The organism is Bacteroides sp. HF-4919 (genome assembly GCF_018860125.1).
This window is the reverse complement of record NZ_JAHKNF010000008.1, coordinates 115,343-230,685: the sequence shown is the minus strand read 5'-3', so window position 1 is coordinate 230,685 and position 115,343 is coordinate 115,343. Positions and strand designations below refer to the sequence as shown.

The window sequence follows — 115,343 nt, the reverse complement described above, 5'->3', positions numbered from 1 at the left end:
CTTTGCATTGCGCGGGCGGCAGGGAGCTGCACTTCCGTTGACAGTGATAACGATGGGCAGCGGGCCTTCTACGGTTTCCACACCACCGTCAATGTGACGCTTCACGGTAATGCTTCCGTCACCTACTTTCAGGATTTCTTCCGCATACGTAATCTGAGTCAGTCCTAACTTTTCTGCAACCTGCGGTCCTACCTGTGCTGTATCTCCGTCGATGGCCTGACGACCGCCGATGATGATGTCATATCCACCGATCTTTTTGATGGCTGTTGCCAGAGCGTACGAAGTAGCCAGTGTATCAGCACCGGCAAAAGCACGGTCTGTCAGCAGATAACCATTGTCGGCACCACGGAAAAGTCCTTCACGAATAATGTCGGCTGCACGTCCCGGTCCCATGGTCAGGATGGTAACGGTAGAGCCTGGGTGGGCATCTTTCAGTCGGAGAGCCTGTTCAAGAGCGTTCAGGTCTTCGGGGTTGAAGATGGCAGGGAGTGCCGCACGGTTAATGGTTCCGTCGGCTTTCATGGCATCTTTCCCAACGTTGCGTGTGTCGGGAACTTGTTTTGCCAATACAACAATTTTCAAACTCATGTTATTAATTTTAGTATTAGTATTTCTACAAGTTAGCAGCCAGTAGTCAGTAGTAAGGTTCTTGCTATTCACTATCCGGTTAACTATCAGCCTGCAAATTTAAGCAAACGCTTGGTTCTGACAAGAAATCCGTCTGAAAAATGCACAAGTTTAAAGATTCTGAGCAACTTGTTTGGTTCTTACTATCATGATTACCGGGTTATCGTCGGCTTTCAGATCTTTTAATTCGGGGATGTTTTTCAGCTCCGGATCTTCTTCTGCCAACTCCAGTATGTCACTTGCTTCCCAATAATACAATAAAACATCATCTGCCACACGCATTGCCGGGTAGAAAGGGACTTTGCCATACATATCGTTCTGTATCATTCCGTTTTTTACACCGAATAGCTGTCCTTTCTGTTTGTCGTATATAGCCAGGCGGGGAGATTCCGACTTGTCCGTTACGTTCCATGAAGTATAAGGGATGAACAGGTATCCGGGCGTTTCCAATATATCCGGACGGAGATAGTTGGAAGCCGTTGTTTCATAAACGTTCCAGTTGCCGTCGAGAACTTCGAAGCGTTTCTCTTTGGGCAATTTATATTTTCCAAGTTGTAGGATATAGCGGGGCAGGAGTGTATCCGGACGGACGGTAAATACTGTGTCATTATAGTATTCTTTCATGCAAACCTGATTCTGGAACCGGTATAAATATTTGTCGCATTTTCCCCATAAATAGAAGTTTAGCCCGCTGGGAATGGTGAAACGGTCATATTGGGGAAATGAAGTCAGTGTATCGCCTTTAGAGTTGATTATTAATAATCTGAAAAGCTTGTTTCCCGTATTGTTGTAAATGTAGGAAGCGAAAGTGCTGTCGTTCAGTGCCGAAAATTGCCAGGCAAATGGAAACTTACATTCATTCATGAACTCTCCGTTGCCGGAATATGCCAGTAGTTTTCCATGGTCCATCAGGAATACTTGTTTGGAAACATCGTCTGTTGATATAAAACGAATACCGGTATATTCTCCGGGGCCTTGTCCCATCCGGGCAACTGTCCGGACAAATTTACCTTCGTCCGTGAACTGAAAGACCTGTTTTTGCGTAGGGATGTATAAGTTATGTCCGCAGAGTGTAATGCTGTTTTTTATGATGGCCGGCAGTAAACATTGGTCGGTGGTTTCCAAAGGGATGATTTTCACTTCCCGGGCTATCTGGCTCAAGGTAACTGTTTGTTCCGTCCCGATTCCGGTTTCAAAAGGGAGAGTGACGGGAAATGTTGTTTCGGAAATTGGTTCTTGTGACGAAGAGGGTTTATTGGTACATCCCAAGAAGAGTAAACCGGAGGAAAGGAGTAAGCTGAAAAGGGTTGTGTTCGTTCTCATAGTCTATGCTTTTTAGTAAATGGCATAAAACTACGTAATATTCGTAACTTAGATAAAACCTGATAGTTAAACTATGTTATCCTTTAGCATTATCCTTCTTATAAGGAATATATAAAAAAGAGAGAAAGGGTTGAATATTGGAGGTATGCCTCAGATTTATAATTACTTTTGGCATACCTCCGGAGTACTGTTGTTATTGGATTCCTATTTCTGCAAATCCCATAGTTTCTCCTTCTGTTACCATTTTGGTAGGTTTCAGAGAAAGGTATCGTGCTTTCACCGGAGTGAAGTAGACAGACTGTAGAATCGGATTGTTTTTGATGTTTGAAAATTCCCCTTTAGCTACTATCTGGTTTACCGCATTTGCTTCAGTACCTACAGATAGTTCATAAGAGGAGATTAATCCTTTGTTATATTCGCTTTGATCCGGCAGATAATGGAAAGAGGTAATTGTGCGTTCTTCTCCCAGATCGATCACCAATGCGTCCCCTTCAACAAAAGCAGTGGTGCTCTTGTCTTTATCCATACATTTCTTAGTCTCCTCTTCGGATACTCCTACGAGTGTAAACGGATAACTTTTTAATTCTTTGGCCTCTACGGTGAATGTGTCGGGTGTCTCACCTGCATAATAAGCCTCTATGTTGTTGATGCAGAGGCAGGCGCGTGCATCCGTGAAGCGTATGCGGAGTTTGTCGGTCGAAATGGTTTCAAAGCGCAACAAGCGTTTGTAGCCCACGGTCGTAGTCTCTTCATTCAGTTTCACCGGCAGCCATTTTCCATCTTTGTCATATTCCACTACGAATGATTTGACACGTTGTCCCAACGGAATATATTCCTGGATCATCATACGGTTGACCTTCTCCGTTTTGGGGAAGTCGAACTCAATCTCTGCGGCAGTCACCTCGTCGTTGGTAGCCCAGTAAGTATCCCAACTTTCATCTGTTGCGGCTTTGGCTGAGAATTTTCCTCCACGTTCATCCGATACTTTCGGTTGGATACCTGCGAGCAGGTTGTGTGCCAATTGTTTCTGTACATTCTTGTGGAAGTTTACTGCGTTGGCCGAGTCGATCGGATGGATCAGCCCGTCGCGGTCAACCGGGAAGTTAAGCAAGAGGGTCGCGTTGTGTCCCACACTCCGGTAATAAAGGTCTGTTAATTGGTCTACGGTTTTTACTCGGTTGTCTTCTTCCGGATGATAGAACCACCCCGGACGGATAGAGACATCACATTCTGCCGGTACCCATTGGTTACCGTCAGCGTGTCCGTATTGCAGTTCGCGATATTTCGGATAGCCCGGATACACTTCGCCCGCACGCAGGAACGACCAGTTGGTAGCTCCGGCAAATCCGTTCTCGTTACCTACCCAACGGCAACCGGGACCTCCGTCGGAGAAAACAATGGCCTGTGGTTGGAGTTTATCCAGTATTTCATAGATACGTGGATAGTTGTAGTAAGTCTTGCGGTCGATGGTACGGCTGTCTTTGGCTCCGCCATACCATCCGTCACCGCCGTTGGCACCGTCAAACCAAACCTCGAATACTTCGCCATAATTGGTCATCAGCTCAGTCAGTTGTTTATGGAAATAATCTACATATTCCGGTGTACCGTAGTTAGCCTGGTGTCTGTCCCAGGGAGAGAGATAAACAGCGAATTTAATGCCGTATTTCTTACAGGCGGCTGCCAGTTCACCTACAATATCTCCTTTACCGTCCTTGTAAGGAGTGTTACGGATACAATATTCTGTCAGTTCGGTAGGCCACAAGCAAAAGCCATCATGGTGTTTGGCGGTAAGGATTACTCCTTTCATACCCGATTCTACAAAGGTTTTCACCCATTGTTCGCAGTCCAGCTTGGATGGGTTGAACGTTTTCGGGTCCGAATCTCCGTATCCCCATTCACGGTCGTTGAAAGTGTTCAGACCGAAGTGAACGAAAGCATATGTTTCCATTTTCTGCCATTCCACTTGTTTTTCTTCGGGAACAGGTAAGATAGCTTCGGGAGCTTTCACAGCAGGAGCACAAGCGCCAAGTAGGGTCAGGGCAGCTCCGGCATACAGTAGTTTGTTTATTTTCATGATATGTTAAAAGGGTTAATGATGCAAAGATAAAAAAATCCCCGGAAACTCGTTCCGGGGATTAACTAAAAAGCAATTATTACCATCCCGGATTTTGCGGGAGAAGGTTCTCGTTTCTCTGAAGTTCCCCGGTCGGTATCGGCCTCAGGTAAAGCCTGTCATTCCAGGTGCGGCTTTTGCCTGCTTCATAAGAGTAGTCGGCATTGGTATAGGCAGGATATACGACTGCGTACTTGCCTTCCTTATAAGGTTCACGTTTTCCGACGTATGTCTTCACATTATCACATATTTTTCCGGCTTTCCAACGGGCCAGGTCGTCCCAGCGGAATCCTTCACCAGCCAACTCAATGCGGCGTTCGCGGCGGATTTCCTGTAATAGCGGGCTAAGGCTGTATCCCCAGGCGGGCCAGTTCGGATCGGTGAAACCTACTTCCATAGTCAGGTGAGGCATACCTGCACGGTCGCGCAATACATTGATGGTCTTGTTCAAGTCCGCTTGTGTAATCGTACCCAGTTCGGCTTTAGCCTCTGCGTTGATCAACAAGGTTTCTGCATAACGATAGGCGATGCCGTCATAAGTATTGTTGTTTGCCTCAAAGGCTTTATCTGTCGGAATAAGGTATTTGATGGACTTATATCCGGTCAGGCAGTATTGCGAAATGAAATCTTCTTCCTTTTCAACATACGTACTGTCGTTGGTGGCCACAGTCACCCGTGTAGGGAAGTCCCAGGTCAGGATGGTCTGCTTCAGGCGTGGGTCGCGGTCGGTAGTTTCATTTTTCATATTGTCATCCCCTTTATATTGGTCGTTTCCTGTAATGGGTTTACCGTTGAGACACAGATAACTTTCTACAAAGTCTTTTGAAAAGCCGGTATTGGCTTCGGACAACGTACGGCTCATACCGTGTTTTCTTTTGCCATCCAGATAGATCACCGGTAAGATAGCCTCTTTCAGGTTTGTTTTGTCTTCCATTACAAATACGTCGTAATAGTCTTTTTCCGGATGTCCGGTGTTATAGATCTCGTATTTGCCGGTTGCCATGATTGCATCTGTTTCGTCGGCTGCCATTTTCAGCAGACGGTCTGCTTTGTCTGCCCATCCCAATTCGGTGTGATATTTATAATATGTACCTTCGTGCAGACAAGTCCTGGCTTTCAACTGGCGTGCTACATCTTTTCCGATGCGTCCGGTAGCCGGTTTCTCGGGTAACCATTGGATGGCAAAATCAAATTCTTCAATGATTTTATCCATCACTTCATACCGTTTCAGTTTCGGTCCGTAAAGAATATCCGTATCACCCGTGCCCAGGTCTTTATCCAGCCAGGGGATATCGCCGAACGTTCTCATCAATCCGGCATATTGCATCGCTTTGAAGAAGCGGACTTCTGCTACATATTGGTTGATTTCCGACTCCTTGCCGCTTACCGTCTGATAGTGGGTCAGGAAGTAGTTTACCAGCCGGATCGGCTGCCATCCGCCTTTGCTCCAGTTACACCAGCTTGCTGCCTCTGCGGGGGTGCTCAACTGATTCCAGAAGAACTGGGGGATGCTGTTAGGTACTTGATTATCGCTCTCACCGTCTGCTATTGAGGTTACACCTCCGGGGAGGTAACTATAGAATTGATTGGCATATGTTTCCAAATCTCCTGTGGTATTCCAGAAGGTTTTGTCATTGATTGCTTCCGGGGCTCTTTCCAGGAAACCGTCGTTACAACTCGATAGGGCGAGTGTTGCCACTCCGATATAGAATAAATATTTGATTTTCATAAGATGCTTTGTATTAGAATGTGAGATTTAAACCAACAGATAATGATCTTTGCATCGGATATTTGTATGGGTTATCCAATTCCGGATCGAGTCCGTCGGGAGTGTCTGAAATAGTGAAAAGGTTTTCACCGGTAAAGTAGATACGTATCTTTTCGATCGAAGCTTTCTTGGTCAATACTTTAGGTAATGTATAACCAATGCTGAGCGATTTCAGACGACAGTAAGAAGCGTCAACCAGATAGCGTGTCTGAGCCTGATTGATGGCCGAACCACCATTGAAGCGAGCGCGTGGGAAGTAGGCTCCGGTGTTCTCTTCAGTCCAGTAATCGTTGTTGTAGGCTGAAGGTACCTGCCATTCGCTTCCGTAATGGCTGCGGAATGAAGTGCCCGGCAGATAGAGGTCACGTTTGCCCACACCCTGGAAGAAGATACCCAAGTCGAAGCCTTTCCAATCGGCTCCCAGATTGATACCGTAATGATAACGCGGAGTGCTGTTACCGATAATTTTCATATCGCCCGGATTATCAACAGTGTTGTCACCCCAGTCAATAACGCCATCGTTGTTGCGGTCTACAAAACGGATGTCACCCGGCATCAGTTTGATACCTCCCGATACTTTATCCTGATTGGCAGCTCCGGCTATCTCTTGTTCGGACTGGAATAAGCCATAGGTTTCATAACCCCAGATTTCTCCTTGTTTCTGTCCCACATACCAGTTGCCCAGTTCTTTTGACTTATTATCGAACTTGGTAACCTCCGATTGATAGTCGGACAGATTGAATCCGACTGTGTAGTGGAACCCGCTTGCCAACTGGTCGTTCCAGCTGATCTCAAATTCCCAACCTTTCGTCAATGATTCGGCTGCATTTTCCTGAGGTTCGTTGGCACCCAGGATACCCGGCAGGATTTTACCTGCGGCAAGAATATCCGATGTACGTCTTTGATAATAGTCGAAAGCTCCTTTCAACCGGCTGTTCAGGAGGTTAAAATCAAGTCCCAAATCCCATTGTGTAACGGTTTCCCACGTGATGGACGAGCTGACGAGCCCGCCGGGAACCACATATTGCGGCTGGTTGCTGCCCATGATCCAACTGGTCTGTCCGGTACTGTAATTAGAGAGATAAGCATACCATCCATTGTCGAGTGCCTGATTGCCTAAACTACCATAAGAACCTCTGATTTTCAATTCATCAAAGAAACTGTTTGTCCAGTTCTTGAACCAGCTTTCATTGGATAGCCTCCAGGCTGCCGAGAAAGAAGGATTGAACACGGCACGGTCGTGTTTGGGGAATTTGGAAGAGAGGTCGTAACGACCGTTTACTTCAAGTAAATAACGATCGTCATATCCGTAGTTGATGCGGAAGAAGCCGCTTCGGGTAGCCCAGGAGTTGTCATAGCTGCCTACCCAACGGTCGCCTGTGGCATAGCTCAATGAGCCCAGGTCATTTGAGATCAGTTGTTCGCGTCCGGCATTGAATCCGGTGGTGTGCTTGCTTTCCTGATTGTAACCGATCATTCCCTTCAGGTAATGTTTGCCCAATGTCTTTTCATAATCGCCGAAAAAGTTGAAAGCATTGTAGGTATCGTTGGCTTGTGACTGGGATACAGAGTTCGGATTGGTCCATGCAAAAGTTTGCAGGAATTGTCCGTTGGCTCCATATTCGTCGAATGACTTCATGTGTACTTTATTATTCTCACTATAGTAATTGAACGTATAGTCCATGTTGATGCTCATACCTTTAATAGGAGTCAGCTTCATCGTGATCGTGTTCCAAAGGTCATTCTTGTTGGTTTGCCGGCTACCACCGTCTTCAAGGATGGCAGGAAAGTTGGTAAAGTCGCCTTGTCCGGCCCAGTTCCCATCCGGGTGTTTCACCGGCATGATAGGACGCGTATCACCTCCCATAAAATTATCGCCATGCACGTTGTCCTGATTCAATCCTCTCAGCTTGGTGCGGTTGAAGCTTGTTTTCATGGAGAGGTGCAACCATTCGTTTATGTCATAGTTGATGTTGTTCATCACGTTGAACTTCTTGAACTGTTCGTTACCGAAACGAATCAGAGATCCTTGGTCGGTATATCCTAAAGAAGTATAATAGGTAGCCTTCTTACCGCCGCCACTGATATTGACATTGTATTTCTGGACAGGATAATTCTTCTTATACAATTCTTTCATCCAGTTGGTATTGCCGGCATACGTGTATTTGGTGCCGTTTTTACTGATACTCGGATCTGAGTGGATAAATACCGGAGAGTTGTTTGCCGGATCTTTATAGTAAGCTTCAATGTGCTGCATCCATTCTGCATCGAAATAGTCTCGTCCCACTGTGTTTTGCTGTGCGGTGTTCATCCAAGTAGCATATTGCATGGAGTTCATATAGGTGGGGCGCGTAGTAGGTCCGTTGAAAGAAACCGAAGCATCGAATGATACTTGTGTCGGCTGGTCTTTGCGGCCTCCTTTGGTGGTAATCAGCACAACACCATAGGCTGCACGTGCACCATAGATAGATGCGGATGCAGCATCCTTTAATACGGAAACACTTTGCACGTCTTGCGGGTTAATGAGGTTCGGATCCATTTCCACACCGTCGACCAATACCAGAGGTGAACTTCCACTCATGGCGGTGGTTCCACGGATATTGAAACTTGAACCTTCGCCCGGACGACCACTGGTGGTTATGTTTAAGTTAGGGATGGCGCCTTGCAACCCCTGTCCAAGATTGACAATCGGGCGATCTTCAAGCACCTTACTGTCCACAGCCGATACGGCTCCGGTCAGGTTGGCTTTTTTCACGGTGGCATAACCAACGACTACCACCTCTTCCAATGCCTTGCTGTCTTCAGCAAGCTTCACTTGAATGGGCTTTCCGGTATAAGGAATTTCCTGTGTGACATATCCGATGTAAGATATTACAATAATATCTCCTATTTTCACGCCATCCAACGAGAATTTACCTTCTAAATTTGTGATGACACCGTTAGTCGTGCCTTTTACCATGACACTGGCACCAATAACCGGGCCCATTGCATCTTCAACCGTTCCTGTTACTTTCTCTTGAGTAACTTCAGGAACCAATGCTTCTGTGGCTTGCGTTGCATACGAATAAGCTGGGAAGCTTAGTGCACCGGCGAGCAAGAGCAGAGTAACTTGTCTAGTGATTTTTAACATAACAATTTTGTTTTAGATTAATAATAAAGGTTTTGTTCGGTTCTTTTACATTTCACTTTCTCCATTCATCTGCCTTTCCTTTTTCTTTAAAATAGGATTAGTTCTAACAGAACTTGGTGTACTGTAAGGCGTTTATTATCACAGGGTATGCGCATTTATGTACAGCTCTGCTTTTATTGTGAATAGCTTTGTAGACGGGAAATAAAAGATTGAAATGGCCTGTTGTTCTACTAAATGACCGATTATCTTGTTTGGTATTTAGTGTTTTATGACAAACTGAAGACTTTTTGCAATCCTCTCTGTCTACCCTGACATATATCGAAGTTTGTTTCTCTTGATTTGTTTCCGGAAGGAGCGTAGAGGGTGAGGAATATTGGGTTAGAATGAAAAAAACTTTTGTGATTATTATCTATTTTTAAAATAATCGCTATATTTGCATCATTGTTAATCTAAAAAACAAAAAATATTCTGTTCTTTTTTAATACATTATAAAATGTGTTTCTTTAAAACCGATTAATTTGGTTATAGTTCTGTTAGGAATAATCTGTATTTTATTATTTTGTCTTTAGTTAACCTGTTGTATAATAGGTGTATATGCGTCAGGTTGGGGGATGAATCGAATTGTGGTTCCGTATGTTGTAACAATCTGCCGGTTACAAGAAAGAAGGTGTGAATCTCGATGAAATATTCGAAATTTTTGTGATTGAATGTCCGACATTTGTTATGTTGGTTCTGTTTGTGTGTTCTTTTTTCCTCTGGCGATCCTGTTTGAATTGCTAAAGGTGTTCTGTTTACAGTGGGCGAAGTGTTTTTAATCTTGAAGGTGTGTCATAACTCTTTTTACCACGGAGTGCTACAGAGTATCACAGAGTATTTTGTTAATAATCAACAACTTTAAATCGCCTCCGTGTTACTCTGTGTCCTCTGTGGTGAGTTCCGACACACACTCAGGTTGATAGATCACATTATCTCTTTGACAATATGTTGCAGGGGATTAGTTTCATGCTATTTGTCGGTTTTTTCAAATTTGGCTAAATAACCTCCTCCCGATAATAACTTTATTTTTAGCGTTTTACCCGATTTTATTTTTCGATTGTTTATCACAATCTTTTTTCTGTTTTCTCCGTCATCGGATGCATAAGTCATGCGGTAGTTGCCTTTGGGCAAAAAGTCCAATTCGATTTCTTGGGTAACAGCCTTTTCTCCATTTAAGATGGAAAGATACCATATATCCCCTTTTCTCCTGGATAATGCGGCCAATTCGCCTATCCGGCTTTCTTTTAGAATTTTTGTCTGATCCCAGACGACTGGTACTTCTTCAATAAACATACGTCCCGGACATGTCAGCATATCTTCCATGTCGGCTGCAAAGATCAGCATGGGCGATGTGAACGTGTAGATACTCGCCAATTGATGCGTGAAAGTGACAGATGGAGGGCAGAATTGGCGGAAGTTCAATGGGGTATAGTCGGCAGGACCTGCCAGCCAGCGGGTAAAGGGTAACACCGTATTGTGATAAGGCCACGGTGGCCCTGGAGCCCAGTTATTTTCTCCACCTACGGACTCTAAACCGCGTACAGCCTCTTTGGCCAACAGGTTGGGATACGTATAGCTATCGCCTGTAGGTTTATTCACCCCATGGAAAATAACCATCAGATGTGCTTTGGCAGCATCCTTCAATATATTCTCCATAAAATTGACTGTAAATAGATTTTCTGTGTGGAAGAAATCTATTTTTAATCCTTTTACACCGATTTCCGCACATCTTTTCATAAAATTGTTGCGTTCGTCCGCATCCAGCAAACCGACATCGGATTTATTACCATATCTTGGAGAAGAAGGCCGCCATACCCAGATATCTACGTTTTTGCTGCGGGCATAATCGACTAACTCTTTGAGTAATTCCCATTTGGTACGTCCATTGGCATTTTTCTCTGTTTTCGGCCAAAGTTCCCAGCCATCATCCACCACAACAGATTCCAGACCTAACTCGGCTGCTCCGTCAACATATCTTTTGTGGTTCTCTACGCTCAGTCTGTTCTCTCCTTCCACTAACCAGGTGAAAATCGAACGTCCCGGTTTAATCCATTGGGTATTTTTTCCTTCGGGAAAAAGTGTGCGATCCGGCTGTTCTGATACTTGGGCTATGATACGATTATTCACCAATCCATCCAGATCCTCCGATAACATCAGGATGCGCCAGGGAGTGGTTATCTCTTTGTAGCCGTTGCGCGGGGAAACGATCCAGGGTGAATTGCGTACTTCTGCATGCCAGTATTTACCGGCGGGGAGACCTGTTGATACACCTGTTTCCAAATGCCCTTTGTTATCTACATAGCCGAATTGTACCCTGTTGTCTTTACATCCGAACAATACTGCACCGTGAAAATTAAACAGGTTAGCTTCGGTAATGGCGGCATACATCCCGTTGGGAAGATGGAAAGTGGCGGGAGGAGCCAACAGCTCGTTTTCTATTTTGTCGGTGGTGCGATCTTGGTAAGCTTGTATCCATCCGTATTGAAAAGGGCCACTGGCGTACCATACCCGGGTTCCGGCCGGAAAAGTGAAAGACGTTTCCTCGCCATATACACAACAACTGCCGGTGGAAGGGATGCGATATCTCAAGGCTATCCCATCGTTAAACTCACGGGTATCAAGGTAGTAGACACTTCCGTCCTTTTTTTCTATTGTATATGTTTTGTATTCCGCGCTTCTTTGTTGTACAGATTTTATACATACTGATTTACCTAAGTCTATATGATCAATGTTCATGCCCAGAGGTGACGCACTGATGACCTGTTCGCCTTTAAAAGTAACTTCCAGACAGAGCTGTCCGGTTGTTATGCCAAGATTTATCTCTGCCTGCTGGGCATCGGCAAAACCGGTAAAACAGAGAGAAAGTAAGAGAATTGTCAGCTTGTTTTTCATACATTGTTTTTTATGATATTATTGGGTAAAGAAAGAGCATATAGCTTAATAAATCAATGTACTTTCGTGAATAAAAGATGGATTATTTTATTTTTCGTGGAATATCGGGAGATATCTGAAAGAGAAGTGCTGCTCTTTACCTGTGGGAATAAAGATGCAGTGGTTCGTACTTACGGGTTAAGTCCAGTATTGGATTTAGATTTAAGGATGCATGTTAAAGTATTAAACTAAAATGAAAATGGAATTTTGAAATAGGTATAAAACTTCACAGGTATATTATCCGGAGTATCTCAGATTTGCGTAAACAGATTGGGGTGCAAGTCTGTTTGATCCGGGCTTTATATTTAGTGCTGTGTAGAAGATACTGCTCTACAAACTTATTCCGAAAACAAAATAGAGTTGGTTTTCGTATGGATTAGCTATCAGTTTACCAAAAACAGATGGAGTGAATCCGGATGAAATATTCAATGTTTTGGTAGCCGAAAGCCCGACATTAACTACATTAAATTTGTCAGCGTATTCTCCTTCCCATGGGGTGAACCCGGCTTCGACAGCCAAGTCTACTCCCTTTACAGTGAATGGATAGCTGAGTTCGCAATAACTGGACCAGGCACGTCTTTCATTTTCCCGGTAATCGTTTCCGGCAAAGGTGGTATACCAGGCCAACGATAACGGGAAACTTTCACTAATGGTATAGACAGCTCCTGCTTCAAAGGTGTGACCTGTGGTGCGGGGAGTATAGTGGAAATAGTTGAATGGTTCGTCTTCACTTTGGTAAAAGTAGTTATTAAGGCACAGTTGGAGGTTTTTATATTCATACTCCAGCGTAAGGTCTATTTCATTATTCTCGTTTCTGAATTCTGTCGATCCCCATGCCGATAGGGTCCATCCTTTCCACTCTACACCGAGAGTAGGCTGTACGGAAGCATTTCCATTCTTCATTCCACGCCAGATGTAACTGCTTACCAGGTCGGCATTGATAAATACTTCTTGTGCCTGTATGGCAAAAGGGCAAAAGATGAAAGCTGCAAGTATGGCTAATTTCTTCATTAAAATGGCGGATTATTTTTTCGGGCTGCAAAGATAGGTAATTACTGGCAAAATTCGTGGCTGAGGGGCATCGATCTTTTCAGGGTAACGAATAAATGCACCGGCGGAGAAAAGGGAAGTTCATGATTTACCATGCTTTATCGTCAAAACGTCCCTCTTTGTCGAGTTCTTTTGTCGGGTATGGACAAAAGGGGGTATTTTTGTGGACTAATCTTCAGAAAGACTTTATCATAATGAAACAGATTAATAAGCAGCAATTACTGGAGCAGGTGGTTTATCTCGTCATCTGGCTGACTGTTATCTTCGTACCGTTGGTGGGCGACTATCTGTTTTCATCCATCAGTTCGATACATACCTTCAGTTGGCAGACCATACGGGTGGCATGGCTGTTGACGTTACCCTTTTTTCTGCTTTTTGTAGTGAACAACTATTTACTCGCCCCCCGATTGTTGCTTCGGAAGCGATATTGGCAGTATGCATTTTCGTTGATAGGAGTCATTGTTCTGCTTTTTTTCTTATATCCCTCCTTCAGCCGGCCGAGGCACAGGCAGTTCAACAACCCGATGCCTGTTCCTCCCGGTTATATTTATGAAGAACATTCGTCTCAACCACCCATGCCCAAGCGAGTGATGGATCCGCTCCGGCAGGGGCCTTATCCTTTGCCGGGTTATCTTTTTGGACGTTTCTCACTGGCTTTACTGGTAGTGGGGTTCAATGTGGCTATCAAGCTTCTATTCAAGTCCATGCGGGATGAAGAGGCACTGAAAGAGTTGGAACACCAGCATCTGCAATCGGAATTGCAATATCTGAAGTATCAGATCAATCCGCATTTTTTTATGAATACGCTCAACAACATTCATGCACTGGTCGATATGGATGCCGGGAAAGCCAAGAAGACCATTGTCGAACTCTCTAAACTGATGCGTTATGTGCTTTACGAAGCAAGTAATAAAACGATTTTGCTTTCGCGTGAGATACAGTTTCTTGATAACTATATTACCTTGATGAAGCTTCGTTATACCAATAAGGTTTGCATCATGTGCGACATGCCCGGCGAAATACCAAAAGTGCAGATACCGCCTTTACTCTTTATCTCTTTTGTAGAGAATGCGTTTAAGCATGGAGTGAGTTATCAGAAAGAGTCGTTCATACGGGTTGCCATGACTATAGAAGATGGGAAACTTGCGTTTCGTTGTTCCAACAGCAATTGGGGAAAATCCGGTGAACAGAATCATGGCATCGGATTGGAAAATGTCCGTAAGCGGTTGAGGCTTTTGTTCGGGCAGGACTATACCCTGTCTATTAACGAGCGCGAGGGTAGTTTTAACGTTTTATTAATCATTCCTTTGTTATGATAAAATGCATTGCTATTGATGACGAGCCGCTGGCGCTTGAACAATTGGTAGGTTATATTTCACGTGTCCCCTTCCTGCAACTAATTGCTTCCTGTCAGGATGCTTTCGGTGCCATGCAGGTGCTTTCTGAAGAAGAAGTCGACTTGATGTTTGTCGATATTCATATGCCGGACCTGAACGGACTCGATCTGGTGCGTTCATTGGTGGTGAAACCTCTGATTGTGTTTACTACCGCCTATCCGGAATATGCTGTTGAAGGTTTTAAAGTGGATGCGGTGGACTATCTGTTGAAGCCGTTCGAGTTTCAGGATCTCCTGAAGGCGGCGGACAAGGCACGCAGGCAGTTTGAGTATCATTTGCAGGATTACGGGGGAGGGGCGGAATCGGATTTGCTGGAACGGGACGGTTCGTTGTTTGTGAAGTCCGAATCCAGGATTATCCGTATCAATGTGGCGGATATTTGTTATATCGAAGGCATGAGTGAGTATGTGCGCATTTACACGAATATGGCGGATAAGCCGGTAGTCACTCTGCTGAGTATGAGAAGACTGGAAGAGCGTCTGCCGCAAGAAATGTTTATGAGGGTACATCGCTCCTATATCGTCAATCTCCGGAAAATAACGGAGGTCTCACGGTTGCGCATCATTTTTAATAAGAATATATACATACCTGTCGGCGATAATTATAAGGAGAGGTTTACAGAATATATCAACAAGATTTGTATCAGCAGTTAAGGTCGGGTTACAGACCATAAGAACGGGCTGTAATCTACAAGTGGATTGCACCTTGCAGACTACAGCCCGTGGCTCTGTAACTTGTAGTTTCTTACTTGATTCCCAGTTTCTTTGCGATATCTTTAGGAAGCGCATCTTTGTGAACCAGAATATTCATAGTCTTGTAAGCAACGAAAGCTTTAGAAGCATACCAGGTACCTTTGTACTTGTTATTAGTGCCCCAAGAGTTTTTCACCATAAAGTATTCTTTTCCGTTCTGATCTTTGGCGATACCGTAGATAATCATTCCGTGGTCATCGGTTGTTTCCCAGTTATCGAAAGCCGTCTGGCGCATTTCCTGAGTAACTTTAATTTCCGGCAGTGGCTTTGAAGTCAGTTCTTTGCGTTTGTCGGCGGCGGTCATTCCGGTCCAGCGGGCCATATCCGAACCTGTCAGTTCAGCACCCTTGGCTGCGTCCGGCATTACGGCGATACCGTCACGGGTAAATCCTTCTTCGCTGACGTCACTACCCCATGCGAACGTGTATCCGTTCTTTACAGCATTGTCCATTACAGCCATGAATTCGTCAAGCGGCAGATTGTATGACAATCCGTTGCGCCAGTTGTCCTGAATTTCGATGGCAAACTGTGAATAGAAGGGGTGATGTGTGTATGAAGTCAGAGATACATAGTCGTCCGGATTCAAACCCAGAGATTGTGCAAAAGTCATCGGAGTATATTCTTTACCTTTGTAAGTGAAGTTCTCCGGACATTGTCCGAGGTAAGTGTCATAGATGGCGCAAAGACCTTTTTTCCATACGGGAGTCAGTTTCTTCAGATTACCTTTGGCAATAGCGTTAACATAGGCTCCTGCTGTTGCATCCAGTTCGTTGTGAACGGGCAGTGAGTCACCATACATGATTCCCGGCATAGCTTCTTGCGGAACAAGTCCGTAGTTCTTCATACAGAACATGATGTCATAGAAGCTTCCGCCCGGAGAGAAGGAGCTGTCGCCATGATAGCGGACATAGTTAACGGCGCGGTCAACCATTGTGTGGTGTACAACGAACATTTCAGAAAGATCGTATTCGCCTTTTCCCGTACGGAGCAGTTCCGATTCGAGGAAGCCGAGGCTCGAGAAGCTCCAGCAAGTGCTTGAACGATTCTGGTTTTTGATGGATGTAATCGGGTTTTCTTTCACTGTCGTGAAAACGAAGCCTTCTTCTTTTGGTTTGTCTTTGCCCAATGCGCTCAGACTGATCAAGCCTAAAGCGGCCAGGAGGATTGTCTTTTTCATTATTATGTCGTTTTTATTAATATTTATGCGACAAAGATAGCTGAATATCCTTAAATATGGAAATGAACGCCTATCTTTGCTATCATATTTTAATGTTTCATTTATAAAAACTTAAACCGATGAAAAAGAATCTTTATTGGATGGCAGCAGCATTCATCACTTTAACTGCTGTAGGTTGTACAAATGTGAAGAAAGCCGATGTGTCTGCGGCAGGCAGCGATACCACACAAGTGGTAGATATGCACACTGCCGAAACCTCTCTCGATTACTATGGAGTTTACAAAGGTACGATTCCGGCTGCCGATTGTCCGGGTATAGAACTGACTCTGACCCTGAAAAAGGACCGCACTTATACATATCACTGGCTTTACATTGACCGCAAAGATGCCGAGTTTGATGAAACCGGCACATTCACGGTAAAAGACAATCTGCTGACACTTACTGAAAAAGGAGGCGAAGTCTCTTACTTTAAGGTGCAGGAGGGCAGCCTGGTGATGCTGAACAATGAGAAACAACCTGCTACCGGTGCTTTGGCTGATGCTTACGTTCTGAAGCAGGAAGAAGTGTTCCGTGATTAGTCTATTGTATTTTCGCCCGGTATGTCCGTTCCGAGAAGGTAAAGTTGAAGAAGAGTAGCAGCCCTTGTTCCCGTTGCATACTGTTGGGTAGATGGAGTTGATCACTGTATTTCACTCCTAACGAGAGGACATTTCCGTTATAGAGAGTGAAGTTGCTTCCTGCACTGATGTAGTAGTTGGTTGCTTTCTTCTTCTGGATGACCATATATGAATTGTTGACGCCCGCTCCGAGTAACAGTTTCACCGGATTGCGGTAGATATTGCCTGCTGTGTAGGCCATACCTGCCGATAACCGGTGTTGGTTTTCGAAGCGGACGTTGCTTTTTGAAGACTTCATGCGGCTCCAATCCGTATATTTGTATTCGGTTGTCAGCATCCAGCGGAGGCTATTGTATGATAATCCCGCCCCGATAAACTGCGGGAGGCATTGGCGCACATAACGTTGGCTTTCATCAATCGACTCGCTGCTCGACGAACTGCTCACCGACAGGTTGTTGTCTTGTGCCAGATCTTGTGAGTACCCGTATACAAGCCCTGCTATAATGGACTTGTCCCTATTTAGGGAAAACTTGTATTGCACGCCGAAATCGACATAAAAAGCATGCTTGTAAGAACTCTCTTCCACACTGAGACTTCCCTGAGTCTCTGTTTGTTTGGTGGTTCCGGTCACGTACGAAAGATTGGCACCGACAGAGAAACCTTTGAAAAGGCGGTAGGCGGTACTGATACCCATTTTAGATAGCCCCCCTTCTCCTTCAAAAAGTGATGATACGGTGGAATTTCCGCTTCCCGTGATGTCCTGATCCAGTGTGATAGCGTATCCCATACTGCTGACCGGTGCCATAAATACAGCCCCGTACCAATGGGGAGTGAGACGGCAACCGATGCTGAGGTTATTCAGGTTTCCCACTACCGAATGATTGTTTGTTCCGGTTTGGGTGTAGATTTTGTATGCTCCCATCAGTCCGGTGTCTATCAGGAAACGTTGTCCTTCGATGGCGGTAAGTGAGGCAGGATTGGCAGTATTCAGGAAGTTATAGCTTTGCAGGGCGATTCCCGCTCCGCCCAGTCCGGCGTACTGTCCGCCTTCTCCGGTCGAAAGTTCGCCCAGGCCGAACATGGATGTAGGGGAGTTGGTTGTGTTCTGACTATATATTAATAAGGTAGAGTGACAAAGCGTAAGCAGTAGAATCAGCTGTCTTTTCATGGGTTATATGTTTTATAAAGTATGGTTAGTTTCACGGGGCTACTGTCCGGATGGCCGGCATCTCCGAATACGACTCCACTCAGGGTGGTGAAAAACAAATTGTCCGGAAGCATCAGCTGAAGGATTTTCCGGTTGTATCCCACCGTCCCCAGATTGCTTTGCAGGAAAGAGGTAATATCGAAAGAGTAATAGGTCTCTTCTCCCATCATTTCGTCCGTTACCAGACTTCCGGTTTGTACCGAACTGCCTGAAATATCCGTCACGACATCTTCCGTTATATTGTTTTCGTCGGCTGTATATAGTGTCAGCGATTCGGGGAGAGGATACCGTTCGCCATACGTCCCTTTTACCGGGTAAAGGCGGAGGAGCGCACTTTCGATAGTTACCAGTTTGCCTTCGGCTCGCAAGTCATTGAGGAATGGGAAGTCAATGTTGAGATACATTCCCGTCAGTCCTTGCAGGTAGGCCTGGTGGTCGGACTTTTCTGAAGGAAGCCCGTTATTGATTCCGCTTTGTAAGGAGGAGAGGGCTGTCTGGCTACGGTCACAACTGACTTGGTTGAATCTCAAGTCGCTGTTGGCCGGGAAACTGGCGGACAGTTCCGTTGCGTCTGTTTTCGTTTGGTGATAATAAAGTGTGATGCACAGGCTTGAATCATTCACCATAAAACCGTTGATACAACTTCCTCCCTCTTCGGGAATGAATGCAATGCCTTTGAAATAGTCGCGGAAGTATTCTTGTGACTCCATCTCGCGTGATCCGTTTTGGAAACGTTCGAACCACTCGAGTCCCCATTCGTCGGGGAGGCGGATTTCGTGTTCCCGGGTGGTTTCGCCCGGAGTGGGAGTGAAGGTGAACGAAGCTAAGGGAGTGGCGTGGTAAGCCACTGTCGATTTACTATACAAGTATCCTTCGTCCAGCGACAGATTTTCTGAGAGGCTGTGCAGTGAGATGCGTTGCGGATTCAGAGTATCTCCCAGATAGTTGCCCGAAGAGTAGAACCGGATGGTAATGGAATCGAAACCATAATCTGCGTCTTCGCTGAATGAAACTCCCGGTACGTCATATTCTGCATAGAAAGCGGTTTTTATTTTGCCCCAGACAGGATCGTCAATGGTTCCTATCTGGCAGACTGTGTCGCCCGATGTGGCAAGAGAATCACTAAGGATAGTGTTGATGCGGACCGTGCAAGTATCGGTCTGCACCGTCCGCAGGGAACTTTCCACCCATTTGCCTCCTACTGTCGACAGTTCGTCCCGGCAAGAGGCAAGGAGGGATATTAAAAGAGTGATGAATAAAAATGATAAGGTTTTCTGTTTCATTAATCGGATAATTTTGCCGCAAAAGAAGTCGATTTCTCTTCCCTGTTAAAAAACTATCGACTAACCGGAATGATTTATCGACTGCATTTTGGTTGGTAGAGAGAATGTGCCTGTTAGTCGATCCTTTTTTTCACCCTTACTGATGTCGTCTACATTTGCGGTCAGTAATTAACGATTAAAAAACAGAATAAAAGAATGACTGGAATAGAAAAAACTGTAGCGAGTAAGTCCGCGTCCGGAGTATTGGTGCTTTGTGCCATACTCTTTTGTTTGTGTGCCTGTACGGAAGATGCTTCCTATACGGCCGGAGTATGGTACCGGCGTTCGGACTTTGACGGGGTAGCACGGACCGATGCTGCCGGTTTCACCATTGGTAATAAAGGGTACATCTGCGGAGGCTATAACGGAAAAACGACCCGGCTCGCCGATACCTGGGAATATGATATCGACAATGACTGGTGGACTCAGCGTGCCGATATGCCCGGTACGGTCCGCAATGCTGCCACCGGCTTCTCGGTAGGTAGCAAAGGGTATGTCACTACCGGATACAATCCCGATCAGAAATACCTGTCCGATACGTGGGAGTATAATCCGGAAACGAATAGTTGGAGGCAGATGGACGACTTCAAGGGAGGAGCCCGCTATTATGCCCTTGGCTTCGGGATTGATAATTATGGTTATGTGGGAACCGGTTACAACGATAATTACCTGAAGGACTTTTATCGTTTCGACCCTACTGCCGCAGCCGGTTCACAATGGACTATCGTGAATGGTTTCGGAGGACAAAAGCGTCAGGGAGGTACGGCATTTGTCATCGACGGGAAAGCTTATGTCTGCGGAGGGCAGAACAATAATTCCGATGTATCGGACTTCTGGTGCTTCGACCCTTCCGCTGCTACACCTTGGACACAACTGAGAGACATCGCCAATACGAGTGATGATGATTACGATGATGACTATACATCTATTGTCCGTTCCTATGGAGTCAGTTTTGTGATCGATGGAAAAGCTTATCTGACTCTGGGTTCCACTGCCGGAGGAAGCTATTATTCGAATTATTGGATTTATGATCCGGCAACCGATCTTTGGGAAGGTGACGACCTGACGGCGTTTGAAGGAAGTACCCGTATTCATGCTGTTTGCTTCTCTACCGGGACCCGGGGTATTGTTGCGACGGGTGGCAGTGGTTCGAGTTCTTACTTTGACGATACCTGGGAACTGAAACCTTATGAATATGAAGAGGAATAAGAAGCTACTTTGTATGATATGCGTTGCCTGCGCTGTTTCAGTCCTCTTTTTCTATGACCGGCATGAAGCTTGTCCGTATCGTCTCAAAGTAATTGAAACAGAAAATGGGAACGGATATGGTTATCAGATTCTTTGTGGCGACCGGGTAGTGATCTGCCAACCATACATACCTTCCCTTCCGGGGTGGAAAGGGTTTGCTTTGGAAGAAGATGCCCGGAAAGTAGGCAACCTGGTATTGGAACGGATCAGGCAGGGAAATGATTTTACAATATCGGTTGCCGACCTGAAGGGGCAGGGAATTACCGGCGATTAGTGAACAGGTGTTTTAGGATACATTCGAAACTATGTTCCCGTTAGTTTAAAGCCAAAGTTCTCTGGGGCTTAAACTAACGGGGTTTACCTCTTAAATCAGCAATCCTTTGGTTTTAAATCAATTTTGTGTGTTGTTATAATCTTGTTTTCCTGATGACAAACAGGAACTTTGAAGCGGAAATAAGGAAAGTAAACAGAGTGTCCATATATTCTTTTCAGTGCCTTTTTATATGAATCAATATTTAAACCTGCTCTAAAACTATTTTTTCTTTTGGTTTGTTTTATCTTTGCATAGACACACTTCACACAAAAATATGCTTGTATGCAGAGAGCCAAAAAAAATTATCTTATTTATGTAATCATGTTGCTCCTTTTCGGGGCACTTATTTACATGGCTATCGAGGAAGGTGACCGTTTTTCACACCATGTGGTAGCATCATCAGCTGTTGCGGAGGGGACTCCTTTCGCTATGTTTTGTCAGTTTGTCACCGACAACCTGCATCATCCGTTAAGTATATTGTTGATACAGATAATCGCTGTCTTGTTGATGGTGAGGCTTTTTGGTTTTCTGTTTAAACATATCGGGCAGCCGGGGGTGATTGGTGAGATTGTGGCGGGAATTGTGTTGGGACCTTCCGTGTTGGGCTATTTCTTTCCGGATGTATTTCAGGCCCTGTTCCCTCCGGAGTCCCTTACGAATCTTGAATTATTGAGCCAGGTCGGTCTGGTACTTTTCATGTTTGTGATCGGAATGGAACTCGATTTCAGTGTACTTAAAAACAAGATCAACGAAACATTGGTCATCAGCCATGCAGGTATATTGGTTCCGTTCTTCCTCGGCATCGTCGCATCTTACTGGATTTATGAAGAATATGCCGCTGCCCAGACAAGTTTCCTGCCGTTTGCCCTTTTCATCGGTATCTCTATGAGTATTACCGCTTTCCCGGTATTGGCGCGCATCATTCAGGAACGGAATATGACGAAAACTCCTTTGGGAACTTTGGCCATAGCTTCGGCTGCCAATGATGATGTCACTGCCTGGTGTTTGCTGGCTGTAGTCATAGCCATTGCCAAGGCCGGAACATTTGCCAGCGCTCTTTATGCCATCGGGCTGACTGCCCTTTATATCATAATCATGTTTATGGTGGTGCGGCCGTTTCTCAAGAAAGTAGGAGAGGTGTATGCCAATCAGGAGGTGATTAATAAAACATTTGTGGCCCTGATTCTGCTGATTTTGATTATTTCCTCTACGCTTACCGAGATTATCGGTATTCATGCCCTGTTCGGAGCCTTCATGGCAGGAGTCGTGATGCCTCCCAGCCTGGGATTTCGTAAGGTGATGATGGAAAAAGTGGAAGACATTGCTCTTGTCTTTTTCCTTCCGCTTTTCTTTGCCTTTACCGGGTTGCGTACGGAGATCGGGTTGATTAACAGTCCGGCGCTTTGGGGAGTCTGCCTGTTGTTGATTACGGTTGCTGTGGCAGGAAAACTGGGTGGTTGCGCCGTTGCCGCCCGTTTGGTGGGAGAGTCGTGGAAAGACAGTTTTACTATCGGTACGCTGATGAATACACGGGGATTGATGGAGTTGGTTGCACTAAACATCGGATACGAAATGGGAGTGCTTCCACCTTCTATTTTTGTAATCCTGGTCATTATGGCTCTGGTGACTACCTTCATGACCACCCCGTTGCTGCATTTTGTTGAACAGATTTTTGCCCGTCGCGAAGAACGTTTATCGGCTAAGTTGAAGTTGGTCTTTTGTTTTGGACGACCGGAGTCGGGACGCAGCCTGCTTTCCGTTTTTTTCTTATTATTTGGAAAAAAGATGAAAGCTGCCCATGTGGTCGCTGCCCATTTTACGGTGGGGACGGACTTAAACCCATTGAATGCAGAGCAATATGCCCGTGATAGTTTCTCGCTGGTGGACGAAAAAGCTTCAGAGTTGGGACTTAGTGTTGAAAACCGTTACCGGGTGACCGATAAATTGGTGCAGGATATGATCCGGTTGGCACGAAAAGAGCGTCCTGACATGTTTCTGCTGGGAGCAGGAAGTAAGTACAGACCGGATGCTGCCGGAGGCAGTGGAGTGTTATGGCTCTCTCTGTTTCGTGATAAGATAGATGATGTGATGGAACAGGTGAAATGTCCGGTAGCCGTTTTTGTCAACCGTGGTTATAGCGGAAACGTCCCCGTCTCTTTTGTGTTGGGTGGGGTGATCGATGCTTTTCTGCTTACTTATCTTGAGAGTATGCTGGAGGGGGGCGCACAGGTACATCTTTTCCTCTTCGATACGGATGATGAGGCTTTCCGGCAGTCTACAGAGCCGATACTGGCCAAATATTCCTCCCGGATACGAACGCAATCCTTTAATAGCGCCGTTGATCTGGCTTCGGTAGCAAAGGACGGCTTGCTTGTGATGAGCCACCTGTCCTATACGAAGTTGTCCGAAGAGGAAGAAGTGTTCCGTGATTTTCCTTCCTTGTTAGTCATCCGGCGGCCTAAGAAAAACTAAGGTACTACTAATTTCTAACGATTAATTATTCTGAAAGATGACAATTGATAATCAAACCGGTCTGGTGCTTGAAGGCGGAGGTATGCGCGGAGTGTTTACCTGTGGGGTACTGGACTATCTGATGGACCATGATATTCGTTTTCCTTATACGATCGGGGTGTCTGCAGGGGCTTGTAACGGCCTTTCGTATATGTCCCGACAGCGTGGGCGTGCCAAGTACAGTAATATAGACCTGTTAGAAAAATATCATTATATCGGGCTGAAACATCTGCTTAAGAAACGGAATATTCTGGACTTCGATCTCCTCTTTACGGAGTTTCCCGAGCATATACTTCCATACGATTATCAGGCATACTTCAATTCTCCCGGGCGTTATGTGATGGTGACTACCAATTGCCTGACCGGAGAAGCCAATTATTTTGAGGAGAAAGAGGATAAAAACCGTGTGATCGACATTGTCCGTGCTTCCAGCAGCCTTCCTTTCGTTTGCCCCATAGCTTATGTAGACGGTATTCCCATGCTGGACGGAGGTATTGTCGACTCTATTCCTTTGCAACGTGCCATAGACGATGGATATCGGAACAATGTGGTTGTTCTTACCCGGAACCGCGGTTATCGGAAAGAGAATAAAGACATCCGCGTTCCCTCTTTTGTTTATCGTAAATATCCGAAGATACGTGAAGCGTTGAGCAGGCGTTGTGCTGTATACAACGAACAATTGGAGATGGTTGAGCGTATGGAAGAAGAGGGAAATATAACTGTTATCCGGCCCCGGAAACCGGTTGTTGTCGATCGCATTGAACGTGACATCCATAAACTGACCGATCTGTATGAAGAAGGATACGAATGTGCGAAGCAGAAGTTTGAAGTTGGCTGATATCCCGGCAAAGAATGTGGATGTTTTAAGAAGCCGGGTCACAAGTGGTTGAAAATAAAGTTAAAAGTCTGATTGGTAAAGTAACAAGTAGGTTACAGCCATGTTCCTATATAACGTCACTATAAAAAGAATATATATGGATACTTTGAAAATGCTGGCTGTTGTAACGGGAACGGATATGTATGCTGATGGAAATCTGGAAACAGGATTGTGGCTCAGTGAGTTGACTCACATCTATCATTGTGCGGAAGAAAAGGGATATGAAATAATCATAGCAAGCCCCAAAGGTGGCAACGTCCCTGTTGATCCGGAAAGTTTAAAGCCGATGGTTTTAGACAAACTTTCGAAAGAGTATTGGGATGATCCTGAATTTAGGAATGAGTTGCGACATGCGAAGAGTTTGGACGAGGTTGCCGGAGAGCTGTTTGATTGTATCTATCTGGCGGGCGGACATGGTACGATGTATGATTTTCCTAATAATACCACTTTGCAGACGATTATTAAGGAGCATTATGAGCATACTAAAATAGTAGCCGCGATCTGCCATGGTGTAAGTGGGCTTTTGAATGTCAAATTGTCCAACGGAGAGTATCTTATAAAAGATAAAAGGCTCACAGGATTTTCCTGGTTTGAGGAAAGTGTTGCCGGGAGAAAGAAGGAGGTACCTTTTGATCTTGAAGCAGAGTTGAAAAAAAGAGGAGCCGATTACGAAAAAGCATTAATTCCGATGACCTCAAAAGTAGTGGTGGACCATAATCTGATAACGGGGCAAAACCCGTTCAGTTCAAAAGAAATGGCGGAGGTGGTAATGCAACAATTAAATGGGAAAAATAATTTGATCAGATAAAAATGAATTTAGAGGAAGTCTTAAATTATCGTCGTTCTGTACGGGTGTTTGATAGAGAGAAACAGTTGGATCCGGAAAAGGTGAAACATTGTCTGGAACTGGCAACGTTGGCACCCAACAGTTCAAATATGCAATTGTGGGAGTTTTATCAGGTCACGCAACCGGAGTTGCTGGCAAAGATATCCAAAGCCTGTCTTGACCAGACTGCGACTTCAACAGCTTCAGAGATTGTCGTTTTTGTTACACGTCAGGATTTATATCGGAGCAGGGCCAGGTTTGTACTCGATTTTGAAAGAGGGAACGTCAGACGAAACAGTCCCCGGGAGCGTCAGGAAAAACGTATCAAGGACAGAGAACTCTATTATGGAAAGTTAATGCCGTTTCTTTATGCCCGGTTCCTTGGTCTGCTGGGCTTTTTAAGAGTCCTGCTGGCCAAAGCCATCGGCCTTTTCCGCCCCATTGTGCGTGAAGTTTCCGAGGGTGATATGCGTGTCGTCGTCCATAAATCTTGTGCGCTTGCCGCTCAGACATTTATGATCGCAATGGCAAACGAAGGATACGACACCTGCCCCTTGGAAGGCTTTGACAGTAAACAAATGAAGAAACTGCTGAAATTGCCTCATGGTGCCGAAGTGAACATGGTGATCGGCTGCGGAATACGAGATGGAAATAAAGGAATCTGGGGCGAGCGGGGCAGAGTACCGTTTGATGAAGTTTATCATAGAGTTTAATGTTACCCCCAAAAGTCAGACACAAAGCTTTTGGGGGGTACTTCAGTTGGACACACCCTCATAACAGGCAGACGCGACAGAGGTCGTTTTTATTCCTTTTTCAAAACACTTGCCGGATTCAAGTGCATTACTTTATAAATCTTGTATGCCGTAACCAAGAAGATCAAAAGGGCCATCGTGAAGAACAACAAGATTCCCCAATTCCAACTATATATGCTTTTCAAACTACTTTTTTGTGCGATCCCTATCAACACCAATCGTACTAACGGATAGATAATTACGAAGACAGAGAGGTAAATGATCAGATAGATTTTGCCGAATAACAGGGCAATCACTTTCGGGGTAGCTCCGTTTATTTTTCGGATGGCTACTTCCTTTTGACGGTTTACCACATCCATGGAGATTCCGGAATAAATACTTAATATCAACAAGAGGATACTGACTATTGCCAACAACAGGGATGCTGTCTGCAAGAGTGCTACAGTTCCCATAACGGACTGTTTGGAATCACCCATATTACGAATATCAAGAGGCAATGTCTCAGGTACATAACGCCGGCAGATCTCCGTTATTTTTTCTAGGGCGACCGGAGTAATATCCGAATGGAGGGTTTTGAAGTAATAGGTATAAGCTTGCGGATTAACTAAAAAGACAGAACCGACTGCCCTGTTCTGAGCATTTTCCTTGTTCAGTGCGCGGTAAGTTCCGGCAATCTGGTATTCTTTGCCATCCAACGTGACACTACCTTCTATACTATCCTTTTGCAATTGTTCTTTAAACTGTTCGCTTATATAAACAAAGCCTTGAGCATCCTTATCCACCAATTTTCCGGAGAACGGGATCTTGAAGAACTCAAAATAATGGGGTTCTGCTTCGTTCATCAGCACACTTCCTCTCGGCTTTCCGTTTTTCATGTAGGTCATGTAGGTATAAACATCGGCATCGAAAGTATTGAAAGCGGATGTCCGATCGGTTATCTCGGACAAGGACTGGATATCCGAAAGAATGGCATCCATGTTTTTCTGCATGCGTATGGTATTGACCGATATTGAAATCACCCGGTTCTCTTCTTCCGTGCTCAAAGGATGGTACATTCCTTCAAACATCTCATCGAACAAAAGCGTTATGCCAAATACACCGCCTGTGAAAAGGATGGAAATCGCCAATTGTAAAGCAATCATGAAATTGCGGAACACGTGCCGCTTCTGTCTCTGCACGACCGAATGGAGGACACTCAACCGGCGTAACCGATAGATAGGATAAAGAATGGCGAGCATGCAGATCAACAGCAAAACGAGATACAATCCTAATTGTGAACCATATAGATCTACCAAAGAGAATGAGATCATGTCTTCCGGACGGATGTATGTATATGCCAGAGAGAGGGTGATTTCCGTCACGGCCAATGACAGAAAGAAAGCGACAGATAGTATCCAGAAGATTTCGGCGAAAAGCAAGGCAAACAATCCTTTGATGTCCGAACCGATACATTTGCGAAGCACCAGTTCTCGTTGCCGGTTATAGAACATTTGGATAATGAACTTCAGAAAATTGATCAACCCCGACAATAAAATCAGCGAAGCTATAAACCGGGCGAGCAGAATACTTATCGTTCTTTGGACACTGTCATTCTGTTCCGACTCCAGGAAAGCATATAAATAGATATCCTGTTCTCCATGCTTCCAGGTCAGGTTCTTTAACTGTTTATTCAGGCTTTCCGTCGTGGTTTGTCCGGTGAGACGTGATCTGATGCTGAGTGGAGTACGGGACTTTGCGGACAGGGGAAAATAACAATCGATTGTTTTTCCACGATGATCCTTTTCTTCTGTCAAAGCAACATTGACAATTTTATACACCACAAGATCAGACGAGTCGTTAGCCTCTGTCTCCTGACGGATGACGTGACCTATCGGATCTTCTTGTCCAAATGCTTTCCGGGCAAACGATTGGGAAACGATCACCTCGTTGGGAGCTGTTATCTCTTGATTGCCATACTTCAATTGGAGCGAATTATAAGTGAAATAATTAGATGATACATCTTTGAACGACACCAGAAACGGCAGTTCCCGTTGTTTTTTGTCAATGGCCGTAATTTCTCTTTCATTGCTATAAGAAGAGGCCACAAGGGGATCTATGCCCGCTATAGGCAACCCTTTCAGATAATCAAAATCCTCCTTAAACAAATAGATATCGGCGGCTGTCTGGGAAGATGCTCCGAGCAACCGGATGCTGTATTCATTATCATCGGACAGTTCAATCTTACCGGATACGGCATCAATAAAATGATTCATCATACAGAAGCAGGTGATGCCTATCGCCAAACAAACAGCCGAAATAAGACTATGAACTTTAAAGTTCATTAGATTGCGTAATGCTACTTTCAAGTAATGCTTAATCATGTTCTATTACTGTTTTTTCTTTATGCTTGCAAGAATCATGCCATGTCGCTAAATAGCTATTATATAATACAATATATTCTCGAACGCTCTCTTGTTATTGTGCGAACACGCACAAAGGCAGTTCACTATCGCACAATTACATCCGGCTGCCCCTCTCGGAACAAAAAAGTGAATATATGCGTTAAGAACTGATTCATAACGCATTAAACAGAGAAGCTCGGAAATAGGAACAATGGCAATAAAGCAAGGGAATGAAGGCGGACAGTTTTCAAATCATTACCCGATGACAGAGTCTGATTTTTCTTTGTGGCATTACGTTTCATCGTTCTGCATCATTTTGTATATCAATACGTTTAGGCTTAAAACATACGAGGCAAGCAAGATAAGGCTAAAGGTTTTGAATAGTTTATGCCAACAGAAAGAAAAAGATAGTAGTCTATTTATTGGGTTAGGAGAAAAAATAATGGACAACTAAGGTTGCTTATAGAATCTTTTTACTAAATTTGTTGTCAAATATTGACTATTCAAGATATATACAATAATTTGATATTAAAATGAGCAATATTATTAATACAATGAAATATACAGAACTCGCCAATGCTGTTTAAGCAATTAAAGGTGCGATTTTGCAAAGCCAACAACGAGCTTTGGCTATAATTAACCAAGAACAATTAGCACTTTACTACGGCATTGGACGATTTGTCTCTGTGAATACCCGCAATAAGAATTGGGGCACGGGATTCATTGAAGCAATCAGCGAACAACTTCGTAAAGAATTACCCGGGTTAAGAGGCTTTTCCGCAGCAAGCTTACGAAAGATGCGTACATTCTATGAGGAGTGGCAGATGCTTTCGGACAATTCGTTCGTTGAAACGAACAATTTAATAAGCGAAAAGCATAATTCGTTCGTTGGAACGAATGAATTGCCTACAGTGCAGTTTAAGATAGATGCAAATTTCCCGATTGCAGCATTTATGGACATTGGTTTTACCCACCATTATGTTATCATCAGCAAAGTTAAGGATACAGAGCAACGAAAATTCTACATTCAATTCGTAGCTGACACAAAAGCAAAGGTAGAGGATTTGGAACGAATGATAAATGACGATTTGTATAGTCATCAAGGTGAGTTGACAAATAATTTTAAGAAAACAATCCCTGATCAGCTACAGGCATATCGTGCAATCACGATGTTCAAAGATGAATATCTGCTTGACTTTATCAACACCGAAGAGTTGTTCGTTAGGGACAAGGATAGAGATGAACGGGTAATCGAACAAAGCATAGTGCAGAATGTGAAAGAGTTTATTATGACATTCGGCAAAGATTTTACATTTGTAGGCAACCAATATCATTTGGAAAAATTCGGTGTAGAGGAGTTTCCGGACTTGCTATTCTTCAATAGAGAGTTGGCTGCTCTTGTTTGTGTGGAATTGAAAGATGGTCCGTTCAAGACCTCGTATTTAGGGCAATTGGCGGCATATCTGCGTATTTTGGATGATGAAGTACGCAAGCCTAATGAGAATCCGTCTATAGGAATCATTCTTTGCAAGAGTGCCAATAAGAAATTTGTTGAGTATGTAATCCAAGACTATGACAAGCCTATGGGAGTGGCGACATATAAGACTACTGCCGATATGGATGAGCGTCTAAAGAGACTGCTCCCTCCTGTAGAAGAATTAGAAAAACTTCTTTAATTCATTACATATGTTATTGGGAAAGAGAATAAAAGAATTAAGAGAGGAGCAAGGACTGCTTCAACGGCAATTAGCAGCTATTCTTGAAATAGACACTCCTATGTTTAGCAAAATTGAACGTGGCGATAGAAGAGCAAAACGTGAGTAGGTAATCACCCTTGCCAAACAATTTAAGGTTGATGAAAAGGAACTCTTAACGCTATGGCTTGCAGACAAAGTACTTGACGCTATTGAAGAGGACAATGATAATTCGAAAAAAGAAGCAATAAAGGTCGCTCAAAAAGTCTTGGATTAAAACCATAACATTATCGTACGAAGAATGCCCCAATCGTCTATTTGCATCACTGACTGAAGAGTATATTTATAACCATCTTGCGGGAAAAGATGGTTTCGGTAGAGATGTTGTAGGTGTGTATCCGATAATGTATGATAACACCTGCTTCTATGTACTGACTTTGATGACAAGAGTTGTGAACACGGTTATCAAAACGATGTACTTGCATTTGTTTGTGTTTGCAAAGAATGGAAAATCCCTTGTTACATCGAACGCTCTCGTTCGGGCAACGGAGCACATGTTTGGATTTTCTTTGAAACATCTATTACAAATAGAACAGACAATTTTCCATGCGCAGATAGTCGTTGACAATGAAGCCGTACAGAAAGAGACGGCAGGCAACCTACCAACTTAGCATGATCGTTTATCTGTTGGACATAATCAATCCGAACCACTCGTTTGTCGAAGGGGACCAGGGATTTGCTTTCCCGCTATCATTTGATAGATGTCCGTGCAATGGGCTTTCTGGCTGGTTATTGATAGGTTTATTCTCTTTAGTTTTTAAATAGGCAACCGTTATATTATCCGGAAGCCAACTGGAATAGTCTACACTCCATTTAATGTTCTCAATTCAACTTTTTATCTTATTGAGGTAAGGCAATACAACTTGTTTTTCACGATCACTTATACAATCTGTCATTTTGTATTTGAAAATGCGTAGAAACGCTTTTTTACGGTCCCAAAGGAGACAGACAGGATAAAAATGCGTAGATTTTGCGATAGCATAATTCATTCGTCTTGTGTTTGGGGAATATTTTGCTCAAGATGAATGGAAATTGGCGGGTATTGTAATAAAATTGAAGCTCAAAATGTTGGCGTGATTTCAAAATGCTATTCGCATGATGCTCGTTTTTGATTGGCTTCCGGAAGAAAACGTTCTTTTTCAGGGTCAATTTATTCTCTTTTCTACGACTTAACCTTGCTTTTCTTTCTGAAAGTTAATGTCCTGAAAGCAGGAAGTTAACTTCCTGCTTTCAGGACATTAACTTTCTCTTGCCAGGAAGTTGGTTCTTTGTTTTTACGATGTTAACTTCCTGCTGACGGCTTTCGGATTTCATTATATAAACAGGCCAAATTTTTGCATATGACTTGCCGATTCACTCCTATTTTACAGTTTTTGGAAAAATGAACAGTTAGTCTGAAATGACTTTTTGCGATTTTTTGATATGGATTTCGGAATATTGCTTTCATCATATCAATCTGCATGTGTTTTTGCTTAATATATATTATGATATACATTATTATATAATGATTATGTTTTTTCTTTTATAGCGAGGGCTCTTTTCACAGTTCTATATTACGTGGATATTTCCTTATTTTATTATTATATAGGTATGAAGAAGCTGTTTAGGCTTTTTCTTTTTACTTGGATTCCATTAAAACTCAGACTTATACAAAAAACTCTAATTTTTTTTCTCTTAACTCTTGCTTAGTATAATTATAATATCTACATTTGCTTCGAACAATTAAATATACCCAATTATTAAAGGGTTCTTTGAAAAGTATGTTAACCATTGGCAAATATAGCCAATTTTGATAGAATTAGAGAAAAATAAAGGTATTACACTAATATTGAATTAATTATATTATTAACACTAAAAATTGAGATTATGAAAAAGAAACTCATGATGGTTGCAGTGCTTCTGGGTGCTTTGTCACTGGGAGCTTGCGTAGACAACGACGAATCGGCATCGGTAACAGCGGTGCGTAACGCAAAAGCAGAACAACTGAAAGGTGCTGCTGCATTGGCTAATGCGCAGGCAGAGGCTGAAACGATTAGAGCAAATGCAGAAGCTAAATTGAAGGAAGCGGAAGCTGCTTATCAAGATGCGAAAACTGAAGCTGATAAAGCAAAATGGGCAGCTAAATTAACTGTAATCCAAGCTGAGGCAGCTCGTGATATAGCAGAGGCTCAAAGAGATCAGAAAAATGCGGAAATGGCTATTATTACTAATCAGGATCAGTGGATTAACAGTACTCTTTGGGGGAATTATTCCAGTGCAAGTAGTCGGTTAATTGACTTGAACTCAGAGTTAATCAACGCTACTGCTGATGAAATCGCTTTAAAAGCAGGTGTAGTTTCTGCTCAGAAAGCTGCTGAAAAGATTGCTGTAGAGAAGAATCAATTTATAGCACAACAGACGGAGAGAAAAGATCAATTGTCGAAATTATCTTCGATTGCTTCTGACCGTGCTGCATTAGAGAAAAAATTACAGACACTTAGAGTTGAATCTACTGAACTTACAGCTGCAAAAGGAAAAACGGCAGATGCTAAAACAGCTGCTCAGGCTAAATTTGACGAAGCACAAGAGAAAATTTATAACCAAAGTGGCAATACTGATAAATTATCTTCTGATTTAGCTAAAGTAGGAGCGGAGTTAACAGATGTTGAGGTTGAATATAATAACCAAACTCACAGATTCTCAGTGACTACTTCTAATTCTGTAGAAGTTGGCGAGAACAGTAATAATGCTCAGTCTGTTGACTTTTATGAGTTGAATGTGAAGAGCCAAACTACATCTGCAACTCTTGCTTTCCAAAATAAAATAAAATATATTAAAGAGAACATCGTAGGTGTACCTTCAAATGCAGATAAGGGTATACAGGCTTCAGGTGCATATATTAATATAGAATCTATGGCTGCACAGAAAAAACAATTAGAGGCTGATAAAGCAGCAGCTACTACTGACGCAGAAAAAGCTGATATTCAAGCTTCTATTGATGAATTGCAACCTGATATTGAAAGAGCTGACGAGGCTTTAGAGGCTGCAAAAGAAGAATTGGCTGAAGCTGAAGCTGAATTTAAAGCATTCCAAGATGCAGTAGCATTGTTTGCTAATGCAGATGCGAAAGCTGCATACGACAAAGATATCGCTGATGCAAAAACTTTGGCTGAGGCTTTAGTTGCAGCAAGTGATGCTGATGATGCAGCGAAGTTGCCGTTAGATGCAAACGAAACAGCTCAAGAGGATGTAAGTACTCTTTTGAACTCAACTGCCAATATTGATGAACTGATTGCTGATTGTGATGTTCAGATTGCTAACGCAAAAGAAGATATTGCTAAGGCGAATAGTACTAAAACTATTTATGTTTGGAACGATTATGCTCATTACGACCGTGTGACTAATACATGGTATCCAGGTTATGTTGTTGACCCAAATAATATGGGAGAAGATACAGCTGAGGCTTTACATGCTTATATGGTAGATCGTATTGCAGCTTTGAATGCTCAGATTGAAAGTCAGGGACAGATTGTGGAGAAATATAAGAAGCAACTGGATGATGCCATTGCTGCTTTGTAATCTTCTTCATATTCAGTAACGGCAAATAAACAACAAATCAAAAAAAGTATCGTATGAAAATAAAAAGACTTTTAGTGTTGGCCGTTCTACCCATGATGTGTCTTGCAGCAAATGCGCAGAACTGTAGTAAAGACAATACTCCTAAAAAAGGAGACTTTACGGTAGCAGCTACTGTTGGATACAATAGTTACACAAACGTCACAGCCCCTTCGGGGCTGCTGACTGACTATGAAGTCAGAGCGCTCTCAACCAACTGGGCAGACAAAAAGCTGATGGTTGGTTTCGAAGGGGGCTGGTTCTTCAAAGATCAGTGGAAACTAAATTTGGGTGGCGGTGTCAGCTTCACGAATAACCCCGGTTATCCGGCTGTTCCCGGCACGATAGACGATTCGAATATGAATAACTCGGCAGACGAGAATATGGGAGAAATCCCTAACTACCGTGCCGTAGCCAGTGCTCAGTCGTTCGCCTATAATGTGTCGGCAGGTGTTGATCGTTATTTCAACATCAAGCGTGTTCCTAACCTGATGTGGTATACAGGTGTTCGCGTAGGTTTTGCTTACGGCGAAAATGAAATGAAGTATGATGAAGAGACCTCTATGGGCAAATCTGTTGCCGAGAGCTGGAATCTTCGTGGCGCCCTGACTGTCGGTGTCGATTACTATGTTCTTCCTGCCCTTTACATCGGTGCACAGATCGATCCGTTTGCTTATACGTACAACAAGACTACGTATAATCCGCAAGCCGGTCTTGGCGATCTGTCGGCAGATAGCCACAACTACAGTGTTTTGGCGGCTCCGACGTTTAAGATCGGATTTAAATTTTGACCTCTATCTCCATCCGGCCTCTCGGCCGGGTGGGTGATTTTATAAATAAATAAGTCCATTTATTTATACCTCCCCGGTGTCCGTGACGGCTGTCGGGGATTTTTTACGTGATTGGCATGTGGGACGACTGAACGGTATTTGGAATATGAAGAAGAGTAATGTATACATAGGTGAAGTGATAAAACAGGTCATGGCCGAAAGGCAGGTGACCAAAGCCGAACTTGCCCGTAGGTTGGAGGTGAGGCCACAGAGTGTGGACTATCTGCTGACACGAAAGAGCATCGATACGGATACACTGTATAGTCTGTCGTTGGCGCTGGATTATGATTTCGCTGTTCTATATTCCATAAAAAGGGAGCATGCCCTTGCTACGGACGAAGAGTCTCCGTTTAAAGTGGGAAGTGCAAAGATCAGTTTAGAGATCGAGTTGCGTCCTGATGAAATGTTGAAACTAAACCTGAAGCAGAAGATCGCAGATCTGCTGGAAGGAAAGGGAAAGTGATTTTGCGTATCTGACAGCTTCCCTTTATCCGCTCTTGCTATCAACCAATTGAAGTAAGAAGAGGATTACTCTGTTTTTATTATTCTTAAAAGCCTCTTTTCTTGTTTTGTAAATTGCTGATATACAATGTATGATTGGCTGACGAAACAAATTTTGCAGCCTTTGAAACAAATCTTTTAGTTGAGAAATGGGATTCCGCGTTCCTTTGCGGCATCAAAACAATCTCAATCAACTAAAAAATTTAAGTACCATGACGAAGAACAAAAAAAGAGCTGTCTGGCTGCTGGCTTGCTTGCTGATGGCCGGCTTCACAACCGCACAAGAAAAGAAAGAATCTTCCCGGACACCATCCGGATCGAAAGAAGAAGGCAATCGCAACGTTATGCTGAACGCTTCGAGCGCCAACGGTCCCCGCGAAATCTCTATCGGCCTGCCGGGTGGAGACGTAAACGTACTCGAAAACGGACTCCCTGTAGTCTATACCTCTAATCCGCATAACGTAAATACTCACTGGCGTGGAGACAGCAGTCTCGGACACGTCGGACTGCTCAAAATCTCCGAAACCGCTATTACTACCGGAAACATCGGCTATGCCGTAAACTCTTTTACTCAGTTGGGAACTGAGAAATTCCGTGGAATCGTCAATTACAGCACCAACCACTTTGGCAAGCAGCAGTTCGATGCCAATATCAGCGGTGGTATGGGGAAAGGCTGGTTTTATAGCGGAAGTGTCTACCAGAACTTTGACCCGGGCAGTTTTAAACTGCGCTTTACTTCCAATCAGGACCGCACTCAAATCTATAAAGCAGCCTTGACCAAGAATTACAGCGAGGGGCGCGGACAGCTATCGGCCATCTATCACTACAGCAACAGCCGTTGGCCGAGTAATGAAACGACTTCCGCTCCTTTCATCTATGTTGGAGACGGCAGCGTGAAAGAAATACCGGGATTCAGCCTCGGAACAAGTTCTTACCTGCCTGCCACGGGAGAAATGGTTTATCGTGATATGCGTACGGGAGAGCTGAAAAAGACCAATCTTTATGATGCCACTCTGAATAAAGGAAACCAGTTGACTTTGCTCAATACCTACACTTGGGACAACGGCCTGAGCTGGAAGGTTAACCTGAAGTATGATCATGCCTTGGGTTCGTATGTCTATCAGACCCCGATGGCCATGGAGCAGAAGGATGCCTCCGCCGGCTATTTTCTGAAAGGAACGGACGGTACGTTGAAACCGTATGAAGGATATGTGCAAAGCCGTATGTCTTGCTTTAACCGGGGTACGATTGACGAGTTCTTCGCCACTTCCGAACTTTCACGCCAATATCGCAATATGACCTGGAGGCTCGGTGTGAACGAATGGCACTACAAAGTGGATTATGCTTCGAACACAACCATGTATGACCATACGGTAGAAGAGTACCCCGAACGTCTGGTGCGTGAGGGGAATACGGACGGCGTGTACTACGATTTCAATAAGAATGCTTCGGAATACTACAAAGGGCACGAAAACAAGTTAGCTGTTTATGCCACCCACGACTGGGATATTTCTCCCCAATGGAATGTATATTATGGTACACGCCTGGAATGGCAGCATCTGGAAGGAGAGAATGCGGCTGTGTATGACGCAGAAGGAAATGCCGTAGGCCGTTTCGCAGATTATTATCTGGGCGCCGTATCCGATAAAGGAGTCGGGATTACACCCCGCCCTTTCGACTACGACTGGATGAACATGGCCTTCACCGCCGCCGCTACCTATAAACTGACCCGGGAGTTCGGTTTCACCGCCGACTTCACTTACAACACACAGCGTCCCGGTTTGTCGAACTTTTCACCTGCCACTATGCCCAATACCGATAAAATATCCGTTCCCCTGGGACGTGCCGGGGTCTATTATAACACGGACTGGATCAGCCTGACTTCTCTGTTCTCCTACATCTCGAAAACAAACAATAACTCGACGCTCAATCTGATTAACCCGAACGACCGGACCGAGATTCTTGCCGCTCCGTTGAGTTATGACATCAAGACCATCGGCTGGACGACGGATGCAGTGATCAAACCGTTCAAAGGCTTCAACTTCCATTTCCTGTTTACCTACCAAAGCCCGACTTACAAGAAATATGAAACGAGTGTGACTTTCAAGGACGGTACGATAGGTGAAATCAATGCCACGGGAAATATTGTGACGGAGATTCCGAAAGTGCTCGTCGAGCTCGATCCCAGCTACAACATTACGAACGACCTCAGAGTCTGGGCCAGCTTCCGCTATTTCAGCAAGACGTACGCCAACATTAAAAACGCTTACTACTTCAACGGGCGTTGGGAGACTTTCGGGGGCATCAACTGGACGGTGAACAAACATCTCGCATTGAGCGCCACAGTCGTTAATTTCCTCAATCAGACCGGAGCCAAAGGAAGTATTGCCGGTGCCGAACTGGTGGACAAAAAAGACGCGGCATCCTATAACGGCCATTGGATGGCGGGCAGCTATATTCGTCCGTTTACCGTGGAGTTTGCGGCCAGCATCCGCTTCTGACGGGGCTTTGGTATCAATCGTTATACAATTTGAAACAAAATTAATAGCCGGTGGCAGATATCTCCGCTATCTTTGCCATCAGTAAACACAGCTATTACATTACTAATAAAAAACACCTTGTTATCATGAAAACAACTTTTATGAATGTAAGTAGAGGAGTGATCGGCGCTTTGGCTTTCTCTCTCGGAATTTCGTCTTGCCAAAGCTCACAAACTAAAATGACCATTGAACAAGAAGGCGACAGCCTTACCGTAATCCATATTACAAATCCTACGCAGTATTTACTTTTGCCTGTCGAGGAGAAGACTCCCGAAGCGCAGATCTGCATCGCTTCGGATTCCGTTCCGGTAGAGATGGACGTGCGCCTGTCGAGGGAGAAAGTGGACTATTTCGTCCCGTATGCCTTACCTGAAGGAGAGAAAAAAGTAGCTGTGCGCATCCGCCACCTGCCCAAAGACGCTTTGTGCTGGAAAGAGCTCAAACTCTCGGATACGTTTGATACCGCCAATACGGACAAGTATCGTCCTGTCTATCATCATACTCCGCTTTACGGATGGATGAACGATGCCAACGGGCTGGTATACAAGGATGGCGAATATCATCTGTTCTATCAGTATAACCCTTACGGCTCTATGTGGGGCAACATGCACTGGGGGCATTCGGTAAGTAAGGATCTGGTACACTGGGAACATCTGGAACCGGCGCTTGCCCGCGATACGTTAGGGCATATCTTCTCCGGAAGTTCGGTGGTGGACGATGCCAATACAGCCGGTTACGGCGCAGGTACCATCGTTTCTTTCTATACCTCGGCCAGTGACAAGAACGGACAGATACAGTGTATGGCTTACAGCACCGATAACGGTCGTACGTTTACCAAATATGAAAAGAACCCCATCCTGACTCCGTTTGACGGATTGAAGGACTTTCGCGATCCGAAAGTGTTCTGGTATGCTCCGGATCAGAAGTGGGTGATGGTGGTATCGGCCGATAAAGAGATGCGTTTCTATTCGTCACTGAACTTGAAGGACTGGACGTATATGAGCGGTTGGGGCGAAGGCTACGGTGTTCAGCCCAGTCAGTTCGAGTGTCCCGATATGGTGGAACTTCCGGTGGACGGTGATCCGAATCATAAGAAATGGGCGTTGATAGTCAACGTGAATCCGGGATGCTACTTCGGTGGAAGTGCCACTCAGTACTTTATAGGTGATTTTGACGGCGAGAAATTTGTTTGCGACAATAGGCCGGAAACGGTGAAGTGGCTCGACTGGGGAAAAGATCACTATGCGACTGTCTGCTTCTCGAATACGGGTGACCGTACGATTGCCGTGCCTTGGATGAGCAACTGGCAGTATGCCAATATTGTGCCTACCCGCCAGTTCCGTAGTGCCAATGCGTTGCCTCGCGAACTGAGCCTTTATACTCAGGATGGAGATATCTATATGGCTGCCGCTCCGGTGGAAGAGACGAAGTCGTTGCGTAAGGAGTCGCGGGAGATCCCGGCCTTTGAGGTGGCGGACGCCTATCATGTGGATTCACTGCTGGCCGATAACCGGGGAGCTTACGAGATAGAGCTGGAATTGGCTGCCGGTTCGGCGGAAATCATGGGACTGAAACTGTTCAATGAGAAAGGGGAGAATGTAGATATCTATATCAGCCTTCCGGAGAAGAAACTGGTGATGGACCGCACTAAGAGCGGCATTGTAGATTTCGGAAAGGACAGCGCCCCTCATGCCATCGAGGCACACGACCGTCGGAAGCAGAACTCCATCAACTATGTGGACGATTTTGCCTTGGGTACCTGGGCTCCGGTGAAGAAGGCCGACAGCTATAAACTGGATATCTTTGTTGATAAATGTTCGGTGGAAATCTTTCTGAACGGTGGAAAGATTGCCATGACAAACCTGATATTCCCCACAACTCCCTATAACCAGATGAGTTTCTACAGCCGTGGGGGAGCTTTCAAGGTCAGCCAGTGCAAGGTGTACAGGCTGTAGCTTAAATCTGCTTTTTTTAAATTAACATATCATGGAAAATACCAAAAACAACTCTTACATGAAACTTATCCCGGTGATGCTCTGCTTCTTCGCCATGGGATTCGTAGACTTGGTGGGCATTGCCTCCAACTATGTGAAAGCAGATTTAGGACTGACGGATTCACAGGCAAATATCTTTCCGTCGCTCGTGTTCTTCTGGTTTCTGATCTTCTCGGTGCCTACGGGAATGCTGATGAACCGCATCGGGCGTAAAAAGACCGTGTTGCTTAGTCTGCTGATCACCTTTGCATCGTTGCTGCTGCCTGTCTTTGGCGACAGCTATCTGCTGATGTTGGTTTCTTTCTCGTTGCTCGGAATCGGCAACGCACTGATGCAGACATCACTCAATCCGCTGCTTTCCAACATCGTGAGCGGTGAACGCCTGGCAAGCACCCTTACTTTCGGGCAGTTCGTAAAGGCCATTGCCTCTTTCCTTGCCCCTTACATCGCTATGTGGGGAGCTACGCAGGCTATCCCTACCTTCGATTTAGGCTGGCGGGTACTGTTCCCCATCTACATGGTGGTGGCAGTCGCTGCCATCCTGATGCTCAATGCCACGCAGATCACCGAGGAGCCTGAAGAGGGTAAGCCCTCCACTTTCGGGCAGTGTCTGGCTTTGCTGGGCAAACCTTTCATCCTGCTCTCGTTTCTGGGCATTATGTGCCATGTCGGGATCGATGTCGGCACCAATACCACAGCACCGAAGATTTTGATGGAACGTCTGGGCATGACTCTGGCAGATGCCGGGTTTGCAACCAGTCTCTACTTCATCTTCCGTACGGCAGGTTGTTTTCTGGGGGCATTTGTTTTGCAGAAGATGGCAGCCAAAACCTTCTTCGCCATCAGCGTGTTGTGTATGCTGGCGGCTATGGCAGGGTTGTTTATTTTCCAGGATCAGACGATGATTTACGTTTGTATCGCCCTGATCGGGTTTGGAAATTCCAATGTATTTCCTATCATCTTCTCGCAGGCATTACTTTATATGCCGGGCAAGAAGAACGAGGTTTCCGGCCTGATGATTATGGGACTTTTCGGAGGAACCATCTTCCCGCTGGCAATGGGAGTGGCTTCGGATGCAGTGGGACAGAGCGGAGCCGTGGCCGTGATGACGGTCGGGGTACTCTATCTGATGTTCTATACATTGAGAATCAGAAAGTAATTTATTTAATAACCATAATGAAGCGGTAACCTTGAGGGTGTGTTATAATTCACCACAGAGTTTCACAGAGAGAACTTAATCTGTTGATAGCTAATGGATATTTATCTGTGTAATCTATGGTGAATACGAGTTCCGACACACCTTCCTGAGGTGAGGCTTCCCAATTCATGCCATGAACAATATAATCGTAGGAATGGGCGAAGCACTTTGGGATGTGCTGCCCGAAGGAAAGAAAATCGGGGGAGCCCCGGCTAATTTTGCTTATCATGTGTCGCAGTTTGGCTTTGACAGCCGTGTGGTCAGTGCGGTGGGAAATGACGAGCTGGGGGATGAAATTCTGGAAGTATTCCGGGAAAAACAGTTGAAGCACCAGCTTGAGCGGGTCAATTATCCGACAGGAACCGTGCAGGTGACTCTTGACGGTGAAGGAGTGCCGTGTTATGATATTAAGGAAGGCGTAGCATGGGACAATATCCCCTTCACGGACGATTTGAAGCGTTTGGCACTGAACACGCGGGCCGTATGTTTCGGTTCGCTGGCACAGCGCAACGAGGTGAGCCGCGCCACCATCAACCGTTTCCTCGACACCATGCCCGACATGGACGGACAGTTGAAAATATTCGATATCAATCTTCGCCAAAGTTTCTATACCAGGGAAGTGTTGCGCGAATCTTTCCTGAAGTGTAACGTGCTGAAGATTAACGATGAGGAGCTGGTTACCATCAGCCGTATGTTCGGCTATCCGGGCATCGACCTTCAGGATAAATGCTGGATTCTGTTGGCCAAGTACAACCTGAAGATGCTGATCCTGACATGCGGTACGAACGGTAGTTATGTATTTACCCCCGGTGCGGTCTCTTTCCAGGAAACCCCGAAAGTGCCGGTTGCCGATACCGTGGGGGCAGGTGACTCGTTCACGGCAGCTTTCTGCTCATCTGTTCTGAAAGGAAAGAGTATACCCGAGGCACACAAACTGGCAGTGGAAGTGTCGGCTTACGTGTGTACACAGAGCGGTGCGATGCCCGTACTACCGGATGCTCTGAGAAATCGTTTAGATGATTAATGTGTTGGTTTATATAGGGTTATTGATTGGTTGATAGAGTCGTGGGGATGTGTCATAACTCTTTTCACCACAGAGTATCACGGAGTATCACAGAGTCTTTTTAATAACCAACGATTTAAAATCATCTCTGTGTTACTCTGTGTCCTCTGTGGTGAGTTTTGACACACATCCGTCTTGGTTTTAAACCAATCGGATGGAAGATTTCGGGGGGAAATTGTTATATTTGCCTCCGGAACCTTTTATGTAATAACCAACCATGAAACGTGTACTTTTCTTACTTGGGCTGGTTTTGTCGGGACTGCTTGTCTCGTGTAGCCATGATGCTCCCCGGTACGTCATCGGCGTGTCGCAATGCAGCGATGATACCTGGCGGCATAAGATGAATGACGAGATACAGCGCGAAGCCTTATTTTACGGAGGCGTAGAGGTAGAGACGCGTACGGCGAATGACGACAGCCGGCGACAGATAGAAGATATACGTCACTTCATCCGGCAGAAGGTAGACTTGCTTATTGTGGCTGCCAACGAGGGAATGGCTCTCACTCCCGTTGTGGAGGAAGCTTTCGATAGAGGTATTCCGGTGATTATGGTGGATCGCAGGATACTTTCCGATAAATATACCGCATACATCGGAGCCGACAATTACGAGTTGGGCAAAGCCGTCGGCAATTACATAGCCCATCGCCTGAAGGGGCGTGGAAAAGTAGTCGAACTGAGCGGACTTGTCGGTTCCACTCCTGCCATCGAACGTCACCAAGGCTTTATGAGTGCCATCAGCCAGTATCCGGGCATCACCTTGCTTGCCCGGGAGGATGCGGGTTGGTTGAGGCAGCCTGCCGAAATAAAGATGGATTCTCTCTTGCAGTGTTTTCCGGAGATTGATGCCGTGTATGGGATGAACGACCGTATGGCCGCCGGTGCTTATCAGGCCGCCAGACGTCTGGGACGTGAGGAGGAGATGCTGTTTGTAGGTATCGATGCTCTGCCCGGCAAGGGTAACGGAGTGGAACTGGTACTGGACAGCGTGCTGGATGCTACCTTCATTTATCCCACCGAAGGAGACAAGGTGGTTCAGCTGGCGATGGATATTCTACAAAAGAAACCTTTTAAACGGGAGACAAAACTGAAGACAGCAGTAGTTGACGCGGTAAATGCGCACGTGATGGAATTGCAGACAGCCCATATCAGCGAGTTGGATGGAAAAATCGAGACGCTCAACAGCCGGGTAGGGACGTATCTTTCGCGGGTGGCCACGCAGCAGGTGGTGCTGTATGGGGGCTTTGTCATCCTGTTGTTGATCGTCGGATTGCTGATTGTCGTGTATAAATCTCTCCGTTCCAAGAATCGCCTGTACCGGGAACTTTCCCGCCAGAAGGAGCAACTGGAAGAGCAGAGAGACCAACTGATAGAACTTTCCCATCAACTGGAGGAAGCCACACATGCCAAACTGGTTTTCTTTACCAACATTTCACATGACTTCCGCACCCCTCTCACTCTGGTTGCCGATCCGGTGGAGCAGTTGTTGGCCGACCCGTCATTGGAGGGTGACCGGCGCAGGATGTTGTTGCTGGTGCAGCGCAACGTACAGATCCTGTTGCGTCTGGTCAATCAGATACTCGATTTTCGCAAATATGAGACGGGAAAGATGGAGTTTACCCCGGTCCCGCTCAATCTGTTGCAGTGCTTCGGAGAGTGGAACGATTCGTTTCAGGCAGCCGCCCGGCGGAAGCATATCCATTTTTCGTTCGACAGCATGCCCGGTGCCGATTACCACACTCTGGCGGATGCTGAGAAGATGGAGCGTATCTACTTCAATCTGTTGGGCAATGCGTTCAAGTTTACCCCCGAGAATGGTAAAGTCACTGTCCGGCTTTCGGCTTTGCAGAAAGAGGGCACTCCTTTCTTCCGTTTTACAGTCGCCAATACCGGGAGTCTGATTTCGGCAGAACATATCCGCAGCATCTTCGACCGTTTCTATAAGATCGACAGGCATCATACCGGTTCCGGTATCGGGCTGGCACTGGTAAAAGCGTTTGTCGAGATACATGGCGGAATCATCGAGGTGGAGAGCGACGAACGGCAGGGAACTGTCTTTATCGTCGATTTGCCGGTGCGGACATGCGAAGCGGAGACCGGCGTGGCATCTGCTCCGGTGGAGGCATCTGCTCCGGACCAGGTGGATAACCTGCTCCGGGAGGATGAAGCGGAGAACTTCAATGATCCGTCCAAACCTTCTGTACTTGTGATCGACGACAATGCTGACATCCGTGCTTATGTGCACACATTGCTCAATTCGGAGTACTCCGTCATCGAAGCTGCGGACGGGACCGAAGGAATCCGTAAAGCGATGAAGTATGTTCCCGATGTCATCATCTCCGATGTGATGATGCCGGGGATTGATGGTATCGAATGTTGTCGGCGGTTGAAGGGGGAATTGCAGACCTGCCACATTCCCGTGATCCTGCTGACAGCTTGTTCGCTTGACGAGCAGCGTATTCAGGGATATGCCGGTGGAGCCGATTCTTATATTTCCAAGCCTTTCAGTTCGCAGTTGCTGCTGACCCGTATCCGCAATCTGATTGAGTCACGACGGCGCATGAAGCAGTTCTTTGGCGACCGGCAGACATTGGCCAAAGAGGATATCTGCGATATGGATAAAGATTTTGTCGAACGGTTCAAGTCGCTGATTGAAGCAAAGATGGGTGATTCGGAATTGAATGTGGAAGATTTGGGCAAGGAGATGGGGCTGAGCCGTGTTCAGCTCTACCGGAAGATCAAGTCGCTCACCAATTTTGCGCCGAACGAACTGCTTCGCATGGCACGGCTTAAGAAAGCGGCTTCGCTGCTGGCCTCTTCGGACATGACGATAGCAGAGGTTGGATATGAAGTGGGTTTTACGTCACCTTCCTACTTTACGAAATGCTACAAAGAACAGTTCGGTGAAAGCCCGACGGAGTTTTTAAAAAGAAGCGGATTATAAAAGAACCTGCTGCATAAAAGCGATACACCCATGAAAGATTATAAAGAAAATAAATCTAATTTGTCCGAAACTTTTTGCAATGAAGTATACAGTGTCGTGCGTGAAATTCCTGCCGGTAGCGTTGTTACTTATGGTGATATTGCCGCTTTGCTCGAGATGCCGCAATATTCACGTATGGTGGGGCGTGCATTGAAGCAGGTACCTGCCGGTTTAAGCCTTCCTTGTCATCGGGTAGTCAATGCTATAGGACGATTGGTGCCCGGATGGGATGAACAACGGCAACTGTTGTCCGATGAAGGTGTTTCATTCCGAAAAAACGGTTGTGTCGACCTTAAACTTCACAGGTGGAAGAGCGACAGTATTTGAGTGGGGTGATGCCGGCTTTCTTGTGGCAGTTTATGTACATGCGGCGTGTTCATCGAAAATAATGTGATGAACTATTTGAACGCTCGGCTTGTTTATTTAATTGTCCGTACACACATCTTTGGGTAATACCTGTGTATGGATGTGAATTTGACTTTCGGGATATAGTAACTATCTGTTGACAGGAATCCTGTCTGTAATAACCGGGTTAAGAAATCATATTTGACCGGGGGAACAACACAACCGTTGTTTTCCGGTATCAACTTTTTTACTATAAAGAAGTGTTTGTTTTCGTGTGTGTAGGCCGCCCGGTCCGTTTTTTAATAATCTAAACCCTATTATGTATGAGTAAAATAACGATTAAAGACTTGTATCTCATTTTTGGCAACGACAAGCAGCATGCTTTGCGTATGTTGAAAGAAGGAAAGAGCAAGAGTGAGATCTTAAAGGAAACCGGATGCACGGTTGCCGTAAAAGATGCAAACCTCTCTGTCCGGGAGGGAGAGATATTTGTGATTATGGGACTTTCGGGGAGTGGGAAATCCACTTTGCTGCGTTGTATCAACCGATTGATAAAACCTACTTCCGGTGAGGTAATCATCAATGGAAGAGATATTTCGAATGTTACCGATAAAGAGCTGCTCCGTATTCGGAGAAAAGAACTGGCTATGGTGTTCCAGCATTTCGGACTGTTGCCCCATCGTTCGGTGTTGCATAACATAGCTTTCGGGCTGGAGCTGCAAGGAGTGAAAAAACAGGAACGTGAGCACAGAGCGATGGAAAGTATGCAGTTGGTGGGTTTGAAAGGTTACGAGAATCAGATGGTCGGCGAACTGTCCGGCGGGATGCAGCAACGCGTCGGGCTGGCCCGTGCTCTGGCCAACGATCCTGAAGTGCTGCTGATGGATGAAGCTTTTTCTGCCCTCGATCCTTTGATCCGTATACAAATGCAGGATGAATTGCTGACTTTACAGTCTAAAATGAAAAAGACCATTGTGTTTATTACTCACGATTTGAATGAAGCCATCAAGCTGGGCGACCGGATTGCCATCATGAAGGATGGGGAAGTGGTGCAGGTAGGTACTTCGGAGGAGATTCTGACAGAGCCGGCGAATGCTTATGTGGAACGCTTCGTGGAGAGTGTGGATCGTAGCAAGATCATTACTGCCTCTTCGGTGATGGTTGATAAACCCCTCGTGGCCCGGTTGAAGAAAGAAGGGCCGGAAGTTCTGATCCGTAAAATGTTCGAACATAATCTGACCGTGTTGCCTGTGGTAGATGCAAACAATGTGTTGGTGGGAGAGGTGCGTTTAAAGGATTTGCTCCGGTTGCGTAAAGAGCAGGTGAAGTCAATAGAGTCGGTCGTTCGCGAAGAAGTGCATTCGGTGCTGGGAGATACGATATTGGAAGACATCCTGCCGCTGATGACCAAAACCAATTCGCCTATCTGGGTAGTGAACGAAGGCCGTGAATTTCAGGGAGTCGTCCCCTTGTCATCGCTCATTTTCGAAGTGACCGGAAAGAACAAACAGGAAATCAATGAAATCATTCAAAATGCAATAGAATTATGATCAACATAGGACAATATATTGAAGAACTCATCAACTGGATGATGATACACTTCTCCGCTTTTTTCGATGCGCTGAATCTGGGCATCGGCAGTTTTATCAATGGGTTTCAGCATATCTTGTTTGGTATCCCCTTTTATCTGACCATTGCTGCAATGGTGTTGTTGGCATGGATGAAAGCCGGGCGCGGGGTGGCGGTTTTCACCCTTTTAGGGTTGCTGCTTATCTACGGTATGGGCTTTTGGGAGGCCACCATGCAGACATTGGCACTGGTGCTGTCATCTACCTGTCTCGCCCTTATCGTGGGGGGGCCCATCGGGGTGTGGACGGCAAACAGTAACCGTGCGGAGAAAGTGATACACCCCATACTGGACCTGATGCAGACCATGCCTGCCTTTGTCTACCTGATACCTGCCGTCCTGTTTTTCGGGCTGGGAGTGGTGCCGGGAGTGTTTGCCACCATCATCTTTGCAATGCCTCCGGTGATTCGGCTGACGGGACTTGGCATTCGCCAGGTACCGAAGAACGTGGTAGAGGCTTCGCGTTCGTTCGGGGCCACCCGGTGGCAGCTGCTTTATAAAGTGCAGTTGCCTCTGGCCTTGCCCACTATCCTGACCGGAGTGAACCAGACGATTATGATGTCTCTTTCTATGGTTGTCATTGCAGCTATGATTGCGGCAGGCGGCTTGGGCGAAATCGTTCTGAAGGGTATTACCCAGATGAAAATCGGTTTGGGCTTTGAAGGAGGTATAGCGGTTGTGATACTGGCAATTATTTTGGACCGGATTACCCAAGGGATGGTTCGTCGTAAGAACAAAAAATAGAAAGGAGAAAGAATCGATATGCGGAAATATAGGATAATAGGAAGTTTGTTGTTGTTACTGGCCGTGATGTGTACGGCCTGTAACCCGGATACCGGGAAAAAGAAGATAAGCATCGCCTATGCCAACTGGCTGGAGGGCATTGCCATGAGTCATCTGGCCAAAGTGGTGCTGGAAGAGCAGGGGTATGAGGTAGAACTGCTCAATGCGGATGTGGCCCCCATCTTCGCGTCGGTTTCGCGTCGGAAAGCGGATGTGTTTATGGATGCCTGGCTGCCTGTGACGATGAAAGACTACATGGGTCAGTATGGCGATCAGATCGAGTTTATCGGTGAGGTATATGACAGTGCAAGGGTCGGGTTGGTAGTGCCTCAGTACGTCAGTATCGACTCAATCGGAGAACTCGCTTCCCATAAAGGGCAATTCTCTTCTGAGATTGTCGGGATCGATGCCGGAGCGGGCATTATGAAAACTACGGATAAGGCTATTGCGGACTATGGGCTCAATGGATATAAGTTGCTTACTTCCAGTAGCTCTACCATGTTGGCTTCCTTGCAGAAAGCCATGGATAAAGAATCGTGGATCGTCATCACCGGATGGACACCGCATTGGATGTTCGACCGCTATCCCCTGAAGTTCCTGCATGATCCGAAAGGTACTTATGGGAATGTGGAATCTATCTATGTCGTCGGATGGAAAGGATTTACGGAGAAAGATCCTTTTGCGGCAAAGTTTTTCAGCAATATTAAATTCACTACAGAAGAGATCAGTTCGTTGATGAAAGCATTGAAAGATGCACGGATGGACGAAGAAGACCTTGTCCGAAAATGGCGTGATGAACACCGGGAACTGATAGAAAGCTGGATTCCTGAATCATAAGCGGTATATGTGTGTCCGGGAATCCAACTTCTGAGTTCTGTCTATCGGGTAACGGCGGTGCGTTGGTAGGCAAGCCGTTCCGTACCGTTCTTCACATAAATGATGCCACAATAGGTGAAACCGTTTTTCAAGAGAATGTTTTGGAGAACTTTATTGTCACGGTGAGTGTCTACACGCAGGTTCGGACAGTGGGACGAACACCATTCCAGGCATAAGTCCATCAATCCCTTTACCCGTCCGCCGGATGCGATGCGATGGATTACCCCGTAAGGGGCATCGTTGAGCCAAGCGCCGTCTTTGATAACTTTATAGTTGGGGTCCTCTCCCCGGATGAAGGTAAAGCAACCTTCCAACTCCCCGTTTTCATTTACAAATACATAACTGTCCCCGTTTTCGATGTCCTGCCGGATGTCGTCGGAAGCGGGGTATCCGTTGATCCACTGGTTGGCATTGCCATTGGCAGCCATAAAGCGGCGGGCACGTTCGTAGAATGGCATCACTTGGTCGAGTTCTTCAAGTCGGGTTGGTCGTATGGTTATGTTCATAATTATTCCGTTTGGGGGTCACCACAGATTACACGGATTAACACAGATTGATAATTTATCTCGTCAATATATCGAATTAAGAGTTCTGTGTTAATCTGTGTAATCTGTGGTGAAACCTATTCATTTCTATTTGGCAAAAAAGGGGAAAAGAACCTATTTTAGTCCCTTCCCCCTTTGAGAGTTATATTATCTGATCAAAGATCATTCAGCAACACCCCAAGCCTGGTTGGCCAGACGCTTGTAGTTGTTGTAACGCCACTTAGCGTTGTCCTCGGCAGCCTGGAACAGTTCTTCTGCTTCTGCAGGATACTGTTTCATAACCGATGCGTAACGAACTTCGCCTTTCAGGAAGCCTTTGAAGTCATCCCAGTTCGGTTCTTTGCTATCCAGCGTGAACGGATTCTTGCCTTCAGCCTCCAGCGCCGGGTTGTAACGCCACAAGTGCCAGTAACCGCACTTAACAGCCTTGTCTTCTTCTTCCTGGCTCTTACCCATACCGGCTTTCAGACCGTGGTTGATACACGGAGCGTAAGCGATGATGAGTGACGGTCCGGGATATGCTTCAGCTTCGCGGATAGCTTTCAGAGTCTGAGCCTGGTCAGCACCCATAGCGATCTGTGCAACATATACATAACCGTATGTAGTAGCCATCAGGCCGAGGTCTTTCTTACGTACGCGTTTACCGGAAGCGGCAAATTTAGCGATGGCGCCCACCGGAGTGGCTTTAGAAGACTGACCACCTGTGTTAGAGTAAACCTCTGTATCCAGAACCAGAATGTTAACGTCCTTACCCGAAGCGATAACGTGGTCGAGACCACCGTAACCGATATCGTAAGAAGCACCGTCACCACCGATGATCCACTGGCTGCGTTTAACCAAGTATTGAGTCAGACCTTTCAGTTCTTTGCTGATCGGGCAACCTGCCGCAATACCTTGTTCGATGATTGCTTCGATCTGCGGAGCCAGTTCTTTGGTCTTGTCTGCATCGTACATGTTTTCAATCCATGCTTTCAATACTTCCTTAGCTTCAGCCGGAGCATTGTCGGCTGCCAGGATTTCGTTGAATAACTTCACGATACGTGCACGCATCTTTTCGTTAGCCAGTTCCATACCCAGACCAAATTCGCAGAAGTCTTCAAACAGTGAGTTAGCCCAAGCCGGACCGTGTCCTTTTGCGTTTGTTGTATATGGAGTTGAAGGTACTGAACCTGAGTAGATAGAAGAACATCCGGTAGCGTTGGCAACCATTTCGCGATCACCGTACAACTGAGAAATCAGTTTCACATACGGAGTTTCACCGCAACCTGAGCAAGCTCCCGAGAATTCGAACAATGGAGTAGCGAACTGAGAGTTCTTCACGTTAGCCTTGATGTCTACCAAGTGTTGTTTGCTCTTCACGTTGTCTGCACAGTAAGTCCAGTTATCAGCCTGAGCCAACTGGCTTTCAAGGTGTTTCATAGTCAGAGCCTTGCCACCCTTCTTCGGGTTGCCCGGACAGATGTCGGCACAGTTACCGCAACCCAGACAGTCGAGAACGTCAACCTGGATACGGAATGTCATGCCGTCGAATGCTTTGCCTACAGCTTTCAGTTGTTCGAAGCTTGCACCTTTCTGCTCTTCTGCGTCGAGTACAAACGGACGGATAGAAGCGTGAGGACAAACGTAAGCACACTTGTTACACTGGATACAGTTTTCTGCGTTCCATTCCGGTACGAAAGCAGCTACACCGCGTTTTTCGTATTTCGAAGTACCTTGATACCAGGTTCCGTCTTCGATGCCCTTGAATGCAGATACAGGCAACAGGTCTCCGTCCTGAGCGTTGATCGGACGAACCACTTCGTTGATGAATGCCGGGTCGTTGTTTTCAACTTTAGCATCATCCGGCAGGTTAGCCCAAGCCGGGTCAACAGCCAAAGTCTTGTATTCGCCACCGCGGTCAACAGCTGCGTAGTTCTTGTTCACAACGTCTTCACCCTTCTTACCGTAAGATTTCACGATGAATTTCTTCATCTGTTCTACAGCCTGGTCTACGGGGATCACGCCTGTGATACGGAAGAAAGCAGACTGGAGGATGGTGTTGGTGCGGTTGCCCAAACCGATTTCCTGTGCAATCTGGGTTGCGTTGATATAATATACAGAGATGTTGTTCTGTGCAAAGTATTTCTTCACTTTGTTAGGCAGGTTCTTTGCCAGTTCTTCGCCTTCCCAGATGGTGTTCAGCAAGAACGAACCGTTCTTACGCAAACCACGGGTTACGTCATACATATGCAGGTAAGCCTGAACGTGGCAAGCCACAAAGTTCGGAGTGTTTACCAGATAAGTAGAACGGATAGGGTCGTCACCGAAGCGCAGGTGAGAGCAAGTGAAACCTCCTGACTTCTTAGAGTCATAAGAGAAGTAGGCCTGACAGTGTTTATCAGTGTTGTCACCGATAATCTTCACTGAGTTTTTGTTGGCACCTACCGTACCGTCAGCACCCAAACCGTAGAATTTAGCTTCGAACATGCTGTCGCCGCCCAAAGCGATTTCTGCTTCCTGAGGAAGAGATGTGAAAGTTACGTCGTCTACGATACCGATAGTAAAGTGGTTTTTCGGCATCGGCATAGCCAGATTCTTGAATACGGCGATGATCTGGGCAGGAGTAGTGTCTTTAGAACCCAGACCGTAACGACCACCTACGATAACCGGAGCATTTTCTGTGCCATAGAAGCAGTCTTTAACATCCAGATACAGAGGTTCGCCGTTAGCACCCGGTTCTTTTGTACGATCGAGTACTGCGATTGTTTTGGCAGTCTTAGGTACGGCAGCCATGAAATGTTTGGCAGAGAACGGACGGTACAGGTGAACTGCAACCAAACCTACTTTCTCGCCCTGGCTGGTCAGGTAGTCGATAGCTTCGCGGGCAGCTTCGGTTACAGAACCCATGGCGATGATTACGCGTTCTGCATCTTCGGCTCCGTAGTAGTCGAACAAACCGTATTTGCGTCCTGTGATCTTGGAAATCTCGTTCATGTATTCCTCAACGATGGCAGGAACAGCGTCATAGTAGTTGTTGCATGATTCGCGGTGCTGGAAGAAGTGGTCAGGGTTTTCGGCCATACCACGGGCAACCGGATTCATCGGGTTCAGCGCACGGGCACGGAATTCAGCAAGAGCTTCCTGGTCAACCAGCGGAGCGAGGTCCTCGTTTTCCAGCATTTCGATCTTCTGGATTTCGTGTGAAGTACGGAAACCGTCGAAGAAGTTCATGAAAGGAACGCGGGCTTTGATTGTGGCAAGGTGTGCAACACCGGCCAAGTCCATCACTTCCTGTACAGAGCCTTCAGCCAACATGGCGAAACCTGTCTGGCGTGCAGACATTACGTCCTGATGGTCACCGAAGATACACAGTGCGTGAGAAGCCAGTGTACGGGCCGATACGTGGAATACGCAAGGCAGGAACTCACCGGCAATCTTATACATGTTCGGGATCATCAAAAGAAGACCCTGAGAAGCAGTGTAAGTAGTAGTCAGTGCACCGGCCTGAAGAGAACCGTGAACAGCACCTGCCGCACCACCTTCAGATTGCATTTCCTGTACCAATACTGTTTCGCCGAAGATGTTCTTACGTCCTGCGGCAGCCCATTCGTCTACGTATTCAGCCATCGTAGAAGAAGGAGTGATGGGGTAAATGGCAGCTACTTCTGAAAACATATACGAGATATGCGCAGCAGCCTGGTTACCATCACATGTGATGAATTTCTTCTGTTTAGTCATAACTAAAAATAATATTTAAGTAAGTAATTTATTTGTTTATTTCAAAAACGGTATGGAAAGCGGATACTTCCATGTTTTTCCGTTCAGCCCTTTGATGCCTCCGATGATAGGGAACAGCAGACACAGGAAACAGCCTACTCCGAGTATCAGGAGAAGCAGAATTCCGGCTCCTCCGCCGAATATGCCCAAGAGGACCGCCAATGGAGAACTCTGGTCGTTTTCATAATTCATATCGCTTATGGATACTATGCCGCTGAACATGAATATGATGAAGAGTACCGTCAGCACGATGCCGTACAGAAACCAGCTGATGTACCAGTTCAGGATGTATTTACCTTGGCGGTTGACGGGTGCGGAACTTTCTTTGCCCATGATCCAAAGTACAATGGGGGCAATCCAGCCTACATACGGTATGAACATGGCGAAGTTCATCAGTGCCAGATAAGTATTTTCCGTCAGTCCCATGGGGAGTACGGTTGTGGGTTTACCCGCATCTTCTTCATCCAATATCTTTTTCTTTTCTTTTTCAAATTCTTCATCGTTCAACGCTCCGCTGTCGTGGAGGCGTTTCAGTTGTTCAAGCTTTTCGTAATCCATAATGACTGAGATTAGATGTTAATATAAAAAACCGAACATCCAGAGAGGTATCTGGTTGCCACGGCCAATTTCGGCCTTATGCAAAGCATACGTCACTCCGGGGTTGTTCTTGATCTTCGCCCCTTCGCAGCATATCTTGAAAGGCATCACTTCGTCTACCATGAACGAGGTGTTTTTGTCACCTTTGTGCACTTTATGGTCTTTCCACATCGTGTTTACAAAGAAAGTGTCCAGCACATCTTGTTCTTCCACCTTTACAGGGTAGATGGAATACATCAGATTGGGGTTGTGCAGCATAATCTTCGATGGTTTCTTGGGGAATTCTTCCCCTTTGGGATAGACCAGGTTGATCAGTCGTGCGTCGGCCAGATATTTGATGTAATTCATCACCGTGGCGCGTGATGTTTGTATGTCGCTTGCCAATTGGCTTACGTTTGGGGCCTTCGGCCCGTCTACAGCCAACAAATATAATAATTTTTTTATCTTTGAGAGATATTTCAGCTCAATTTGTTTAATAAGCAGGATATCTACTTCTACCATCATGTTCATGGTTTTGAGCAGATTCTCCGAGAAATTGCGTTTCTCAAGGAAGAAGGGGTAGAAACCGTGGTGGAGGTAGTCTTGAAAATAATCCAACGGGCGGACCTTTGAAAGTACTCCCTTGGCTATCTGTTCGTGGCTGCTTAATATCTCTTCGAGTGTATAATGGCGGAATTTCATGCCTGTTTGCAGGTTCAGAAATTCGCGGAACGAAAAGCCCCGGAGGTTGTAGCTCTTCACAATGTCGCGCAACTCCAGATTCTCTTCTTTGAGGCGCATGACGGATGAACCGGTGAATACAATTTTCAGATTGGGGAAACGGTCGTAGCACATACGCAATTCGCGGCTCCAGTCGGGATGCTTGAATACTTGGTCGATCAGCAATACCTTTCCGCCCCGTTTTTGGAATTCATTGGCGAAGTCGACGATACTGTGTCCGGAGAAATAGAAATTGTTCATGTTGATAAAGAGGCATGAACGGTCGGTTCCGAATTTCTCTTTGGCGTATTGAAGCAGGAAAGTGGTTTTTCCCACGCCACGTGTTCCTTTGATACCAATCAGTCGGTCACTCCAGTTTATTTCGTCCATTAAGTCGCGGCGGACCGGGGCATTGGTGTGCTCAACAAGGTAGGCATGTGTGCGGTAGAATGTTTCCATCTCTTTTCTTGGGTTTTTCGGGGGGCAAATATAAGCCTTTTTTTAGAAATTGCAAAGTAGAGATAGCAAAATTGTAGTTTCGTTTAGCAAGTTTATCTTTTGCTTCATTTTGTCAAAACGGTATTCCTAATAGGTGGTAGAGGCGTTATTTCGGGTCAACGGCAAGCTGCTTCTGAAAAAACGCAGCCAGTTCAATCGGGCAATTATGCTTTTGCTTGTCTACTTCAGTGTTTGCTTGCAAATATAAACATTGTTTTTTGTTTTCGGTAGTTTTTGCCGGTATTTGTTTGAAAAAGGGTTTCTTTTGTTAGTTTGAAATGCTTCGCTGGGAGAGAGGAAATAGAGTCGGGGAAGGGGAGAAGAGCCTTTGTTTGCGGATAATCAATCGTTGCTTTGGGGGGGGCAAAATTCTTTTCACCACAGATTACACAGATTATCACAGAATAAGAATATTGATGGTCAATAACTTAAAATTCACTCTATGTTACTCTGTGTCCTCTGTGTCCTCTGTGGTGAATTCCGACACACCCTCTGGGGATAGCAGAGCCTTTGCCCGGGAGTAAGTGAGCCTTTGCCCGGCAGAAAGTGACGGTTTATCCGGCTTTATGTGCGTTTTTGTGCATATATTTGCGGGAAACTTATCGGTTTTTCGGCCGGTTGCCTCTTTGTATCCCAAAGGCTTGTAAGTGAAAAACCGGAAATGGAAACAAAAGGACAGTAGACCATCCGTTTGACAAGATTAATGGCACTTCCTGTTTTTAAATGATTGATTGTAATGACAAACCTTCTTTACCTGTTTAATCCGGATCAGGATCTGGCTCTCGCCAGTGGTGAGACCAATTATATGGCGCCTGCTTCTGCCCGCAAGATGGCAGAAGAGTTGGCGCTGCTCCCGATATGGTTTGCGGACGGGGAGTGCAGTGTGCTTGCTCCGTCTGCTTATAACCAGCCTTTTCTGGAAGAGATGCTCCGGCTTTTTCCACTCCCTGTTTCCTTAAGGACTCAGGCAGAGGATTTTTCTGACGTTCGTTCGGTAATTCCCTGGGGATGGAATCCGGCACTCCGGAAGCGTTTGCTTTCGTTGGGGATATCCGATGCTGTTCTTCCTTCGGTGGGCGAGATGGAGCGGTTGCGCAACCTCTCCCATCGGTCGCAGGCTGTGAAGCTGTTGCCACATCTGCAAGTGGATGAAAGGTTTTGCGGAGAGTCTTTCTACCTGACGACTTTGTCCGATTGCCGTACATTTATAGAGGATCGGGAATGCTGTCTGCTCAAAGCGCCCTTGTCCGGAAGCGGTAAGGGACTGAACTGGTGTAAGGGAGAGTTCACTCCTCTTATAGAGCGCTGGTGTGCCCGGATCATAGACCGGGAGGGAGGCGTTGTTGGCGAACCTATATATAATAAGGTGGAAGATTTTGCGATGGAGTTCTGCTCCGATGGGGAGGGGAAGGTTCGTTTTGCCGGATATTCTTTGTTTCACACCAATGTCGGTGGAGCTTATGAAGGCAACTGTCTGCTGTCCGACGCGGAGATCGAACGGCGATTGTCGGCTTACGTGCCTGTGGATGCTTTGTTCCGGATTCAAAAGGAGTTGGAAAAAGAGTTGTCCGCCTCTTTAGGGAATGAATATGCCGGTTATCTGGGGGTGGATATGATGATTTGCCGGTCCGGGGCTCTTCCGGAGTTTCGCATCCATCCTTGTGTGGAAATCAATTTGCGCATGAATATGGGGCTTGTGTCCCGCCTGATATACGACCGTTATGTACAATCCGGGGCTTCGGGGGTGTTTCGTGTCTCTTATTATCCATCCGACGGGCAGGCATTGCAGGAACACAATGCGATGAAGACCGGGCACCCGCTGCATACGGAAGACGGCAGGGTGGTGAAGGGGTATCTGCCATTGGTCCCCGTCCTGAAGACGAGCCGTTACCGGGCATATATCCTTGTGGAGGACTGAGACGTGCTATCTGCATGCCTCACTTTCATTCCCGCAGCGGTCCACTGCCGTGACGGCAAAATATTTCCGGGCCATCCACGGACGGATGGGAGCATAGGTGTAGTGCGTGTCCCGCAGGTTTTGTACGAGAATGTTTTCCGGGTTCGTAATGTCCACCGGATAGGTGTCCGAAGCGTAAATTATGTACATCGGTGCATTCTGCCTGTCATTATCCGTGGCAGCTTTCCAGCTGAGCCGGGTATATCCGTCGCCGGTGGAAACTACATTTAGTTCCGACGGTGCGGTAGGAGCCGCGTTGTCGATCCACGGCATGGGCGGTTGCAGTGCCGGATATTGATAGAACTGCTCCCGGAGGATGTCGTATACTTCCTGGGTATTGTCCATCAGGTACTTTACCCGATAATGCGCTTCGCCTGCCAAGTGGTTGGCGCGGATGAAATGTATCTGGCGTTCCACTTCTTCGGAGGTCCAGTTACCCTCGTCGGGATGAAGGAAGTAGATTCCCAGCCCGGGCACGATGTGGCGTCCGTTGCTTTGCTCCTGCCAGTCGAGCGCAAAGGGGTAGAAGCCGTTGCCGCGGAAATACATCATCGGGTAGATCTGGTCTTGAATGCCTTCGCCCAGCCATCCCTGCGGATCCTGGTAAACGGTGAAAAAAGCATTCCAGCCTTTGGAGGAGTATCGTGAGGTGTCACGGTATTTTCCTACCGGGCAGGTGCTCACCTTCACCCAGGGCTTCATGGCTTTCACTCCGTTATAGATGTAACGCACAATGTCCGTCAGGTTGTCACGGCGCCATTGTGCCAGCGAACGTCCTTTACCGTAGCGGCGGAAGTCGTAACTGTCCGGGAAGCGGGGCGCGTTTTCGGGATAGCGGAGGTAGTCGAAGTGAACTCCGTCCACGTCGTAGCGGCTGACCACTTCACGTACCAACTTCATCAGATACTCTTTGGTGGCGGGATGTCCGGGGTTGAGGAAATATTCGTTTTTATAAGGTACGCAGATGTCCCGCTGGCGTTTGGTTACCGATTGTTTGCCGAGTGAGGCTACGTGTCTCTTGCCTCCAAGTGGGATGGTCACCATCCAGGCATGACACTCCATACCCCGTTTGTGGCACTCTTCGATGGCGAAGGCCAAAGGGTCGTATCCGGGATCGCCGCCGACCTTGCCGGTCAGTATGGAGTTAAAAGGTTCAATGTCCGAACGGTAGAGTACATCTCCACGGGTACGTGTCTGGAAAAGGACTGTATTGAAGTTGGCTTCTTTCAGGCGGTCGAGGATGTCGATCAGCTCCTCCTTCTGCCGCCGGATGCCTGCGGGAGTGGTTGCTTTGGTGCGTGGCCAGTCCAGTCCGTAGACGGCAGTGATCCAGGCAGCCCGTACCTCGTGTTTCGGGGAGGTCTGCGCATGGAGCGGAAGTAAGGAGAGGAGAAAAAGAAAGAGGAGGGATGTTCCTCTTCCGGCTCTCTTTTTCACTGAGAAAGAGTCGTTATGGCTTTTATAGATGGTATTCATAAATATAATGGTTTTGATGTTCACTACAGATTACACGGATTAACACAGATTGATAATTTATTTCATTGAGAATCCGGTTAAAGAATCCGTATCAATCCGTATTAATTCGTATTAATCTGTGTAATCTGCGGTGAAACGTCTTTTAAACTGCCTTCCGTGGTGAACAGAAGTCCGCAAAGTTAGCAAAACCCTTTGTAAAGTTGTGTAGTTTCGACAGATTATGTTACATTTGCGCTGATTAACAATTCAACACGCCATGATTACATTTACAATTTGCCTGCTGGCATTGGTTGCAGGCTACTTCATTTACGGACGATTGGTGGAGCGTGTCTTTGGCCCCGACGACCGAAAGACCCCGGCACTGACACATGCCGATGGAGTGGATTATATTCCCCTTCCTACTTGGAAAATCTTTATGATTCAATTTTTAAACATAGCCGGTCTCGGTCCCATCTTTGGCGCAATTATGGGGGCGAAGTTTGGTACCGCTTCCTATTTGTGGATTGTATTGGGAAGTATCTTTGCCGGTGCTACACACGATTATTTCGCTGGAATGCTCTCTCTGCGTAATGGTGGTGAGAGCTTGCCTGAAATTGTCGGCCGTTATCTGGGGATGACTACCAAGCAGGTGATGCGGGGTTTTACCGTTGTCCTGATGATTCTGGTAGGTGCGGTCTTTGTGGCGGGACCGGCAGGACTGCTGGCGAAGTTGACTCCCGACAGTCTCGACACTACTTTCTGGATCATTGTGGTGTTCATCTATTATATTCTTGCCACTCTGCTTCCGGTCGATAAAATCATCGGAAAGATATATCCCTTGTTCGCTGCAGCTTTGTTGTTTATGGCGGTGGGTATCCTGGTGATGCTTTATGTTTATCATCCGGTCATCCCGGAGTTGTGGGACGGCTTACAGAATACTAATCCGGATGCAGCAGCGTTACCCATTTTCCCGATTATGTTTGTCAGTATTGCCTGTGGAGCCATCTCCGGATTTCATGCTACCCAAAGCCCGCTGATGGCACGTTGCATGACTTCCGAGCGTCATGGACGTCCTGTCTTTTATGGTGCCATGATTACCGAGGGTATCGTGGCGCTGATCTGGGCTGCCGCCGCGACTTATTTTTATCGTGAACACGGTATGGAAGAGAACAATGCTTCTGTCATTGTAGACACCATAACGAAAGGTTGGCTCGGTGCGGTAGGTGGGGTGCTTGCCATTCTGGGAGTGATTGCGGCGCCTATTACGTCGGGCGACACCGCGTTTCGTTCGGCACGCCTGATCGTAGCCGATTTCCTGAAACTGGAACAAAAAAGCATTCGTCGCCGTTTGTATATTTGTGTGCCGATGTTCGTTGCCGCCATCGGGCTGTTGCTTTACAGTTTGCGTGATAAAGACGGGTTTGACATGATCTGGCGCTATTTTGCCTGGGCCAACCAGACCTTATCGGTCTTTACTCTCTGGGCCATCACAGTCTACTTGGCACGTACCCGCAAGTGGTATGGTTTGACATTGGTTCCCGCTCTGTTTATGACAGCTGTCTGTTCCACTTATATCTGCATCGCCCCCGAAGGATTAGGACTGTCACATTGGGTTTCGTATGTGGCAGGAGGTGTTTGTACACTGATTGGAGCCGTTTGGTTTATTGTTTGGAAAAAAGGGATTTGATACTCGTATAAAAAATAAACTCGATATTCGTATAAAGATGAAGAAAGTAAAAAAGTCAACCTGGGTTACTGTCGCCTTGCTGATCTATGTATCTGCAACAGCGGCTTATCTGCTACCTCGCAATCATGAGGTGAGCGACACGGAGAAATATCTCACCCTGGCTGCTTCGTATGTCATTGTTCTGGTTCTTTGGCTGGTGCTGAGAAAAAAAGAACAGATGCAGCAGCGCCGCCGGGAGGAAGAACATATGAATAACCTGAAAAAGTAGAAACGTTATGAAGAAATTAATGTGGATCGTATGTCTGCTTGTCGTTTCAGTGACGGCACAGGCACAGTTTGAGAAAGGAAAGTGGATTGTGAATCCCTCGGTGACGGGACTTGGACTTTCGTACAGCAAGTCTGAGAAAACCCAGTTCGGATTGCAGGCGCAAGGCGGTGCTTTCCTGGTGGACAATGTGGCGCTGATGCTCACGGCCGGAGCCAATTGGAGCAAACCGGAAGATAAATACACACTGGGCGTGGGTGGCAGATATTATTTCGATAAGTGCGGCATTTATCTGGGGGCCGGGTTGAAGATGAACCGCTATAACTGGAAAGTAGGAGACACGACCGACTTTGCCTTCGGTGCGGAGGCTGGCTATGCGTTTTTCCTGACACGGACTGTTACCATCGAACCGGCTGTCTATTATGATTTGAGTTTCAAAGACAGTGATTTGTCGAAGTTCGGACTGAAAGTAGGCTTCGGATTCTACTTCTGATTGTCGCATTTTAAAGGAGCCCCCGTTGGTTTTAAACCAACGGGGGCTCCTTTAAACCTATTTGAAGCTCTCTAATTAGCTTGAACTACAGTGTATTAAGCTTTTCTTGTAGGAACTGTCCCGTATAACTTGCCGCACAGGCAGCCACCTCTTCCGGTGTCCCGACTGCCACAATATTACCGCCTTTGTCTCCGCCCTCCGGTCCGAGGTCTATCACGTAATCGGCACATTTTATGACATCCATGTTGTGCTCGATGATCACGATGGAGTGTCCGCGACGGATCAGCGCATCAAATGCGTCGAGCAGCTTGCGTATATCGTGGAAGTGCAGTCCGGTGGTCGGTTCGTCGAAGATGAACAAAGTTGGATCCGCTTTCTCCTGACTCAGATAATAAGCCAGTTTCACGCGTTGGTTCTCTCCTCCCGAGAGGGTGGACGATGATTGTCCCAGCTTGATATATCCCAAACCGACATCCTGCAGGGGGATCAGCTTCTTTACGATCTTCTTTTGCCCGTGTTCCGTGAAGAACTCGATGGCTTGGTTGACCGTCATCTCCAGTACGTCATAAATGTTTTTATCTTGGAACTTCACTTCCAGCGTATCGGCTTTGAAGCGTTTGCCGTGGCATGATTCACACTCCAGCACCAGGTCGGCCATGAACTGCATCTCCACTGTGATGGTTCCGTCGCCTTTGCACTCTTCGCAGCGTCCGCCCTCGTTGTTAAAGCTGAAATAGCCTGCCGTATAGCCCATCTGCTTGGCCAGTGGCTGATCTGCCCAGAGCTTACGGATTTCGTCGTATGCTTTGATGTAGGTTACCGGATTCGAACGGGAGGACTTACCGATGGGGTTCTGATCGACAAACTCCACGTTGCGCAGGTTGCGCAGGTCGCCTCCGATGGATGCAAACTCACCCGGGCGTTCAGTGCATTCGTCCAGTTCACGCTTCAGCGCCCGGTAGAAGATGTCACGTACCAGTGTGCTCTTTCCCGATCCGCTGACCCCTGTTACGACGGTCATCACATTGAGTGGGAAGCGTACGTCTACTCCTTTCAGGTTGTTTTCGCGGGCACCTTTTATCTCGATATAGTTGTTCCACGGGCGGCGGTGTTCCGGTACGGGAATGTTTTCCTCGCCCAGCAGGTATTTCACAGTGTAACTGTTGCTGCCTTTCTGTAAATCTTTCATATCCCCCTGGTAGACTACCTGTCCGCCCAGCCGGCCGGCATTCGGGCCGATGTCGATGATGTAGTCCGCTGCACGTATGATCTCTTCGTCATGTTCCACCACCACTACCGTATTGCCCAACTGTTGGAGTTGGCGGAGTACGTGGATCAGGCGGTCCGTATCCCGGCTGTGAAGCCCGATACTGGGTTCGTCGAGGATGTAGAGACTGCCCACCAGACTGCTTCCCAGCGAAGTGGCCAGGTTGATGCGCTGGCTTTCGCCGCCCGAGAGCGAATTACTGAGCCGGTTCAGGGTGAGATACCCCAATCCCACATCGATCAGGAAACGGATGCGGCTGTTGATCTCTGTCAGGATGCGGCGTGCCACGGCTTGGTCGTGTTCGTTCAGTTCAAGCGAATCGAAGAACTTCTGCAATTCGGTGATGGGCAGGTCCACCAGTTCCGAGATGTTTTTTCCACCTACGCGCACGTATCCCGCTTCGGGTTTCAGGCGGGTACCGTGGCATTTCGGACAAAGCGTCTTTCCACGATAGCGTGCCAGCATCACACGATATTGAATTTTGTACTGGTTCTCTTCAAGCATCTTGAAAAAGTCGTTGATGCCGTGGAAATATTGGTTTCCTTCCCACAACACCCGGCGCTGTTCATCGGTCAGCTCGTAGTAAGGGGTGAAAATCGGGAAGTTGAATTTTTCTGCATTGTGAATCAGTTCTTCGCGCCATTCACCCATCTTCTCGCCCCGCCAGCAGACGATGGCTCCGTCGTAGACCGACAACGAACGGTTGGGCACTACCAGATGTTCGTCGATGCCGATTACCTTGCCGAATCCTTCGCATACCGGACAGGCACCGATCGGTGAGTTGAACGAAAACATCTGGTCGTTCGGTTCTTCAAATATGATGCCGTCGGCCTCGAACTTGGTGCTGAAGGTGTGAAGCCGGGTCGATCCGTCCGGTTGATAAAAGCGAAGCATACACATGCCATTGCCTTCGTACATGGCTGTTTCGGCCGAGTCGGTCAGGCGGCTGACGGCATCCTTGGTTGTTGCCACCGTCATTCGGTCGACGAGAAGGTAGACTACGTCGTCTTTGCCGGCAGCGTATTCGTCGATACGCACCATCTCACCGTTCACTTCAAGACGGTTGAAACCTTGTTTCTGGTCGATCTCCAATTGCTGTTCAAGTGTGCGTCCGTCGTGCAGGAAAATCTGCGTCAACACCGTGTAGCGGGTTCCTTCGGGATATGAGAGCATGCAGTTTACAATGTCCTCGATGGAGTGTTTTTTCACTTCTTCACCGCTGACAGGGCTGTAGGTTTTGCCCACACGGGCATAAAGCAGGCGCAGGTACTCGTAGATTTCGGTCGAAGTACCCACCGTGGAGCGCGGGTTGCGGCTGTTTACCTTCTGTTCGATGGCGATGGCAGGCGGAATCCCTTTGATAAAGTCACATTCCGGTTTGCTCATTCGGCCCAGGAACTGGCGGGCATAACTGCTGAGGCTTTCTACATAGCGGCGCTGTCCCTCGGCATAGAGGGTGTCGAAAGCAAGCGATGATTTTCCGGAACCGGAAAGGCCGGTTATCACCACCAGTTTATTGCGGGGAATGTTTACGTCAATATTCTTCAGATTGTTGACTCTGGCCCCCTTTATGGAGATGTATTTACTGTCAGTCATAAGCGTTTTCGTTACTTGGACTGCAAAGATAACGAGTCGGAAACGTTTAACCTAACAGAGAAAGGAACTTTTATCTTAAAAACACCTTGCGAATAGTGAATTGCTCGCTTAGCCGTTGCAAATGAGGAGCAAAATTGTATCTTTGCACCACATTTTTATGAAACCGATTATGAACCTGAGAAAATTGATTCTTCTTTTAGCTCTCTTCCTTGCAACAGGAGTGGGGGCACAAATCCAACAACAAAGCCCTTATCCGAAGAGAGAATTCCGCGGAGCGTGGATACAGGCAGTGAATGGTCAGTTCCGTGGCATACCTACCGAGAAGCTGAAACAGACACTCATTGATCAGCTCAACTCTTTGCAGGGAGCAGGTATCAATGCAATCATATTTCAGGTGCGCCCCGAAGCGGATGCCTTGTATGCTTCGCAATTGGAGCCGTGGAGCCGTTTCCTGACCGGTGTGCAGGGACAGGCGCCTTCGCCTTATTGGGACCCGATGCAGTTTATGATTGACGAATGCCATAAACGGGGAATGGAGTTCCATGCGTGGATCAACCCTTACCGGGTAAAGACATCGCTCAAGAGTGAACTGGCAGCCAATCACCTGTACAATATCCATCCTGAATGGTTTGTCACCTACAATAATCAATTGTATTTTGATCCGGCATTGCCCGAGAGCCGCCGTCACATCTGTATGGTGGTGGCAGACATTGTTTCGCGTTACGATGTGGATGCCATCCATATGGACGACTACTTTTATCCTTATCCGGCAAAGGGTGTCGACTTCCCCGATGATGCGAGCTTTGCCCGTTACGGCGGAGGATTCACCAACCGTGCCGACTGGCGCCGAAGCAACGTGAACATACTGATCCAGAAGATTCATGAAACCATCCGTGGCTTGAAACCCTGGGTGAAATTCGGTATCAGTCCGTTCGGTATTTACCGTAACGAGAAGAACGATCCGTTGGGTAGTAAAACAAATGGTTTGCAGAATTACGATGACCTGTATGCCGATGTATTGCTCTGGGCGCGTAATGGCTGGGTGGATTATAATATCCCGCAGATATACTGGCAGATAGGTCATCCCGCTGCCGATTATGAAACCTTGGTGAAGTGGTGGGCAAAGAATACGGAGAACCGTCCTTTGTTCATCGGCCAATCCGTAATGAATACGGTTCAGAATGCCGATCCGAAAAATCCGTCCATCAATCAGTTGCCTCGCAAGATGGCTCTGGAAAGAGCTTATCAGACTATCGGCGGAAGTTGCCAATGGCCGGCAAGCGCTGTGGTGGAAAATGCCGGGAAGTATCGGGACGCACTTGTGCAAGAGTATCATAAGTATCCTGCTCTGGTTCCTGTCTTCGATTTTATGGACGATAAGGCTCCGGGCAAGGTGCGTAAAGTGAAAAAAGTGTGGACGGAAGATGGCTATATGCTTTTCTGGACTGCTCCGAAAGCAAAAGACGAGATGGACCGTGCCGTGCAATATGTGGTTTACCGTTTTGATGGAAAAGAGAAAGTGAACATTGATGACGCTTCGCATATCGTTGCCATTACCCGAAACAATTTCTATAAACTTCCCTACGATGACGGAAAGACCAAATACCGTTATGTTGTGACAGCACTCGACCGCTTGCACAATGAATCGAAATCGGTAAGTAAGAAGGTGAAATTATAAAGTAGTTCACCACAGAGTAACACAGAGCTTTTTTTTAGACATAAGAACAAAAGAACAGGCTATTCTTTATTTGTTCTTATGTTCTTTTGTCTGAAAACTCTGTGGTTCATCAATGTGTCATCCTGTGGTTCATCAATCCTCTCCTAATATAATATCAGTCCTGCTATTCCGCAGGCAATAATCATCAGAATCGGGTTGGCATTGTACTTTTTCGTTCCGATAAAGGCCACTAAGAAGATGATAATGCTGATTACAAATGTATAAGTATCCCCTGTCGGTGAACCGAAATTCTCCGTATTCATCAAGACCAGTGCTGCCGACGCCAGCAGTCCTACCACAGCAGGGCGGAGTCCGCTGAAAACAGCTTCTACGGCAGGATGTTTTTGGTATTTCAGAAAAAACTTACTGATGGTGAGCATCAGGATAAAAGAGGGGAGCACTACTGCAAACGTGGCGATGACAGATCCCCAGACACTGCCCGTAGCCGTAAAACCCACATAAGTGGCGGCATTGATACCAATAGGTCCGGGAGTGGATTGACTGATGGCTACAATGTCGGTAAACTCCTGAGTGCTAACCCAGTCATAGCGTGTCACGACTTCACCCTGAATCATTGAGAGCATGGCATATCCGCCTCCGAAGCCAAATAGTCCGATCTTGAAGAATGTATAAAAGAGTTGCAGGTAGATCATAATGTTTAAATGTCAAAGTGGATGATTAGCGATGTGACTGTTTCCATTTTCCCCAGCAAAAGCCACCTACGCCTGCCGCGATAATAATCCAGATAGGAGAGAAGCCCAGTAACCAGATAAGCAGGGCAGAAACAACCGGAATCCAGATTGTATACCGGTTGACTTTGGCAGATTTCGCCATACTGAAAGTGGGTGCCGCAATCAGTGCGACCACTGCCGGGCGGATACCCTTGAAGATACGTTCTACGATGGGGTTATCTTTGAAGTTATGGAAAAACATGGCAATGGCCAGTATGATGATAAACGACGGGAGCACCGTTCCAAGGGCAGTTACAAGGCTTCCGCGTATACCGCGCAGTTTATATCCGATAAAGATGGAAATGTTTACCGCCAGGATGCCCGGTGCCGACTGGGATATGGCAAGCAGATCAACGAAGTCATCCTTGGAAATCCAGTTCCGTTTGGTTACGATTTCGTTTTCTATCAGAGGTACCATGGCATAGCCACCTCCGATAGTAAAGGCACCAATCTTGAAAAAGATGCCGAACGCTTCAAGATAAATATTCATTTGATATGTTACTCTTATTCTCTTTTTTCTTACTCTTGTGGGTCTTCTTCCTTATCCTCTTTGCCGCCCTCTTTAGAGTACTTGCTGGGACTCACATTGAAATGTTTCTTAAATACTTCACGGAAATACTTGACGTCACTGAATCCCGTCATCTCGGATATTTCGGTGATGGAGTGTTGTCCGGTCTTTAATAATGTTGCAGCCCGTTTCAGGCGGATCAGTCTGATATAATCTCCGGGAGCCTGATCGGTCAATGCCTTTAGCTTATTATAGAAGCTCGTGCGGCTCATATTCAAAAGGTTGCAGAGTACATCTACATTGAAGGCGGGATTGTCTATGTTTTCTTCGACACTCTTCTTGACCGTAGCAATGAATTTCCAGTCGAGATCTGTTGCACAATTGGGAGAGGCCTCTTCCTCTTCGCTGACTTCAAGGTTGGCATATTTGCTTTTCAGCAGTGCGCGGTTTGTCAGCAAGTTGGCAACGGTTGCTTTCAGAATGCCGATGTTGAACGGCTTGACTATGTATTCGTCTGCTCCTATTTTCAGTCCTTCCAGGATATTCTTCTCATCATTCAGCGCCGTAAGCAGGATGATGGGAATGTGTGACGTTTCAATGTCATTTTTTATGGCGGCGCAAAGTTCGTCTCCCCGCATTTCCGGCATCATGATATCCGAAATGATCAATTCCGGCATATACTCTTTTACGATAGTCAGTGCCTCTTTGCCATTGGAACAAGTTTGGATGGTGTAATTATCCGATAACGTGTGGGTGAGGTAATTACGCAATTCATCATTGTCTTCAACGATCAGTAAACGTTGCAGGTTCTGGTCATGCTGCTTTTTCGCCTTTTCGTAAATATCAGCGGGAGAAACAGGAGGTACTTGCTCCGTGCTGAGTTCGCGTGCGCGGGTAGCCAGATGTGCTTTATGGAAATGCTTGTTATCCTTCGGGAAAGTCACTTTGATAGACGAACCCTGATGTTCTACACTGTTAAGGTTGATTTTTCCTTTGTGCAGATGAACCAGTTTCCATACAAGCATCAGCCCGATGCCGCTTCCGGTCACTTTGGAGTTGATTGCGTTGCTTCCCCGGAAATGTATCTTGAATAGCTTCTTTTGTTCATTGGCAGGGATTCCGATACCAGTATCATTCACCTCAACGCTCCACGTATCGTTCGTTTCGGAAGCGTAAATGTGTACGCTGCCGTTTTCGGGAGTATATTTCAAGGCATTCGAGATGATGTTTTTCAGGATTGAATCCATCTTTTCTTTGTCGATCCATACATTCAGGTAACGGAAATTGCTTTCATAAGTGAAGTTGATGTGTTTCACGGTAGCGTATGGACGGAACGCATTGAAGGTCTCCGTCAGGTAAGTATTCAGTTCATATTCCGAAATATAAAGTTCCGACGAGTATACGTCTGCCCGTTCAAAGTTGATAAGGTTAGTGGTGAGGCGCAACAGTGCATTCACGTTTCGTAAAGCCGTGTTCATGTTGCTGATACCGTCTTTGGTCAATGCTTCCCGTTCGCGTATCTCTTCGAGCGGAGCTTTGATCAGTGTCAGCGGAGTACGGATGTCATGTGCCGTATTGATAAAGAAGTGGATCTTTTCATCCGATATTTTCCTTTGTTTCCGGAGGATGATCATACGTAGGGCAATGATGGCTATCACCGCCAGTACGACGGCATAAATCAGCATAGCCCAAAAACTGAGCCAGATGGGTTGGGCAATACTGATTTCCATGGTACGCTCTTCAAGTACGACGCGTTTGTCTTCATTGGATACCGCACGGATGTGGAGGGTGTACTCACCCGGGCTCAAGTTCGTAAAGCGAATGATGTTTTCATTTCCGGGACGGCTCCATTGGTCGTAGAACCCCTCCAGTTTCCACGAGTATAAAATGTTCGACGGATAGTCGTAGTTGATAGACGATACTTTGAGTGAGAATATATTCTGGCTATAGCTCAGTTTCAGCTCCTTGGTGTCATCAATATCCATATTTAGCGGAGAACTTTCTTCGCCGGGATAAACAGTCTGGTAGAAAATCTTCAGATCGCTGAGTACCATTTTGGAATTATACTTTCTGGGTATCTTCATCGTTCGGCTAAATTCGATGGCACCGTCGGAACTGCCGAATATAAAGTTTCCGTTTTTACGCAACGTGCCTGCTCCGGCATTGAAATGACTGGCCATCAGTCCCTGATCCTTGGTCCAGTTATGGAATAGCTTCTCTGCCGGATAATAACTGGTCAGCCCGTTTTCGGTACTCATGACGATGTCTTCATCCGCGTCCGAGAGGATTGCGTATATATTGTTGGAAATCAACGCACAGTTATCTCTGTGGTAATGGGTGAAGCTTCTCTTTTCCGGATCGTATATCAATAGCCCCGAACCACTTGTCCCGATATATAAAAGTCCATTCTTTGCTTGGTACAGCGAATAAATATACATAGACTCTACCGGCAGGTCGATGCGTTGATACTTACCGGATTCTTTCTCGAGTAAATAAAGCCCGGTTGCCGTACCTATCCACATCTGTTTGCTGTCTTTTTCGATAATGGAGGTGATGGAGTTGAGTCTTGGGTACAGGCGGAGAGTTCTGTTTTTAAAGTTGATGCGCTTCAAGTTGTAATAACCTCCCGACCATATATCGCCATTGGCTGTTTTCATGATAGAACGGATATATTTGTCCGGCTGGATATTGATTCCATACAGTGAAGACGGAGTAACATACTCCACAGACAGGGTCCGTTTGTTTATCTGGTAAATCCCCGAACTATAGCCGGCAGCCCAGATGATCCCCGGTTCTACCTCACACAAAGTAAGGAAGATATGATTCTTATTACGTTCGTCCTTTTCGAAGGAACTCATGAACGAATGCCATGTCCCGTTGGCGGAGTTGTAGTAACTGATTCCATTGTTGGTACCATACCATAAATCTCCGTCACTATCTTCAATGATTGAGTTTACTTGGTCATTGATTAGTGATTGTTTGTTGCCAATGGAATGCTTTATCCAGTTATAGCCCGAATAGCGGTTGTTGCGTACCGTGATGCCGATTGGATAGTTTGCAAGCCAGATGCGCTGTTCGTCATCCACATAAAAGTCGGGGATGTTGTTGCCGTTCATTTCGTTGTGTTGGTTGTAGTCGGCTACGATGTATGGAGTGGTCTGATAAGAGTTTACATTTATCTTATATACTCCTGCACCGTCTGTTGCAACAAGCAGTTCCTTATTGTTCAGTGGCTTTATGCGTGTGATGCTGACGTCTGTCAGGCTCATTCGGGGTTGGGTACTTCGTTTGGTGTTCATGTCATAGACATATATGCCGCGTTCGAAAGTACCGATGAATAATTTGCGTGAAGGGCGGTGGAAATAAAGTTCGTTGATCTGTATCGGGAGATTGTCCAGTTTGTCACACGGAAGCAGATGCAATGCCCGATTTTTTAGTTCGGCGTGATGAATGCCTTGTTCCGTACCGATAAAGAAATGTGTTTCGTCTATTTGTTCGATATCAGTGATATCTTCTTCAATTTCATTTCTGATCTGCAGGGTTTGCTGCGTATGGGTGTTGTATAGATAAAGATATTCATCGTTGCACAGCCAGATGTTGTTATTCTTGTCGATGAAGCTGTAGCTGATGGGAGCGGGGCGGTCTTTGACCACGTCTTCCGGTAGCTTGTAGACAAGTGTGAATTCATCCCGTAACGGGTCGTAACGGAACACCTTTCCTTTCTTTCCTATTTCCCATAAGGTATTTTCGTGGTCCAGATATAGCCAATTCAGGTTAAGCAGTGAATTCAGTTCTTCACCGTTATCCATCAATTTATATCGTTTGAACTCTTTGCCATCATATCTGTCCACACCTTCATGGGTAAGGAACCACATATATCCCTTTTTATCTTTTTGGATGTAATATACCCTCCGGTTGCTTAACCCATCCTCTACACCGATATATTTGTAGGTTTGTGCAGAGACCATAAGAGGCAATAAGAGCAGAAGAAAAAGAATTTTTTTCATACAAGCTGGAATCCTTTAATGATTATTCTTTCGGGGGGCGAATGATTTTACAAAATTAATAAAAAGAGTGGAGAAGTGCAAACTTTACGAAAGGATTTGTTACGGACGCTGAATGACGAAAAAGGGCGGACCTCACTTTGAGACCCGCCCTTCTTTATTGTTGCATATCCTGTTATTTAGTCTTTTCTTCGATCCACTTACGTGCATTTACGAAAGCTTCAATCCATGGAGTTACCTGATCGCTGTGTACGCGGTCGGCGGGATAATTGGCGTTTTGCCATGGGAAGATGGCACGCTCCAGGTGAGGCATCATTGCCAGATGGCGGCCGTCTGTGCTGGCCAAGGCAGCTATCGAATAATCGGAACCGTTCGGGTTGCCCGGATATTCGTCGTAGGAGTATTTGGCTACTACGTTGTATTGGTCTTCATCGTATGGCAGAGAGAATTTTCCTTCTCCGTGTGCTACCCAGATACCCAGTTTGCTGCCGCTCAGTGAGCCGAACATAACGCTGCGGTTGGTAGGGATAGTGACACCGATGAAGGTCGATTCGAACTTATGTGATTCATTGTGCAGCATTTTTCCTTTCTTCTCGTGTTCCGGATTTACCAATCCCAGCTCCATCATCAACTGACAACCATTACAAATACCCAATGACAGTGTGTCTTCACGTGCGTAGAACTTATCGAGTGCCTCTTTTGCTCTTGGATTGAACAAGAAACCTCCGGCCCATCCCTTGGCAGAACCCAATACATCTGAGTTAGAGAACCCTCCGCAGTAAACGATCATATTTACATCTTCCAGTGTTTCGCGTCCGCTGATAAGGTCGGTCATGGTGACATCCTTCACGTCGAAACCTGCCAGATAGAGCGAGTATGCCATTTCACGTTCGCCATTCGTACCTTTTTCACGGATGATGGCGGCACGTATACCGCTCGGAGTACGACGTTCCGGAGTGATGCCGTATTGAGACAGTTTGCCTTTGAAGCCCGGCATGAATGCGAATTCAAGTGGTTGCATCTTGTAGTTCTCAAAACGTTTCTTGGCGCATCCGTTCATTGACTGTTTGCGGTCGAGCAGGTAAGAAGAAGAATACCACACATCACGCATATAGTCTATACCGAATTGGTAAGTAGCACCGTCCTTGTTTACCAGAATATGACGTTCGTCCGTCGGTTTACCCAACTTGATGAAGCCTACGCCGGCATCTTCGAGGATTTTCTTCACTTCGTCTTTGTGCTTGTCGCTGATCTGGATAACGATACCCGGGTTTTCGGCAAACAGAATCTTCACGATATCCGTTTCCTTCATCTTGTCAAGTTCGATTTCCAGGCCACCTTCTACGTTGGCAAAGCACATTTCAAGCAGCGTAGTGATCAGACCACCTGCCGAAATGTCGTGTCCGGCAAGAATCAGTCCTTTGTTCACCAACTCCTGTACTGCCAGGAAAGCGTCGCGGAAGTATTCGGCATCCTGTACACAAGGCACTTCGTCACCTACCTTACCCAATGACTGCGCAAATGCCGAGCCGCCCAGTTTCAGGCTGTCGAAACTGAAGTCGATATGGTAGAGTGTAGTTTTGGCATTGTTGACAAGGACGGGAGAAACCACTTTCTTCACGTCCGAAACCTCACCGCCGGCTGATACGATTACCGTTCCCGGAGAAACTACTTTCTCTCCATTCGGATACTTCTGAGTCATAGACAAAGAATCCTTTCCGGTCGGAACATTGATCTGCAATGCACAGCAGAAATCGCTCAGTGCTTTAACGGCTGTATACAAACGGGCGTCTTCCCCTTCCTGAGAGCGGCAAGGCCACATCCAGTTGGCGGAAAGTGATACGCTGTCCAAACCTTCGGCCAGCGGAGCCCATACCAGATTGGTCAGCGCTTCGGATACGGAAAGGATGGAACCTGCTGCCGGATCGGCCAGTGCGGCCTGCGGAGCATGTCCGATAGAAGTAGCGATACCTTTCTCGCCACGATAGTCGAGTGCAACGACACCACAGTCGCTCAAAGGCAACTGGATTTCTCCCTGGCACTGCTGGCGGGCTACTTTACCCGTAACCGAACGGTCCACTTTATTAGTCAGCCAGTCTTTACAAGCCACGGCTTCCAGCTGCAACACCCGGGTCAGATATTCGTGAAGTTTGGATGTTTCATATTCCGGCATTGTATAGTGACGTTCTACGGTCTTGTCTATCATGTAAGTTTTGGGAGAAGAACCGAACATCTGGTCTACGGCCAGGTCGAACGGACGGACGCCGTCGGCTTGCTGGAAAGCAAAACGATGATCTCCGGTCGTTTCACCTACCACGTACATCGGAGCGCGTTCACGTTCGGCAATTTGGCGTACGTGTTCGATGGCCTCTTCTTTAATAAGGAGTCCCATGCGTTCCTGGCTTTCGTTTGCTATAATTTCTTTGGCCGACAACGTTTTGTCACCGATAGGCAGCTTACTCATGTCAATAAGCCCGCCGCACTCTTCCACCAGTTCGGAGAGGCAGTTTACGTGTCCGGCCGAACCGTGGTCATGGATAGATACTACCGGGTTTTCGTCCTCTTCGCAAAGGGCACGAACCACATTGTTGGCGCGTTTCTGCATTTCCGCATTGGCGCGCTGTACGGCATTCAGTTCGATACCGCTGCTGTAACGGCCTGTATCTACCGACGAAACCGAACCGCCGCCCAATCCGATACGGTAATTGTCACCGCCGATCACTACTACTTTGTTTCCGGCTTCCGGCTGTCCTTTCAGGCAGTCGCGTTGTGTGCCGTAACCTACGCCTCCGGCAAGCATGATTACTTTGTCGTAACCATAAGTTTCATTGTTTTCCGTATGTTCAAAAGTCAGTACCGAACCGCAGATCAATGGTTGGCCGAACTTGTTGCCAAAATCACTCGCTCCGTTGGAAGCTTTGATCAGGATCTGTTCCGGAGTCTGGTATAACCATTTGCGTACCGGCAGGATTTCTTCCCATTCGCGTCCTTCTTCCGTGCGTGGATAAGAAGTCATGTAGACGGCTGTTCCGGCAATCGGCCATGAGCCTTTACCTCCGCCCATACGGTCGCGGATCTCTCCTCCTGTGCCTGTCGATGCACCGTTGAAAGGTTCTACTGTGGTGGGGAAGTTATGGGTTTCCGCTTTCAGCGAAATGACGCTTTTGATATCTTTTATCCGGAAGAAATCGGGTTTGGAGTGGTCTGCCGGGGCAAATTGTTCAATTACCGGACCTTCGGCAAAAGCCACGTTGTCTTTGTAAGCTGAGATGATTTTGTTCGGATTCTCCTGAGTAGTCTTTTTAATCATCTGGAAGAGGGACGATTCCTGCTCTACGCCGTCGATGATAAATGTTCCGCCAAAGATTTTGTGACGGCAGTGTTCCGAGTTGATTTGTGCGAATCCGAAAACTTCCGAGTCAGTCAGGCGGCGTCCAAGATCCGATTCTACCTTTTTCAGGTAGTCCATTTCTTCTTTTGACAGGGCGAGACCTTCTTTTTCATTGTAGGCTTCCAGATCGTCGATATAGATAATGGCTTCCGGTTGGCGGTTGGTCGTGAATACGTTTTGGTCGAGACCTTTGTACATGCGTTGCAGCATTGGGTCATAGTCGGCATTTTCATCTTTTACAGGGAAATACTCCTCGATACGGCTGATACCTTCGAGTCCCATGTTCTGGGTGATTTCTACTGCGTTGGTACTCCATGGAGTAATCATCTCACGTCGTGGCCCAACAAAGCAGCCTTGCAGGTTTTCTTCACTTTCCGGCACGGCTTCACCAAAAAGCCAGCAGAGTTTGTTGTTGTCGTTCGCGTTAAGTTCGTGGTTGCTCTCTACGGCAATCACGCTCTTGGAAGGGGTTCTGAAAAAAAGAATCATGTGTGTATATACGATTTTGTTTTCTTTGCGTGCAAAGATAAGCAAATTCGTTGGTGGTGAGAAAGAAATGCAATAAAAAAACTTCAGCCTGCCGTGGAATGAGACAACGGGCAGGCTGAAGGCAAAAACTAATCTGATTTGTGATTCTGAAAGTTGCCGGCTTGAGGGCGAATTCTGCCAACAACTTTCGCGCAATCCTTAGAAAACCGATACTAATTTTTACTATTGAGATGAAGGATTAGTGTTCTTGGGGATTGATGTAGGGAAAACGCATGTCGGGGTGATTATACCATTGAAGTTCTTGTGTGGCATTTTCCAACTCATATCCTCCGCTCTCCAACCAATTCTTAAAGAGTGGATAAACTTTCAGCAACTGTTGTTTCTCTACTGCCCATCCCATTTCGACAGGTGCTTTCAGTGCCCATACAAAACCGTCTTTATTGCAATAATAGTTCTTTCCAGCCTCTTTCCGGTCAGTTTCATAACCTTTATATAATTCAGTAGGCTTGAATCCGACGAAGTGTATTTCACGTCCGTTCTCGGGGTTCTGGAGGAAATAGTCAAAGTCGTATGAGGAAGAGAAATTAGAAAGTATAAAACTATAGTTATCTGGCGTTATACTCAATTTGAATGAAAAAACGACAGTCGGTGTTTCCTCACTGGATGCGATCAATTTACCAACTTGTGTGTTGTAGAATTGGGTTCCGTCCGGTCCTTTTAGTTTTTCAAGTCCTGTCAAGGCAAATATGGGGCTTGAAGCATTTGCGAGAAACTCTACACCAATGCCTTTGGTAGCCGATTCAATGTTAAAATCTGTGATCTGATTATTGGTTATTGTCGGGGAAGCAATGAGATTTCCCTGCATGGTCGTTGCTTTACCCGGCAATTGGATGCAGAAACGATATGGCAGACTCCCTCCCATTGCACGTAGCTTCAGGCTGATGGTAATATCCAAATAGTTATTAGACCAACCGCCATTCATTCCCCAAGTCACTTGTGTCTGATAGTTTATCACGAAGTCGTTGAAATCATAGTCTCCCAATTCAGGCCACATGTCTTCAAACATAAGTGTACCGTATTTATCTTTGGCGGGCTTATATATGTGTGTTGAATAATCACCCCCTTTTATTGGGGTTGCGCTGTCCGGAAACAAGCAGTCGGCTTCCCAACGGTGCGATTCACTTCGTGTGAGGGTTTTTGACTTGATGCTTATCTTTTGAGTCTCGTATCCCCCGTTGGTTACCGGATATTTGATCCAGATGGCATTATTGGCGCTCGGCACTTCCAAAGAAGTGTTGTTGTCTCCTTCCGGGATCGCAAGGTCTGCTATCTGTTCGGAACATGCTTCGTCCAGATAGATGGAAGCGGAAACGGCATGCGGCGCATTGGTCGCAAGGGTGACGGTGCGTGTTGTAGACCAGTCGAAACCATCCGGTATAACCAGGTCAGTGGTGTTTCCGGTGGGTGGTACCGAAAGGTCTTTGTCGTCGTCTACACAAGATGTCAAAAGACACATTAGTCCTGCTAATGTGTACATTGCGGTTTTCATTCTTTTCATAATTTTATTGTATATTCATGTAAGTTTGCTGTGTGTTCTGTTTGAATCCTGATACAAACTTATTGTATATATTGTCAAATCACGCAAAGAATGTGGCAAAAGTGGTTGAAATGTTCAACTTTTAAGGGTCTGATAGTCTATTCGTGCGAAGAGAATCAATAAAGAAAAACTTCAGCCTGCCACAGTCAAGGGGGGAATGACCGGACAGGCTGAAAAATAAATCAAACAAATACCTATTTGAATAATAGGATTAGGGTATGAAATGTTTGATGGCTTATTTTATTGCTTGAGATGAATCGAGATATTTGAACCAGTTTTCGTTGAAGTCCGGACTGTCCGGTGAGAGATTCGGATTAGTGATCCAGCTTCTGAACTTGCCGTAAACCTCCATGATATCTTTCTTTTCGCGTGGATGTGCAAGCTTAACAGGCACTTTGATACCCCACACGAAATTGTCGGTACTGCAATATTTGATGTCACTGCGCATATTGTTTCCGGCTTCACCGGCGTATGAATCGCTGTAGTAAGCAGTCGGTTCGTAACCTCTCAGGTGAATTTCACGTCCTCCGTTCCTTTCTTTCTGGAGGAAGAAGTTCTGATTTTCTGAGGTTGCCGCTGCCCCTAATGCCTTTGCTCTTTCTAAGCTGTTGAAGCAGTTGATCTTTAATCTGTATTTAATCGTTACCAGGTCATTGGCTGCTATCTGATGGTCAGCTTCGGTATTATAGAATGTTCCGCCGTTATTCTGTTTCCGTAATTGATCGGTGCCGGTGAATATGAAGATAGCAGGAGCGTCTTTTCCGGGATTCTGAAGTTCCATCTTAACAAGGTCGTTCCCGTTTATTTCGACCACTTCGTCGATATATTTGGCAGATGTTTGGTCCAATTGCAGTCCCAGGCGATAAGGCAGATAGCCTCCCATTGCACGGAAAGTGATTTCAAATTCAATTCCGTCTGCCTCATATTTATCTTTATCCTCTGTGTTGTAGCCGTCAAAGAAGGTCGCTTGCGTGTGATACCAGATAACGAAATCGTTGAAATCATAATCTCCCATTTCGGGCCAGTTATCTTCCATCATCAGGGTTGCCGTTTCTCCTTTTGCGGGATACCATTGATGTCTGTATGCACCCTCTCCTCCGTTTGTGTCAAATCCACTCACGTTTTCCGGCAGTTTGACCAAGGTCTCTGCACGTGTAGAAGCCGTATTGAGGGGGATGTTCATCATTTCTTTCCCTTTGCTTGTAGCATACTGTACGTATAATGCCCGGTCTGCCTTGGCTACATCCAGCCGGATGTTTTTGGCAACTTCGGATACAGGCAGTTCTGTCAGTAAACTTGCGTCGGTGCATGATTCGTCGGTATAAATCGCCACTCGTGTTGCCACGGGCGAAGTAATGGAGAGATTGACACTCCTTGTAGTGGTCCAGTCCGCATCATCCGGTATGATTAGGTCTGTTGTTTTTTTCGATTCTTGGGGTTGTGAGAGGTCTTTGTCATCCTCAACACATGCTGTTAAAGCAAGTGTTGCTCCCAGTAGGGTGTACATCATCCAATGCGTTGTTTTCATTATTTTTGTGATTAGGATTATTTACTTGTTCGTTTGTGACTGCAATATACAATGAAAAGTTGTATATTATGTTACTTTGTGTCTTGTTTTTATATAAAATGTTGATTTTCTATGTGTATATGTGGTTGGAATAGTCAACTTTTGGCAGAATAGAGGCTGCGTATATACGAAACAGAGGCTCTATTCACCCGGAATAGAGCCTCTGTCTGTATAAAATAGAGCTTTCGTTTATTCGCTGATAACCTTTCTGTATTCTGCCACTGCCATTTTCTCTGCCAGGTAAGCATTAATCAGGCTGGTATGTGCCTGTGTCCACGAAAGTTGTGCCGAGAGTACGTCGACCATATTTGCTTTTCCTTCGTTGTAGGAGAAGGTGATCAGGTCCAGGTTTTCTTCTGCCAGCTCTTTATTTTCTTTGGCTGTCTTCACCTGCTCTTCCGTTTCCTGCAGCTTGGTCAGTGCGGCAGCCAGTTCCTGGTTGATCTGGTCTACTACGTAGCTTTGCTGCAACTTCTGTATACCCGTGTAGGCTTTCTGTTGCCGGTTGGTCTTGAACCTGGCTCCCCAGCGTAGCACGGGGATATTTACGCTCATGCCTACGATGGGTGTAAACTTCACGTCATATCCCATGTTGGGAGAAGCGGTGGCCCATCCGCCGGTGACGTACATGCTTACTTGCGGATTGTACTGGCTCAGGGCTGCCTTGCGTTGCGCCTCGCTTTTCTGGATGTTGACTTCTGTGCTGGCAAAGTCGGCACGGCGTTGCAGTACATCGTCCAGTGGGAGCAAGGTGACAGGCGGACACACGACACCGATGGAGCAAAGGCTGTCTACGGGAGCGTTGGGTTCTTCTCCCATCAGGATATTGAGTTTCTGTAGAGCCAGTGTATAATTCTGGCGTGCGCTGATGTATTGAAGTTCGGCTTCCTTACGGCGTGTCGAAATCATCAGCAGGTCGGTGCGGCTGATAGCGCCGTCTTTAAAACGGTCTTGGATGATTTCATATTGTTTCTCTACGATTTCCTGATATTGTGCCGAAGCATTGAGCATGGCACGGGCTGAAGAGGCGTTCCAATAAAAGGCGTCACTCTGATAGTGAATCTGGTCGCGTGTCAGCTCTTCGCTCAGCTGATCGAGTTTTTCGTCAGCTTGGGCTATACGGTTTTGGGCTTGCAGGGCACCGCCTGTATAGAGTGGCTGCGACACGACGAATACCCCTTGATAAGTGTGGTTGCGGTATTGTCCGGCCGGTCCGTCCCAGGAGTCCATCTCTTTCAGGTTCAGTGTTCCCTCGGCGGAGATGTCCACTTTGGGCAGGAATCCTGTAAAGGCTATTTTCCGTGCGTCCGTGCTTGCCATTGATTTCAGATGCTGCTGTTTCAGCACCTGGCTGTAAGCTTCCACACGGTCACGATATGCCTCACGGCTCAGATGCGGGGCTTGTGCCTGCACTTGTGTACAAAGTCCCAATGCAAACAGAAGTATAAGTTTATTCTTCATCATATACTTTTAAATTTTAGTTCATTTCTTTATCCCTTAATCCTGTGGATGGCGCAATAAGCTACCGGAAGCACAAACAGTGTCAGTGCCGAAGCCACAAGCAGTCCGCCCATGATGGTAGCCGCCATTCCGCCGAACATGGCGTCGAACAGCAACGGAAGCATACCTAAGATCGTTGTACCCGAAGCCATGGCCACCGGTACGATACGGCTGACGGTTGCCTTTATCACGGCTTCGCGCGGATCGAGTCCCGATTGACTTTCGATGTCGATCTGGTCCACCAGTACAATGGCATTTTTGATGTTCATACCGATCAGTCCCAGCAAACCGAGGATGGCGAAGAAGTCGAATGACTTGCCTAACAGCAGCAATCCCAGTACGATACCGATAAATATCAGCGGCAGCATCAGCAAGATTACCGTCGGCTTGCGGTAGGTTTTAAACAGCAGCAGCAGGGTGGTGAACATCAGGAAGAAGGTCAGCGGCAGGTTTTTTGCCAGAGCTTCGTTCGATTCCACCTGGCTTTCCTGTTCGCCGAAGTATTTCAGGGTGTATCCTTCCGGGACCTTGATCTCTTTTTGCACCTGCGACCATATCTGGTTGAAGGCCGCGATGGCATTCACTCCCCTCCGGGGATCGCATTGCGCCATCATCACCATCTGGCGGTTGTAGTCCTTCACATTTGAGAAGCGATAGCGGAAGTCGAACTCCGACACTACCTGCTCCAGGCTGGTGGTTTCCGGCCCGTTGCCGAATACCGGTAATGTACGCAGGTCGTTGATGCGGAAGGAATCCGTCACACTGTTGCCTTTCAGCAGAATCGGCAGCACCTGGTCTCCTTCGCGGAATTCACCGAGAGTCATGCCGTTTGTCCCGATCTGGATGCTTTGAGCCATGCCTTGGCGGGAGACTCCCAGGGGTTGTGCCCGTTCCGGGCTGTAGATCGGTTTCCAGATGGGTATTTTATTTCCCCACGAGTTACGTATATTAATAAGGTCAGGGTTCCGGTGCATGATCTCCAGTGCCCGGTTGGTCAGTGCCACCAGCGTGTCCACATTGGGCCCGATGAAACCGATTTCGATGGCTGCATCCACAGCCGGCGACAGTTTGAAGAGGCTCGTACGGGTGATGGCGTTCGGAAAGTTGGCTTTCATGTAACCGTCGAACTGTTCTTCATACTCTTTGGTATACTTGCTGTCGTTCAGTTCCACCAATACATTGGCAAAGTTCGGCTTCGGCCCTACGGAGGTAGACGCCAGGTAGTAACGCAGCGGAGTGCTTCCGAAGGTGATCGATACTTTTTTCACTTCCGGCAGTTTTTGCAGATGGGCTTCCACTTTCTTCATCTCCCGTGCCACGTCGTTCACCCCATATCCGTCCGGATAAAACACGTCGGCGCGGAAGTAGGGCTTGTCCAGTGACGGGAAGAAGTTTTGCGGCATCATTCCCATCACCACCAGTGAGACGATGAAGAGCACGATCATCGACCCTAACGTCACAATTTTGCGCCGGATCAGGACGCTCAGTATCTTTTCGAATTTGTGGTAGAACGGTTTGTCGTACGGATCTTTGCCTGCATTTTTGGCCTTGGCTTTCAGGATAAAGTTTCCGAATACGGTGGTTTGTGTCAGTGCCAGTACCCAGCTCAATCCCAGTGAGATGGCCAGTACGACGAAAAGCGGCTTCACGATTTCCGCCACGGACGAAGGTGCCAGATAAAGCGGCAGGAACGAGCAGATAGCGATGAACGTGGCTCCCAGCAATCCCCATTGTGGTCCGGTGGCTCCGTCGATCAATGCTTTCCGGCGGTCCACTCCGCGGGCGATGGCTATCTGCGCATTGTCCGTCACCACGATGGCGTTGTCCACCAGCATACCCATGGCGATGATAAATCCCGCCAGTGACGTACGGTTGAGTCCTACACCCATGAAGGACATGATAAGCAGCGTACCTCCGATGGAGAAGACCAGTGAAGAGCCGATCAATACTCCGGCACGCATCCCCATCACCAGCATGATGATGACAATTACGATCAGGATCGACTCAATCAGGTTGATGATAAATCCGTTGTTCGCCTCTTTGGCTATGACGTTTTCAAGATAAAGGCTTTCCAGGTTCAGTCCCACAGGCATCAGTGGGAGGAGTTCGGCCAGTTTCTGGTCTACCATCTCACCCGTCAGCACCACGTCGCGTTGCGGGTCAGTAGATACGCCGATACCGATGGCACGTTTGCCATTGACACGCATGATGGTGCCTGGCGGGTCCATGTATCCTTTCTCTATGACGGCGATGTCACCCAGTTTTACCTGTCCGGCGCGGGTGGTGATTACCTGGTTCTGGATGTCGTCCACCGTGGTATACATACCGTTGGCTACTATGCGCAACTGCTGTTCGCCGGCGCTGATTTCTCCGGTGTTGATAATCTGGTTCTGCGATTGCAGCAGGCTTGCCAGCTGTTTGGGATCGATACCCATGCCTGCCAGCTTGTTCACCGAGACGAATATATTCACCACCTCGGTCTGTGTGCCGAACAGTGCGACTTTCATCACCCCGTCGGCAGTGACCACCTGTGTCTTGATGCGTTCGGCCCAGTCCCTCATTTCTTCGTAGCTGAATCCGTCGTCGGCTGTCAGTCCGTAGTAGATACCGAATACGTCACCGAAGTCGTCCGATACTGTGGGTACCGAAGCTCCGCTTGGCAATTGGGGTTGTATGTTGAGCACTTTGCGCCGCAGTTCGTCCCATTTTTGGGGGATGGAGGAGGCCGGTAGCGAGGGGAGCAGTTCGAACGTGATTTTGGAAATGCCGTACATGGATTCGGACTTGATCTTGTATACTCCGCTCATGCTCTGTATCTCACGGGAGATGGGCTCGGTGATCAGCCGTTCCACTTCGGCGGGCTCGGCACCGGGATAGCGCGTCATGATGACGGCCGATTTGATGACAAAAGGAGCATCTTCCTTCTTGCCCAGGCTGCTGAAAGAGGAGATACCTCCGATCAGCAATACAGCCAGAAAAAAGTAGATGACTTTGGTATTGTCTAATGAATATTTGGCTAAATTCATGATTGTATATGGTTTTGAGTTTGATTCACCACGGAGGACACAGAGGACACAGAGAAGATTTTCTCTTAAAATAATCCTATAAACAAGAGATTAAAACTCTGTGTCCTCTGTGGCCTCCGTGGTGAATCGTATTCATTTCTATTGCGTTGAGCGGGCACTCTTATTTCAGTTCCTTCACCGTTTCGCCTTCCACCAGTTGTGTTACGCCGGCTATTATTACCGTTTCCCCTGCTTTCAGTCCTTTCGAGATAAAGGCCTGTGCGTCTCCCGTCGGAGAGTAAACGGTTACTTCACGGCGGTTTACCTGATTCCCGTTCAGTACCCACACGTAGGTTTTGTTTCCTTCGCTTTCACCGAATATGGCACTCAGGGGCACTACCGTCATGGTTTCTTCCAGGAACGGACCTACATCGGCCGAGAAGCGGATGCTGCACGTGAAACCCGGTTTCACCTCATACAGGGCATGGTCGAAAGCGGGATCGTCGATGGTGATCGTCACCGGGATACCCGTACCGTCCGTCGAGATGTCGAGATATTCCTCCAGTTTGGCATTGAAGATGTGTCCGCGGTATGTATCGAACTCCACGCGGAAGTGTTGGTCTTTGGAACGGAGCAGATAAAGGTAAGCATCGGGGATGGTGAACTTGATGCGCAGTTTCTTGGTGTTGACCAGCTGCACAATGCCTTCGCCCGAGTTCACGCGCTGATAGTTCTCCACTAACCTTTTCTCGATAGACCCGTCGAAAGGGGCGGTCAGTTTGGTGTCGCGCATATTGTTGCTCGAAAGTTCGTAAGCCGATTTCTTTTGTTGGAAGGTCGATACGCTGATTTCATATTCTTGTACCGAGATAGCCTGCCGTGCCAATAATCGTTTGTTACGTTCCACTTGGGCAGCGGCGGTTTCGTAAGCCGATTTGTCTGCTGCATACTGTAAGGCCAGGTCGCGCGGATCGATGGCCGCAATCAGTTGTCCTTTTTTGACCCGTTGTCCTTCTACCACCGGCAGGTTGATGATCTGTCCGCTCACGCGGAAGGCCAGTTTCACATAATCTACAGCTTCTACAATGCCCGAAAAGTCCTTTCTGATTTCCGACCGGGACTCTACCCTGGCCGTCTTTACGGGGCGTACTGTTGCCGCATTGTCTTCTTTTTTTTGTCCGCAAGCCGTTAATAGAATAAGTGCTGCGAGGATACATCCATAGTTTTTTCTCATATTTCCCATTGATTAAGAGTCTGTTTAGTCTCATTTTGAGGGGGCAAAGATATGAAACTGAAAAACTATAAACAGTTTTCCGGTTTGATAATTTAATATTATTAACAACCTGAGGCGGGTGTGGCGAGACTTGGTTACGATGAACGAGAACTCACCACGGAGGACACAGAGGACACAGAGTTTTAATCTCTTGTTTATAGGATTATTTTAAGAGAAAATCTTCTCTGTGTCCTCTGTGTCCTCCGTGGTGAGCCCTCGTTCATCGTTGAAAACCGTTGATCGTTTATTTCTGCCTCGGTACAGTCAAATCTTTACCCTTTTTCAGGTTATAAACAACTTCGGAGATACGGATGTTCAACTCACATCCTTCTAAAAGAGAGATTTTTATCGCCTGTTTTTCGACTTTCATCTGCAGGGTGCATCCACGGAAATTTACTTTGAATGTATAGCTGTCCCACGCTTGGGGGATGATGGGGTTGAAGTCGAGCTGTCCGTCCAGTATTTTCATTCCCGCAAATCCGCGTACGATGACCTGCCAACTTCCCGCCATGCTTGTGATGTGCAACCCTTGGTGTACCTCATTATTATAGTCGTCCAGATCCAGGCGCGTGGCATGCAGGAAGAGGCGGTAGGCTTCTTCCGTGTCGCCTATCCAGGCAGCCAGAATGGCGTGGACAAAAGGTGACAGGGATGATTCGTGTACGGTACGGGGTTCGTAGAACCGGAAGTTCCGGAGAATCGTTTCACGGTCAAAGTTTTCGTAATACAGGAACAGTCCTAACAGCACGTCGCTCTGCTTGATGTAGCACGAACGCAGGATACGGTCCCATGACCACCATTGGTTGATCGGCCGTTCGTTTGCCGGGATATCGTCCACCGTGGTCAGCTCCTTGTCCGGATAGCCGTCATCCTGTATGAAGATGCCCTGTTGTTCGTCCCGGGGGAGATACATTCCGTCGATAATCTTCTGCCAGCGCGAAGTCTCTTCGGCATAATTGAAGCGGGTGACACGGCGCACCCGTGCATACTCTTCCGGAAATTCGTGGGCCACCATCTCGATGCTGTCTATGGTGCTTTGCAGGCATTGCACGCAGGAGAAGTTGGTGTACCAGTTGTTGTTGACGTTGTTTTCGTATTCGTTAGGCCCCGTCACTCCCAACAGCACAAATTTTTGCCGTGCCTGCGAGTAGGATACCCGCTGGCTCCAGAACCGGCAGATGGCAATCATCACCTCCAGTCCGTAGCGGGCAATGTACTCTTTGTTGCCTGTCACCCTGGCATACTGCATGATGGCATATACTATGATGTTGTTGCGGTGTATCTCTTCGAAAGTGATTTCCCACTCGTTGTGGCATTCTTCTCCGTGGATGGTCACCATCGGATAGAGTGCCGCCCCGTCGGTAAATCCCAGTTTACGTGCGTTTTCGATGGCTTTGGGCAACTGGTTATAGCGGTAGAGCAACAGTTTGCGGCACACTTCTCTCGGGGTGGACAGCAGGAAGTAGGGCACACAGCACAATTCTGTGTTCCATTGCGTGTTGCCGCCGTATTTTTCTCCCGTGAATCCCTTCGGACCGATGTTCAGCCGCTCGTCGTCTCCCTGATAGCTCTGGTTCAGCTGGAAGATGTTGAACCGTATGCCCTGCTGTGCTTCCGGGTCTCCTTTGATCTCCACGTCCGTCTCCTCCCAGATTTTTGCCCACCGCTCCTTATGGGCTGCCGTCAGCGATTCCCATCCCTGCTCCCTGGCTGCTTTGGCTTCGTTCACAGCGCGCTCTACCAACTCCTGACGGTCACATTGCAGCGACGACACGATGGCGGTATACTTGATAAGAGTCACCTTCTCGCCGGGCTTCACGTCCGCTCCGGCGCTGAATCCTGTCAGTTTTTCTTTTTCTATCTTGATGGGGCTGACGCTTATCTGTTTGCTGTTCCTGAAGAACCGGTACGTCAGTGCGCAGCAGATTTGTGAATCTTCCCGCCGGGTTTGCGCCCAGAGGTAAGCGTAGTCGTTGGTGGTTTCGGCGCGCAGGATGTTCCACATCTTTTCGTCGAAATTGGCGCTTTCGTGCTTCACGTCGCCGTTCAGATAGGGTACCAGCGAGATTTTGCCTTCATAGTTCACCGATGTCACACTGTATTTTATCAGACACAGGTTCTGGTTGTCCATGCTGTTGATGTGCTCTATGTGCACTTCCAGCGTGTTGCCTTTGGGCGAAGTCACCCTGAAGTCACGGTACGAGATTCCCGCCTTCATGTCCAGCCTGCGTTCATAGCTCTCCACATCCCAGTGTGCCAGATCCAGTTCCTCGTCGATCAGGCGCACGTAGATGCCGCTCCAGTCCGGAGTGTTCGGTATGCGTGAGAAGAATCGCGGGTAACCGTTTTTCCACCATCCCACACGGGTGCGGTCCAGAAAAGTGATTCCTGCTACGTATGATCCCTGCAGGGAGTCGCTGCTGTAGGACTCTTCAAAATTGCCTCGCTGTCCGAAACGTCCGTTACCGAGGCTGAATATACTTTCCGAAGCGCGAAGGTTGTCGGCGTGAAAACCTTCTTCTATGATGTTCCATTCGTCTACCTTGAGGAATTTTTTCATGGTCATTGGGATTGTGTTTTTTAGATCGGCACCTAAGATACAAAAAAAACTTCTGATGCACAATCATTGTGCATCAAAAGTCTTTTTTTACCGTGGAGGACACAGGGTCCCGCAGGGTATTCATGTCGATAATCGATCGTCTAAGGATTCATTGCGTTGACTCCCAATGCTCCGAGTATGGCAGTAGCCACGGCTATCACCACTTTCAGCACTTTGTGCCAGATTGTTTTTTTCATTGCTTCGTGTGTTTTAAAATATTCATTTTTATGCCGTCGGATCATCTACAATATCTCCGTCGCCTCCGTCGCCGGAGGGCGTTTCACTCTTGATGTAGAACGACACATTGTTCTCTCCTCCGCGGGTGGTAGCCGTGCTGTCGTTTGCCAGTCGCAGGCTGTTGTCCACGGCAAAGCGGATATGCACACGCCTGATACCCTTTACGGTACACTCTTTTTCCGTTTCCGTTCCGGCGGAAGTCAGCGTGATGTAGAACGTACCGAGCCCGTCCACCTTCACTTTGTTTCCCTCCACCAGCGACTTTTTCAGTTGCCGGACGAATGCCTGCATGACGTGTGTCACGTCTTCCGCGCTCAGGGCTCCGGTGATTTCTATCTCTTTGGCGATGGAGGCGATGGTAGCTGTTTTGGAGCTGCCCGGCTCTTGTTTCAGATAATACTTTTGGGGCGACGATTTGTCGCTCAGATCTTTGTAGCGCTGATAGCGCATCACAGGTACTGCCATAATAAAATGTTTTTTGGATTCATAAAATGTTTTCTTTCTGTAATACATCAAGGCCTTTCTGATTACGATGTAAAGGTAGTACTTATGCTTTATCCCACAGGCTGTCCGGGGCAAGATGCGGGCATTGGCGGCTCTTTGGTCCCGTAAGTGCCTTTTTGAAGATAAAAACGGACAAGAAGCCTTGCCCGTTCCCTGCTTTTTTAGTATCTTAGTACTCTGAATCAATAAGTGTCACAAAGCAAAAATGAATCCGGTTCACCACAGAGTACACGGAGGACACAGAGAATATTTTTCTCTTAAATATCTTAATAAACAAGAATTTAAAACTCTGTGTCCTCTGCGTCCTCTGTGGTGAACCCAACTCAAAAAAACAGTATGGAAAAGAAACCAGAAACCACAGAGAAAAAGTTCCGGATAAAGAGTTATGGCAAGTCCGAACTGGCCTCGCTCTATATGCCCGAAATCAGTCCTAAGAGTGCCGCAAGCGAATTGCGCAAATGGATCGGCAAGTCTCCCGGTCTGACGGAGGCCCTTTCCGCTACCGGGCTGCGTACTAAAGACAAGCGCTATACGCCCGCCCAGGTGGAGTTGATCGTAGGGGCAATCGGCGAACCGGGATGACGATGGCGGGGTGGTCTTTCACGGCAGGAAATCGAGCGTTTTTTCGGTCTCCGCGTTTCCGCCCATTCCGAACCAGTGTTTGGAGTCGAACTGTGTGTTTCGTATCCGGTCGCCGGGGCGTTCCGCCGTGGCGTCCTCTTCGCAGGGCGAGTAGCGCCCGTTCACGGTATTAAACACAAAGCTGCACTCGCCGATATTTCCCAGGTGGCGGAACTTCACCTTTTTCACATGTACCCGTGTCACCCCTGCCTGCCGGTCGCGTTCCACCACCAGTCCGAAGTCACATTTATTGACGAATGCCGCCGATCCGTTGATGTCCTGCAGCGTGGGTACGGGCAGGCGTTTCGTCAGCGGGTCTGTCTGCATCTTGCGTGGATGCGCCACGAGGATGACGAGGCATTGGTGCCTTTGGGCGAAGTTTGCCAGCAGGTCGAGGAATGCCGAGATATATTGCGTTTCCGTCTGTCCGCCCGGGATGCGGTGTTCCAGCCGGTTGAAAGGGTCCAGTACCAGTATGCGGATGCCCCGCCTCCTCACCAGTTGGCGTGCCCGTTCCAGTATCGATTCTACGGTGAAATCTTCTTTGGGCAGGATGCTCGAAATGTTTTCCGCCAGATAGCGTTGCGCTTTCTCGTAGAGCATTTCGGTCATCAGTCCCTTGCGGAAACGCTGTCCGGTCAGTTTTTCGGTCAGTTTGGCCAGGTGATAGGGGAGGGGTTGGTTTTCGGGGCTGAAATAAGCTGTCCGCCATTGGTGGTTGAGGCAGAGGCGCAGCACCAGTTCGTCCGTGAACTCCGATTTTCCGTCGCCCGGGTGTCCCGTGATGACGCAGAGCCTTCCGGTCTCGAAGGTGCAGAGGTCGTCCAGGTTCTTCAGTCCCGTTTCCGCTCCCCGTGACAGTCCGTTTTCAAAAAGTATGCGCATCTCTTCGTCCACATCGGCCGCTGTATATACGCCTTCCAACGGCATCTCCGGGGCGTCGGCAAGTGCCTGCGACAATGCTTCCGGACCCGCCTTTACCAACAGCTCGTTGGCGTCTTTGCACCCTTCGCCGTAGCTGACCACCCTGCAACGTTCGCGTCCCAGGCGGCGGAGCAACTCCTGTTTCAGTTCTTCCCCTTTCGGGTCGGCATCGCCGGCTATGTAGATCACCCGCTTATCTTCGAAATGGCTGTCCACAAAGCGGTCCATCCACTTCAGGTTACGGTTGGCACCTCCGGGCACCGATATCACGTCAGTGCGCCCTGCCGTGACAAAGGCGGCTGCATCCAACTCTCCTTCGGTGATGATACATTCCGGGGTGCCTTTGATGCCGTCGATGTTGTAGGGAATCAGTTCCGCTCCGGTGAGCATTTTGAAGTGTTTATGGAGCGTGGCACGGAACTTGATGTTTACCAGCCGTCCCTCTTCCAGATAGTTGAAGCAGAGACAGGGTTCTTCAAGTCCGCTTTGGGGCATGTATTGCACCGACGAGGTGATGTGCAGTTGTTCCGCCGCGTGTGCACTGATGTGGCGTTCGTCCGCCAGCCATTTCAGTTGCACCGGAGTGAGAGGGGTTTCGTTGGCAGGTTTTTGGGGACGTTGGGGGACAGCGGTGCCGTCCGGGGCTGTTGGCCGGGGGCTTGTCCGGTTTCTTTCGGCGGGGAAGTCCACCAGCGGATCTCCTGTCTTTCGTCCGCCATGCTTTCCGCTTCCGTCGTCTGCCACTCCGCTCCATCCGCAGTAATGGCATTTGTAGAGTCCTGAGTCCAGGTCCACCGAAAGGGACTTGTCACTTTTGTTGCTTCTCTGCCCGATACATCGGGGGCATTTGGTCTTGATGTGGCCTGCTGTGCGGCCGTAGGCATCAAATTCGATGCCGAGTTCACGAAAATTAAATGATTTCATGGTCGATTTCCATTTGTTTTTAGGCGTTTCTCTAAACTTGCCGGAAACGGAAATCTGGGTAATGGTTTTGATTTCACCACAGAGGACACAGAGGGCACAGAGAGATTAATTGGCTGCGCTCTGTAGTAAGTTTTCAGACAAAAGAACAGAAGAACAAACAAATAAAGGATAATTTGCTCTTTTGTTCTTTTGTCTAAAAAAACTCTGTGTCCTCTGTGTCCTCTGTGGTGAGTATCCTTAAGATAGCTTTTCTATTTCTTCAATGGGCAGGCCCGTTATTTGGTGAATGGTTTCGGGCGGGAGGTTCAGTGATTTCATCTTTCGGGCGTTTTCTCTTTTCTCTTCGATCCGTCCTTTCTTAAATCCTTCCTGTCTGCCTTCCGCCAGCCCTTCCTGTCTGCCTTCCGCCAGCCCTTCCTGTCTGCCTTCCGCCAGCCCTTCCTGTCTGCCTTCTTGTCTGCCTTCCAGTGCGGCTGTACTCAGCACGTCATTTTGTATCATGACAGCATTGATATGCTCGTCATACGCCAGTCGTTCTTTTTTATCCATGTTGTAATAAATCAGTTTCCGGCGTGCCTCTTCCAGTCCGGGTGCTTTTGTATCCGGGCGGATGATGCCGGTTTTGAGATATTCAATCCATTCTTCGAGGGGAGTGACGGCTACTTTGTTGAATTCGTTCACCCGGATCAGGAAGTATTCGGGGAAGATTTCGGCAGGCAGTTTCCGTATGATGGCGTTCTTCTCTTTAGTGGTCACTTCAAGGAAGTCGCCTGTATGTACCCCCACGAAAGTGTTCTGCCCGTGATATAGGTAGTCGTTTCCCCGTCCGATGTCGAAATAGAGTATGCTGACGGAGTACACCTTCTTCACCTCCGAGTAGAGTTCTCCCAGTTCGATATGCTCTGTGATGGCCTTTGCCACTCCGAAGAGGATTCGCTCCAGATAATAGATTTCGCGGGTGTTCTGCACCTCTACGATGATGATTTCGTCTTTGCTGTTCCGTGCCTTGATGTCCACGCGGTTGAATTTCTCGTTTTCGCGCTGTTGGTTTCCTTCACTTTCCAGTATCTCTACGATGCGTATCGGTTCGTTCAGCAGCACTGTGAGGAAACCCTCCAGCACGCCGAAGTTGGCTTTATTGCGCAACAGCCGTTTCACCGCCCAGTCAAATCGGATATATCTGTCTGTATAATCCATTATCGTACCTCCTCTTTGTATTCATATCCCGCAAATATAGCTTTTAAAAGGGATGATTCCAAATTAGAGCCTGTTTAATTTATCACAAAGTCTCACACGGAGATTAATTGGCTGCGCCCTGCCTGTTTTCAGACAGAAGAACAAAAGAACACATAAAGAATCGTTTGTTCTTCTGTCTAAAAAAACTCTGTGATATTCTGTGGTGAGTTTTCAGACAGAAGAACAGATGAACACATAAAGAATAATTTGTTCTTTTGTTCATCTGTCTAAAAAAACTCCGTGTCCTCTGTGTCCTCTGTGGTGAATGTCCGTTTCCGATAAGTCAAAGAGCGATATTGGTTTTCTTTACGTTTCCTGCCGGCAGAGACCGTTCTCCCTGCCGCCATTAGTCTCCGGTGGTGCCGTCATTCCGTCCACTTCCCCGACTCGGAGCTCCACACGGCGTTCTCCGACGGGCGGGGCGGTGCTTCGTCCGGGATGTGCTCTCCGCAATAAGAGCGGGCTCCTGTCAGCGGGTCGCGCTGCTCAAAGCGGTAAGCGTCTGCTCGGCGTTCGGTTGTTTCCAGGCGGTTCAGCACAGTGTCCAGCGCCTGCCGGGTGGCAGAGCCGCGACGGATGAAGTTGCTGAAGTAACTTTTGGCGTCGGCTATGGAGAAGAGGGTTTGCTCTTTGCCATACGTCACGATATGTTGCTTGAAGAATGTCCGGATGTGTGGCAGCAGCTCCATGAAGCGGAAGCCCATGCCTGAGTGCATGGCCTGCACCTCCAGCCACGACTGTTCGCCGAAAGCACTCTCCACGTATGTTTCCCATCTTTGCGGCGAGGGCTGTCGGGGTGGTTCCGTTATTGGGACGGAAGGAGGCTCGGGGGCAGTCCTGATTATCTCTTCTTCTTCTTTTTCTTTTAATATATTCTTTTTCTTACACCGTGTTGCGGTGAAACGCCCGTTGGCAGCACGTTTCACGGTGACTTTCACCCCACCCGCGGTGGTGGCTCCGGCAACCGCAGTCCCGGTTGCAGCGGATTCTCGACGGTCCGTCCCGGTTGAAATGCGGTTCCGGACGGGGGTATCCGGTTCGGTGTTCATCTCTTCGTCGAGATAGATGCTTGAGAAGCTGCGCCCGCTTTCGTCTTCCGCGTAGAGGCGGAACAGGCGGAAGTCGCACACTATCTTTTGCAGCTTTTCCAGGGATACATTCCAGCGGCGTGCCAGTGCAGGCAGTGAAGCAAAGGCGCAGCGATACCCCTCGTGTTGTCGTAACTCGGCCAGCAGGACGGTATAGATGCCTATGCCTTCTATGCCGTTCTGTTCGCATAGGGCGATCACCCGGTCGTCGGACATCATGCTGACGCGATAGCGGAAAAATAATTCGTATTTCATAATAGTGCAAGTTAAATGATTTGATTCTGTGCAGAATGCTTTCTTTCAAACCTATTCTGCAGCAGCAAAGGTAGGGCTTCGGGTGCGTATTTCCATATAATCCTCCGGAGGCGTTCTACGCCTTCCGGAGTGTTTCTTCATTGTTTTTCTCTTTCATCTCGTTCCAGAGCTTAAATAGCTCTCTTTCAATGTATTCCTCCGATACGGACTGTTGAGGACGGTAGATGCTCCGGAAGTCATAGGCACGGCATAGCTGGTGTGTCAGATGGGGGATGAACGGCTTGTCCGGATCGAAGGTATCAAGACTGACCGCATTCCGGAGAGCAAACGTAAGTAACTGATTTCTTTCTCTTTGTATGACAATGCGATCCTCTTTCGTAGAGTAAATCTTGTTACATACTTCCAGAATCTCTTCCGGGTCTTCAAACACTAATTTCAGGCTTCCTTCGTTGATTTCAGCCTCACATTTAAAAAAAATTCTTTCTTCATTATTTTATTATTATTTACAATAAATGAAGCTGCAAAATTAAGGTATATTAGTGAAAAACGAACGGTTTAGAGGCTTTGATAACATTCTTTAATAAATAAGAAATGTCTGGTGATGTTTGGAATATATTACTGATTATAAGAAGAATATGCTTATTTATCTGTTTCAAAAAACGTACGTCTTTTGGCACAAAAATAGTCTCTTCTTCTTGTTTATCCAAATAATTTATAAATAATATTTTTGGATAAAATGTATTTATGTTTGTCAAAAGGCGTTTTTATCGTGGTTTCAAGGCATTTTTGACCATCGGGTGAGAAGGTTGAAAAGCTGATACAATGAAATGTGAATTAAAACTTGAAAAGTGGAGTGCCAAAAGACGTACGTTTTTTGAAACACAAATAGTAATGAAAGATACTGCTTGGAGATTGCAATGTGCTGATAATAAAATGATTATATCGTGCCCGTGTCTTGAAATAGGACAAAGAGTAACTTTGTAAGCATTTGGCTGCTAATTCGTTTTATTAATATGATAATTGAATATTTATGAAAAGGTCATTTTTATGTATTAGAACTGCGCTGATAGGAATATCCTTATTCGCAGTGTCTTCTTGCTATTATGACGACTCCGAATTAAGGGGGCGTCTGGATCAGGTGGAAGGTAAGGTAGCCGAACTGGAAAAGTGGTGTACTACCGTAAACCAAGAGATTCTATCATTGAAAGGATTGGTGGAAGCTCTGGAAAATAATGATTTTGTGACCGGGGTGACGCCGTCAGAAGAGGGGTATGTCATCACGTTCTCGAAAGGAGGCAATATTACCATAAAGAACGGCAAGGACGGTCAGGATGGTGAAGACGGCAAAGACGGTGAGGATGGCAAAGATGGCAAGGACGGAGTCAACGGAGTAAGCCCGGTTATAGGAGTGGCCAAAGCCGCCGACGGCCTGTACTACTGGACCGTGCAGACGGGCACAGGTGCTCCGGCCTGGATGACGGATGCCAATGGAGACAAGATACGTACCACCGGGGATGAAGGTGATAAGGCAATTTCCCCGACTTTGAAAACCGGGTCGGAATTGGGGGACGGGTACAAGGCGGACGCTGTGTATCTTTCGGTAGATGGCGGCGGGACATGGACGAAGGTATCCGGCGATAACGGAACTAATGGAACTGACGGGGTTGACGGAACCAACGGAACCGATGGAAAAGACGCTGTTTTCGCGGGCATGGACAATTCGGATCCGGATTACGTCGTGTTCATTCTGTCTGATAACACTCCGGACGATCTGACGGACAATCCCACTTTGCGCATCCCTAAGTATATCGCGCTGGGGCTGGATTTCTTTTCGGGGACCACTCCGATAGACCTGAGCCGGACCATCGCCATGGACGAGATGGACGGAATCACCTATCAAATAAAGGGAGATGCCGGTAAAGTGCGTGTATCGCTGTTCAGGCAAACCAATGACGGATGGCTTGTGACTGTTGACGAGACAAACAGGAAGATCGATGCCACCGCCATCACCGGAAAGAATGACGTGACGCTGATGGCTACGGACAATGCGGGACACAGCACTTTCTACCTCCTGAGCCTGACGAAGAACGCCGAAAATGACGGTACGGCAGCCAAACCCTACCGGATCAGGAACAAAGCGGACCTGATGGGGCTGGCCTACAGTGTGAACCGGGGCGATGCGTACAGCGGCAGGCATTTCAGGCTTGAAGCGGACATCGACCTGAACGGGACCCGCTGGACGCCTGTCGGAGGGGAATTGGGTTCGGCCGGCTTCAGCGGTGTGCTGGACGGACAGGGGCATACGGTGTCGAACCTGAAAATAGAAAAAGCGGATGTCTTTTATTACTATGGATTAGTGGGCTACGCCGTGTCGGCGGAGATAAAGAATATCCGGATTGAATCTCCGAAATTCGAGGTGCTTCAAGGGGAGCGTATAGGCGGACTGATCGGAGGAGCCCAGGGCAGTACGGTTACCGGTTGTCAGGTGACGGATATAGAAGTTAACGGTGAGAATTGTGGAAATATCGGCGGCCTGATAGGAGTGGCGGAAAATAGCGACATAGAATCTTGCACGGTGCTTGGCGGAGAAATTATCGGACAGAGTTATGTAGGCGGACTGATAGGGGATGTCAATGCAGGTACCGTTCTTCATAGCAGGGCTGCCTGCGCTGTGGCTGCCGAAAATGTTGTGGGCGGATTGATAGGCTTGGCCCAGCAAGTCGGTACCATTACGGACTGTTCCGCCACGGGCAATGTAATTCTGACCGGTGTGCGAGGGTCCTATGCCGGTGGGTTGATCGGGGGGAACTCCAGTAGTTTTAGTGCGCAGACGATTATGGCCTGTTATGCTACCGGAACGGTTACTTCCGGTGGAAACGGCCCAGTTAACCTGGGAGGGCTGATAGGGCGCAATGACATGAATGGCGCTACACAAAGCATTGTGCTGTGTTACGCCACGGGGGACGTGTCGTCCGCTACCCATAATCGGGAGAATTATTTGGGCGGACTTATCGGCGCTTCACGGCAGCAATCTACGCAATCTATACTGGCCTGTTACGCTACGGGAACCGTCAGCACGACCGGCAGCTATGATAAAAATGTAGGCGGACTGTTCGGGGAATATGAACTCTACGATGGAGTAGCCCGAATGACCGGGTGCTATACCACTTGCAATAAAGGAACGTATGGATTTGGGACCGGGTCTGATGAAACCCGTTTGACGCTGACCGATGTGGAAATTATCGCGGGTCCTGTCACCGATAAGGTCAGTGATATGAACCGGGCGGCAAAGAGGTATCCTTATCAGTATGACGAAAACGCTAAGATCATATCTATGGAGTGACAGGCAAGGCTGAGCGGCCGGAAGAGGAGGTTGTGTCAGAACCCTTTTCACCACGGAGTAACACAGAGTATCACAGAGTCTTTTTATTAATAATCAACAACTTTAAATCGCCTCTGTGTTACTCTGTGTCCTCTGTGGTGGGTTTCGACACACACTCCTCTTCCGCTTACTTTTCGTGATGCACCACCGTCTCTTTGATGAAATAGACGCAAACGGCTCCCACGATCAGCAGTACGCCCGCCAATACCAGCATGTTCACCTGATGTCCGCCGACAAGGTGGAGGATGCCTCCGCCGACGAGTGCCGCTACAATTTGCGGAACGCAGATGGTCCCGTTAAACAATCCCAGGTAAGCACCCATATTCTTGCCCGAAACAGAATTGGTCAGGATGGTGAACGGCAGGGCGAGCATGGCTGCCCAGGCGCATCCGATCAGCAGGTAGGAGGCAAACAACAGGTATTCGTTGTGGAAGAAGAGGGTGGATATAAATCCGACGCCACCCAGCACGAGGCTCAGTGCGTAGGCCTGCTTGCGTGCCTTGAACAGGGGGAGCACCACTGCCCAGATGACCGAGCCGATGGCCTGTACGGCAAACAGGACACCTACCCAGTTGCCCGCTTCCTGATAGCCTGCGCTCTGCACGTCGGTGGTGCCCCATACGGTGGCTGCGATGGCACCGTTGGTATACGTCCACATGTACATGAAGGCCGCCCAGCAGAAGAACTGTACCAGGCCTACCGTCCAGAATACTTTCGGGGCATGCTTCAGCAGAGAGATGAAGTCGGTTTTCTCTTTCTTTTCGTCGGCTGTGATACCGTGGAATTCTTCAAACTCTTTCGGGGGCATCTCTTTCACTTTTACCGTGGTGTAGATGACGCACAGGATCAGGATGGCGGCACCGATGTAGAACGAGTAAATCACCGAATCGGGTACCGTCCCCTTGCCCGCCGTATTGCTGATGCCGATAAACGTGAAGATGAACGGGAACAGATAACCTACCAGGCTGCCGGCATTGCATAGGAAGCTCTGGATGGAGTAGGCCAGTCCCTTCTGCTTCTCGTTTACCATGTCGCCCACCAGCATTTTGAAAGGCTGCATGGCCATGTTGATCGAAGTATCGAGGAACATCAGCGACACCAGTCCGAAGGTCATCGCCGTGCCCACTGCCATGCCGAAACTGCCTGCGTTGGGCAGCAGGCACATCACGAGCACCGCGATCAGAGAACCTACAAAAAGGTAAGGGATGCGCCGGCCGAAGCGTGTCCAGGTTTTGTCGCTTGCCGAACCGATGATGGGCTGTACGATGATTCCCGCTAACGGAGGGAGTATCCAGAAATAGCTCAGACTGTGCGGATCGGCGCCTAATGTAGCAAATATGCGGCTGATGTTGGCGCTTTGCAGTGCGTATGCAATCTGTACGCCGAAAAAACCAAAGCTGATGTTCCACAGCTTCCAAAAACTTAAGTCAGGTTTTACTTTCATGATATTTATGATAAATGATTTCGTTAGAAATGGATTCACCACGGAGGACACAGAGGGCACAGAGAAGATTTTCTCTTAAAATAATCCGACAAACAAGAGATTAAAACTCTGCATCCTCTGTGTCCTCCGTGTCCTCTGTGGTGAACCCGGTTTATTTCGTTGTTCCTCGTACCACCAGGTTGGTCCGCACGATTTTGTTGCTGCTTTTTCCTTCATCGTTTCCCTCCAGTTTTTCTATCAGCAGCTTGATGGCACTTTTGCCTACCTCCTCGCCGTGCTGCTCTACCGTGGTCAGTTTCGGGTCTGTGCTTTGGGCAATGGCTCCGTCTGTGAACCCGCAGATGGACACTTCGTCCGGCACTTTCCGTCCCACCAGTTTGCAGGAATAGAGGATGCCCGATGCCGTTTCGTCGTTGATGGCAAAGAAACCGTCCGGACGGTCGGGGCCTTCCAGCAGGGCGGGAGTAATGGCAATTGCTTTTTCGCGGGTATCACACAGCTTGATCATGCTCTGGTCTACCGGAATCCGGTACTTCTTCATGGCATCCAGATAACCGTTCCGCCGGTTCTTGGAGATTTCGAGGTGAGGGGCGGCGCTGTAAAAAAAGATGCGTTTGCATCCGGTCTGTATCATATACTCCACCGCCGCAAACGAGCCCGCGTAATCGTCCACCACCACCCGTTCGGTATTGATTCCGGTACAGATACGGTCGTAAAACACGATGGGGATATTATTGTCCAGCAACTCCTGGTAATGGTCGTATTGGGAGGTGTCTTTGGCCAGGGAAGTGATGACCCCGCAAACCCGTGCCGCGAGAAAAGAGTGGACGATTTTCACTTCCCGTTCATACTCTTCGTTGCTCTGTGCCACCAGGATGTTGTATCCGGCTTTTGCCGCCGTCTCCTCGATGCCGCTCAGCACACACGAAAAAAAGTGGTGCACGAGTTGTGGAATGATGACCCCGATGGTGTTGGAACGGCTCGTGCGCAGGTTCAGTGCCAATACATTAGGCTTATAATTATGTTCGCGCGCGTACTTATGTATAGCGTCCCTTGTTTCCTGGCTGATGTCGGGATTGTCCTTCAAGGCCCTCGATACGGTGGAGGGGGAGACTCCCAGTTCGCGGGCGATGTCTTTGATTGTGATTTGCGGTTTATTCATGGTTGATTGGTTTTGAAATTCACCACAGAGGACACAGAGGGCACAGAGTTTTTTTTTAGACATAAGAACCAAAGGACATACTATCCTTTATTTGTTTATCTGTTCTTTTGTCTGAAAACAAATAGAGCGCAGCTGATTAATCTCTGTGAAACTCTGTGTCCCTCTGTGGTGAACTCGATTCGTTTTTCACCCAAAGGTAAATGATTTTATATAAAAACAAAACCAATGTATTTACGGATTTGTTTAATATGATACAAAAATAGTGTAAAGGAGGCTAAAAAGTTCGGTGACAATGTGCTATAACCCCGCTTTTACGGTGCAATCGTTTGCGTAGTTGCGGGAGCGGATTTGTCGGACATTAAATAAGTGGCTGTTGCTTAATATACTATTTTTGCTACGTAATCAAGAACGGGAATGGAGTCGTTCATTCTCTATGTAAAGTTTAGAAATCATATTAATATTTATATTGTTAACTTTAATTTTTAAATGCATGAAGCAAGTTAATCTTAGAATCTGTCGTATGATTCTGCCCCTGTTGTTTGGGCTATTCTTGTCATTGAGCGCTTATGCACAGCAAGTCTCTGTCAAGGGACATGTGAAAGATTCAACGGGTGAACCCGTAATCGGCGCGAATGTGGTTGTGAAGGATAATTCTTCTATCGGTACGATTACCGATCTGAACGGAAACTTTGTTCTGAGTGTTCCTCAACATTCTACCCTCGTGATTTCTTTCATCGGTTACAAGCCGGTTGAAGTGAAAGCTGCTCCCAGTGTGACGGTAACCCTCCAAGATGACGCGGTGATGCTTCAGGAAGCGGTGGTGATCGGTTATGGTACCGTGAAGAAGAATGACGTGACCGGCTCGGTGATGGCAATCGATGCGGACAAGATGGTAAAAGGTATGGCTACTTCGGCTTCCGACCTGTTGGTGGGTAAGGCCGCAGGTGTCAGCGTGATTACCGACGGCGGCGCTCCGGGAGCCGGGGCTACGATCCGTGTGCGCGGAGGTTCGTCCATGTCGGCCAGCAACGACCCGCTGATCGTTATTGACGGGGTGCCTGTCGATAACACCGAAATCAAAGGTATGGGCAATCCGCTCTCTACCGTCCACCCCAATGACATCGAGACGTTTACGATTCTGAAAGATGCCTCTGCTACTGCTATTTACGGTTCGCGTGCCTCCAATGGTGTTATCATCATTACCACCAAGAAGGGACAGTCGGGACGCGTGAAGGTGGACTACAGCGGCACGTTCTCTATCAGTACGAAGTCGAATACGGTCGATGTGATGAAGGCAGACGATTTCCGTAATTTCGTGATCGAGAAGTTTGGCGAGAATAGTCTTCAGGCCAACGCTTTGGGCAAAACCTCTACCGACTGGCAGGATGAAATATTCCGCACGGCTTTCAGCACCGACCATAATGTAAGTGTATCCGGAGCCGTTCCGCATATGCCTTATCGTGTGTCTGTGGCGTATACAAACGAAAACGGTATCCTGAAGACTTCGAACATGCAACGTCTGACAGGTGCCATTAACCTGAACCCCAACTTCTTCGACAAGAAGCTCAACATCCAGCTGAATGTGAAGGGAGTGTACAACAAGAACCGTTTTGCCGACCGTGCAGCTATCGGTCTGGCTACCCAGTATGACCCCACACAGCCTGTCTATATGGAAGGCAACCCTTACGGAAACGGATACTTTATGTATATGAAGCAGGAGGGAGAGAAGGTTTCTCCGATTGATATCGGTCTGGCCAACCCTGTTGCCATGCTTGAAGAGAAAGATGACAAATCGACCGTTTACCGCAGTATCGGCAACGCGCAGATCGATTATAAATTCCACTTCTTGCCCGAACTGCGCGCTAACCTGAATTTAGGTTATGACGTATCGAAGAGTAAGGGTGACGTGATTATCGCCGACAATTCACCGCTGACTTACTGTACGGGTAATTTTAAAAGCGGTTTTGGTGAAAACAGCCATTATACACAGTTGAAGCGCAACACCTTGCTCGATTTCTACTTGAACTATACCAATACGTTCGGAGTCAACTACATCGACGTCATGGCAGGTTACTCCTGGCAGCATTTCTATAATTCGACTACCAACTCTTATCCCTACTCGGCCGCTTATGCAGAGAAGACCGGGGAAGAATTCTATAAGAAGGGGGATGACTATGCGAGCGAAAGCTACCTGGTTTCTTTCTTCGGACGTCTCAACTATACATTGTTGAACCGTTATCTGGTGACATTCACCTTGCGTAACGACGGTTCTTCACGTTTCAGCCCGGACAACCGCTGGGGATTGTTCCCGTCCGTAGCACTGGCGTGGAAACTGAACGAGGAGTCATTCCTGAAGAATGTGAACGCTATCTCGGACCTGAAGCTGCGTTTGGGCTATGGTGTGACCGGACAGCAGAACCTGGGTAACGGAGATTATCCGTATATGGCCCGCTATATGTACTCCAAGGCAGGTGCCAACTATTATTTCGGTGACACCGAATACTCTCTGATTGCTCCGCAACCTTACGACCAGAACCTGAAGTGGGAAGAAACCACTACCTGGAACGTAGGTATTGATTACGGTTTCCTGAATGGACGCATCACGGGTACAATCGACTATTACTTCCGTAAAACGAAGGACTTGCTGAACACCGTTACGGCTCCTGCCGGAACCAACTTCAGCAATCAACTGCTGACCAATGTAGGTACATTGGAGAACAAGGGTTTTGAATTCAGCATCAATGCCCATGCCGTTTCAACCAAAGACTGGAACTGGAACATCGGCTACAACATCTCTTACAATAAGAACAAGATCACCAAGATGACCTTCAACGACGACCCCAACTATGCCGGTGTCATCCATGGCGGTATCGACGGTGGTACAGGATACAACGCCCTGATCCACCGGGTAGGCGAGGCATTCAACTCCTTCTACGTGTTCGAGCAGATTTACGGTCCCGACGGTAAACCTATCGAAGGTGCTTATGTAGACCAGAATGGCGATAACCAGATTAACGACGCCGACCTGATCTGCTTCAAGAAAGCTGCTCCCGACGTGTTCATGGGGCTGACCTCACAACTTTCTTATAAAAACTGGGACTTTTCATTTGCTTTGCGCGGCAGCTTTGGTAACTATGTTTACAACAACGTACAGTCCAACCGTGAAGCATACGAAGGCGCCAATATGTATGACCAGACCGGATTCCTGAAGAACCGTCTGACCTCTGCCCGCAGCACCGACTTCAAGAACGCTCAATACCGTTCGAGCTATTACGTTCAGAATGCTTCGTTCGTGCGTATGGACAACATCTCTTTAGGGTATACGTTCAACAAGCTCTTCAATGATAAACAGAGTGCACGCGTATATGCTACGGTACAGAATCCGTTTGTCATCACTAAGTACAAGGGACTGGATCCGGAAATCAGTGGTGAAGGAATCGATAACAACATCTATCCTCGCCCCCGTGTATTCATGATCGGCCTTAATCTCAATTTTTAAATCTGTAAAACATGAAAACAATAAAATTTAAATATCTTCTTCCCTGTGCATTGCTGGGAATGATGTTAGGAGTAGCGTCTTGTGTAAACGACCTCGATACGGTTCCACTGGACAAAGACGAATTGGTTTCCGACGTTGTTTTCGGGAACGAGCCTTTAGCCTATGAACAGAGCCTTGCTAAGATTTATGCGGGTATGGCCATCGGTGGTAACAGCGGAGGTGACTCCGATCAGGATGTGGTAGGTATCGACGGCGGTAGCCAGGCTTCCTTCCTCCGTGTATTGTGGAATATGCAGGATCTGCCTTCGGACATCGCACACTGTGCATGGAACGACCCCGGTATCCCTGAATTCAACCACATCTCCTGGGGTGCATCCAGTCCGTGGATCAAGGGTTCATATTACCGCCTGTTCTATCAGATCAACGTAGCCAACGCCTATCTGCGCGAGACGACCGAAGATAAACTGGATGCCCGCGGTTGCGACGCTTCACTGAAAGCCTCGATCAAGACATGGCGTGCCGAAGCCCGTTTCCTGCGTGCACTGAGCTATGAGTATGCGCTCGACCTGTATCGCAATGTACCGTTTGTAGACGAAAACAGCCCGATCGGAAGCATTCCGCCGAAGCAGATCATAGCTGCCGACCTGTTCAACTGGATTGAGAAAGAGCTGACTGAGTGTGTGGAAGATATGTCGGAACCGACAGTGGGATACAGCCAGGACTACGGACATGCCAACAAGGCTGCCGCATGGGCACTCTTGTCACGCTTGTACCTCAATGCGGAGACTTACGTCGGCCTGAACAAATACACCGAATGTATCACGTATGCAAAGAAGGTGATCGAAGTGGGCTATCAGTTGGAACCTGTTTATGTGGATATGTTCAAGGCAGACAATCACTTGTCTAACGAAATGATCTTCCCTGTACGCTATGAAGGCGACCAGACGATGACCTGGGGTGGTATGACCGCTTTCTTATGTTGGGGGGCTACGGCAACTCAGGATGAAGTCAACGCCAAAGGAGCATGGCAGGGTGTGAGGGCAAAATCTTCACTCTACAACCTGTTCCTTAAAGAGAGCAGCAGCGATGCGGATACCCGTAAGGCAATGCTTCGTACCGATCTGACAACCAGTATTGAAATTATTGACGAAAATACATTCCAGAATAATGGTATTCCTGTTACCAAATACTTCAATGTGAACAAGGACGGAACGCTGCCTCCTTCTAAGGAAGCTTACGTTGACTTCCCGCTCTTCCGTCTGGGTGAGATCTACCTGACGTATGCGGAAGCTGTGCTCAGAGGCGGTCAGGGTGGCGACAGAGCTACTGCTCTCCGTTATGTGAACGATCTGCGTAAAAGAGCTTACAGTGATAAAACGCTGGCTCCTATCTCCGATTCCGATTTGACATTGAACTTCATCATTGACGAGCGGGGACGTGAATTCTTTTTCGAAGGACAACGCCGTACGGACCTGGTACGTTTCGGACTGTTTACTACTGCCGGTTATGTATGGCCCTGGAAGGGCGGCGCTGCTAAAGGTAAGGCTGTAGAGAACTTCTACAACGTGTTCCCGATTCCGTCAGACGATATCGGTTCTAACACCAATCTTAAGCAGAATGAAGGATACTAAAATCGAATGACCATTAAAAACAACGAATAAGATTATGAAAAAAATATATTTCTATACACTGTTGTTAGGGCTCCTGGCTTTTACGGCTTGCGAAGACGAGAAGTCGCCCGTCATGGAGTTGCAGAAAGCCTCTGCTTTTGAGCCTTTCTCTCAAAGCGACTTTACTTTCAACGATGAAAATGCTGCGGCGGAGTTTCCTGAGATTAAGTGGACGCCGGCGGACTATGGAGTGAAGGCAGTGGTGAACTATGACGTTACGCTGACGAATGACGCGAATGCGAAAACCGTTTTATTAGGTGAAACCGGGGCTACCGTCCTGAAGTTTACCAATGCACAGATGAACGCTATGATGGCCAAAGTGGGCGCTTATCCGGGACAGACTTATAACTTTACGATTACGCTGACTTCTAAAGCGTATGACGTGACAGCTGATCCGGCTTCGAACTCGATTACTTTCAAGGCTACTCCTTTTGATCCGAATGCGGTTGACTGGAAATTTGCTTATGTGGCCGTGGGTTATCCCGACTGGGACTATATGAATGCTTACCTCCTGGGCGACCCGGATGGCGACGGGGTATATCAGGGATATGCCAACTTTGACGCGGACGGCGCTTCGTATGCCATTGTGGACGGAAGTGATCTTACCAAGGTTCTGGCAAAGGACCTGACGGTTGCGAAAAAAGGATTTTACGGAATCAAGGTAGATGCCGGAGGTAAGGCAGAACAGAGCGGGCCCCTTGTATGGGGAGTGGTAGGAGACGCTACTTCCAGTGGTTGGGATAAAGATACGCAAATGGACTATGACGCCACCACCCGCTTATGGACGGTGACTACTCCGTTGCTTGACAAAGAGTTTAAATTCAGGTCGAACAATAGCTGGGATTCCGATAACTACGGAGCAGTGCCCGGTAAGGAGTCTGAGCTTGAAGGCGAACTGGTGGCAGGGCCTACTAACTTCAAGGTGCTGAAAGCCAGCCCGTACGTGATTACCCTGAATCTGACAAATGCCGGTAAATATTCTTATAGCATGGTGGAAACCACCGTTGAACTGTCCAGTGCGGAAATGGCGCTGCCGGGAAGCTATCAGGGATGGGACGCTACCAAAGAGGATTGCTACAAAGTAGTGTCTGCCGCCCGCGACTTTATCTATACCGGGACACACTATTTCGATGCCGATACCAAATTCAAGTTCTGGGATGCCGGAGTATGGATCGGTATAGTAGGCTCTATCAATTGGGATGGAGATAAGAACGTAGGGACATTTATTCTGAAACCCAGCGATGGCGATAACATCAAGATTGAAACAGCCGGTTACTATCGGGTAGGTGCCGATATGAAGAAGCTGACAGCTTCGTTGACCAAGACCGGATGGGAAGTGATCGGTGACGCCACGCCCGGTGGATGGGATAAAGGAACCTTGATGAATTATGATCCGGCAACCAAACTCTGGTCGGTGGATGTTGTTCTGGTGGCCGGTGAGATGAAGTTCAGATGGGATGGTGCATGGACTGTCAATCTGGGCGGCGCTCTGGGAGCACTGACTCAGGATGGTGACAATATGAAGGTGACAGCCGGAACTTATACCATTGTGTTGAATCCGGATGCCAAAACGGCTACCATGACTAAGAAATAATCCTGTATTTTTTACCACAGGTAATTTTCTCACCACAGAGAACACAGGGTAACACAGAGTATTCATGTCGATAATCAGTGACATAAAAATCGACTCTGTGTTACGCTGTACCCTCTGTGGTGAATTTTTATATATCCCTCTCTTCTTTTTATATACAATAATACCTTTTAATCTATGAAATATTTATCTTTTCCGTTTCTGCTTCTCCTGCTTCCGCTGATTGGTTTCGGTTGTTCGTCGGATGAAGAAGAAACCGATTCTCTGATCCTTTCGTCTGATAGTGAAACTTATTTTGAGCAAGGCATTGACTTTCCCGCTGTTTCGGGAACACGGACTTTGTCGTTCTCGGCAGGGCGTCCGTGGCGGATCTCGCTGACCGGTGCGGATACACGTACGGCGGCAGACTGGTGTACGGTGACCCCGTCTTCGGGTGGGGCGGGCGACGCTTCCGTCACTGTCAGTACACAGGAAAACACCGGTTATGACAGCCGGAGCGTGAAACTGACCTTGGTGACAGGAGGAATTGAAAAGAGCTTTACCGTTTCACAAAAGCAGAAAGATGCGCTGACACTGACGGCCTCCCGCTTCGAAATAGGCAAAGAAGGAGGAAATGTGCAGGTGGAAGTAAAAGCCAATATCGCATTTGAGGTCGAAATCCCGGAAGCGGACCGTAGTTGGATTTCTCAGGTCAATACCCGCGGGTTGGTGTCTGCAAACCTGACTTTTGCGGTGGCTCCCAATCAGGGGCCGGCCGGGCGTGAAGGAGAGATTGTGATCAGGAGCGGCAGCCTTTCGGAAAAGCTCCGGATCACACAGGAGGGGAGCTGTGACGACGGGCTGAGTTTCCGGCCCGGGGCTCCGGATGCCGATCTCCCACTGACCCTGTACTTTAAAGCAACGAAGGATTCTCCGCTTTATGACTATACGGGTGATGTTTATGTACATGCGGGAGTGGTGTCGGAAGGGAGCTGGATGCATGTGCCTGTGGACTGGAATACCAATGTGGACAAATGCAAAATGAACCGGGTGGCAGATAATATCTGGAGCATTAAGCTGGAGCCTTCGATACGCCAATGGTTCGGTTCGGGCGAGACTCCGGTCCGGCAGCTGGGCATCGTCATCCGCAGTGCCGACGGCAGCAAAAAGGGACTGGACGGGGACTCGTTTGTCACTGTTACCGATCGTTTGTACAAACCTTTTGAGCCGGCGGCTGTCAAATATGCCTCCATGCCCGGCGGTTTGCAGGAAGGCATCAATCCGGTGGACCCGTCGACTGTCACACTGGTGCTGTATGATAAAGACAAAAAGGGAGGACATAAGGACTTTGCACATGTCGTGGGCGACTTTAATGACTGGAAGCTGAGCAATGAAAGCAACAGCCAGATGAACCGGGATGACGCTGCGGGGTGCTGGTGGATTACGCTGACCGGACTTCAGCCCGCCCGTGAATATGCTTTTCAGTATTATGTAGGTACGAGGGAAGGGGAGACCCTTCGTCTGGCCGATGCTTACAGCCGTAAGATACTCGATCCGGATAATGATAAATACATTTCCTCTTCTACCTATCCCGATGCGAAAGAGTATCCTTCGGGGGCTGTCGGCATTGCTTCTGTGTTCAAGATACGGGAGGATGCTTATAACTGGAAGGTCAAAAACTTCCGGATACCCGATAAAGAGAACCTGATGATCTACGAACTGTTGTTGCGCGACTTCACTGCTACAGGCGACCTGAACGGGGCGATGGAGAAGATAGGGTATCTGAAAAGTCTGGGCTTCAATGCCGTCGAGCTGATGCCGGTGCAGGAGTTCGACGGAAACGACAGTTGGGGATACAATCCTTGTTTCTATTTCGCTCTGGACAAGGCTTACGGTACGGACCGCATGTATAAGGCTTTCATCGATAAATGCCACGAAGCGGGTATGGCTGTCCTTTTTGATGTTGTCTACAACCATGCCAGTGGTTCGCATCCTTTTGCCCGTTTGTATTGGGATACCAAAAACAACCGTACGGCAGCCGATAACCCCTGGTTTAATGTGAAAGAGCCCCATCCTTACGGTGTCTTCCACGATTTCAACCATGAATCGCCCTTGGTGCGTGCATTTGTAAAACGGAATCTGAAGTTCCTGCTGGAAGAGTATCACATCGATGGTTTCCGTTTCGACATGACGAAAGGGTTCACGCAGAACAGCAGTACGGAGGCCACCGCCGGAAAATATGATGCTTCGCGTATTGCCATCCTGAAAGATTATAACGGGGCAATTCGTGAAGTGAATCCGCAGGCTGTCGTCATCCTTGAGCATTTCTGTGACGAAAAAGAGGAGAGCGAGTTGGCGGAAGAAGGCATGCAGCTTTGGCGCAACCTGAACAATGCTTATTGCCAGTCGGCAATGGGCTATCAGTCGGACAGTGATTTTACTCCGTTGGTCACTTTCGGAACTACCATGCCCTACGGAGGATGGGTTGGTTTTATGGAAAGCCATGACGAAGAGCGGACAGCCTTCAAGCAGATTGCTTACAGCGGGGAGCCTTTAAAATCGGATCTGAATGCCCGTATGAAACAGCTTGCCACGAATGCTTCATTCTTTTTCACGGCACCCGGGCCTAAGATGGTCTGGCAGTTTGGTGAAATGGGATATGATGTATCGATTGAAGAGGGAGGGCGGACCGGTAAGAAACCCCTGCATTGGGAATATCTGGATAATGGAGCCCGGAAAGAATTGTGTGATACGTACGCAAAGCTGTTGAGACTGCGGCGGGAACATGCTGAACTCTTTGATCCCGGAGCCACGTTCTCCTGGCTGGTGAAGACGGCCAACTGGACCGGAGGACGTTTTCTCACCCTCGAGGCAGCCAACGGCAAGAAGTTGGTGGTGGTGGGCAATTTCACCGCTAAGCCGATAGAGGCAATCACTACCTTCCCGGCAACGGGAGTCTGGACGGAGTATCTGAATGGTACGAAACTCCATGTGACCTCGATGCAGACCGGCCTGACGATACCTGCCCATGGATGTCGCGTCTATACTAACTTCTGATTATAAAAAGGGCTACACCCTCTGTTCCGGAAGGTGTAGCCATACACAGCAAAGGGTGTAGCCACGGCGGTCGGATGGCTACACCCTTTGAAATATTGGTGACTGGGCTTTACAGCAGGCTGATCTTCGACAGCATCTTCTCTGCCCAGTTCATCTCTTCACCGATCCATCCGGATTCTTCCGAACCGAGCGCGTTCTGCTGTTGGTATTGCATCAGCAGATCCCTGTATTCCTTCAGCTTATCGGCAGCCTTTACCTGTTTGTTCATGCGCATCAGCAGCAGGATCTCCTGTTTGTTGATGTCCAGGTTGCGGGCGGTAGCGATCTCTTTGGCTTTCTCCAGCAGTTTCAGGCAGGATTCATTGCTTTCGGGAGTGTTTTCCTGTGCCATGCGTGCTTTCACCAGAATTACGTAATCGTGGTCCGAAGCCACCTTGTTGTCTATGTTCTTGCATACAAGCTGTTCGGCCATTTTGTAGCGTTTGTCTCCCTGGTACATGGCTGCGTTGAACGTCACGATATCCGATGTCGCTTTCTGATAAGCATGGCTGTGGATGCTTTCTTTTTCTCCCAGTTTGGCAAGTCGTTCTTTCAGTCGTGCATAGCTGTCATATCGTGTCAGGTTGTTGTAACGGTGCGTTGAACCATAGAAATCTTTTATTTTTGCGATAGCCGAAGATAATGCATCGGGGTTCAATCCTTTGAACGCCAGATAGTCTCTTGCAATCCGGTCGGCCTGTATCTCTTGTTTGCTGTTGTAATCCATTCCCAGGCGGTTTACTGTCCGTACGTTGACCAATGCCGCAATGGTTCCGATGCTGGCGGCCAGTTCAATGGCGCCCACCCGTTCGTCGTATCCGTACATCCAGTTGGTGTCATCGGCCGCCATGGCTACCGTACCGAGCACGTCTGCCCAGAAAGCGGCACGTTTGGCACGGGTTTCGGCACGTGACACGTTGTTCACCTGATGATCGAGGATGAAGTGAACCATTTCGTTGGCAATGACGGCTTCCAGTTCCTCTTCGGAGTCGAGTGTGCACAGTAAACCGGTACTTACCAGCATAGCGCCGTTGGGCAACATATAAGCATCCGGTTCGGGCGACTGGATGATGCGTACATTCAGGCGTTCCGGACGTTTGGAATCCACCTCTCCCGGATTGACTTTGGCAAAAATGGCTTGTACGTAATCCTCGATGTAAGCGTCTTTATAACTGATTTCGTTTAATTTGTCCAGATAGTCCAGGCACTCCTCGTCCAGCTCTTGCCGCATGTCATAGCGGTATCCTTTCCGGTCGTAGTAATCGTACATGCCTTGTGACAGGTAAATCCCCTGCCAGTACTCAAGGACCGTTTCCGGTTTCAACCGGATGATTTTGTTGGCTTCTTCCTCTCCGATAGGATATTGCAGTCCGTCGATTTCCACTCCGTAAGTGATGCCCACCGCATCGTTGGGTGAAATTCTCATCTTTCGCACTCCGCGTATGACGACCGGAGTCCCTTTTGAGTAGTTTTGATATTTCTCCGTCAATTCGCCTTTCAGCGCGATAGGACCGCTGAGATTATCCCCTTTTCCACTTCTGGCATACAGGATGCACGATGTCAGAACAAGCACAAACAGAATAGCAAGTCGTTTCATAGTCGTATCTTTTTTAGTAAATTTATTATTTAGATGTTACGAAGATACAAAAGAAGTTCCCTCTGTCACAGCTTTTTTCCCTATTGTGCAATAGGATTTTCCCTATAAAGAATGTGCCTCTTTGTATTTATATATAAATAATATAGTCTATATTTGTAGTTTTTAAAATTGAAAGGGAAAACAAACGTCAGCAAGGGTCTTAATGAAACGTTCCAGAATTCTATACATCGCCGTTATCGGCTTTCTTCTGATTTTAACAGCCGGTTGGGTGTATTCTGCACAAAGTCGGCGGACGGAACAGAGGAAGAAGAATATACAACTGAATATACAATTGGTTTATTCGTTTGCCGCGGATGATATAGGGTATGGTAAGTTCCGGCAGAATCTGGAAGACGAGTTGAAGGAAAGGGGATTTGTTCCACGGATTACAGAATTTTATCTTAATTGTGAATTCTATAGAGAGCAGGAAGAGGTGGAACGTATGCGCGATTATCTCAACACAGTTGGCGAAGATAGTGTGGATATGCTGCTGGTTGTGGGAGATCAGGCTGCTTATTCGGTCTTGAAGTCGGCACACCCTTTACTGTGGAAGCATCCTGTGGTGCTGAGTAATATTCATTTTCCCAACGAGGGGCAGTTGAAGCAATATGCGGATGCTCCGGTATATTTGCTTTCCGACGAACCCGATTTCAAGTCGAACATCGAATTTATGAAACGGTTGTTTGACCGTGACAATATCACTGTGGTCTATAATCAGGATCTGACTTTTCTGGGAAAATGTTCAATGAAGAAGTTACTGGATGATACGGATAAAAAGAATATTGTGATGTGGAGAAGACAGAACGGTATTTTCAGTTTAAACATCTATCAGTCACTGTATGATATGGCCCAAAAGGAAAATCTGACCATACAGGACTATTTTCCTCAAAATAAAGAACCCCGGGATTTTACGATAAGAATGTTCCCTTTCCGCTATATGGCAGGATTGGTTCTGCTCGGGATCACCTCCATGCCCGAAGAACGGCAGTACGATACGGCTTTCTTGCTGGATAAATGGGATGTCTCTACCATGCCTGTTTCCCGTACGCTGAATATTCCTTCATTCAGTTGCATCCGTGAGGGTTTTAACGAAAATATCGGCATTGTGGGTGGATATATGGCTACCGATGAAATATCGGCAGAAGCCGTAGCTTCTTTGGTAGAAGGCCTTTGGTCGGGGAATGGTGCCAAAGAGCCTAAACGCCGGGAGCTTGCCAAGGAATATGTATTGGACTGGACCCCCTTTTCTGCTTTTAAGGTTTTCGACGTGGGCACGGTGCCGGAGAATGTAAAGATACTCAATCGGCCTTTCTACGATAAATATCGCCGGGAAATGTATGCTTCCGGGGTTATTTTGTCTGCCTGTTTGTTGGCTTGATCGTTGCCCTGCTGCGCATCCGGCGCAAAGTCCGTCGTGAACATGAAGATATACAGGCTTTGAAGAGCGCACACGAGCATTTGTCTCTTTCCACCTCGGGAGGAAATATCTCTTTGTGGTATATACGCAGGGGAGAGCTGAATCTGGACGAGAACTTTGTACAACTCACCGGTATCAAGTGCCGGCGCTATGCTTTCAGGCAATTCTTAAAGTATCTGCATCCCGATGACATGCAGTGCATTGAGAAATTATTCAGGGAGACGAGAGAGTTGCAGGTGATGGCTCTGCAGCGGCTGCGGTTCTGCTTTGATGAGGCGAAAGGGTACGAGTGGTTTGAATGCCGTTGCGACAGCCTGAAGGATAATCAGGGAGAATTGGTGATAGCAGGTGTCATACAGAATGTACAGGAACTGGTACGAAGGGAGGACGAACTGATCAAGGCGAAAGAGATTGCGGAAAACGCTGAACTGAAGCAGTCGTTCCTGGCTAATATGAGCCATGAAATACGTACACCGCTAAATGCCATCGTCGGCTTCACCAACATCCTGGTAGACGAGACGGCCGGGGAGCTTGACGAGGAGGAGAAGAAGGATATGATCGGAATTGTGAATCATAACAGTGAGTTGTTGCTCAAGCTGATCAGTGATGTGCTGGATATTTCGCGACTGGACTCCAATAATCAGGAATTTGTCATAGAACGGTATGACCTGGCGAAGATTGTTTCTGAAATTTATCGTACCCATCAGGTGATCATCCATCCTCCTGTAGAGTTCCGGTTGAAGATGGACGATAGCTGGACTGTGTATGTGGCAGTGGATAAGCTCCGCCTGATACAGGTCATTTCCAACTTCCTCAGCAATGCGAACAAGTTTACTGCGGAGGGTAGCATTACGCTGGGATGTGAAGTGGATCCCGGGCGGGCCGAAGTAGGCATTTATGTGGAAGATACCGGCAAAGGGATCGACACCGGACACCTGAACGCCATTTTCGACCGTTTTTATAAAGCGGATGAATTTGCGCAGGGCACCGGATTGGGATTGTCTATCTGCAAGGTGATTGCCACACGGCTGTCCGGACGTGTCGAAGTGCAGTCTCAGGTCGGAAAAGGCAGTCGTTTTACTCTCGTGCTTCCGTTAATGAGGAATTCGGAAGGATGATTTCCATAATCTCTTCTTCCATATGGAAGCGGTGTATGGCATAGCCTTTCCAGCATTCTTCTATCCGGCCATTCGGCGCTATCAAGATAAAAAATGGTATGGATTTTACTCCGTAACGAGCTGCAATGCCTGCCAGTCCCTGCCCGTCGCTGAGGTTGTACCATAGAAAATCCCGGCTACCCTTTTCCCAACTTTCACGACTGCCTACATTTATACTGATAATCGCCAGTTTGTCCGGACACGAAGATGCCAGTTCTTTTAATCCGGAAACAGATTTTACGCAAGGTGCGCAATATTGATCCCAGAAATCCAGTAGAATGTATTTGTTTTTATTCAGGTAATCTGACAGTTTGCAGGAATTTCCTTCCAAGTCGGTCAGTTCTGCATCGATGTATTGATCCCCCCTTTCGGGTGCTTTGTTAGGGTAAAAACAAGATTTGATTAATTTCCCATAATAGGTTTGTTTTTGTTTTCCTGTTAGTTTGGCATAGGTCTCTTTCCCTGTGCGGAGATGTTCCGGGCTTGTCATCCAGGAGGCATAAGCACTCGTTAAAAACAGCCACACTAAGCCGACATCTGTCAATTGCGGCTGTTCATGCAGATTGTAGAGTATACGAATCTGTCCGGGTAAATTATTCTGTATCATCTGGCTCGATAGTATCCGGATGCTGTCCGGCGAAAGAGATTTATCCCATAATTGCCTGCTGTTCATCCGGCTCGTCATTACCATGTTGTTCTTTCCCTTCAATTGCCGGTATAAATCTTCTTCCGATTGTTGTGGCATATTGTTCTTCACAATCCATGTTTCGGGTACTTCCGAATTGGCGGATATCCTTATCGTATCATCACCGACCCACAAACGCAGGCCAAGTGTGCCGATTGCTTTCTCCGTTCCATACAGGTAGATGAGATCCGGTGTTTTCTTTCTTTCTCCTTCCAGGTGGAAGGTACCGTTGTGGACAACATCGGATGTGAAACAAAAGGTCGGGCCCATTCCGTTCCAATGTCCCAGATAAAGAATGGAGCCGTCCGGGATATATCCATTCGTTTGCCCTTCGATAACGAAATGTTGTGCATTCATATTCCAGAAAGAAAGACAAAACAAAAATAAAAGCCATACTCGTTGATATTTCATAGTTACTCCCTCCTCCGTTTTTGGGTTGTGATTATCCGGTTACTCTCGTCCGGCTCCACTCTCTTTCAGTCTCTTTGTTACTTAAGGGGGGAGGGGGAATTGGGTAACTTTTGTTCGTTGGGACAAATTAACTAAATGTTTTAGTTGTGTGACGTGTTTTGATAGTTAATAAACTAAAACAGGTCGTTGTTTGGATAATTATCCTTGAAAGGTAGCTAACGGGCAAAAAAATAAGCTGCCTCCTTTGCGGAGGCAGCTTATTTTTATCAATCGGAAGTCCGTTTGATTATTTCTTACGGTTACCGTAACGGCTCATGAACTTGTCAACACGTCCGGCTGTATCTACCAATGTAGATTTACCTGTGTAGAACGGGTGAGAAGTGCTTGAGATTTCGACTTTCAGCAACGGATAAGTTTCACCTTCGAATTCGATGGTCTCTTTAGTTGCCACAGTTGATTTAGACAAAAACATATCACCGTTTGACATATCTTTGAATACTACCGGACGGTATGATTCAGGATGAAGACCTTTTTTCATTTCAATATTTGTTTTTTAAATTATTATATCGTTTACTATTTGGTAAGAATAGTGTAATGGTCATTTTTCAGAGTGCAAAGATAATGCTTTTTTGTTTCTTAGGAAAAAAGTTTCGGAAAAAAAGTCGTATTCTCGCTTTTTTTTAAGACTTTTGCAGGGTTGACGGAGAAAATCCGTTGGTTTAAAGTCAAGGTCCCGCTGGTTTGAAATCCCAAAAGGACATTAAATAGTTAAGAAATGAACTAAATTCACCACAGGGCAACACAGAGTTTTATAGAGATTTTTTCTTCTTTCCAATATCCTGATAACAAGAACTTAAGGCTCTGTGTTGCTCTGTGGTGAATCAAACTTAAAACAAAATTATGAAGAAACTGATTATTGCATTCGGCTTTTTAGTGTTGCTGTCTGTCGGTGTCCGTGCGCAGGAGCACAAAGACGGGCTGTACAGCGTTGCCTTTTACAATCTTGAAAACCTGTTTGATACCATTCACGATGCCGGAAAAAACGATTATGAATATCTGCCGGATGCTGCTAAGGGATGGAACTCGGAGAAGTATCACTCCAAACTGAAAAAACTGTCCAAAGTGCTGGGTGAACTATCGCGCGATAAAGTACCTGCCGGACCTGCCGCCATTGGGGTGGCCGAGGTTGAAAACCGGAATGTACTTGAAGACCTGATTCGCCAACCGGAAATGGCTGCGGGAGGTTATCGCTACATACATTACGAAGGACCCGATAAACGGGGAATCGACTGTGCGTTGCTGTATGATCCCAAACAGTTTACTCCCCGTACGACGGCATTGGTTCTTTCCACTCCGTTCGAAGGAGATACGATTCACAAGACCCGTGGATTCCTGATCGTCGGTGGTGAACTGGCAGGCGATAAGGTATGTATGATTGTAAACCATTGGCCATCCCGTGGGGCGGAAGAGCCTGTGCGTATGCATGCCGCCATGCAGGTGAAGGCATTGAAGGATTCGTTAATGCGTTCGGACAAAGACCTGAAACTGATTATTATGGGCGATCTTAACGACGACCCGATGGATCAGAGCCTTGCCGTGCTGGGAGCTAAGAAACACGTCGAAGATATGACGGAGGATGACCTCTATAATCCTTGGTGGGTGACGCTGGAAGATAAAGGAGTCGGCACTTTGCTGTATCGCGGCAAATGGAATCTGTTCGATCAGATTATTATTTCACCCAGTCTGCTTCAGGCTGCAAAAGGACTGAAATATGATCATAACGAAGTCTTTCTGCGTGAATACCTGTTCCAGCAGGAGGGCAGATACAAGGGTTCACCGTTGCGCACCTACGGCGGTAAGGTATGGTTGGACGGTTACAGTGACCACTTGCCTACCATAATATATATGAGGAAACAATAAAACCCTTTATTTGCCACGTAGACATTACAAACGGCTCTTAAAGGATGGGAAATAAATTGAAATAGGATTGAATTGCACCCGTCGGGCGGATATTTCCGTCCGACGGTTTCTCTATTCAAAGGATTATTCTTACTTTTGCGTAGAATTTTTGATTCACTAACAATAAACTTTTAAACAAAATGGTTAATTACAAAGATTTAGGTCTGGTAAACACTAGAGATATGTTTGCTAAGGCTATCAAGGGTGGATATGCAATCCCTGCATTCAACTTCAACAATATGGAACAGATGCAGGCTATCATCAAGGCTGCTGTAGAAACTAAGTCTCCGGTTATTTTGCAGGTATCAAAAGGTGCTCGTCAGTATGCTAACGCTACACTGTTGCGTTACATGGCTCAGGGTGCTGTAGAATATGCAAAAGAATTGGGCTGCAAAAAACCTGAAATCGTTTTGCACCTCGACCACGGAGATACTTTCGAAACTTGCAAAAGCTGTATCGACTCAGGCTTCTCTTCTGTAATGATCGACGGTTCTCACCTTCCTTATGATGAAAACGTTGCTCTGACTAAGAAAGTTGTTGACTACGCTCACCAGTTCGATGTAACTGTAGAAGGTGAACTCGGCGTATTGGCCGGTGTAGAAGATGAAGTTTCTTCAGACCACCACACATATACTGAACCGGATGAAGTAGTTGATTTCGTAACTAAAACAGGTTGCGATTCATTGGCTATCTCTATCGGTACTTCTCACGGTGCTTATAAATTTACTCCGGAACAGTGCCACATCGATCCGAAAACTGGCCGTATGGTTCCTCCTCCGTTGGCATTCAACGTATTGGATGGCGTAATGAAAGAACTTCCGGGATTC

At 47.3% G+C, this 115,343-nt stretch carries 74 protein-coding genes and 5 pseudogenes (2 of these 79 running past the window's edge); 40 read left to right on the top strand and 39 right to left on the bottom strand.

Translation table 11 applies throughout. From position 1 onward, the window contains the following. The 7 genes from KO473_RS15125 to KO473_RS15095 all read right to left on the bottom strand — a co-directional run. Window positions 1–588, bottom strand: the 5' portion of a protein-coding gene (locus tag KO473_RS15125) for an electron transfer flavoprotein subunit beta/FixA family protein (RefSeq protein ID WP_005780764.1). 285 nt of this gene lie to the left of the window's left edge; the window shows 588 of its 873 coding nt (coding positions 1–588); the start codon lies at window positions 586–588; its stop codon lies off the left edge, out of view. A 150-nt stretch (window positions 589–738) separates the two neighbouring features. Continuing rightward, window positions 739–1,950 carry a 6-bladed beta-propeller gene (locus KO473_RS15120; RefSeq protein WP_005780762.1) on the bottom strand — a complete coding sequence of 404 codons (1,212 nt, stop codon included), beginning with the start codon at window positions 1,948–1,950 and terminating at the stop codon, window positions 739–741. Window positions 1,951–2,143: 193 nt separating this feature from the next. After that, window positions 2,144–4,024, bottom strand: a complete 1,881-nt coding sequence (locus tag KO473_RS15115) for an alpha-L-fucosidase (RefSeq protein WP_005821311.1) — start codon at window positions 4,022–4,024, stop codon at window positions 2,144–2,146. A gap of 79 nt (window positions 4,025–4,103) precedes the next feature. Next, the gene (locus tag KO473_RS15110) at window positions 4,104–5,792 is read right to left on the bottom strand and encodes a RagB/SusD family nutrient uptake outer membrane protein (protein ID WP_005821310.1); all 1,689 of its coding nucleotides are present in this window, start codon (window positions 5,790–5,792) and stop codon (window positions 4,104–4,106) included. Between the two features lie 13 nt (window positions 5,793–5,805). Further along, window positions 5,806–8,961 (bottom strand): TonB-dependent receptor, encoded by a 3,156-nt coding sequence (locus KO473_RS15105; RefSeq protein ID WP_005821308.1) that lies wholly within the window; start codon window positions 8,959–8,961, stop codon window positions 5,806–5,808. 1,005 nt (window positions 8,962–9,966) lie between these two features. After that, on the bottom strand, window positions 9,967–11,889 hold the full coding sequence (locus tag KO473_RS15100; protein ID WP_005821306.1) for a glycoside hydrolase family 97 protein: 1,923 nt from the start codon (window positions 11,887–11,889) through the stop codon (window positions 9,967–9,969). A gap of 369 nt (window positions 11,890–12,258) precedes the next feature. Continuing rightward, window positions 12,259–12,939 (bottom strand): transporter, encoded by a 681-nt coding sequence (locus KO473_RS15095; RefSeq protein WP_005780751.1) that lies wholly within the window; start codon window positions 12,937–12,939, stop codon window positions 12,259–12,261. Window positions 12,940–13,172: 233 nt separating this feature from the next. Here KO473_RS15095 and KO473_RS15090 point away from each other — a divergent pair, with 233 nt between their 5' ends. Then, entirely contained in the window at window positions 13,173–14,294 is a 1,122-nt protein-coding gene (locus KO473_RS15090; protein WP_032537671.1) for a sensor histidine kinase, read from the top strand. After that, window positions 14,291–15,028, top strand: a complete 738-nt coding sequence (locus KO473_RS15085; protein WP_005780748.1) for a LytTR family DNA-binding domain-containing protein — start codon at window positions 14,291–14,293, stop codon at window positions 15,026–15,028. Before KO473_RS15090 ends, KO473_RS15085 begins: the two co-directional genes overlap by 4 nt. Window positions 15,029–15,119: 91 nt before the next feature. On the opposite strand, the gene KO473_RS15080 is transcribed toward KO473_RS15085, so the two are convergent. Further along, window positions 15,120–16,304 (bottom strand): aminopeptidase C, encoded by a 1,185-nt coding sequence (locus KO473_RS15080; RefSeq protein ID WP_005780746.1) that lies wholly within the window; start codon window positions 16,302–16,304, stop codon window positions 15,120–15,122. 119 nt (window positions 16,305–16,423) lie between these two features. Between KO473_RS15080 and KO473_RS15075 the strand changes: the two genes are divergently transcribed. After that, on the top strand, window positions 16,424–16,882 hold the full coding sequence (locus tag KO473_RS15075; protein WP_005821302.1) for a copper resistance protein NlpE: 459 nt from the start codon (window positions 16,424–16,426) through the stop codon (window positions 16,880–16,882). A 1-nt stretch (window position 16,883) separates the two neighbouring features. On the opposite strand, the gene KO473_RS15070 is transcribed toward KO473_RS15075, so the two are convergent. Beyond that, window positions 16,884–18,089, bottom strand: a complete 1,206-nt coding sequence (locus KO473_RS15070) for a hypothetical protein (RefSeq protein WP_005821300.1) — start codon at window positions 18,087–18,089, stop codon at window positions 16,884–16,886. After that, window positions 18,086–19,411, bottom strand: coding sequence for a DUF4270 family protein (locus KO473_RS15065; protein ID WP_005821298.1), 1,326 nt, complete (start codon window positions 19,409–19,411; stop codon window positions 18,086–18,088). Before KO473_RS15065 ends, KO473_RS15070 begins: the two co-directional genes overlap by 4 nt. A gap of 195 nt (window positions 19,412–19,606) precedes the next feature. Between KO473_RS15065 and KO473_RS15060 the strand changes: the two genes are divergently transcribed. From KO473_RS15060 to KO473_RS15035, 6 genes are all read left to right on the top strand, one after another. Next, window positions 19,607–20,659 carry a kelch repeat-containing protein gene (locus tag KO473_RS15060; protein ID WP_005821296.1) on the top strand — a complete coding sequence of 351 codons (1,053 nt, stop codon included), beginning with the start codon at window positions 19,607–19,609 and terminating at the stop codon, window positions 20,657–20,659. Next, complete coding sequence (locus KO473_RS15055; protein WP_232303457.1) at window positions 20,646–20,972, top strand: DUF4907 domain-containing protein; 327 nt, start codon at window positions 20,646–20,648, stop codon at window positions 20,970–20,972. The genes KO473_RS15060 and KO473_RS15055 overlap by 14 nt, the downstream gene beginning before the upstream one ends. A gap of 321 nt (window positions 20,973–21,293) precedes the next feature. Then, window positions 21,294–23,483 (top strand): cation:proton antiporter, encoded by a 2,190-nt coding sequence (locus tag KO473_RS15050; RefSeq protein WP_005821292.1) that lies wholly within the window; start codon window positions 21,294–21,296, stop codon window positions 23,481–23,483. Between the two features lie 37 nt (window positions 23,484–23,520). Then, window positions 23,521–24,360, top strand: coding sequence for a patatin family protein (locus KO473_RS15045; protein ID WP_005780737.1), 840 nt, complete (start codon window positions 23,521–23,523; stop codon window positions 24,358–24,360). 136 nt (window positions 24,361–24,496) lie between these two features. Further along, window positions 24,497–25,207 (top strand): type 1 glutamine amidotransferase domain-containing protein, encoded by a 711-nt coding sequence (locus tag KO473_RS15040; protein WP_005821290.1) that lies wholly within the window; start codon window positions 24,497–24,499, stop codon window positions 25,205–25,207. Window positions 25,208–25,209: 2 nt separating this feature from the next. Next, window positions 25,210–25,938 (top strand): nitroreductase family protein, encoded by a 729-nt coding sequence (locus tag KO473_RS15035; protein WP_005821288.1) that lies wholly within the window; start codon window positions 25,210–25,212, stop codon window positions 25,936–25,938. Window positions 25,939–26,027: 89 nt separating this feature from the next. Here the strand turns inward: KO473_RS15035 and KO473_RS15030 are convergent, their stop codons facing one another. After that, window positions 26,028–28,337: an ABC transporter permease gene (locus KO473_RS15030; RefSeq protein WP_122130189.1), complete on the bottom strand. Its 2,310-nt coding sequence runs from the start codon at window positions 28,335–28,337 to the stop codon at window positions 26,028–26,030. A gap of 611 nt (window positions 28,338–28,948) precedes the next feature. Between KO473_RS15030 and KO473_RS15025 the strand changes: the two genes are divergently transcribed. The 16 genes and pseudogenes from KO473_RS15025 to KO473_RS14960 all read left to right on the top strand — a co-directional run bounded on the left by KO473_RS15025 (window position 28,949) and on the right by KO473_RS14960 (window position 48,404). Next, on the top strand, window positions 28,949–30,034 hold the full coding sequence (locus tag KO473_RS15025) for a YhcG family protein (protein ID WP_227560177.1): 1,086 nt from the start codon (window positions 28,949–28,951) through the stop codon (window positions 30,032–30,034). Between the two features lie 10 nt (window positions 30,035–30,044). Next, window positions 30,045–30,329 (top strand): annotated as a pseudogene (locus tag KO473_RS15020) (helix-turn-helix domain-containing protein). After that, window positions 30,325–30,635, top strand: a pseudogene (locus tag KO473_RS23480) (helicase); the annotation flags it as partial. The pseudogenes KO473_RS15020 and KO473_RS23480, both read left to right, overlap by 5 nt. A gap of 1,343 nt (window positions 30,636–31,978) precedes the next feature. After that, the gene (locus KO473_RS15015) at window positions 31,979–33,670 is read left to right on the top strand and encodes a hypothetical protein (protein ID WP_122130188.1); all 1,692 of its coding nucleotides are present in this window, start codon (window positions 31,979–31,981) and stop codon (window positions 33,668–33,670) included. 53 nt (window positions 33,671–33,723) lie between these two features. Continuing rightward, entirely contained in the window at window positions 33,724–34,497 is a 774-nt protein-coding gene (locus KO473_RS15010) for a BT1926 family outer membrane beta-barrel protein (protein ID WP_122130187.1), read from the top strand. Between the two features lie 145 nt (window positions 34,498–34,642). Then, window positions 34,643–34,999 carry a helix-turn-helix transcriptional regulator gene (locus KO473_RS15005; RefSeq protein ID WP_122130217.1) on the top strand — a complete coding sequence of 119 codons (357 nt, stop codon included), beginning with the start codon at window positions 34,643–34,645 and terminating at the stop codon, window positions 34,997–34,999. Window positions 35,000–35,249: 250 nt separating this feature from the next. Continuing rightward, on the top strand, window positions 35,250–37,538 hold the full coding sequence (locus KO473_RS15000; protein WP_181996018.1) for a TonB-dependent receptor: 2,289 nt from the start codon (window positions 35,250–35,252) through the stop codon (window positions 37,536–37,538). Window positions 37,539–37,663: 125 nt separating this feature from the next. After that, window positions 37,664–39,532, top strand: coding sequence for a GH32 C-terminal domain-containing protein (locus KO473_RS14995; RefSeq protein ID WP_122130216.1), 1,869 nt, complete (start codon window positions 37,664–37,666; stop codon window positions 39,530–39,532). Window positions 39,533–39,563: 31 nt separating this feature from the next. After that, window positions 39,564–40,730, top strand: a complete 1,167-nt coding sequence (locus tag KO473_RS14990; RefSeq protein ID WP_005780718.1) for an MFS transporter — start codon at window positions 39,564–39,566, stop codon at window positions 40,728–40,730. A 172-nt stretch (window positions 40,731–40,902) separates the two neighbouring features. Then, a complete protein-coding gene (locus KO473_RS14985) occupies window positions 40,903–41,793 on the top strand; it encodes a carbohydrate kinase (RefSeq protein WP_005780717.1) in 891 nt (296 codons plus the stop codon). Between the two features lie 256 nt (window positions 41,794–42,049). Next, window positions 42,050–43,918, top strand: a pseudogene (locus tag KO473_RS14980) (substrate-binding domain-containing protein); the annotation flags it as partial. 90 nt (window positions 43,919–44,008) lie between these two features. Next, window positions 44,009–44,773, top strand: a pseudogene (locus tag KO473_RS23800) (response regulator); the annotation flags it as partial. A gap of 30 nt (window positions 44,774–44,803) precedes the next feature. Then, a complete protein-coding gene (locus KO473_RS14975; RefSeq protein ID WP_101603401.1) occupies window positions 44,804–45,139 on the top strand; it encodes an MGMT family protein in 336 nt (111 codons plus the stop codon). 341 nt (window positions 45,140–45,480) lie between these two features. Beyond that, window positions 45,481–46,707 carry a glycine betaine/L-proline ABC transporter ATP-binding protein gene (locus tag KO473_RS14970; RefSeq protein ID WP_101603400.1) on the top strand — a complete coding sequence of 409 codons (1,227 nt, stop codon included), beginning with the start codon at window positions 45,481–45,483 and terminating at the stop codon, window positions 46,705–46,707. Continuing rightward, complete coding sequence (locus KO473_RS14965; RefSeq protein ID WP_101603399.1) at window positions 46,704–47,528, top strand: proline/glycine betaine ABC transporter permease; 825 nt, start codon at window positions 46,704–46,706, stop codon at window positions 47,526–47,528. Before KO473_RS14970 ends, KO473_RS14965 begins: the two co-directional genes overlap by 4 nt. A gap of 18 nt (window positions 47,529–47,546) precedes the next feature. Beyond that, on the top strand, window positions 47,547–48,404 hold the full coding sequence (locus KO473_RS14960) for a glycine betaine ABC transporter substrate-binding protein (protein WP_101603398.1): 858 nt from the start codon (window positions 47,547–47,549) through the stop codon (window positions 48,402–48,404). 41 nt (window positions 48,405–48,445) lie between these two features. Here KO473_RS14960 and KO473_RS14955 read toward each other — a convergent pair whose 3' ends face one another. From KO473_RS14955 to KO473_RS14940, 4 genes are all read right to left on the bottom strand, one after another. Beyond that, window positions 48,446–48,949: an acetyltransferase gene (locus KO473_RS14955; RefSeq protein ID WP_032529962.1), complete on the bottom strand. Its 504-nt coding sequence runs from the start codon at window positions 48,947–48,949 to the stop codon at window positions 48,446–48,448. Window positions 48,950–49,150: 201 nt separating this feature from the next. Further along, window positions 49,151–52,705 carry a pyruvate:ferredoxin (flavodoxin) oxidoreductase gene (gene nifJ / locus KO473_RS14950; RefSeq protein WP_005807720.1) on the bottom strand — a complete coding sequence of 1,185 codons (3,555 nt, stop codon included), beginning with the start codon at window positions 52,703–52,705 and terminating at the stop codon, window positions 49,151–49,153. 36 nt (window positions 52,706–52,741) lie between these two features. Further along, a complete protein-coding gene (locus KO473_RS14945) occupies window positions 52,742–53,302 on the bottom strand; it encodes a DUF4870 domain-containing protein (RefSeq protein ID WP_122130185.1) in 561 nt (186 codons plus the stop codon). An 18-nt stretch (window positions 53,303–53,320) separates the two neighbouring features. After that, the gene (locus KO473_RS14940) at window positions 53,321–54,499 is read right to left on the bottom strand and encodes an ATP-binding protein (protein WP_005780701.1); all 1,179 of its coding nucleotides are present in this window, start codon (window positions 54,497–54,499) and stop codon (window positions 53,321–53,323) included. Window positions 54,500–55,274: 775 nt separating this feature from the next. On the opposite strand from KO473_RS14940, the gene KO473_RS14935 reads away from it, so the two are divergent. After that, the gene (locus tag KO473_RS14935) at window positions 55,275–56,456 is read left to right on the top strand and encodes a hypothetical protein (protein WP_181996017.1); all 1,182 of its coding nucleotides are present in this window, start codon (window positions 55,275–55,277) and stop codon (window positions 56,454–56,456) included. A 6-nt stretch (window positions 56,457–56,462) separates the two neighbouring features. Here KO473_RS14935 and KO473_RS14930 read toward each other — a convergent pair whose 3' ends face one another. After that, the gene (locus tag KO473_RS14930; RefSeq protein WP_122130184.1) at window positions 56,463–57,971 is read right to left on the bottom strand and encodes a glycoside hydrolase family 10 protein; all 1,509 of its coding nucleotides are present in this window, start codon (window positions 57,969–57,971) and stop codon (window positions 56,463–56,465) included. A 256-nt stretch (window positions 57,972–58,227) separates the two neighbouring features. Here KO473_RS14930 and KO473_RS14925 point away from each other — a divergent pair, with 256 nt between their 5' ends. The 3 genes from KO473_RS14925 to KO473_RS14915 are packed head-to-tail and all read left to right on the top strand — an operon-like array spanning window position 58,228 to window position 60,395. Next, entirely contained in the window at window positions 58,228–59,637 is a 1,410-nt protein-coding gene (locus KO473_RS14925; protein WP_122130183.1) for a carbon starvation protein A, read from the top strand. A 37-nt stretch (window positions 59,638–59,674) separates the two neighbouring features. Beyond that, the gene (locus KO473_RS14920) at window positions 59,675–59,905 is read left to right on the top strand and encodes a hypothetical protein (protein ID WP_005780694.1); all 231 of its coding nucleotides are present in this window, start codon (window positions 59,675–59,677) and stop codon (window positions 59,903–59,905) included. Between the two features lie 7 nt (window positions 59,906–59,912). Beyond that, window positions 59,913–60,395, top strand: coding sequence for an outer membrane beta-barrel protein (locus KO473_RS14915; protein ID WP_005780691.1), 483 nt, complete (start codon window positions 59,913–59,915; stop codon window positions 60,393–60,395). A gap of 85 nt (window positions 60,396–60,480) precedes the next feature. On the opposite strand, the gene uvrA is transcribed toward KO473_RS14915, so the two are convergent. Further along, a complete protein-coding gene (gene uvrA / locus KO473_RS14910; protein WP_005780689.1) occupies window positions 60,481–63,258 on the bottom strand; it encodes an excinuclease ABC subunit UvrA in 2,778 nt (925 codons plus the stop codon). 169 nt (window positions 63,259–63,427) lie between these two features. On the opposite strand from uvrA, the gene KO473_RS14905 reads away from it, so the two are divergent. Beyond that, complete coding sequence (locus KO473_RS14905; RefSeq protein ID WP_005807709.1) at window positions 63,428–64,936, top strand: glycoside hydrolase family 10 protein; 1,509 nt, start codon at window positions 63,428–63,430, stop codon at window positions 64,934–64,936. A 143-nt stretch (window positions 64,937–65,079) separates the two neighbouring features. On the opposite strand, the gene KO473_RS14900 is transcribed toward KO473_RS14905, so the two are convergent. From KO473_RS14900 to KO473_RS14845, 12 genes are all read right to left on the bottom strand, one after another. Next, complete coding sequence (locus tag KO473_RS14900) at window positions 65,080–65,628, bottom strand: chromate transporter (protein ID WP_005780686.1); 549 nt, start codon at window positions 65,626–65,628, stop codon at window positions 65,080–65,082. 25 nt (window positions 65,629–65,653) lie between these two features. Beyond that, entirely contained in the window at window positions 65,654–66,196 is a 543-nt protein-coding gene (locus tag KO473_RS14895) for a chromate transporter (protein ID WP_005807708.1), read from the bottom strand. A gap of 29 nt (window positions 66,197–66,225) precedes the next feature. Further along, window positions 66,226–70,221, bottom strand: coding sequence for a two-component regulator propeller domain-containing protein (locus KO473_RS14890; protein WP_005821233.1), 3,996 nt, complete (start codon window positions 70,219–70,221; stop codon window positions 66,226–66,228). A gap of 172 nt (window positions 70,222–70,393) precedes the next feature. Beyond that, window positions 70,394–74,098, bottom strand: a complete 3,705-nt coding sequence (purL, locus tag KO473_RS14885; RefSeq protein WP_005807706.1) for a phosphoribosylformylglycinamidine synthase — start codon at window positions 74,096–74,098, stop codon at window positions 70,394–70,396. 238 nt (window positions 74,099–74,336) lie between these two features. Then, window positions 74,337–75,656, bottom strand: coding sequence for an LruC domain-containing protein (locus KO473_RS14880; protein WP_122130181.1), 1,320 nt, complete (start codon window positions 75,654–75,656; stop codon window positions 74,337–74,339). A gap of 274 nt (window positions 75,657–75,930) precedes the next feature. After that, entirely contained in the window at window positions 75,931–77,223 is a 1,293-nt protein-coding gene (locus KO473_RS14875; RefSeq protein WP_122130180.1) for an LruC domain-containing protein, read from the bottom strand. A 228-nt stretch (window positions 77,224–77,451) separates the two neighbouring features. Continuing rightward, window positions 77,452–78,726, bottom strand: a complete 1,275-nt coding sequence (locus tag KO473_RS14870) for a TolC family protein (protein WP_005780676.1) — start codon at window positions 78,724–78,726, stop codon at window positions 77,452–77,454. 26 nt (window positions 78,727–78,752) lie between these two features. Next, window positions 78,753–81,788, bottom strand: coding sequence for an efflux RND transporter permease subunit (locus KO473_RS14865; RefSeq protein ID WP_122130179.1), 3,036 nt, complete (start codon window positions 81,786–81,788; stop codon window positions 78,753–78,755). 160 nt (window positions 81,789–81,948) lie between these two features. Further along, entirely contained in the window at window positions 81,949–83,001 is a 1,053-nt protein-coding gene (locus tag KO473_RS14860; protein ID WP_005807695.1) for an efflux RND transporter periplasmic adaptor subunit, read from the bottom strand. A 283-nt stretch (window positions 83,002–83,284) separates the two neighbouring features. Further along, a complete protein-coding gene (locus KO473_RS14855) occupies window positions 83,285–85,600 on the bottom strand; it encodes a family 65 glycosyl hydrolase domain-containing protein (RefSeq protein ID WP_032537669.1) in 2,316 nt (771 codons plus the stop codon). Between the two features lie 140 nt (window positions 85,601–85,740). After that, the gene (locus KO473_RS14850) at window positions 85,741–85,836 is read right to left on the bottom strand and encodes a smalltalk protein (protein ID WP_005807693.1); all 96 of its coding nucleotides are present in this window, start codon (window positions 85,834–85,836) and stop codon (window positions 85,741–85,743) included. Between the two features lie 28 nt (window positions 85,837–85,864). Continuing rightward, window positions 85,865–86,344: an HU family DNA-binding protein gene (locus tag KO473_RS14845; protein WP_227559558.1), complete on the bottom strand. Its 480-nt coding sequence runs from the start codon at window positions 86,342–86,344 to the stop codon at window positions 85,865–85,867. A 372-nt stretch (window positions 86,345–86,716) separates the two neighbouring features. Here KO473_RS14845 and KO473_RS14840 point away from each other — a divergent pair, with 372 nt between their 5' ends. After that, the gene (locus tag KO473_RS14840; protein WP_005780666.1) at window positions 86,717–86,962 is read left to right on the top strand and encodes a DUF4248 domain-containing protein; all 246 of its coding nucleotides are present in this window, start codon (window positions 86,717–86,719) and stop codon (window positions 86,960–86,962) included. Between the two features lie 18 nt (window positions 86,963–86,980). On the opposite strand, the gene KO473_RS14835 is transcribed toward KO473_RS14840, so the two are convergent. The 5 genes and pseudogenes from KO473_RS14835 to KO473_RS14820 all read right to left on the bottom strand — a co-directional run bounded on the left by KO473_RS14835 (window position 86,981) and on the right by KO473_RS14820 (window position 91,858). Then, complete coding sequence (locus KO473_RS14835; RefSeq protein WP_032543175.1) at window positions 86,981–88,849, bottom strand: bifunctional DNA primase/helicase; 1,869 nt, start codon at window positions 88,847–88,849, stop codon at window positions 86,981–86,983. Between the two features lie 237 nt (window positions 88,850–89,086). Beyond that, entirely contained in the window at window positions 89,087–90,049 is a 963-nt protein-coding gene (locus KO473_RS14830; protein ID WP_122130178.1) for an Rpn family recombination-promoting nuclease/putative transposase, read from the bottom strand. Between the two features lie 401 nt (window positions 90,050–90,450). Further along, entirely contained in the window at window positions 90,451–91,134 is a 684-nt protein-coding gene (locus KO473_RS14825) for a hypothetical protein (protein WP_232303487.1), read from the bottom strand. Window positions 91,135–91,206: 72 nt separating this feature from the next. Continuing rightward, a pseudogene (locus tag KO473_RS23700) lies at window positions 91,207–91,428 on the bottom strand (Lin1244/Lin1753 domain-containing protein); the annotation flags it as partial. A 115-nt stretch (window positions 91,429–91,543) separates the two neighbouring features. Further along, window positions 91,544–91,858 carry a hypothetical protein gene (locus tag KO473_RS14820; RefSeq protein WP_005807684.1) on the bottom strand — a complete coding sequence of 105 codons (315 nt, stop codon included), beginning with the start codon at window positions 91,856–91,858 and terminating at the stop codon, window positions 91,544–91,546. Between the two features lie 600 nt (window positions 91,859–92,458). Between KO473_RS14820 and KO473_RS14815 the strand changes: the two genes are divergently transcribed. Then, window positions 92,459–94,771, top strand: coding sequence for a PL29 family lyase N-terminal domain-containing protein (locus KO473_RS14815; RefSeq protein ID WP_005821213.1), 2,313 nt, complete (start codon window positions 92,459–92,461; stop codon window positions 94,769–94,771). Window positions 94,772–94,937: 166 nt separating this feature from the next. On the opposite strand, the gene KO473_RS14810 is transcribed toward KO473_RS14815, so the two are convergent. Both KO473_RS14810 and KO473_RS14805 read right to left on the bottom strand, forming a co-directional pair. Beyond that, the gene (locus KO473_RS14810) at window positions 94,938–96,254 is read right to left on the bottom strand and encodes an SLC45 family MFS transporter (RefSeq protein WP_005821212.1); all 1,317 of its coding nucleotides are present in this window, start codon (window positions 96,252–96,254) and stop codon (window positions 94,938–94,940) included. A gap of 151 nt (window positions 96,255–96,405) precedes the next feature. Then, a complete protein-coding gene (locus KO473_RS14805) occupies window positions 96,406–97,416 on the bottom strand; it encodes a LacI family DNA-binding transcriptional regulator (protein WP_005780657.1) in 1,011 nt (336 codons plus the stop codon). A gap of 490 nt (window positions 97,417–97,906) precedes the next feature. Between KO473_RS14805 and KO473_RS14800 the strand changes: the two genes are divergently transcribed. The 4 genes from KO473_RS14800 to KO473_RS14785 all read left to right on the top strand — a co-directional run bounded on the left by KO473_RS14800 (window position 97,907) and on the right by KO473_RS14785 (window position 107,212). Beyond that, complete coding sequence (locus KO473_RS14800; RefSeq protein ID WP_005821210.1) at window positions 97,907–100,915, top strand: TonB-dependent receptor; 3,009 nt, start codon at window positions 97,907–97,909, stop codon at window positions 100,913–100,915. A gap of 11 nt (window positions 100,916–100,926) precedes the next feature. Next, entirely contained in the window at window positions 100,927–102,546 is a 1,620-nt protein-coding gene (locus KO473_RS14795; protein ID WP_005821209.1) for a RagB/SusD family nutrient uptake outer membrane protein, read from the top strand. A gap of 34 nt (window positions 102,547–102,580) precedes the next feature. Beyond that, complete coding sequence (locus tag KO473_RS14790) at window positions 102,581–104,179, top strand: SusF/SusE family outer membrane protein (RefSeq protein WP_005821207.1); 1,599 nt, start codon at window positions 102,581–102,583, stop codon at window positions 104,177–104,179. Between the two features lie 174 nt (window positions 104,180–104,353). Then, window positions 104,354–107,212, top strand: a complete 2,859-nt coding sequence (locus KO473_RS14785) for an alpha-amylase family glycosyl hydrolase (RefSeq protein ID WP_122130176.1) — start codon at window positions 104,354–104,356, stop codon at window positions 107,210–107,212. 109 nt (window positions 107,213–107,321) lie between these two features. On the opposite strand, the gene KO473_RS14780 is transcribed toward KO473_RS14785, so the two are convergent. Beyond that, window positions 107,322–108,848, bottom strand: a complete 1,527-nt coding sequence (locus KO473_RS14780) for a M48 family metallopeptidase (protein ID WP_032540164.1) — start codon at window positions 108,846–108,848, stop codon at window positions 107,322–107,324. Between the two features lie 202 nt (window positions 108,849–109,050). On the opposite strand from KO473_RS14780, the gene KO473_RS23470 reads away from it, so the two are divergent. Together KO473_RS23470 and KO473_RS23465 are read left to right on the top strand one after the other, a co-directional pair. After that, window positions 109,051–110,265, top strand: coding sequence for a hypothetical protein (locus KO473_RS23470; RefSeq protein WP_250716566.1), 1,215 nt, complete (start codon window positions 109,051–109,053; stop codon window positions 110,263–110,265). Continuing rightward, on the top strand, window positions 110,262–111,422 hold the full coding sequence (locus KO473_RS23465; RefSeq protein WP_250716565.1) for a HAMP domain-containing sensor histidine kinase: 1,161 nt from the start codon (window positions 110,262–110,264) through the stop codon (window positions 111,420–111,422). Before KO473_RS23470 ends, KO473_RS23465 begins: the two co-directional genes overlap by 4 nt. Here the strand turns inward: KO473_RS23465 and KO473_RS14770 are convergent. Next, window positions 111,382–112,557, bottom strand: a complete 1,176-nt coding sequence (locus tag KO473_RS14770) for a peroxiredoxin (RefSeq protein ID WP_250716564.1) — start codon at window positions 112,555–112,557, stop codon at window positions 111,382–111,384. The genes KO473_RS23465 and KO473_RS14770 overlap by 41 nt on opposite strands. 286 nt (window positions 112,558–112,843) lie before the next feature. Then, the gene (locus KO473_RS14765; RefSeq protein WP_005780644.1) at window positions 112,844–113,095 is read right to left on the bottom strand and encodes a type B 50S ribosomal protein L31; all 252 of its coding nucleotides are present in this window, start codon (window positions 113,093–113,095) and stop codon (window positions 112,844–112,846) included. A 362-nt stretch (window positions 113,096–113,457) separates the two neighbouring features. Between KO473_RS14765 and KO473_RS14760 the strand changes: the two genes are divergently transcribed. Together KO473_RS14760 and KO473_RS14755 are read left to right on the top strand one after the other, a co-directional pair. Next, the gene (locus KO473_RS14760; protein WP_005780642.1) at window positions 113,458–114,477 is read left to right on the top strand and encodes an endonuclease; all 1,020 of its coding nucleotides are present in this window, start codon (window positions 113,458–113,460) and stop codon (window positions 114,475–114,477) included. A gap of 179 nt (window positions 114,478–114,656) precedes the next feature. Next, on the top strand, window positions 114,657–115,343 hold the 5' portion of the coding sequence (locus KO473_RS14755) for a class II fructose-bisphosphate aldolase (protein WP_005780641.1). Its footprint extends 318 nt past the window's final position; the window shows 687 of its 1,005 coding nt (coding positions 1–687); the start codon lies at window positions 114,657–114,659; its stop codon lies beyond the right edge, outside the window.

Bases quoted from the DNA above. Each gene is read 5' to 3' on its own strand.
- KO473_RS15120 (WP_005780762.1), bottom strand. From the start codon at position 1,950: ATGAGAACGAACACAACCCTTTTCAGCTTACTCCTTTCCTCCGGTTTA.
- KO473_RS15115 (WP_005821311.1), bottom strand. From the start codon at position 4,024: ATGAAAATAAACAAACTACTGTATGCCGGAGCTGCCCTGACCCTACTT.
- KO473_RS15110 (WP_005821310.1), bottom strand. From the start codon at position 5,792: ATGAAAATCAAATATTTATTCTATATCGGAGTGGCAACACTCGCCCTA.
- KO473_RS15105 (WP_005821308.1), bottom strand. From the start codon at position 8,961: ATGTTAAAAATCACTAGACAAGTTACTCTGCTCTTGCTCGCCGGTGCA.
- KO473_RS15100 (WP_005821306.1), bottom strand. From the start codon at position 11,889: ATGAAAAACAAGCTGACAATTCTCTTACTTTCTCTCTGTTTTACCGGT.
- KO473_RS15095 (WP_005780751.1), bottom strand. From the start codon at position 12,939: ATGAAGAAATTAGCCATACTTGCAGCTTTCATCTTTTGCCCTTTTGCC.
- KO473_RS15090 (WP_032537671.1), top strand. From the start codon at position 13,173: ATGAAACAGATTAATAAGCAGCAATTACTGGAGCAGGTGGTTTATCTC.
- KO473_RS15085 (WP_005780748.1), top strand. From the start codon at position 14,291: ATGATAAAATGCATTGCTATTGATGACGAGCCGCTGGCGCTTGAACAA.
- KO473_RS15080 (WP_005780746.1), bottom strand. From the start codon at position 16,304: ATGAAAAAGACAATCCTCCTGGCCGCTTTAGGCTTGATCAGTCTGAGC.
- KO473_RS15075 (WP_005821302.1), top strand. From the start codon at position 16,424: ATGAAAAAGAATCTTTATTGGATGGCAGCAGCATTCATCACTTTAACT.
- KO473_RS15070 (WP_005821300.1), bottom strand. From the start codon at position 18,089: ATGAAAAGACAGCTGATTCTACTGCTTACGCTTTGTCACTCTACCTTA.
- KO473_RS15065 (WP_005821298.1), bottom strand. From the start codon at position 19,411: ATGAAACAGAAAACCTTATCATTTTTATTCATCACTCTTTTAATATCC.
- KO473_RS15060 (WP_005821296.1), top strand. From the start codon at position 19,607: ATGACTGGAATAGAAAAAACTGTAGCGAGTAAGTCCGCGTCCGGAGTA.
- KO473_RS15055 (WP_232303457.1), top strand. From the start codon at position 20,646: ATGAAGAGGAATAAGAAGCTACTTTGTATGATATGCGTTGCCTGCGCT.
- KO473_RS15050 (WP_005821292.1), top strand. From the start codon at position 21,294: ATGCAGAGAGCCAAAAAAAATTATCTTATTTATGTAATCATGTTGCTC.
- KO473_RS15045 (WP_005780737.1), top strand. From the start codon at position 23,521: ATGACAATTGATAATCAAACCGGTCTGGTGCTTGAAGGCGGAGGTATG.
- KO473_RS15040 (WP_005821290.1), top strand. From the start codon at position 24,497: ATGGATACTTTGAAAATGCTGGCTGTTGTAACGGGAACGGATATGTAT.
- KO473_RS15035 (WP_005821288.1), top strand. From the start codon at position 25,210: ATGAATTTAGAGGAAGTCTTAAATTATCGTCGTTCTGTACGGGTGTTT.
- KO473_RS15030 (WP_122130189.1), bottom strand. From the start codon at position 28,337: ATGATTAAGCATTACTTGAAAGTAGCATTACGCAATCTAATGAACTTT.
- KO473_RS15015 (WP_122130188.1), top strand. From the start codon at position 31,979: ATGAAAAAGAAACTCATGATGGTTGCAGTGCTTCTGGGTGCTTTGTCA.
- KO473_RS15010 (WP_122130187.1), top strand. From the start codon at position 33,724: ATGAAAATAAAAAGACTTTTAGTGTTGGCCGTTCTACCCATGATGTGT.
- KO473_RS15005 (WP_122130217.1), top strand. From the start codon at position 34,643: ATGAAGAAGAGTAATGTATACATAGGTGAAGTGATAAAACAGGTCATG.
- KO473_RS15000 (WP_181996018.1), top strand. From the start codon at position 35,250: ATGACGAAGAACAAAAAAAGAGCTGTCTGGCTGCTGGCTTGCTTGCTG.
- KO473_RS14995 (WP_122130216.1), top strand. From the start codon at position 37,664: ATGAAAACAACTTTTATGAATGTAAGTAGAGGAGTGATCGGCGCTTTG.
- KO473_RS14990 (WP_005780718.1), top strand. From the start codon at position 39,564: ATGGAAAATACCAAAAACAACTCTTACATGAAACTTATCCCGGTGATG.
- KO473_RS14985 (WP_005780717.1), top strand. From the start codon at position 40,903: ATGAACAATATAATCGTAGGAATGGGCGAAGCACTTTGGGATGTGCTG.
- KO473_RS14975 (WP_101603401.1), top strand. From the start codon at position 44,804: ATGAAAGATTATAAAGAAAATAAATCTAATTTGTCCGAAACTTTTTGC.
- KO473_RS14970 (WP_101603400.1), top strand. From the start codon at position 45,481: ATGAGTAAAATAACGATTAAAGACTTGTATCTCATTTTTGGCAACGAC.
- KO473_RS14965 (WP_101603399.1), top strand. From the start codon at position 46,704: ATGATCAACATAGGACAATATATTGAAGAACTCATCAACTGGATGATG.
- KO473_RS14960 (WP_101603398.1), top strand. From the start codon at position 47,547: ATGCGGAAATATAGGATAATAGGAAGTTTGTTGTTGTTACTGGCCGTG.
- KO473_RS14955 (WP_032529962.1), bottom strand. From the start codon at position 48,949: ATGAACATAACCATACGACCAACCCGACTTGAAGAACTCGACCAAGTG.
- nifJ (WP_005807720.1), bottom strand. From the start codon at position 52,705: ATGACTAAACAGAAGAAATTCATCACATGTGATGGTAACCAGGCTGCT.
- KO473_RS14945 (WP_122130185.1), bottom strand. From the start codon at position 53,302: ATGGATTACGAAAAGCTTGAACAACTGAAACGCCTCCACGACAGCGGA.
- KO473_RS14940 (WP_005780701.1), bottom strand. From the start codon at position 54,499: ATGGAAACATTCTACCGCACACATGCCTACCTTGTTGAGCACACCAAT.
- KO473_RS14935 (WP_181996017.1), top strand. From the start codon at position 55,275: ATGACAAACCTTCTTTACCTGTTTAATCCGGATCAGGATCTGGCTCTC.
- KO473_RS14930 (WP_122130184.1), bottom strand. From the start codon at position 57,971: ATGAATACCATCTATAAAAGCCATAACGACTCTTTCTCAGTGAAAAAG.
- KO473_RS14925 (WP_122130183.1), top strand. From the start codon at position 58,228: ATGATTACATTTACAATTTGCCTGCTGGCATTGGTTGCAGGCTACTTC.
- KO473_RS14920 (WP_005780694.1), top strand. From the start codon at position 59,675: ATGAAGAAAGTAAAAAAGTCAACCTGGGTTACTGTCGCCTTGCTGATC.
- KO473_RS14915 (WP_005780691.1), top strand. From the start codon at position 59,913: ATGAAGAAATTAATGTGGATCGTATGTCTGCTTGTCGTTTCAGTGACG.
- uvrA (WP_005780689.1), bottom strand. From the start codon at position 63,258: ATGACTGACAGTAAATACATCTCCATAAAGGGGGCCAGAGTCAACAAT.
- KO473_RS14905 (WP_005807709.1), top strand. From the start codon at position 63,428: ATGAACCTGAGAAAATTGATTCTTCTTTTAGCTCTCTTCCTTGCAACA.
- KO473_RS14900 (WP_005780686.1), bottom strand. From the start codon at position 65,628: ATGATCTACCTGCAACTCTTTTATACATTCTTCAAGATCGGACTATTT.
- KO473_RS14895 (WP_005807708.1), bottom strand. From the start codon at position 66,196: ATGAATATTTATCTTGAAGCGTTCGGCATCTTTTTCAAGATTGGTGCC.
- KO473_RS14890 (WP_005821233.1), bottom strand. From the start codon at position 70,221: ATGAAAAAAATTCTTTTTCTTCTGCTCTTATTGCCTCTTATGGTCTCT.
- purL (WP_005807706.1), bottom strand. From the start codon at position 74,098: ATGATTCTTTTTTTCAGAACCCCTTCCAAGAGCGTGATTGCCGTAGAG.
- KO473_RS14880 (WP_122130181.1), bottom strand. From the start codon at position 75,656: ATGAAAAGAATGAAAACCGCAATGTACACATTAGCAGGACTAATGTGT.
- KO473_RS14875 (WP_122130180.1), bottom strand. From the start codon at position 77,223: ATGAAAACAACGCATTGGATGATGTACACCCTACTGGGAGCAACACTT.
- KO473_RS14870 (WP_005780676.1), bottom strand. From the start codon at position 78,726: ATGATGAAGAATAAACTTATACTTCTGTTTGCATTGGGACTTTGTACA.
- KO473_RS14865 (WP_122130179.1), bottom strand. From the start codon at position 81,788: ATGAATTTAGCCAAATATTCATTAGACAATACCAAAGTCATCTACTTT.
- KO473_RS14860 (WP_005807695.1), bottom strand. From the start codon at position 83,001: ATGAGAAAAAACTATGGATGTATCCTCGCAGCACTTATTCTATTAACG.
- KO473_RS14855 (WP_032537669.1), bottom strand. From the start codon at position 85,600: ATGAAAAAATTCCTCAAGGTAGACGAATGGAACATCATAGAAGAAGGT.
- KO473_RS14850 (WP_005807693.1), bottom strand. From the start codon at position 85,836: ATGAAAAAAACAATCTGGCACAAAGTGCTGAAAGTGGTGATAGCCGTG.
- KO473_RS14840 (WP_005780666.1), top strand. From the start codon at position 86,717: ATGGAAAAGAAACCAGAAACCACAGAGAAAAAGTTCCGGATAAAGAGT.
- KO473_RS14835 (WP_032543175.1), bottom strand. From the start codon at position 88,849: ATGAAATCATTTAATTTTCGTGAACTCGGCATCGAATTTGATGCCTAC.
- KO473_RS14825 (WP_232303487.1), bottom strand. From the start codon at position 91,134: ATGAACACCGAACCGGATACCCCCGTCCGGAACCGCATTTCAACCGGG.
- KO473_RS14815 (WP_005821213.1), top strand. From the start codon at position 92,459: ATGAAAAGGTCATTTTTATGTATTAGAACTGCGCTGATAGGAATATCC.
- KO473_RS14810 (WP_005821212.1), bottom strand. From the start codon at position 96,254: ATGAAAGTAAAACCTGACTTAAGTTTTTGGAAGCTGTGGAACATCAGC.
- KO473_RS14805 (WP_005780657.1), bottom strand. From the start codon at position 97,416: ATGAATAAACCGCAAATCACAATCAAAGACATCGCCCGCGAACTGGGA.
- KO473_RS14800 (WP_005821210.1), top strand. From the start codon at position 97,907: ATGAAGCAAGTTAATCTTAGAATCTGTCGTATGATTCTGCCCCTGTTG.
- KO473_RS14795 (WP_005821209.1), top strand. From the start codon at position 100,927: ATGAAAACAATAAAATTTAAATATCTTCTTCCCTGTGCATTGCTGGGA.
- KO473_RS14790 (WP_005821207.1), top strand. From the start codon at position 102,581: ATGAAAAAAATATATTTCTATACACTGTTGTTAGGGCTCCTGGCTTTT.
- KO473_RS14785 (WP_122130176.1), top strand. From the start codon at position 104,354: ATGAAATATTTATCTTTTCCGTTTCTGCTTCTCCTGCTTCCGCTGATT.
- KO473_RS14780 (WP_032540164.1), bottom strand. From the start codon at position 108,848: ATGAAACGACTTGCTATTCTGTTTGTGCTTGTTCTGACATCGTGCATC.
- KO473_RS23470 (WP_250716566.1), top strand. From the start codon at position 109,051: ATGAAACGTTCCAGAATTCTATACATCGCCGTTATCGGCTTTCTTCTG.
- KO473_RS14770 (WP_250716564.1), bottom strand. From the start codon at position 112,557: ATGAAATATCAACGAGTATGGCTTTTATTTTTGTTTTGTCTTTCTTTC.
- KO473_RS14765 (WP_005780644.1), bottom strand. From the start codon at position 113,095: ATGAAAAAAGGTCTTCATCCTGAATCATACCGTCCGGTAGTATTCAAA.
- KO473_RS14760 (WP_005780642.1), top strand. From the start codon at position 113,458: ATGAAGAAACTGATTATTGCATTCGGCTTTTTAGTGTTGCTGTCTGTC.